The organism is Haloferax sp. Q22 (assembly GCF_001482285.1).
GTDB lineage: Archaea > Halobacteriota > Halobacteria > Halobacteriales > Haloferacaceae > Haloferax.
Genome location: NZ_LOEP01000032.1, coordinates 93,003 through 205,837, shown reverse-complemented (window position 1 = coordinate 205,837; position 112,835 = coordinate 93,003). Strand labels below are relative to the sequence as shown.

The following is a 112,835-nucleotide window of genomic DNA, read 5'->3' as shown; positions in this document are numbered from 1 at the left end:
ACCCCATCCGGAGGCTCGTCCCCGCGGCGTTCACCAGCGCGTCAGCCGACTGAGCGGCGATGTCGCCCTGTACGACGGTGAAGTCCATGTCAGGCGAGTCGGTCCATGTCCTCGTCGTCGAGGTCGATGTGCGAGGCCGCCACGTTGTCGCGGAGGTGCGAAACGCTCGACGTACCGGGGATGGGAAGCATCACGTCAGAACGGTGTAAGAGCCACGCGAGGGCGATTTGCTGCGGCGTCGCGTCGTGTTTCGTCGCGACCGCGGAGACGGCGTCGGCCCGGTCGCCGAGGTCGCCCGCGCCGAGCGGGTACCACGGAATGAAGCCGACGCCGTACTTCTCGCAGGCATCGAGGCTGGCCTCAAACTCGCGGTCGCCGACGTTGAAGCGGTTCTGGACCGTGGCGATATCGACGATGTCGCGCGCCTCGTCGAGCTGTTCGACCGAGACGTTCGAGAGGCCGACGTGTCGAATCAGTCCCTCGTCTTTCATCTCGGCGAGTGCGTGGACCGAGTCCTCGAAGGCGACGTGCGGGTCGGGGCGGTGGAACTGATAGAGGTCGATGGTGTCCACCCGGAGGCGGTCGAGGCTCCCGAGGACGGCATTTCGCAGGTAGTCAGGGTCGCCGTTGGGCTTCCAGTCGCCGTCGGCGTTCCGGTGCAGACCGCCCTTCGTGGCGACCACGAGGTCGTCCGGATAGGGCGCGAGCGTCTCGCCGATGAGGCGCTCGGAGACGGCGGGTCCGTAGGAGTCCGCCGTGTCGATGAGGTCGATACCGTGGACGAGCGTCTCGTGGAGGACCTTTCGCGCGTTCTCCACGTCGTCGGGCTTGCCGATGATGTCGTCGCCGGTGATGCGCATCGCGCCGAAGCCGAGTCGGTGAACCGTGAGGCCGCCGCCGATGTCGAACGTGCCGCTGCCGTTTTCGAGTCCCATGGGCGGAGATTGGTCGCCAGACAGGTGTTCGTTTCGGCGGGGTGGGCGGGTGACGGCAGCGAGCGCGCCGCCCCCGCAACCGCCGAAACCCACACCCGTCGTCGGTACGAACGGCCGCTATGAACCTCCTGTCGATGCGCTGGCGGCACACGCTGTTCGCCCACTGGCCGGTCGACCCCGAACTCGTGGAACCCCGACTCCCCGACCGGCTCTCGGTGGCCACCTACGACGGGCGGGCGTGGCTCGGCGTCGTCTCGTTCGACATGACGGACATCCGCCCGCGCGGGTCGCCCATCGGACTGGGGTTCCCCGAGGTGAACCTCCGGACCTACGTCGAACCCGCCGACGGCGGCCCCCGCGGCGTCTACTTCTTCACCCTCGACGCCGCGGACCGCCTCGGCGTGACGATGGCCCGACTGGGCTACCGGCTCCCGTACCACTACGCGAACATCTCGGTCGAGGAGCGAGAGGGCGCGGTCGACTACGAGAGCTACCGGCCCGCGACGGCCGAGACGCCGGAAGCGCGGTTCGAGGCGACCTACCGGCCGACCGGTGAGGTCCGAACCCTCGACCCCGGGTCGCTCGACGCGTTCCTCGTCGAGAACTACCGCTTCTACACGGACGACTGGCCCGTCGTCATCGGCGACATCGACCACGACCCGTGGCCGATACAGGACGTCGAGGCGGAGATTCGCGCGAACACGATGTTCGAGGCCTGCGGCTTCGACCACCCCGGCGGCGACCCGATACTCCACTACGCGGCCGACCTCGACGTGACGGCGAAGCCGCCCGCGGTGCTTCGCTGACGCCGCGAACGCTCGCGCCGCTTATTGGCCGTCGTCTTATTCGCCGCCGTCCGTATCCTCCGCCGTGTCGCCTGTCTCGACCGCCGGGTCGTGTCGCTCGTACCAGTCGAGAATCTGTTCCAGTCGGTGAGTCGCCCGTTCGGGCGTCGAAATCGAGTGCTGTTCCTCCGGGTAGACGACGAGTTTAGCGTCGACGCCCTGTGCCTTCGCGGAGACGTAGAGCTGTTCTGACTGACTCGGCGGACACCGCCAGTCTTGGCCGCCCGCCATCACCAGAAGCGGCGTGTCGATGTTCCCGGCGTCGGTGATGGCCGACGAGGCGTCGAGCGCCTCCGGGTTCTCCCACGGGAGGCCGAACTCGTATCTCGTCCACAGGTGGTTGTCGTCGGTGCCGTACGACGACCGGAGGTCGTAGATACCGTGTTCGGGGGCGGCCGCCGTCAGGAGGTCGGTCTGGGTCACGAGGTAGCCCTGCGCGATGCCGCCGTAGGAGATGCCGTAGCCGAAGACGCGCTCCGGGTCGGTCCAGCCGCGGTCGACGAGGTCCTCGACGCCCGCGACGATGTCGTCCACCTCGACCGAGCCCCACTGCCCTCGGAGCTGCTCCGCGAAGTCGCGCCCGTAAGAGGTGCTCCCGCGGTAGTTCACCCGCACGACGAGATAGCCGCGAGAGGTGAACATCGGGTGGTCGAACCGGAACGCCGGTTCGTCGTAGGCGATGGGACCGCCGTGGATGGCGACGACCGTCGGGTGCGGGTCGGGGTTGTCGAAGTCGAAGTCCGCGGGCGCGTAGACGACGCCCTCGACCTCCCAACCGTCGCTCTCGAAGTTGACCCGTCGGACCTGCGGCATCTCGTACTCGTCGGTGACGGCCTCGTTGAGCGCCGACAGTCGGGTGAACGACTCGGCGTGGGCCGCGTCAACGGCGTCGATGTCGGCCAGCGAGACGGCGTAGGCGTCCCAGCCGTCGGCCGGGTCGGAGACGAGCAGACCGGCTGTGTCGCCGGCGACGTGGAGTCCCTGTATCGCCCTGTACTCGCCCTGCGCGTCGAACACGCGTTCCGGGTCGTCGGCGTCGGGGTCGAGCCGCGCGATTCGAGACTTCCCCTCGTCGGCGACGAGCGCGTAGAGTTCGTCGTCGCCGGCCCACGACGGCGAGGTTCCCAACGCGAGCGTCCGGTCGAGCGACGCGGAGACGGACCGGACCTCGCCGGAATCGAGGTCGGCGACGCGGATTTCGCGTGGGACGTACCAGTTCTCGTAGTCGCCCGCCTGAAACGCGATTCGGGAGCCGTCGGGGCACCAGCGCGGCGTCCCGGTCGCGTAGCCGCCGCTCGTCAGCTTCCGGTCGTTCGAGCCGTCGGCGTCGATGACGAACAGGTCCTGTTCGAGCGTGTCGTCCGGGCGGTCGGCGTCGCAGGAGACGTAGGCGATTCGGTCGTCGGGACCCCACGCGGGCTGGAGGCCACCGGCGTCGGCGAACGCGCCCGCGGCGGTCGCGTCGTCGAGGCGCTCCGTCTCGCCCGTGTTGAGGTCCACGACGAACAGGTAGGTCGTCACCGTGTCGGTCCAGCCGACGCCGTTGATTTTGTGCTGGAGTCGCTCGGTCACGACCGGCCCGCCGTCCTTCCGCTCGTCGAGGTACTCGCGCTCCTCGTCGGTCGGGTCGCGCGCGGAGACGACGAGGCGGTCGCCGTCCGGCGACCAGTCGAACTCCGAGACGCCCTCGTCGAGGTCGGTGAGTTGGGTCGCGTCGCCGCCGAGTTCGAGGTCGAAACACCAGACCTGCGGCTTGGGGCCGTCTTCGCCGCCTGCTGGCAGTTCGTCGTCGGAGTCATCCGAATCGTCGCTATCGGCGTCGTCGTCGCTCGTATCGTCAACGCCGCCAGCGTCATCAGCGTCACCTTCACTTTCTCCTTCGTCGTCCGCGCGACCGACCCGCCGAGAGAGGTCCTCGTCGCGGGCGGCGACGAACGCGAGCCGACTTCCGTCGGGCGACCACGATGGAGACGACGCGCCGGGGTGGCGGGTGAGTCGGTGTGGCTTGCGGGAGCCGTCGGCGGGGACCACGAACAGGGAGGCGACGCGTTCGTCCTCGTCGGGGTCGCACTCGGTCGCGGTGAAGGCGACCGTCGACCCGTCCGGCGAGACGGCGACCTCGCCGGTGACCGAGAGGTCGCTGAACGCTTCGGGAGGGAGTTCTCCTGACATGGCTCGAAACGTTCGGCCGAGTGACAAATAGATTTGTGTCGGCGAACCCGGTGGCCGCGTGCGTCCAGTCTACCGGTCCCGACCGAGCGAAGGTGAAACCTTCAAGCATCGCTGAACTAACCCGACGGACATGGCACTCATCGACACCGTGATGGCAACGCTCCATCTCGTCGTCGGCGGTCTCTGGACGGGGAGCGTCCTCTTTTTCGCGCTCGCCGTGCTGCCGACCGCCCGCGCCGGGAACATCCGCGCCGCCGCGTTCGAATCGGTCGTCTCGCGCCTGACGATGTGGTCCCGCGGGGCCTCGCTCGTGATGTTCGCGACCGGCGGCCACCTCGCCGGCACGCGCTACACCGCCGAGAGCCTGTTCGGCACCGGCCGCGGCCACCTCGTCCTCGGGATGCTCGCGCTCTGGTTCGTCCTGACCGGCCTCGTCGAAGTCGGCCGGTCCCGCGCGAAAGACGGCCTCGCAGAGAAGAAGGTCCGAACGCCCGCCGAGAAGGCCGCACCGTTCTACCTCGGTGCCGCGCTCGTCGCCGTTCTCCTCCTCGTCGACGCCGGCCTGCTCCTCAACTGACGCCGTCCCCGACTCCCGAGGGCTCCGTAGAGTATCTATATCTACATTCTAAAATATATATTTTGTACGACATGTTTATCATCTCGGTCCGGGTGAGTCCACGTGTATGCATGGGGACGAGACGCGCGCCACCGAGTCGCCGCTTCGAATCGAGTTGTGTCCCGACACCGGGCGGATACGCGTCCACCGGGAGACTGCGCTGGGGACGTTCACGCGGACCATCGACCGATGAGCCCAGACGCCCCGCCGACCATCGGGGAGACGCCGGTCGGGAAGTCGGCCGAGCAAGGTCCCGGCCCGGTGCTCGCGCGCCTCGGCCGGCCGGTCTCGGAGACGCCGACCCGGCTCGCGGTCGTCGCCGACCCGCACGTCACCCCGACGGGGTCCGGCACGTGGAAAGTCTACCACCGGAGCGAGACGCGGCTTCGGACCGCCGTCTCGACCATCGCCGACCTCGACGTCGACGCGACGGTCCTCCTCGGCGACCTGACCCGCGACGGCCGCCCCGAGGAGTACGACGTGGTCGACGAAATCCTCCGCGACCTGCCGGGGCCGCGGGTCGCGGTGCCCGGCAACCACGACGTGCCGAAGCGCTGGGACGACTACGACGCCCCGACGCCGGCCGAGTTCGCGGCGCGCTACGCCGACGACGCCCTCCCGTTCGTCCGCCGGGTTGGCGGCGTCGATATCATTGGCCTCGACTCCGCCAGCGGCGGCCCGGACCTCGCCCTCACCGACACCCACGAGGGGGCCGTCCCCGACTCCCAACTCCGCTGGCTCGACACCGTCCTCGCTGACGCGACGACCCCGGTCGTCGTCCTCCACCACAACGTCTTCCACCCCCGCCGCCACACCGGCCAGTTCCCCGACGCCGACTTCTACCAACTCCGCAACGCCGACGAACTCGCCGCGGTCCTCGCGCGCCACGACGTGCCGCTCGTGCTCTCCGGGCACATCCACTGGCCCGCGACGGCCGTGAGAGCCGGCGTCCGCGAACTCATCGCTCCGGCGACCTGCTCGTTCCCGCAGTCGTTCGTCGTGGTCGACATCGACCGCCGCGGGACGACCGTCCGACTCGTCCCGCTCGCGGGGCCGAAGGGCATGGCCGAGGCCTACACGCTCGCCGCCAGCGGGGCCGCCCACGGACAGGGCATCGCCGCGCACGCCGACCGCGGACAGCTGTCGGCGCTCCCGCTCGTCGATGAGCGGACGCCGCCGAGGCGGGTCGTCGGCTCGGACGTTCCGGGGGCGGTTCGATGGCGGTGAGCCTCGACCGCCTCGCCGACGCCCGCAGCGCCCTCCGAGCCGAGCGCCGCCGTTGCGTGGACGAACGCGAGGCGTTCCGGGCGTTTCGCCGTGAGGTCGCCGCGTCGCAGGCGACGGCATCGACTCCGAATCAAGCCCCAGCGGCCGCGACGCTCGTCGGCCAGCGGAGCGGGCGGGGCGGAACCGACGCCGCACTCTCCGGCCTGCGCCGGAGCTACGAGCGGACCGTGATGTCGGTCCCGCACTACGACGAGGAGTACGGCGACTCCTTCGAGGAGAGCCTCGCCGCCGAGTTCGGCCCGGACGTTGCGACCGCGTTCCGGTCGGCGAACGTCCTCTCGCCGCCGCTCCGGCGCACAGTCGCAGCGGCGGCCGCGTCGTCGCTGGACGAGCGCGAGCAGTTCATCGAGGTCGTCGACGAGGAAGCCAAGTCGGTGGCGTCGATGCGCGGCGAGGTCGAAGCCCTCCTCGGGCGACTCGACGACCTCGACCGAACGCCGCTTTCCGAACGCGGCTTCGACGCGCTGTTGGCGCTCTACGAGGACCTCTCGTCGCTCCGCGAGCGGCTCTCGGACCTCGTCGCGGCGCGACAGGAGACGATTTGCCACCACCGGCGGGCGCTCTCCGGGCTGGTGCCGGACGTGACGGAGTTCCTCTACGCCGACCTGTCGGTCCGGTACCCGGTGCTCGCGACGCTTGCGGAGGTCGGCGCGACGTTCGACACCGCGACCCGCCGGGTCGAACGCCGCCTCGCCGCCACACCGTAGGCCGATTCTCACGGCCACAGTTATTTACCCGTTCGAAGAGACGCCGGAGTATACGATGTTCACGCGCTCGGAGGGATTCCCGTGAATCGCCTCCACCCCCGTATCCGTCTTCTCTGGGTCGCCCGAGCGGTCGTGTTCGCGCTCGTCGTCGGCGGCGTGGCGGCCGCGGCGACGTTGTTCGCGCCCGTCTCGATACCTTCGTACGTCCCCGTCGCGGTCGGCGTCGTCTTCCTCGTCGTCGGCGTCGCCTTGGCCCTGCTCCGGTATCGGGCCTGGGGTTACGAGGTCCGCGACGACTCGCTGTATCTCCAGCGCGGCGTCCTCACCAAGGTCAACACCGTCGTCCCGTTTGTCCGGGTCCAGCACGTCGATTCGACCCGCGGCCCGCTCGAACGGCTCGTCGGCCTCGCGTCGACCGTCGTCTACACCGCCGGCTCCCGCGGCGCTGACGTGTCGATTCCCGGACTGACGCCGGAGGGCGCGGAAGACCTCCAAGACCGACTGAAGCGCCTCGCAATCGCGTCCGAGGGCGACGACGCGGTATGACCCGGCTGTCGCCGCTCTCGGTTCTCTACCGGGCGGTCCAGCGCAGCGCCAGCATCGTCTTCGCGCTCGCCTTCTTCGCCTTCACCGGCGGAACCGCCTTCGGCGGTTTCCTCGGCGGCCTCGGCTCCGTCGCGCTCGTTGGCGTCGCCGTGATCGCCATCGCGGGCTACGAACTCGCCTACTTCCGCCGGTTCGAATACGAACTCACGCCGGACACGCTGGACATCCGCTCGGGCGTATTCTCCCGGCGCAACCGCGAGATTCCCTACCGGCGCATCCAGAACGTCGACATCTCCCGCAACGTCGCCCAGCGACTGGTCGGCATCGCCGCCGTGAACCTCGAAACCGCCGGTGGCGGCGAGACCGAGGGCAGTCTCCGCTTCGTCAGCTACGAGGAAGCCCGCCGCATCCAGTCGGAGGTCGCCCGCCTGAAACGCGGCGACACCGACGGCGACGCGCCCGAGCCCGAACAGGAACTACTGTTCGAACTGACGCCCCGAGAGTTGGCCATCGTCGGCGCACTGTCGTTCGACCTGCGGCTGCCCGGGCTGGTCTTCGTGTTCGGGTCGACCGCCTTCCCCATCGTCGCCTCGTACGTGGACGTGCCGGTCCCCGCCGGGAGCGTCGCGGCCGCGGGCGTCGGCGTCGTCGCGCTGGGACTCCTCGTCGCGCTCGTCTCGTGGGCCGCCGGCTTCGCCTCCGCGGTGGTGAACTACTACGGCTTCCGGCTGACCCGCGTCGGCGACGAACTCCAATACGAGCGCGGCCTCCTCCAGCGCTACAACGGATCGATTCCGATCGACAAGCTCCAGACGCTCACCGTCGAGGACAACCCGCTGAAGCGCCGGTTCGGCTACGCGACGCTCCTCGTGGAGACGGCGGGCTACGCCCCGAGTTCCGACGGGTCGAACGGGTCGGGTGGCGGCGGTCGCGGCTCCGAGGCGGCCATCCCGCTTGCGACCCGCGACCGCGTGCTCGGCCTCGTCGCCGACCTCGAAGGCGTCGAGGAGCCGACGTTCGAGAGACCGCCGACGCGCATCCGCCGGCGCTACGCCGTCCGGTACTCACTCGTCCTCGGCGTGGCAACTCTCGCGCTCTACGGGGCGAACCGGTTCCTCCCGCAGGAGATTCCGTGGTTCGTGCCGCTGGCGCTCGTCCCGGTGGCCGTCGTCGCTGGCGCGCTCCAGTGGCGGCACCGCGGCTACGCGCTCGCTGAGGACCACCTCGTCACTCGAAACGGCTTCTGGAAGCGCGAGATGCGCTTTGTCCCCTACTACCGGGTACAGACGGTCATCGAGCGGCGGACGATTTTCCAGCGCCGCTGGCGCGTCTCGACGGTCACGGCGGACACGGCCGGGAGCATCTCCCTCGTCGGCGGCGACGCGACCGCCGTGGACATCGAAGTCGCCGACGCGGCGACGCTTCGGGAGACGCTGAACGACCGCCTCCGCGAGGCGCTTTCGGCGCGCCGCGAGGCCCGACAGCAGTCCCGACAGGCTGCACTCGGCATCCGCGCCGCGGAACCGGACCGCGACGCCGACGAATCGGGCGAACCCGCAGTCGCCGACGCCGAGGCTGACGTGAGCGAGACGCCCGAGTTCGTCGAGGAGGCCGAACCCGCGGCCGCCGAGTCCGTCGAAGACGCGGCGGATGCTGAGGACGCCGAGGTTGCTGAGGACACCGACGAATTCGACGGGGAAGCGGAGGAGACGGCCGACCCCTTCATCTGGGGTGGGTCGGTCGAGTCCGGAGACGACGACGCCACCGAGTCAGACGACGAAACAGGCGACGAACCGTCCGGTGACGGTCGGTGACCGGTGCGAACCCGAACCCTACCGGCGGCGGTGAAAATCGCGACGAGCGGGGAGCTATATAGACGCGCGGGTGCAACGTAACCCAATGACGCGAACAGCGCTGGAGTCGCTCTTGGCCGGAAACGCGCGGCACGTCGAGAGCCTCGGCGTCGACCACTTCGACGGCGTCCGCGAGGCGCAGTCGCCGGCGGTCGTCTCCGTGAGCTGTTCGGACTCTCGCGTCCCCGCCGACGCGGTCTGGAGCGCCGACAGGGCCGGTCAGCTGTTCACGTCGGTCAACGTCGGCAACCAGGTGTGGACCGAGGCCGACGGACGACTCGTCGTCAACGACGCCGTCGGCTACGCGGTCTCGGCGCTCAGGACGACCGACGTGGTTGTCCTCGGCCACACCGGCTGTGGCGCGGTGACGGCCGCCTACGAGACCATCACAGACGGGAGCGTTGGGGACCTGCCCCCGGCGGTCGAAGCCGCCGTCTCCCGACTCGTCCCGCTCGCCGAGGAGGCCCGCGAACTCGGCGTGTTCGACGCGGACACGCCGGGCGGCGAGGCGGTCAACCGACTCGTCGAGTACGCGGTCGTCCGGCAGGTGGAGTACCTCACCGAGAGCGACGAGGTGCCCGAGGCGACCGACTGCTGGGGCTTCGTCTACGACTTCCAGCGCGTCTACGGCGAAGACGACGGCGCGGCCTACCTCGTCGCGGCCAACGGCGAGTCGGACCCCGAGGCGCTCGCCGACGTGGTTCCGACGAGGTTCGAAGAGCGTGTACGGTCGATTCGATAGAAGAGGTTGGCGGGCGGTTCGGTTCGGCTTCGGTTCGGCTTTAGTCGTCCCGAGCGTCGTCGATGACGGTCGAGAACTCGCGGGCCGTCTCGGTGATGGCCTCGAAGTCGCCGTTTTCGATGGCTTCGCCGTCCATGAGCGCGCCGCCCGCGCCGACGACGACCGCGCCGGCCTCGATGTAGTCCGCGGCGTTGTCGAGGCCGACGCCGCCGGTCGGCATCATCGGAATCTGCGGGAGCGGCCCCTTCATGCTCTTGAGGTGGCCGGGGCCGAGCGAGGAGGCGGGGAACACCTTCACGAGGTCAGCGCCCGCCGAGTACGCGTCGGTCGCCTCGGTCGGGGTCATGATACCCGGCGCGACGAGCGTCCCGTAGCGGTTGCAGGTCTCGACGACGCCCTCGTCGAAGTTCGGCCCGACGACGAACTCCGCGCCGGCCAGGATGGCCGCGTTGGCGGTCGGCGCGTCGAGGACGGTCCCGGCGCCGACGATGGCTTCGCGGTCCGAAAAGGACGCCGACACCTCGCGGATGAGGTCCATCGCGTCGGGATTGTCGGCCGTGATTTCGTAGGCGGTGACGCCGCCCTCGTGGAGCGCGTCGGCCACGTCGATGATGGTGTCCGCGTCCGCGCCGCGCATCACCGCGACGACGCCGCTGTCGGCGAGTCGTTGCATGTCCTCGTGTACGTCGAGTGCGACCATTGCTGTCTCGACGTTTACTACAGATAGTATTAAATTGGGGGCCTCGCGGCATCGTTTCGCTCGCACCCCGCGGCCGCCGCCACCGACCGGGTCGCCGCCCGTGACAGTCGTGTTGGCTGTCACCACGCGACACGCTCAAATTCGCTGGGCGCTAACCCGAGGTAAGCGACGCCCCGGCGGTATGTGCCGCCCCGTCGCACCACCATGCCAACGTATCCCGATTTCGAAGCGCTGTACCGCGACGTCATCCCCTCGGTCGTCTCCGTCTACGTCGGCGGCCGCCGCCGACCCGGCGGGGCGGGGAGCGCCTTCGTCTACGACGACCGGCATCTCGTCACCAACGAGCACGTCTCGCGGCTCGCCGACGCCGCAGACGCCGGCCGGGTCGAACTCCGCTTTGCCGACGGGTCGTGGCGCGTCGGCGAGGTCGTCGGCGCGGACGCCTACACCGACCTCGCCGTCGTCGCCGTCGACGACCTGCCCGAAGACGCCGTGGCGCTTCCGCTCGCGGCCGAGAACCCCGCGCCGGGGCGCTCGGTCGCCGCACTCGGCAACCCGTTGGGCCTCGACGGCTCTATCTCGGCGGGTATCGTCTCCGGGTCGAATCGGTCGCTCCCCACCTCGAACGGCTTCGCCATCCCGGACGTGGTCCAGACGGACGCCCCCATCAACCCCGGCAACTCGGGTGGGCCGCTCGTTGGATTCGCCGCCGAGGAACCCGACGGCAACGACGTCGACGCCGCCGCCGACGATGCCGAGTTCGCCTACGAGGTCGTCGGCGTCAACCGCGCTAAACAGGGCGACAACATCGGCTTCGCCGTCTCGCCCGTCATCGCCAACCGCATCCTTCCGGCGCTCGTCGCCGACGGCCGCTATCGCCACTCGTACCTCCGGGCGCGCACTCTCGACGTGACGCCGACCGTCGCCGAGGTGAACGGCCTCGACGCGCCCCACGGCGTCCTCGTCGTCGACGCCGCCGGTACCGACGGCGACGAGGGATTCCTCCACGGCTGTCGCGGGACTGCCGACTACCGCGGCACGGAAGTCCCCGTCGGCGGCGACGTGCTCGTCGCAATCGAGGGCAACCCGGTCCGCACCCACGAGGAACTGATGCGCTACCTCATCACCGAAACGCGCCCCGGCGAACCAGTCGCCGTCGGCATCGTCCGCGAGGGCGACCCGCTGACGCTCGTCGTCGAACTCGACGAGCGCCCCGCCGTCGACCGCGACGACCGGACTGGCGGGGACGGCGGCAGTCGCATCCCCGTGGAGTAAGCGGACCGCAGCCGGACGAGAGAATAGAATTTTGACAGTTCCGGACGAACGTACGACTGTGCCTCCGACATCTACGACGCCGGCCGACGGCGGCTCGAACGTCGTCCCGCCGGACAAATCGCTGTTCGCCGAAATCGCGCCGCTACGGCTCGCCGTCGGCGTCGTCTTCTGTGCGTTCGCCGTCGGCGCGGTCGCGCTCGGCTGGCTCCCGCCGATGAGTGCCGACGTGATCGGCATCGCGCTCCTCTGTGTCGTCTTCCTCGCCGGGGGGTTCGTCCCGTTCAACGAGACGCTCGCGTTCTACGTCGCGCAGGCCGCCGCGTTCCTCGTCTGGGGTGCGCTCCGGTTGGCGGTCGACGGCTTCGACGTGATTCCGCTCCTCTTGGGCGCGGCCGGGGCCGTCGGCCTCGCGATCTACGGTCGGCGGGCGCTCCGCGACGGGCTCAGAGCGTTGGTCTGAGCCGGGTTCGACTCCGGGTTCGACTCACTCCCTAACCGTCAACACCGGCACGTCGGCGAGCCTGACGACCCGTTCCGTTGTGCTCCCGAGAATCGCGTGTTCGAGCCCGGTCCGCCCGTGGGTCGCCATCACCACGAGGTCCGTATCGCCCTCGTCGACCGCGTCGAGAATCTCCCGGTAGGGCACGCCGATCCGGACCGTCGTCTCACAGGGGACGCCCGCGTCCGCGGCGAGCGACGCGACCTCCTCGACCGCCATCTCGGCGGCGTCGCGGAGGCTCGCGCGAACTCGCTCGACCGGCACGTCGGCGGCCGTCCACAGACCGAGGTCGTCGACGTCGATGACCGAGAGGACTCGAATCGACGCCCCGTAGGCACTCGCGAGGTCGATAGCACGACGGGCCGCCGCGAGGGAACGGGCGCTGCCGTCGGTTGGGACGAGAACGGTGTCGTACATGTCACTCTATTGGTGTTCAGGAGGTATCGCTTTTCGCCTCAGTAGCGCGGCCGCCGAGCCGACGCGGTCGCTCAGCGGGTCGGAAAGCGGAGAATGGAGGTCAGCGGAGCCGGTCCGAGCCGGTCGGTGCGAACGCTCAGACGCGGGTTCGGGGCCGGGGAACGACCCGCCGGACGCCCGCGGCGGCCGCGACGAGTAGGCCGCCGAAGAGGACGGACACGAAGAGTTCCGGCGCGACGGTCAGGCCGTCGATACCGCCGAACGTTGCGAACAGCGCGTAGCCGGCGACCGCCGTGAGGACGATGCCGATGACAACCGCGAGGCCGATGCCGGCCTTCATCAAGTCGAGGTTGCTCATGGTCGCTTGGACTTACGCGGGACTACCGAATATAAACGGAGACTGCTTCCCAGCGGCCGGGAAACTATCCGAGCGTCTCCCACGCTATCGTGGGGGTTTTATGCCGATACGCGGGTCGTCGCGTGGCAGGTTTCGCGGGGGCGATACAGAAAATCAGGCGGCGAAACGGCGTCCGGGTCGACGGCTACGCCGCCGACTCCGACCCCTCGCCGTAGAGCCCGTACAGCACGAACAGCAGGGCGAGAAAGAGGAACTCGATGACAGCCACGGCGATAAGCGGGAGCTCCACGTTGAAGAAGCCCGCCACCGTGCGCAGTTCGATGGCGACGGGGACGCTGAACGCGATGAGGATGAGCGCCCGCGCCTTCGTGAGCTTCACGCGACGACCCCCCAGAGGGTGTTGAACGCGCTCGTGACTGTCGTCAACACGAGATCGAAGCCGGCCGAGACCGTCGCCGGGACGGGCAGCCCGCCGCCGAACAGCCCGCCGCCGTTCTGGATGATGCCGGCCAGCGGGAGCGTGTACGCGAGCACGACGAGCACCGCCGCGATACCGGTCCACATCGCGAGGTTGTCGAGGATGCGCGGACTCCCTTCGGGGCCCGAAAGCGGCTCGGGCAGGTAGGAGTCGACCGGGCGGTCGGACTCCTCTCCGAGCGAGGTCAGGAGGATGTTGAACAGGAACAGCACCACCGACAGGAACAGGAGCGTCCCGCCGAGGGCAATCTGCACCCGAAGCTCGAAGATGCTCCCGATGGGCGTCAGGAACTCGAAGTTCTGGTACTGCGGTTCGGCGGTGCGCCGCGGGATGCCGGCGAGGCCGGCGCGGTGCATCGCGTTCGACATGAACACCATGCCGACGAACCACATGATGACCTGCAGGAGGCCGATGGGGCGACTGTAGAGCTTCGTGCCCGTGACCTGCGGGACGAGCCAGTACGACCCGGCCATCATCGTCAGCGCGACGGCCGTGCCGACGGTGAGGTGGAAGTGGCCCGGCACCCACAGCGTGTTGTGGATGAGGTAGTTGATGTTCATCCCGGCGTTGATCATGCCGGAGAAGCCGCCGGCGGCGAACATCGCGCCGGCGAGCGCCATGCCGGTGAACGCGGGGTCGCGCCACGGGAGCGCGCCGAGCCAGCGGAGGTAGCCCTCACCGCCGCGCTGGCGCGCGCCGTGTTCGACGCTGGCGACGACCGTGAAGGCCGTAAGGAGCGACGGGAGGAGCAGGAACATCGTGTTCGTCATGGCGATGAACTTGAAGCCCTCCGCGATGCCCGGGTCGAGGTACTGGTGGTGAATCCCGACCGGGGTCGAAAGCAGGAGGAACAACAGGAACACCACGCGTGCGAGCGGGTCGCTGAACAGCCGCCCGCCCGCGAGCTTGGGGAGCACGGTGTACCAAAGCAGGTACGCCGGCATCAGCCAGAAGTAGACGATTGGGTGGCCGAAGTACCAAAAGAGCGTCCGCGTCAGAAGCGGGTTGACACTCTCGATGAGGCCAAGCGACCACGGGATGAGGAAGAACACCACCGAGACGGCGACGCCAAGGGTGGAGATGTACCACATAATCATGGTCGTGAGGACCATGAACGTCTGCAGCGGGATGCGCTCGTCCGGGTGGTCCTGCCGCCACGCGCGGTAGGAGAGGAACCAGTCCGCGCCGGCGAGCCACGTGCCGACGATGAACATCGCGAGCCCGATGTAGAATATCGGGTGGGCTTGGAGCGGCGCGTAGAACGTGAACAGCACGTCCGCGCTCATGCCGAGGTTCGGGACGAGGCCGCCGAGGATGGCGACGGTGGCCAGAACCGTACCCGTCGTCATCAGGCCGACCCACGCCCACGAGAACAGCGCGCTTTCGGCGGGTCGGTCGAGGCTCCTCGCGACCGCCCAGTGGAACACCCCACAGAGGAAGAAGATGGTGAAGACGATGGCGAGCAGCACGCCGTGGCCAGTCAGCAACGTGTAGTAGTCCGCGGAGTCGATGACGCGGAGGACGTTCGTCCGGTGGAGCGCCTGAATGAGCCCGAAGAAGGCGCCGATGCCGAGCGAGACGAACGCGATGAGGAAACTCGCCTTGATAATCGCCGCCTCGTCGGGGAACGTATCGACGAACTCGCTACCGCCGGATTCGGTCGCCATCAGTTCTCAGCCTCCCCTTGCGCCTGCTGTTGTTCGTACCAACTGTCGAATGCTTCCTGTTCCATAACCACAATCTTCCCTTCCATCACGTGGTGGCCGGAGCCACAGTACTCGTTGCACAGCATCCCGTACTCGCCCGGTTCGCCGAACTCGACGGTGAACTCCGCGACCTGCCCGGGGATGGCCATCGTGTTCGCGTTCGTGCCGACGACTTCGAAGCCGTGGATGACGTCGGCGGCGGTCACGTGGAACGTGACCGTGCTGCCGGCGGGAACCCGGAGCGGTTCGGTCGTGCCGGGTTCGAAGACGAACTGGCGAGCGACGACGTACACGTCGTAGCTGTTCTCACCGTTCCGTTCGATGCCGGGGTCGCCGAACTTCGGGTGCTGGTCGAGCGTCGCCGGGTCGACCGTGCCGCCCTTGTCGTCTATCATGTCGATACCCGCGCCGGCGGCCCCGTAGGTAATCGTCCCGATGAACCCGACGATGAGGACGAGCGCCAGCGCCAACCAGAGTTTCTCGTAGGCGTGTATCTCCATCTATCCCACCACCGTGAGACCCCGTCCGAGGAACTCGACGAAGTACATGAACACCCACATGCCGATGAGAATCGCCATGTAGATGAGGACGAGCACGAGCGTCCCGACCGGGTCGAAATCGTCGTGTCCGAGTTCGCGAACGATGCCGTCGTCGGCCGTCCCGACGATGGAGTCGACCGGGGGGTCTGCCTGCCCGGAATCACCTTGGGAATCCGCGTTTGCTGGCACGCCTCCGTCGGTGGAAACGCGCGCGGCAGAGGACGCGGCTCCCTCTGCTGTCGAATCAACGGCCATACCCGGTCATGAGGAATAACGGGACTTTAACGCAACACCCCATTCCAACGCGGTGGGAATAGGCGAAATCAGAAACACCGTGGTCGCGAATGGACCGGTATGGAACTCACGCCACGACGCGCCGGAACCGTCGCACTGCTCGCGCTCTTGCCAGCGGTCATCTTCGGCGTGACGAAAAACCCCCTCGCGGGCGTCGTCACGGCCGTCAACGTGCTTCTCATCTCCGCAGTCATCTACTTCCTCATGAGCCCGACCGAGGGCGGACACGGCCACGACGGCGACGCCGACCCCGAGACCGACGGCGAACACGCCGCGTGAGATGGACGGCGGCATCTCGCTCGGACTGCCGGCCGCGACGCCCGAGGCCGTCGCGTTCCTCCTCGTCGGCCTCTTCGGTGGGGCACACTGCCTCGGGATGTGCGGCCCGCTCGTCAGCGTCTACGCCGACCGCCTCGCCGACCGCGAGGGCGTCGATAGCCGGTCGCTCACCGTCCGGCAGGTCCGCCAACACGCCCTGTTCAACGTCGGGCGGGCGCTGAGCTACGCGGCCATCGGTGCCACCTTCGCCCTCGTCGGCGGCCTGTTTTTCGACGCGTTCGACTCGGTAGCCGCCGTCGGGAGCGGCGTCCGCGCGACGACCGGCCTGCTTGTCGGGACCGCCATCATTCTCACCGGCGTCGGCTACCTCGTCGGCCAGTCGGCCGCTATCGACCGATTCACACCGACCGCGGTCACGCGCCTGTTCGGCCGCGTCAGCGGGTGGGCGACCGCCCGCGTAGACAGACTCGTCGGCGGGCCGCGAATCCTCGGTCTCGGAGCGATTCACGGCCTGCTCCCGTGTCCAATCATCTACCCGGCGTACCTCTACGCCTTCTCGACGGGCGAACCGCTCCGGGCCGCCGCCCTACTCGGCCTGCTCGGCCTCGGGACGATTCCGACGCTGTTCCTCTACGGGACGCTTCTGGGCCGCGTCTCGGCGCGCCGGCGGGCGACGCTCCACCGAGCGCTCGGGGCGGCGTTCCTCGTCCTCGGCTACATCCCGCTGTCGCACGGGCTGATGCTTCTGGGCGTGTCGGTCCCGCACCTTCACGTGCCCTTCTACCAACCGTTGTGATGATGTCGACGACGACGCGGTCACGCGGGTCGGCCGGCGGCGGAAGCGACGCCGGAACTGACGACGAGGGCTGTGACCTCTGTGGCCTGCCGACGCCGACGCCGCCCGTCACCGACGACGAGGTGGACGGCGAGTTCTGCTGTCGCGGCTGTCTCGAAATCACCCGCGCGCTCGGCGACGCGGCGAGCGCCGACCCCGAGACGGTCAAGCGCGAACTCGCGGGCGAGACCGACGAGGTGCCCGACGACGCCGAGCGGACGTACATGGCCGTCGACGGGATGCACTGCGCCACCTGCGAGGCGTTCGTCTCCGGGACTGCGCGGACCTGCGAGGGCGTCTACGCCGCGGAGGCGAGTTACGCCAACGACATGGTCCGCGTCACCTACGACCCGGAGACCGCCGATTTGGACGGACTGTCGGGGACGCTGGCCCGCTACGGCTACGGCACGCGCGACCCCGAGGAGCGCGAGGCGGCCGAGCGCTCCGACAATCAGGTCGCGCGGTTCGTCATCGGCGGCGGCGTCTTCGGCATGATGGTGATGCTGTGGTACGTCCTGTTTCTGTACCCGACCTACGTCGGCTTCCAACCGGTCGTCGAACTCGGGGTGTTCGACGGCATCTACATCCTCGGCAACATCTGGGTGATGACCTCCATCGTCCTGTTCTACACCGGCTTTCCCATCCTCCGCGGGGCGCTCGTCAGCCTCCGCGCCGGTCAGCCGAACATGGACCTGCTCGTGTCGCTGGCCGCGACGAGCGCCTACGTCTACTCGACAGCGGCCGTCCTCGTCGGCGAGACCCACGTCTACTTCGACGTGACCGTCGCCATCATCCTCGTCGTCACGCTCGGCAACTACTACGAGGACCGCATCAAGCGGAAGGCCGCCGGGATGCTCTCGGACCTCGCGGCCTCGCGGGTCTCCGAGGCCCGCCGCAGAGTCGCGGGGGACGCTGAGGGTGCCGGTGACACCGCCGTCGAGATGGTCGCGCTCGACGCGCTCGAACCGGGCGACCTCGTGGAGGTCCGGCCGGGCGAGCGCATTCCCGTCGACGGGACAGTCCGCGAGGGGGCCGCCGCGGTCGACGAGGCGCTCGTCACCGGCGAGTCGATGCCGCGGACGAAGCGCCCCGGCGACGACGTGCTTGGCGGGACCGTCGTCACCGACCGCCCACTCGTCGTCGCGGTCGGCGAGGACGCGACGAGCACGCTCGACCGGCTGGTCGAACTGCTCTGGGACATCCAGAGCGCCCGCTCGGGCGTCCAGCGCCTCGCCGACAAACTGGCGACCATCTTCGTCCCGACGGTGCTCGTCCTCGCCGCCGTCGCCTTCGGCTTGACGCTCGTCCGCGGCGGCACGCCGACCGACGCGCTCCTCATCGGCCTCACGGTCCTCATCGTCTCGTGTCCCTGTGCGCTCGGCCTCGCCACGCCGCTGGCGGTCGCCTCGGGCATCAAGGAGGCCGCGAGTCGGGGCATCGTCATCGCCTCCGAGGCCGTCTTCGAGGCCGTCCCCGACGTGGACGTGGTCGTCTTCGACAAGACCGGGACGCTCACCGACGGCGACATGGCGGTCCTCCGGGTCGTCGGCGACAGCGGAACCGCCGCCCTCGCCGCGGCCGCCGCGCTGGAACGCTTCTCCGCGCACCCGCTCGCGACCGCCGTCGTGGAGACGGCCGAAGACCGAATCGAGGCGGCGGACGCGAACGCGTCGATTCCCGACGTTTCGGCCGACGACGTGACCGTCCACGACCGCGGCGTCTCCGGCCGAGTCGACGGCGAGCGCGTCGTCGTCGGCCACCCCTCGCTCCTCCGCGACGAGGGCGTGACGCTCGCACCGGGTCACGAGGCCGCGGTCGAAGCCGCCCGCGACGAGGGCGCGGTTCCCGTCGTCGTCGGGTGGGCCGGGCGCTCTCGGGCGGTGCTCGTCGTCGGCGACGAACCGCGGGCCGCGTGGGACGACGTGGTCGCCGCCGTCGCCGACAACGGCCGCCGCGAGGTCGTGGTGCTCACCGGTGACTCCGAGCGCGCCGCGCGGCGCTTCCGCGAGCACCCGGACGTGACAGACGTGTTCGCGGGCGTCCCGCCGGAGGCGAAAGCCGAGACGGTCGAACGCCTCCGCGCCCGGGGCACCGTGGCGATGGTCGGCGACGGGAGCAACGACGCGCCCGCGCTCGCCGCCGCCGACATCGGCATCGCGCTCGGCACGGGGACGGACATCGCGGGCGACGCCGCCGACGCGGTGCTCGTCGGCCGCGACATCGACGCGATTCCGGAGGTGTTCTCGCTTTCGACCGGAGTGAACCGCCGCATCCGCGGCAACCTCGCGTGGGCGTTCGGCTACAACGCGGTCGCCATCCCACTGGCCGCCCTCGGCGTGCTCAACCCGCTTTTCGCCGCCGTCGCCATGGGCACGTCGAGCCTGCTCGTCGTCGCCAACTCGGCGCGGTCGCTCGACTGAGTCGCCTTCCCGAGACGGTCGCCGAAAGCGGACCAATCAAGTCACTCCGCCCCGTCGGGAACGATAATGACAGACGACCCCTTCTCGCTCGCCGTTCCGGAGGGGTGGACCGTCGAGACCGACGTGGACACCGACGAGGCGAGCGCTAAGACCGTCTACGAGTCGCCCGACTCGGACCGACGCGTCACCATCACCGAGTTCGCGCGGGGACTGACGCTCTACTGGTGGGTCGATATCTTCGCCTTCGCCGACGGCGAGTGGCACCGCCGGGAAGTGGGACTCGGTGACTCCTACCGAGACACGAACGCCGTGAGCGACGCCGCGCAGGACGCCCTCGACCGACTCGCGTCGTCCGGGTCCGGCAAGCGAGTCGAGTCGGTAGCCGACGACTGATTTATCAGGGCCGCAGAACGACCGGAACGCATGTACCTCGTCGCTTACGACGGCTCTCGACTGGCGAACGCGGCGCTCGATAGCGCCGCGAAATTCGCGTCGGCCACCGGTCACGACGTGCTCGCCGTCGCCGTGGTCCCCGACGACTCGGCGTACGCCGTCGAGGCGGGGTGGGTCCCGTCGCGGGAGGTTTTCGACCGACAGACCGTCGTCGGAGAACTCCACAAAACCGCGGTCGACATCGCGCCGTCGGCGTCGTTTCAGGCAGTCTCAGTCGGCAAGAACCCTGCGCCGGGAAACATCGTTTCGAAGCTCAGGACAGTCGCGTCTGAGACGGACGCGACCGTCATCTTCGTCGGGAGCGAGAACGCGGGCCGCGTCGTCGTCCCGCTCGTCAGCGTCGGCGGGAACGTCGCCAGCGACGACGCCCACGACGTGCACATCGTCCGCCACGCGCCCCCGGAGATTCACAGGCGGTTCCCCAAGTCCCACTTCTATCTCCCCTGACGCCGCTCGGGGTCGGCGGACGCCGTCGTCGAGCCACCGTTTCATGTGTCGCGGCCGCGAACATCAGGTATGCGAGATATCAGGTACGTTTACACCGTCGGGACCGACCCGGAGACCGTCTCCGAACGGCTGTCGAACGCTTCGTCGGGCGTGCTGTCGCTGGCCGACGGCGGGCGCTCCTACGCGATTCCCGCGCACGTCTCCTACGACGCCGAGGGGGGTCGGCTCCTGTTCCGCCTCACCGACGACGGGCGAAGCGAGAAGTTCGCGTTCATCGAGGAGACCGAGGAGGCGACGTTCGTCTGCTACGAGGACGCGGGCAAAGACTCGTGGAGTATCATGGCTCGCGGCCCGATTCGCGTCCTCCCGGACGACGAGCGACCGGATGCGACGACCATCAACGAACTGTTCGGCGGCGTCCGCGTGTTCGACGAGGAGGTCGACGACCTCGAGTTCCACCTCGTCGAACTCGAACTCGACGAGTTGACGGGGCGCGAAACCGCCAGATGAACCGCCTCGCGGCCGAGACCCGTCGGAAGGGGTCGTCGCCGCGGCGGGAGGACGGACACTCCCTGAGCGGGAGCCGAGTCAGTAGAGCCCGACGATCGGCTCGTCGGCGGCGAGGGAGGTCGCCACGACCCGGTCGACGCGCGGGTGTTCGCGGAGCCATCTGGCGATTTCCTCGGCCGTCTCGGCCAGTCGCTCGTCGTCGACCATGTTGAGCACCGGGACGACCCGCGCCGTCTCGGGCACGTCTTTCATCCCGCCGCAGTCGTTCGACAGCACGGCGGCCACGTCCCACTCGGATATCGGGTCGCCGACGGCCGTGCCCGACACGTCGGAGACGAGTTCCGGCCGGTGGACGCGCTCGTCGGAAAGCGCCTCACCGACGACCCGGACGCTGGCGACCGGGCAGACGAGGTCGGCCGTGTCGGGGAGTTGCGGTTCGTCCTCGCCGGGCGCTTTCAGCCAGCGCGACCGCGCCCCGTCGGCCTTGACGAGCACCACGTCGTCGCTGGCGCGCGCGATTCGGTCGACCGTCGCCGGGTCGTAGCCGCGGTAGCGGTCGGTCCGTTCGCGCTCCGGGACGAGGCCGAGCGGGCGGGTCTGCGTCTCGGCGACGGCGGTCTCGGGGTCGTCCGTGACGACGACCTCGGCCACCTCGTCGTCGAAGATGGGGATGCGGACGGTGCTCGTGACCACGCCGTCGAGGTCGCGGGCGAGCCGATAGAGCAGCGATTTCTTACCGCCCGCGCCGACGGCGCAGACGAGGTCGTCCGGGCCGATGCCGAGGGCGTCGGCCAGCGTCGGGAGCGACGCGGGGGGCGCGGACGGGTCGTCAGTCATCGACCGCCACCCCCGACTCGGCCGTCACGCGGACGGCGCTGTGTTTGTACTCCGGTATCTTCGCGGTCGGGTCCAGCGCGTCGCCGGTCAACCGGTTCACGAGCGGCTCCGCGTAGTGGAACGTGGCGAAGACGGTCCCGCGGCGGACCGCGGGCGTCACCTCGGCCGCGACCCGGATTTCGCCGCGGTCGTTTTCGACGCGGACGGTCGCCCCGTCTTCGATGCCGCGGGCGGCGGCGTCGTCGGGGTGAATCTGCAGGCTGTCCTCGCCGCGCATCCGCATCAGCACGCCCGAGCGGCGGGTGAGCGCGCCGCTGTTGAAGTGCTGGAGGACGCGCCCTGTCACGAGGACGAGTTCGCCGTCGGCGACGGAGTCGGCCGGGGCGACGTGTTCGACAACCCGGAACGGTGCGGTCTTCGACCCCGATTCGAACGCGTCGGCGTGGAGGACGGCAGTCCCCTCGGTCGCGCCAACCGGGAACGGCCAGCGCTGGCTCCCCGTTCCGATACCGTCGTACGACATGCCGGCGTAGATGGGCGTCACCCGCCGGAGTTCGTCGAAGACGCCCTCGGGGGTCGCGGGCGCGTCGAGGCCGGCCACGCGGGCGGCGAACTCCCGGAGGATGTCGAGGTCGGCGCGGGCGTCCCCCGGCGGCGCGACGTTCCGGTTCATCCGGATGACCTGTCGGTCGGTGTTCGTCACCGTCCCCGACTTCTCGGCCCAGACGCTCCCGGGAAGCACTACGTCCGCGAATTCGGCCGTCTCGGTCGGGAACACGTCGTGGACGACGCAGAAGTCGAGCGCCTCGAACGCCTCGCGAACGCGGTTCGCGTTCGGCTCTGTCACGGCGGGGTTCTCGCCGAAGACGTAGGCCGCCCGCACCTCGTCGCCGAAGCGGTGGGTCGCTTCGACCTCCGTGAGTCCCGGGAGAGCGGGCGGTTCGAACCCCCACACGTCGGAAACGGCGGCGCGGGCGTCGTCGTCGGTGACGGGGCGATACCCCGGTAAGACGTTCGGGAGCGCGCCCACGTCGCCCGCGCCCTGCACGTTGTTCTGCCCGCGGAGGGGGTTGACGCCGGTCCCTGCCTTCCCGACGTTGCCGGTCAGGAGCGGGAGGTTGATGAGCGCCTGCACGTTGTCGGTGCCGTAGTGGTGTTGGCTCATCCCCATGCCGGTGAAGATAGCCGCGCGGCCAGCCTCGCCGTAGGCTCTCGCCGCGGCGCGGAGGTCGGCGGGGTCGACGCCGGCGCGCTCGGCTTCCGCGTCGATATCGACCACCGAGAGGTGTTCGCGGAGCGCCGCGAACCCCGTGGTTCGCTCGGCGACGAACGCCTCGTCGACCAGTCCCTCCTCGACGATGACGGCGGCCATCGCGTTGAGAAGCGGAATGTCGAACCCCGGCTTCACCGGGAGGTGGATGTCCGCCGCCTTCGTCGTCTGGTTCTCGCGCGGGTCGACGTGAATCATGGTCGTCCCCGACTTGAGCGCCGGAAGCAGGTACGACCGGAAGATGACCGGGTGCTGTTCGGCGGGGTTCGCGCCGGTCACGAGGAACACGTCGGCCTCCCCGAGGTCCGAAAGCGAGTTCGTCATCGCGCCCGCGCCGAAGCGGTCGCCCATCGCCGCCACCGTCGAGGCGTGACAGAGCCGCGCGCAGTTGTCGATGTTGTTCGTCCCGAGCGCCCGCGCCGTCTTCTGGAGCAGGTAGTTCTCCTCGTTCGTGCAGTTCGACGACGAGAAGAAGAACACAGAGTCCGGCCCGTGGTCGGCGACGACGCGCGAGAACTCGCGTTCGATGCGGTCGAACGCCTCGTCCCACGTTGCCTCGACGAGCCGGCCGTTCACTCGCACCAGCGGGGTGGTCAGGCGCTCGTCGTGTTCGACCACGTCCCACGCCGCGGCCCCCTTGGGACAGAGTTCGCCCCGCGTGTTGACCGGGCCGTGCCACCCGACAGCGCTCCCGCGGTCGGCGTCGTAGCGGATGCCACAGCCGACGCCGCAGTACGGACAGACGCTCTCGCTCGATGCCGCCACCCGCTCAGGCACGCTGACACACCACACACATGGTCGAACGTGCGACCCGAACGATATTCATCGTACCGCCGACTGCGGCGGGATGAAAATCGTCGGTGGACATACGTCCGCTCGTGTCGTTCAGTCGAAGCGTGCACGAGCAGGCAACCGCGCATCGGGAGGCCGAGGAAGCGAGCGGACGCGAGGACGTCCCGTGGCACGCGCTCGAACGCGAGGCGGCGCTGGAGCGACTCGAATCGAGCCGCGACGGCCTCAACGACGACGACGCGGCCCGCCGACTCGCCGATGAGGGACCGAACGAACTCGCCGACGAGGAGGGCGTCTCGCCGCTTTCGCTCCTCGTCTCGCAGTTCACCGGGCCGCTCATCCTCCTGCTTTTTTTCGCCGCCAGCCTCTCGCTCGTCGTCGGCCTCCTTCCCGGCCGTGACCCGGGCTACACCGACGCCGCGCTCATCCTCCTCATCCTGCTCGGAAACGGCCTGTTCGGCTTCGTGCAGAACTACCGCGCCGAGCAGGCGCTCGCGGCGCTCCGGGAGATGGCGACGCCGGACGCGACGGTCCGACGCGGCGGCTCGATTCGGGCCGTCCCCGCGACCGAGGTCGTCCCGGGCGACGTGGTCGTCCTCGAAGCGGGCGACGCCGTCCCCGCAGACGCCCGTATTCTCACGGCGGCCGACTGCCGCGCCGACGAGTCGACGCTGACCGGCGAGAGCGCCCCGGTGGACAAGGCGGCCGACTCCGTCGAAGCCGACGCGGCGCTGGCCGACCGGAGAAGCGTCCTTCACGCCGGGACCACGGTCGTCAGGGGCCGTGCGGAGGCCGTCGTCGTCGCCACCGCGATGGACACCGAACTCGGAGCCATCGCCGACCAACTCGGACAGGCCCGCCAGCGCGAGACGCCGTTCGAAATCGAGGTGGACCGCCTCGGCCGCCGCATCGGCATCGGCATCGTCGCGCTCATCCTGCTCATTGCGGCGGTCCAGCTGTTCCTCACCGCGACCGATCCGGTTGTCGTCCTCCTCGTCGCCGTCACGCTCGCCGTCGCGGCGGTCCCCGAGGGGCTTCCGGCGGTCGTCACGCTCACCCTCGCGCTGGGGTCGCGGACGCTCATGGAGCGCAACGCGCTCGTCCGCAACCTCGCGGTCGTCGAGAGCCTCGGCGCGGTGGACTACATCGTCACCGACAAGACGGGGACGCTGACCGAAAACCGCATGACCGTCACCCGCGCGTGGCTCCCCGACGACCGGACGGTCGAACTGGACAGTGGTTCGGCGTCGTCGGGGACGGCCGCCGAAGACGGCGGCGCGTCGGCCGCGACCGACGCGGCGGCTACGGCAGACTCGGCATCCGCGGCCGTCCCGAGCCTGGACCCCGACCCAGACCCGGCGCTCGCGGCGCTCCTGTCCTGCGGGGCTCGCTGCAACGACACCAAGGAACTCGACGACGGGGCCCACCGCGGAGACCCCACCGAAGTCGCGCTCGTGAACGCCGCCGCCGACGCGGGCCTCGACGGCTCGCGCGACCCCGACGACAGGCTCCGCGAGGTTCCCTTTACCTCCGAGCGAAAGCGCATGTCGGTCGTCGTGGACGCGTTCGACGCCCCCGGCGACGGCCCCGTCGCGCTCGTGAAGGGCGCGCCCGAGGAAATCGTCGCGCGGTGCGACCGCGTCCTCGTCGACGGGGAAATCGAGTCTCTCACCGACGAGCGCCGCGGGCGCGTCGAAGCGACCGTGACCGCCTTCGCCGACGACGCGCTCCGCGTGCTCGGGTTCGCGTACGCCCCCGAGTCGGACCCCGACGCCGACGACGAGACGCTCGAATCGGGACTGGTCTTCCTCGGGTTGCAGGGCATGACCGACCCGGCGCGCGAGGGCGTCGCCGAGGCGGTCGCCGACTGCCGCGACGCCGGCGTACAGGTGACGATGGCGACCGGCGACACCCCGCGGACGGCCCGCGCCATCGCCCGCGAGGTCGGCATCGACGCCGACTCGGTCGTCACGGGCACCGAGGTGGCCGCAATGGACGACGAGGAACTCGGCCGGGTCGTCGAGGAGACCAACGTGTTCGCCCGCGTCGCACCCGAACACAAGGTCCGCATCCTCCGGGCGCTCCAGGACGCGGGCTACACGGTAGCGATGACCGGCGACGGCGTCAACGACGCGCCGGCGCTCGGTAACGCCGACGTGGGCATCGCCATGGGAGACCGCGGGACGCAGGTCGCACAGGGCGCGTCGGACGTGGTGCTCCGCGACGACAACTTCGTCACCATCCGCGACGCCATCGCGGAGGGCCGCGGCATCTTCGACAACATCCGCAAGTTCGTCAACTACCTGCTGTCGGCGAACGCCGGCGAGGTGTTCGTCGTCTTCCTCGGGACGCTCCTCGGCGCGGCGCTGTTCCCCGCGGTGTTCGCGTCCGAGTCGGCGCTCGTCATCACGCCCGTCGCGCTCCTGTGGCTCAACCTCGTCACCGACGGCTTCCCCGCACTCGCGCTCGGCGCGGACCCCAAGTCCGACGACGTGATGCGCAGGCCGCCGCGACCCCGCGACGAGGGCGTCCTCGACCGCCGGACCATCGCTTCGATTCTCGGTATCGGCGTCGCGCTCACCGGGACCGGACTCGGCGTGTTCTTCTACGCGCTCTCTCGCACCAGCGACCTCGTCGTCGCCCAGACGGTGCTGTTTACCTTCCTCGTCACCGCCGAGTTGGTCCGCACGCAGTCGGTTCGGCTCCGCTACCGGCTGTCGCCGCTTTCGAACCCGTGGCTCCTCGGCGCGGTCGGCCTGTCGCTCGCGCTCCACCTCGTGTTGCTCTACACGCCGGTCGCGGACCTCTTCGGTGTCGTCCCGCTGGGACTCACGGAGTGGGGCTGGGTCGCGGGTGCGTTCGTCCCGTTCCTCGCCGCGAACCTGTGTCTGGTGTGGCTCAACGACCGGCTGTTCGACTCGTGAGCGACCCGAGCGCGCCCATGAGTCGGTCGCGGTAGAGGTAGCCGAGAACCGACGCCGCGAGCAACGCGCCGACGAAGACCGCGGTGAGTTCGGCGTTGCCGTCGGCGGCGGCCGCGCCCGCAAGGTTCACGAGCAGGAAGCCGGGGAGCCGACCCACCGCCGCGACGAGGACGACCCGTCGGACCGGGATGTCGGTGAGGCCGGCGGCGAAGCAGATGGCGTCGTCCGGGAGTCCCGGAACCAGAAACACGAGAAAGAGGACGGCCAAACCGTGAGTCTCCATCGCGTCGTCGAACACCGAGAGGGCGTCGGCGGTGACGACGCGTTCGACGTACGGGCGGCCGAGAGACCGCGCGATTCCGACGGCGAGCGCCGTGCCGAGGACGATGCCGACCATGCTGTAGACCGTTCCCCAGAGCGCGCCGAACAGGTAGCCGCTGGCGAACCCGAGCGCCTGTCCGGGGATGGGCGCGACGAGGACCTGCGCGATTTGCACGCCGACGAACGCGAGGGGTGCGAGCGCGCCAAAGTCGAGGAGCCACGTCCGCAGCGCCGTCGGATTGGCGAGAAACGGGAAGCGGTCGACGAGCGTCGTGCCGGCGAGCGCGACGACGGCGACGACGACGACGGCGAGCGCGAGCGTCCGCCACCGGTCGCGCGGCGACTCGAACAGTTCGGGGACGGATAACACGGGTGGCACCTCGCACGCCGCGGAGAAAAACCCGGCGCGGGAGCGTTTTTGTGCCGAGACGACGTACTAATAATCATGATAGATACGATTCTCGTCGCCGTCGATGGCTCGCCGCTGTCGAAGCGAGCGTTCGAACAGGCCCTCGCGCACGCCGACTCGACGGTCGTCGCCCTGCACGTCATCAACCCGGCCGACCCCGGCTACAGCGCCCCGTTCGACGTGGACATCAGCACGGAACCGCTCCACGGCTCCGAGGAGTGGTACGAACGCGCCGACGAACTCGCAGAGGATATCTTCGACGAACTCGCGGCGCTGGCCGACGGGAGCGGCGTGGAACTCCGAACCGAGACCCACCGCGGAGACCCCGCGCGGACCATCGTCGAATTCGCGCGCCGGGAGGGCGTCGACGCCGTCTACCTCGGCGGTCACGGCCGCACCGGCGAGACGGACCTGCTGTTCGGGAGCGTCGCCGAGTTGGTCGCCGGACGTGCGCCGATGAGCGTGATGGTCGTCCGCTGAGGGCCGCCGCTCACGCCCGCCTCACCGCCCGTCTGTCAGCCCCGAGCGACGCACCTCACTCGTCGTCATCAGCCGGCGGCACGCACAGCACCGGCACGTCCGAGAGTCTGACGACTCGCTCAGCGACGCTTCCGAGCAGGTATCGCTCCAGTCCGCTCGTCCCGTGGGTACCCATCACCACGAGGTCGATGTCGCGTTCCTCGCCGTAGTCGATGATGGCCTCGTGCGGCAGGCCGACCCGAATCTCCGTCTCGACGGGTACGTCACGGTCGGCCGCGCGGTCGGCGACGATGCCGACTGCCGCCTCTCCGCGCGTCTGGGAATCGTCGTCATCGACGGGTGCGTCAGCGTGACCGGTTCGGACGTCGACGACGTAGAGGACGTGGAGCGCGGCCCCGTAGGTCGCCGCGAGGTCGACCGCGTAGTCGGCGGCGCGGACCGCGTGGTCGCTACCGTCGGTGGGGACGAGAATGTGGTCGAACATGTCGTCACAGACGCGCGCTGAGCGAATAAAACCGAACCCGGTCGCGCCGTCCGGACTCTCACGCTCTCGGACTCAACCGCACCACGCGTCGCCCGCGCGTTTCCGATTCCCGGTCGGCGGGAAGGATGGCTCCGGCTTATTCTCCCCCCGAGCGTATCTGTTACCGGTGGTGAGGAGCATGCAGACCGACGGTGAACGGCGGGTAGAACTGTGGATTCGCCCGATTCGGGACGGCCTCGGGGAGGAACACCAGACGCTAGTCGTTCGACTCGAACGACTCGCGGACGAGGGGCTCGTCGACGACGTGTGCGTCCGGACGTGGGGTCGCGAGGTTGACGTGGAGTCCGACACCGCACCGACGAAACGAGACGCAATCGTCCGCGAGCGACTCGCCGAGTGCCGGCTGTGGGCGCGAACGGAAGGGGTCGCGCTCCCGACGCTCGACGAGCACGCGACGGTCGGGTCGGGGCGGATGGGTCCCGAACACGACGCGGTCGTCCTTCCGCCGACGCTGGGCATCGTCTTCCGCGACGACGAAATCGAGGCCGTCTATCCGCACGAGCGAGACGATGGGACTCGAACGCTCGCCGACTGGGTCGAAACCGCCGAGTCGTTCCTCGGTATCGACCGCGACCACGTCGAGGTGTAAGCGGGGACGAGTCGCCGACTCGTGGCTGCAAAAAGAACACCATCCGGCCGAGACGGTCAATTTTCGAACGGTGAGTTCCGCGAGAAACGTCGCCACCGACGGACGCTATTTCGGCGGCATACGCCCGAGTCACTCCTCTCAGGACTGGGGTCCGAAAGTGGGCCCCGGGCAAGGCCCAACTGTGTCAGAGGCACCCCACTCGAACGACGGCTATCGTCGAGAGTGTGGGCGAATCATCGTTTCCTCGCCAGACATCTATACGTGGTCCCTGATGCATCAGGGTCGTATATACGTTCGCGGCGAAGCGTCACCCTTACTCGGAGCCGTGTAGTGGTGGGGGTATGAACGTCCCCTGCGTCCGCGTGCCCCGCGAGTCCGGCGAGGCGGCGCGCCGGCGCCTCGCCGACGCCGGCCTGCTCGACCACGACCACGAGATTACCGTCGCCGAGGGGACTCTCTACATCCCCGTCGTCGACGCCGACGCCGTCCCCGACGACCTAGCAGTCGTCGACTTCGAACCTCCCGTCCGAGAGACGCAGACCACGCCCGCCGATCTGCTCGGCTTCGAACCCTCCTACGAGCGACTCGGCGACATCGTCATCCTCGACGAGGACGACCCCGACCGCGCCCGCGACATCGCCGACGCCATCGTCGCCTCGGACCTCAAGGCCGAGACGGTCGTCAACCGCGCCTCGAAGGTCAAAGGCGAACTCCGCGTCCGCGACTGGGACGTGCTCGTCGGCGACTCGACCGAGACCGTCCACCGCGAGTACGGTCACGAGTTCCGTCTCGACATCGATACCGTCTACTTCTCGCCGCGACTGGCGACCGAGCGCCACCGCGTCGTTGAGGCGATTCGCGAGGGCGAGCACGTGTTCGACATGTTCGCCGGCGTCGGCCCCTTCGCCGTCCCGGCCGCCGCCGCCGGCGCGGAGGTCGTTGCCTGCGACCTCAACGAGGCGGCCGTCGAGTACCTCCGCGAGAACGCCGAGCGGAACGACGTGACCGACCGACTCACCGCGATTCACGGCGACGTGCGCGAGGTCGCCGCCGACTACGAGGGCTGGGCCGACCGACTCATCATGAACCTCCCGCACAGCGCGGGCGACTTCCTCGATACGGCGGTCCGCCTCGCGAGCGACGAGTGCGTGATTCACCTCTACGACATCCAACACGAGGACGACCCGTTCGGGCCGGGACTCGCCGCCGTCCGCGCCGCCGCCGAACCGACCTACGTGGTCGAAGTCGTGAACGAGCACGTCGTCCGGTCGTACGCCCCCCACGAGTACAACGTCTGTCTCGACGTTCGCCTGACGAAGCGGGCGTGAGAGGGCTGGTGCCGAACGGCAGACACCGGGTTGATTCGCAAGTCTTAATTACGTAACCGGGGTACGGAAGAATGCGTTCGAAAGCCCACCGCGCCGGTGTAGCTCAGCTGGCAGAGCGATTCCTTCGTAAGGAATAGGCCGAGGGTTCAAATCCCTCCACCGGCTTGCCTAAAAAGGGTTCAAATCCTTCCGGCGATTCGGGTATATAAACGACGACCTTCTTGTCAGGGATTATTTAACCACAACCCTCGAAGCCAAAAGTATGCGTCGACGGACCTTCCTCGCGACAGTGCCTCTTGTGGGGACTGCTGGGTGTATCTCAGTCAATTTAGGAACGTCCGGCGAATCCGGACTCGTCGACGAATCCGAACCCGCCGACGACGGGAACACATCGACCGACCAAACCACAACTACCGAACAGGTGGACGCTACCGAGCGTCCCGTCATTCACGACCTACGCCTTCAGGCCGACGACGAATGGCTTATGGCCAGTCGACGGTACGAGGTTCTCAATCCGTCCACAGATTCGTTCACCGTGATCGAGCAGTGGCACATCACCGATTCGGACGGGGCTGAAGTGATGGACCGTGACCGCGAACGGACGCTTGAACCAGAGCGAGACACGGAAACCGTCGTTGAATCCTCTATGTGGTTCATCAACCGCTGGGATCACAATATGCAGGCCGGAGAATATACGGTCGAATTGGTCGTCGTTGGCCCTCAGGGAGAAGAAAGCGACCCCGTGCGCCGGAGCATTTCTATCACTTCGGAATTGAGCGGTGAGGACGAATCATAGTAAATCGCTACTGTTCGAGTCCGTTGAATCACGATTTATACGTTAGTTAGCCCCCTCAACAGTCACACTATAATCTTCAATTCCTACGCAACTAATCCAACAAACGCCTTCTATGTTAATCGGATCGTGCTCTACCTCTTCCCCCTCAGCCGTGAATCTGCTACTATGTCTGAGGCTTTCCAACTGTTCGCCGCTTGCGTTATGAAATTGAACGGCCATAAGTTCCTCAGAGAGACTCGTCACACTGTAGAATCCTTCGAGATAGTACGGGCCAAATACAGCAGGAGAATCCCCATCGAATTCTAATGGTAATTCTGGCGGGTCAACAGTAGATTGTTCTAAAACCGGATATTGATCCATCTCAACGCTCCAAGCACTGTCTGAGCTAACGTCGAGAGCGTAGTTTCCGGGTTCAATATCACGGAGCAACTCCGCACTTGTCCAGTCCCTTCTGCCTCCTGGTCGTTGTAGGGTTGTTTCTCTTTCACCCTCCTCATTTATTACAACTATCTCGACTCCCGAGGAGTCCTCAAGCTCAATATCGAATAGCACCGGTCCCTCACGTTCGGTTTGAAACTCTTTTAATACCGATCCACTCCCCTGAAAGACCGTTTCAATTGGCTCAGGAGGTGTCTGAGCGGTGGTTTTGACCTCAGTCATACCGGTGCCACTTTCATTTTCGGCCGATGTTGTTTCCGTAGCATTCGGTTCACCTGTTTGTCTAGACCCATCTGTTGCTAGACAGCCGGACGTCCCGAAAAGTAAGGATATTGTAGCTGCTGTATATGCTCTTCGTCGCATACTCAGGTGTTAGAAAACTACCATCTAAATGTTTGGTGTGAAACTATCCCGGCTGAGTAGGCGGGTATTTGATGGATCGGTTCGTGCGCCCGCGCGTAGCTCCCGCAAAAATCATTAGCTCCTGTGAATTGCAGTGAGGACATCCACCGCCTCGGTGTCCGTCCCGTTCCACGGATTCGTGTCGAATACGTCCGCAAGCGCCCGCTTTTCTTCAATTGTGAGTGGATCCGGGTTGAACCCGTCGGCGTCGGTGTGTGTATCCCATTCCAGCTTTTCGACGACGCGGGCGATCTCCCGGCGACTTCGGCGGATCACAGGTCGATCATCTTCTCTTGTATTCCGATCGGTCGCCCTTCGGCGTCGACGATCCGCCGGAGGATCATAACCCGGTCGGCGTCGGGACCATCGTCCGCGTCAAGGTCGCCGATAGCGCGCTCAATCGCACGCTTCGAGCGCCGGGTCATTTGTCACCTCTGTCGTCGAGGAGGAGGTCGGTGAGCGACACCGTCGCTTCCGCCCCTTCGTCCTCTAACTCCTCAATCGCCCGCTCCACTTCACGCTTCGAGGGTCGCGTCATTCGTCGACGTCCTCCCGTTCGGTATGCCACTTGCCGACGGCGTCCCGAGTGAGCCGCGTCCGGGATTCAAGCCGCTTCTCGGCGTCGGGATCGTCGCCCCAGTCCGTCGGAACCACGTAGTCTTGTATCACAATCTCCGTTGGTCCGTCAGCGGCGTCGGGGTAGAGTTGGTCGAGCGCACGCTCTAGTTCACGTTTGGATTTTCGGGTCATAGATTTTGGACCGAGACAGGCGGATCGGTCCACCGACTCCAGACGTCATCCGGGAGGGTGAATACCACCTCGCCCGGGCGGTCGATCGGATCGCCGTCCTCGTCGACGTATGTACCGTCCTCCAGTTCAAACGCTACGATCGCTGAGGGTTCGGTGTCGCTGTCGTCGCCGAGGGCCTCAACCGCCCGCTCCAGTTCGCGTTTACTCTTTCGGGTCATCGGTCGCCCTCCTGTGCGTCTTCGAGCTCGTCGATCCGCTCTGCTAGCTCCTCAAGGTCGCGGTCGGTCGTCACCTGCCGACGTACATTTGTCGCGTAGGCGAGGACGCGAATCCACCCCTGCCGGACGCGCTCGTTCTCCGCGTCGTACACCCGCCCCGACTCTACCTTCTTCCGCGCTTCGGAGATCGCCGCGTCGAGATCGTCGATCATCTCCGCGTAATCGCTCCGGTCGTTCCCGTCGCCAGCGTCGTCCGCCGCGCCCGCGCTCGCGTCAGTACTCATCGGCCCATACCCCCGGGGTTCGAACCGTCGAACTCCCCGTTTCCGCCGTCGTTAGTCCGGTGTTGCATAGATATTCGTTCAGTATTCTCCGTCTTAGGTCCGGCGTAGCCACGGCTAGTCAGCTGTCGCCCCTGCCGTCGTGATTGAGGACGTCGATGCCGTCGCCGGTGGCGGTCGATCCGCAAACGTCGCCTGCCGACGGACGTGTGCCGGGAGGTCCGCGTACTCCGCCGTCCCGACGAACTCCCATACCGGAACGTGTGGCAGGTCGTCGTCCGCCGTGGACCGCTTCAGTGACGGACTACAAGTGTAGTACTGCCGCTCTGTCGCCCAGTACAACGTCTGCCGCCACGCCGATACGTCCCCGTCCCTGATCCGGTCGCGGAGGTCCGCCGGCGTCGACTCCGCCACGTCGACCAGCTCCCGTATCGCCTTTCCGAGATACCACGACAGAGACACCCGCCCCTGCTCGTCGTCGTGGAGTAGCCACGAGTCCCCGTCGTGTGGATTCCGCGCCGTCCGCGCGTCGACGACGTACCCTTGTCCGTATGACCGCCACATCTCCGCTAACTGTTCCTGTGAGACGGCCCACGAAACGCCGAACAGAACGATGTGATAGTGCGGCAGGCCCGACTCCGTAAACTGTAGGACCGACAGGTTCTCCGGTCGATACCCGAGCTGATATTCCGTCGATAGCCACGACATTAGCCGCCCCTTGTTCGTCGACAGAGACGCCAGAGCGTCCGTGAGGCTGTCGTGTTCTTTCGGGTCCGTTGTGACCGTCAGGACGACCGCCTCTGTGTGCCGCCCCGCCGCCAGCCCTAGTGCGTCCTCGAACCCTCCGCGGACGTCCCGTGCCCGCCTGCCGTCGTTGTGACGGGTCCGATACGGCAGGCAGAGGTAGTCGTCCCCCTTGCCACGGACGCGCTCGAATATCTGCCACTTGCCCGCCGTCCCTTCGACGTCCTTGACGAGTTGCGCGAACAGGGACCGCCGGACGGAGTCAGCCCCAATCTGAAGATAATTACTCAAGAACGACCGCGTCCGGGCTTTTGCGTACATCGGCCCGTCATCCGTGTGCTCAGGTCTGCCGGTGGCCCCGTCGTCGCTCCCCTCGAATTCGTCCGTCGGTTCGGTGGCGGTCGTCTCGACTCCCTCCCGTCCAGTGGTTTTGCCATTCGCATACTGCTGTCTCAAGTTAAGCCGCGTGAATATCCCGATCCGTGGCTCTACCCACAAGAGGTCGCCTCTGCGGTCGGTATTGAAAAATTCAGGGTGACGGTCGAAGAATCGCCGCGCCAGTTGGTACTCAGCCCCGCCCGCGTCGGCGTCGGTCCCGAACACGTCCCGAACGATCTTCGCCAGAGGGACGCCCTCGCGGGTCGAACGAACGTATTTGAATAACCGCGTCTTGTCGTCCTCCCTCACGGCCCCGCGCCACGGCGCGCCGACGGGAGTATTCTGAGAGCCGCCACTATGACAGGCTCCGCCGTCGCGAGCGTACCCAGCGCCCGTTTGCTTTCGGTACACCGCGCTCAGTCCTCTGACTCCGCCGCTTCGAGGAGCGCCTTAGCGTATTTGGAGCAACGAAGATCCTCACGCTCCGCAAGAGCTTCGAGGTCGTCGCGGTGTTCGGCGACAACGTCCATCATAACCCTTGCACCCTCTCGTAGGTGTCTGCCATTTCTTCGATGAACTCCGCATTAGACATCGTGTCATACGGTTTCATACCGTCCTCGCCGAACACACGGCGATGCAGTTCGACGGGCACCGTCACCGTCGTCCGATCGGTTGTCGTTGACATTCTATGTATATTCGCAGGCATTCAAAAACATTATAAGATCAGGCTCAGAGTATCCTGATGCTATGGAATCAGGTGAGGACAGTGAGAGCCAAGAAGGACCAAACGCGGTACTAACGAGTAAACAGCGGAAATACCTCTCGGGGGAGGAAGAATTCAAGATGTCAGATCAAGCGAGGTGGCAAATGTATTCTCGGATACGCGACCGACTCCGATGGGCAATCTACGACTTTGCGCTACTTGGCGGGCGTCACTCCGACAACTGGGAAGAACTCAATCTAGACAAACTCTTCACAGAAGAGAATATGGATCATCACAGGACGAGAGACGGGGCAAGAGGTATGTTCTATGTATTGTACCGGGGACTGTTCAACGACTATATGCCCCCTTTCGATCGATATTTGGAGCACGGTGTGACGCTTGCTGAACGGCATATGAATAACCGTCACGTTCGGGTTACGTTCAATGTGGAGCGGCCGGCGCACGGTAATGTGATCGTGGATAGTGCTCTCGCTAGAGTTACCCCCGACGACGTGGATGGCTTGCGGATTCCTGAAATGCAAGCCGTGTTGCAGACTCTTGCAGAGAGTGACGTAGACGTAGCCGAGCTTATCTGGGAAGAAGAGAACCGTGAACCGCTTTTTGGACGGGACAGGGGATCGTATGAACCCGACGATGATTAGCTCTCATCCCGATCAAGTATCGCCTTGACATCCGGCCGCTGGATCAGTTCGTTAATCGTATCGATTGCCTCCAGCGTATCGATGTCCTCTGGATCAGTCTCCCGGTAATCAGCCGTAATATCCTCCTCAACCTGTTCGTTGAAGGACTGTGCATCATCGTCAAGCGGTGCTCCACACCGACCACAGTATCTGGCGTTGGGTTCGTTCAACTCCTCACAGCGCCAGCACTCGACAACTGATGGGGTGTCTTCGTCCTCGTCGGGTTCATACAACCCGTGCATTTGGTCGTAGGCGTTGTCGATGTCACGGCCGCTTAGGTGGACGTAGCGCGCCGGGACGTCCGAGCCTTGGACCCAGCCGAACCATTCACACAGTTGAGCCTCTTTCAACTCAGTGGCGAGGTGTGACGCCCGAGAGTGTCGGTAGTGGTGTGGGTTCGACGGCTTGTCGATCCCAGCGCGTTCCATATTCTTTTGCAGAATCTTCTCACGGATGTATCGGTAGCCGAGTTGGTCGTCGCCGCTTCCCTGTTGGATCTTACACCACAGCGGCGCGCCCTTCTCCGGGTTCGGGTGCTTGTTGAGCCAGTTGTTGATATGCGGAACCGACTCGACGAGGGGGAGCCGTCGCGCCCCGGTCTTGCCGTCGATCACTACCTTCTTGCCGTGTTTTCGATCCTCGATGTCGCCCACGGTGAGGTCGATCAATTCGCCGATCCGTGCGCCCGTCTCATACAGCATATAGATAAGCGCCTTGTCTCGTGGATTCTTCGCGGCGTCAACTTGGGCTTCGATCTCGTCTTTCGTGAGGAGGTCCTTCGGGAGTGTGTCGCCGTTCCCGTTCCCGTTGGTCAATTGAATCCATTTGACCTCTTCCGGCGTTTCGTCCTTTCCGGCGTCTTTCAACCAGCCCCAGAAGGTTTTGATGACCGTCTTGTAGGTGTCGACCGTCTCGTCCGTGTAATCGCGGTTGTGAAGCCACACAATCACGGCTTTGACGTCTGACTTGTCCATTTCATCAAACGGTTTCTCGACCTCCTGAGCAACGATCTTGAGCCGCTGGGTGTTCCGGAGGAGCGTCGCTTCGCTCAGTCCGTTGAGCACTTGATCCTGTTTGTAGTCGAGAATTAGCTCCTTGTTCCGGTCGAGAATCTCGTCGGATTCCTCGATGTTCTCCACAGTGTTCGCCAACTGTCTCCCGAAGTCGGTGATCGGCATAGTTCACACTCACGCGCCACCACCTAATAGGTTTTGAACCCTTATTCTGTAAGCCCTCCACCGGCTCTTTCTACCGAACACAGTACGATTGAAGAGCCTCGCGTGGAGGGATTTGAGCCAGCGAGCAACGCGGAGCGTTGCAAGTGAGGTTCACAATCCCCTCCACCGGCTTCTACTGGTTCCTTCACCATCCCACAACTCAACCCCGGAGACGAAGGTCTCCGGTTCGGGTTTTACAGCGTGTTCGACGGGATGCTCATTGACGTGTGGAGTACCACGCTTCCGCCGAAACTCGTTCTTCATCCTCACCACCCCTCTCGTGTCTCACCACGCGTCGACGCACAGCTCATCCGCGACGAGTTCGTTTGCCCGTACCACGGGGTTCTCGACGAGGACGGCGCTGACCAGTAGGTGACCAGTATACCGCCGTTCGGAACGGTGCAATAGCGACCGAACCGTCCTGGGAACGGCTCAAAACCCGATGTGTGACGTCGAACTCGGGATATCGTCGTCTTCGTCGTCGTCCTCGTCTTCACCGTTTTCCGCCGCGCCCTCGTAGAGATAGGTGTACTCGTCGTCGGTCAGGAAAACGTCGCCATCGGCGACTGCGATGTCCACGTCCGGGAGAGCGGTACCTGCCGCTTCGCCGTTTTCGCATGCACCGGAACAGGCGTCAAACATCGACCCGTGTTTCGGACAGATAATCTCGCCGTCACGTATCGCCGCGCCGGTCCCGCGGTCGAACCGCTGATTCTCGTGAGTGCACGTGTTCGGCCACGCTTCGATGCCCGGCCCGTCGTCGCACCGGACGAGGATGAGCTCTTTCGTCCGCGAATACGCGTCCTCCGCGGTGAACAGGTACGACCCGTTTTCGGGGACATCGTCCACAGCCGCGACTCGTGTTCCGTTGACCATCGGACACAGCTATCGACCGTGTCGAAAAGTAGCTATCGGCGACGACGCCGGGGAGTTCGGGTCCGGCCCACCGATTACGCCGACGTAAATCGGTCCCACACCACGCGACAGTCGCTACAGAGGAATCCCGTGAACTCGTCTACCGCGTGTCTCCGGACCGTCGTATCTCGTCCGCAGCGTTCGCACCACATACCCACTCGTTCGAGGGAATGTCGTATTGTTATGAATCTCATATCCGCTGACTCGACGCTCGACGGGGGGAGGGACAGAATTCGAGTCTGCGGTCCACCGACTCAGCGGTCCGTGTCGGGGTTCACGCCGCACACGCCCGCGTCGTCGCCCATCTTCTCCACACCGGGTGCGAACCGACCCAACTCCCACGTGGGGTCGTGTCCGGTCTCCGCGCGGTGTTCTTCGATTCGGAGACGCGCGTCCGCGAGCTTCGAGAAGCGCTCTTCGAGGCCGCACGTCGGACAGGAAACTGTCGCACGAGGAATCGACATCAGTCGAACGAAACGCAGCAGTCGAGAAAGTTCCGTCGGGTCCGTCCGCGAGAGACTTCAAAAAAGTGGTCGCCGCCGCGTGGAAGTCAGCCCATAACGAGACTCATCCACCGGTTACGCCGCACGAACTCCATGTTTTCGAGGTAGGCGTCGACGCCGAGGATGCGGCCCGCGCCGAACGCGCCGAGGCCGAACAGCAACACCGCGTAGACGATGTGGTCGTCGACGACCCAACCGTGGGCCAGCGGAAGCCCCGCGAGGATGCCGCCTTCGAGCGCTGCTGCCCAGTAGAACAGCATCATAACCGCGCCCCAGAAGGCACTGAACCGGACGAATGCGCCGAGGATGAGGGCTAATCCAGCGAGTGTCAAGCCCCACATGTTCAGCATGTCGATGAGCGGACTCCCCGCCATCGAACTCCACAGCCCCATTAGGGGGTTCCCCTCGGGAATCGCGTTGGCGAGGTAGCCCGCCGCAGTCCAGTTGTTCGAGGGGTCCGCATCGAGGTACGTCACGAGCTTCGTGATGCCACCTTGGAACAGCGTCCACCCCATCACTACTCTGAGGAGGAAAAGCGAGTAGCCTACCCACCGCTCCGAGTAGTCGAATCGCACCGCGCGTCCGAACATCTCCGTCTCTAGTGTACGACTATCGGTTGACATACGGAGGTAATATTTTCCTCCACTACAATAAAGTGTGTTGGGTAATCTCACACAATGGGTATCGGCCGACTCACCGGAGGTCACGCCGCTTATCATCGCCCGCGACAGAACACGAACATGCTCACCTTCATCGGTCTCGGTCTGTACGACGAGCGCTCCATCACCGTCGAAGGGCGGGAGGCGCTCGCGGACGCCGACCGCGCTTTCGCTGAGTTCTACACGAGTCACCTCGTCGGCGCGACCGTCGAGGAACTCGAATCCTACCACGACATCGACATCGAGGTCCGCGACCGCGCCGGCGTCGAACAGGACCCAGAACCGATACTCGACGCCGCGGAGGACGACCACGTCGCGTTCCTCACCGCCGGCGACACGATGATTTCGACCACGCACGTCGACCTGCGTCTCCGCGCCGAAGACCGCGGTATTGAGACGCGACTCATCCACGGTGTGACCGCCCAGTCCGCCGCCAGCGGTCTGACCGGACTCCAGAACTACCGCTTCGGGAAAGCCGTGACGCTCCCGTTCCCGTACGTTCACGGCGGCGACCCGGTGCCGAAGAGCGTCGTCGACTCCCTCGAAGCGAACCGCGAACTCGGCTTGCATACGCTCGTCTACCTCGACATCAAGGTCGACTGGGAGGGTCGCCGCGGCGTCGAGGTCGACGGCGACCAGTACATGACCGCCGACTACGCCGCCGAACTCTTCGCCGAACACTGGGACGGCGACGCCCTCGGCGTGGCCGTCTGCCGGGCCGGGAGTCCGGACCCCGTCGTCGCCGCGGACCGACTGTCAGCGCTCGCCGAGCGCGACTTCGGCGAACCGCTGCACATGCTCGTCATCCCCGGCGAGGTCCACCACGTCGAGGCCGACGCGCTCTCGGCGCTCGGCGGCGCGCCCGAGGAACTGTTCGACGACGAAAACTGAAGAGAAAACGGGACGGACCGACTACGCTCGCCCGTCGAGCCCTAACTCGCTTCTGAGGTCGTACTCCTCGCCGGTCACCATGTAGAGCACGTCCTCGATGACGGTGAGGAGTTCCGGCACCTCCTGTACGACGAGATACGTGATGCCGACGAGCGCGACGACCGCGAGCGCCTGGCTGATGATGCGGTCGGAGATGAAGAACGACACCATGTAGGGGTCCGACGAGCCGAAGAGGAACAGCACTTCGTCGACGAACAGTTGGAAGTACTGCTTGCCGACCGAGATGGTGATGAACGTCGTCCGAAGCAGGTTCAGCGCGTAGATGATGGGGACGGCGATGGCGAGCCCGCGGAGTTTCCGGCGCATCGGGGCGTCGACGGCGGCGATGAGGCCGGCGAAGATGGCGATGCTCCCGAGGCCGGTACAGGCGAGAACGACCGAGATTTCGATTCGGTGAGAGCCCCGCATCCACAGGAACGTGTTCAGGTAGCCCTCGTCGCCGGGAATCATCTGCGGCGTGTACCCGAGCGATTCGATGAGGAAGCGCGTCTGCGCCGCGACGGACTCCATGAGAATGCCGCGGGGAGCAGGGATCGTCGTCCCGAACAGCGTCAGCGCGGGAATCGTCTCGAAGGGGAGGTAGACCACACCCATGGCGGCGACGGCCCGCGAGAGGACGAACAGCGTGTCGCGGCCGTTGTAGAGGAGCCACCCGGCGTAAAGCGACGCCGGGACGGCGGCGATGGTCAACAGACCCTCGATGTAGCTCTTGTGAACGAGCGTGAAATGCGGGATGAGTTGGAGCCAGAAGACCGCAAACAACACCCACGCTGCGGACATCACCCGCCGCCCGAGGTCGCGGTTCCGTCCGTTGACGACCGCGCCGGCGACGAAGGTTCCGATAACCACCCACGCGAGGATGTCGGAGAGGAGACCGGGCATACGTGTTTGATGCGGTGGAGCGAATAAATCCCTTGTCGTTCCGGGCACGGGGGCCGTCCGACCGTCCGGACGAGCCGACCGCACAGCGCCGCCGCTGTGTAGGCAGTCGATAAAGAAGTGTTGAGGGGACCGGGAGAACCCCGGTAGTGGATTAGCGGTCGTTAGTTGTCGCGGCGGACTGCGAGGAGCGCAGCGGCGACGAGCGCGACGAGGGCGACAACGACGCCGAAGCCAGGCGTGCTGGACTCGGTGGTCTCCTCGGTGGCTTCCTCAGTCGGCTCTTCGGTCGCGGTTGCCGTTTCCGTGGACTCCTCGGTCGACGCTTCCGTGGTGGTCGTTTCCGTGGATTCCTCGGTCGTGGTCGTCTCCGCGGCCGTGGTCGTCTCCATGGCTTCGCCGACGATGCCGTCAGCGGTCGCGTCAGCGGCCGTGCCGGAGTCAACCGAAACCGTCACTTCGAACGTGTCGTTGACGTTCTGCTCCGAGAAGTCGAACGCGGAGGAGAACGTACCGTCAGCCTGTACGTACACCGAAGCCGTCTTCAGGAAGCGCGGCTGGGTGTCGCCGTCGGACTTCACGCGGATGGTGAGTTCCGTTCCGGGGGCGACAGTGGCCGTGCCCGAGATGGACTGCTCGGCGGCGTTGGAGACTGCGAACTCGTCCTGGTCGAGTTCAAGTTCGGGTTCGACGACTTCGAACTCGTCGGAGGCCGACTCGTCGTCTTCGGCGAGGTCACCGTCTTCGAGGACGGTGAACGTCGCGTTGAACGCGTCGTCGTCCTCGACTTCGTAGAGCGTCGAGGTGTTGTCGTAGTAGTCCGTGCGCGAAGCAGAGATGTCGTCGAGGTCGTAGACGATGAAGTACGTGTCGTTGGCACCGTCAGCGATGATCGTGGCGCTCGAGCTGTTGATACCAAGGACCTTCGCGTCGCGGTTCGGACCGGGGTTCGTCTGCTCGACCGTGAGGTTGAACTGCGTGCCCGAGAGGGCGTCGAAGTTCGACGCGTCGAACGCGCCTTCGAGGCCCGTCGCGGTGACCTGCGTGACGACGACGTCGCCGTTCGCCAGCGAGTCCGTCTGCGTCAGGTTCTCGTTCTCAATTGCGTCGTAGACATCTTCGGTCTCGGTGATGTCAGCACCCGTGGGTGCCGTCCAGGTGGAGACACTCTCGGTGCTGCGCTCTTCGAGGACGAGCGTCGCGACGTTGTCCGCGTCGCCGCCGGTGGAGACTTCGAGGTCGTAGTCGCCGGCGTCGAGGGTGTCGCTGCCGGAGATATCGGTCGAGATATCCTGAACCGTGTACTCGTCGTCGCTGTCGTCAACGTCGAACGAGGAGGTCTTGCTCGGCGCGTAGGTGTTGAACAGGAGCACGACCTCGCCGTCGTTGTTGTCGTCGGTGACAGAGACGTTGGCGCTGTAACCGAGCTCGTTCGCACCGATCTGAATCTCCGCGTCGTCGGTGCCGTCGAGCATGACGGTGATTTCGGCAACGTCGCCGACCTGTTCGCTGATGACGGACGACGTGAAGTCACCCGAGGAGTCCTTGGCCTTCGAGACGGTGACCGTGTCGGACTCAAGCGTGACGCCCGAGAACGCGTCGGTCGCTTCGACCGTGTACTCGCCAGTTTCGACCGAGCTCAGGTTGAAGTCGGCTTCACCCTGCCCGTTGAGCGTGACGGTCGTCTCGGTGCCGTCGACCTCGTCACCGTTGTCGTCGAGTGCGACGACGTCGACGGTGCGGCCGCCCGCGTTGGCCGAGACGGTGCCTTCGATGCCGTCATCGGTCGTGATGTTCAGGTCGTCAACGGTGAGCTCGAAGCCGAGGTCGCGAACGGCAACCTGGGCCTGCTGCGCACCGCCGATGGTGAACTCGTAGGTGTCGAGGGTCTTACCTTCGGTTTCGAAGAGGAAGACCTGACTGTTCTCGCCGGTGGAACCGGAGAACTGGTAGCTGTTGTCGTCGTCGGTGCCCTCCACTTCGACGTCGGTGTTCGTCGCACCCGCGACGACCGCGACGGTGGAGCCCTGGTAGGCCGTGTTGTTGGAGTTGTTCGCGACGTAGACGGGCGCGAAGGTAACGTCCTCGGTGCCGGTGGCCGCGTTACCGGAGGAGTCGGTCACGTTGTACGTGACTTCGAGGTCCTCGGTGTAGACCTGACTGAGGGTGACGTTGACCTGTCCGCCGGAGACGGACGCGGACTGCGAGAGGTTCGTCTCGCCGTCGGTGACGTTCATCTCGACGACCGAGACGTCTTCGTCGAAGGCAACTTCGACCTTCGGCGTACCGTCGTCGTAGTGGATGGCGGAGCCGAAGTCAGCAGGGTTGGCGGTGTTGATGTCAACAGTGTCGTGGGCTTCCTCTTGAGTGCCCACGCCGAAGGAACCGGTCTCAACGACTGCAACGTTGTAGGTTCCAGCAGAGATGTTGGAGTATACCGGAATGCCAGTAATGCTGACGGTCGTTCCGTTGGTGTAGCTAGTGTCGTCCGCAGACGGTTCAGATGCGTTGTAATAACCGTCTCCGTTTACGTCGATCCATGCGTAAAGCCCAGGACCGTCCGAGCTGGTGTTGTCAGTAACATCAACGTCGACGGTCGCAGAAGGACCCTTGTCAACCGATGTCGTAGTGACATTGGGAGACGTAGCCGCTGCGGCGGCAGTGCCCGTAAACGCGATGGACCCGGCGAAGACCGAGAAAACCATCAGCGCAGCGAGCAGAACCGCGCGAACTTGTTTGTTTTCTGTCATTGTTATAGATGTGTCTATAAGCGGCGAAACAGCTTTCTACCCCGTTCGCCCGTGGGTAGGTCGGGCGCGGGATTACTCGCTGATTTTCACCTTGGGTAGGGGTACGAAAGCGACTCTCCTGAGCCGAAGTAAATACTTTGTGGAAAATATCTCTAACGAGAATGTCTTACAAGACGAACGTTCAATTAAAAGACAAGAAAAGACCGATGTTGAAAATACTATATGTTATTCCGGTGACTCGAAGTCGGAAGGGATGACCTCAATTTCGTGGCCGTCGGGGTCCTTCGTGAACGCAAACATGTCGTCGCAGGACTCGGGGTCGCGGTAGTCCTCGGCCTCGCGCTCCATGAGCGTCTCCCAGTAGTCGTGGAGGTCGTCGGCGCTGACTGCGAGGTGGCCCCACGCGTCGCCCATCTCGTAGCTCCGGCCGTCGTAGTTGTAGGTGAGTTCGACGGCCATCGCCTCTTCGGCCGCGCCCTCGGGCTTCATGAAGTAGTTCGCGAAGGTGTCGGACTCCCAGCGGCCGGTGTGTTCGTAGCCGAACTTACGGGTCCAGAAGCCGAGCGCCTCGTCGGCGTCCTCGACGCGAATCATCGTGTGGTCGAGGCTCCACTTCGCGCCGTGGTCGCGCTTGACGATTTCGACTTCGTGGCCGTCGGGATCCTTGACGAACGCGTAGCGGCCGCCGCAGGACTCGGGGTCGCGGTAGTCCTCGACGCCCTCGTCCATGAGCTGCTGGTAGGAGGATTCGAGTTCGTCCTCGGGGACGCGGACCGCGATGTGGCCCCACGCGTCGCCCATCTCGTAGGTGTGGTCGCCGTGGTTGTAGGTGAGTTCGAGGACCGCGCCCTCCTCGTGGAGGTCCTCGGGGCCGAGGTAGACGTTGGTGAACGTGTCGGCCTCCCAGCGACCCTTCTCCTCGTAGCCGAGATGGGTCGTGTACCAGTCGAGCGACTCCTCGAGGTCTTCGACGCGAATCATCACGTGGTCGAGGGTTCCGGACATACCCGAGTGATGTGTCGCGTCGGCGAAAAACGTACCGAACGCGGAACCCACCGTCGATGGTTGCCACACGCCGTCTACCGGAACTTTTCGGTCCGTTGCGAGGTGCATAAGTACTCCCCGAAGTTACGATTCAGCAGTGTCTCCGGTCTCCAACCCCGTTCGCCTCCTCATCCTCGGCATCGGGCTCGCGCTCGCCCGGCTCGGTCTCCTGGACCGTGAGCGCGCCGTCCGTATCGCCGACCTCTCGTGGCCCCGCGTCGTCACCGGCATCGCCCGGATGTCGAAGAACGCCGTCGACGTGGCGATGGTGGGGATCGCCTCGGGGACCGTCGCCATCACCGGCGTCGGGTTCGCCGGGCCGTACTGGGGGCTCGCCTTCGCACTCGGTGGCGGTATCGCGGGGGGAACCATCGCACTCGTCTCCCAGCGCTTCGGCGCGGACGCGATAGACCAGTTAGGACTCGCGGTGCGGTCGAGCGCGCTCTTAACTGTCGTCGCCACGCTCCCCGTCACGGCCGTCTTCTGGCTGTTCCCCACCGAGCTCATCTCCGTGCTGAGCAGCGATCAAGGGGCCATCGAACTCGGGGCGGCGTACCTCCGAATCGTCGGTCTCGGCGTCCCCTTCGCCGGCCTGAACCTCATCGGAAGCCGCGTCCTCGTCGGCACCGACGACGCGTACACCGCGATGACGCTCCGAGCGAGCGGCGCGGTCATCAACATCGTCCTCAACGCGGTGCTCATCTTCGGCCTCGACATGGGCGTCGAGGGCGCGGCGCTCGGAACGGTCCTCTCGAACGTCGTCGTCGCCGGCGCGTTCGCGGTCGGCCTGTCGCGGGGGTCGCTCCCCGGCGTCGGGGCGTTCCCCGTCACCATCGATCCGTTCGGGTCGTTCGTCGACCCCGGGACGCTCATCGACCTCGTGAAAATCGGACTGCCCGTGATGGGTCGCGGACTCGTCTGGACCGTCGCCGAGTTCCCGATGCTCGCTATCCTCGACAGCTTCGGGCCCGACGTGGTCGCGGCGTTCGTCATCGCCCGCCGCATCTGGGGCCTGATGAACACCCCCGGCTGGGGCTTCGGGCTAGCGTCGTCGAGTCTCGTTGGGCAGGCGCTCGGCAAAGACGACGAACAGACCGCCGAGGTCTACGGCAACGAAGTCATTCGGTTCGCCGTCGCCACGTACCTCGTCTCGGCGGCGCTCGTGGCGATATTCGCCCGCCCTATCGTCCTCGGGTTCGTGGACAACCCGGCGGACCCGGCGGTCCCCATCGCCATCGACCTTGTCTACGTTGCCTGTATCGCCGTCATCTTACAGGGCGTCTCCGGCGGCTCCGCGGGTCCGCTCGACGCCAGCGGCGACACCCGCTGGACGTTCGGCAGCCAGTTCGTCGGGATGTTCCTCGGGTCGATTCCACTCACCTACATCGGCTCCGTCACTTCGCTGGGGCTCACCGGACTCTATCTGGCGTTCCTCGCCGAGACGACGATTCCGGCGGCGCTGAACTACTACCGCTTCAAGACCGGGACGTGGAAGGCCGTCAGCAGAAACTACCGCCCCAAGACGGCCGCGGACGACTGAAGCGGCGTCACCGGGGGTCGCGCCCGCCCACGCGTGACCAATGTATGAATCCTGCCACGGCCCACAGGAGAACGGTACCGACCGGCCACGCGGTTCGACCGGGTTGGATCGAAAAGCCGCGGGCGACCTCTAACTGAGTCACGCCGGCGAGCGCGAGCCCGGCCGCGGTGAGTCGAACGTCCTCGCGGTCGAACAGCGCGCCCGAGAGCGTGCTTCCGAGCGCGACGAGATAACAGGCGACGCCGACCGGCCACACGAGGATGTAGTCCGGAAGCCCCATCGTAAACCGAAGGAAGAAGTCGGTGATGGTCGTCACGCTCCCGGTCGAGGGGCCGACGATCCCCCACGGGAACAGGAGCGTGAGGGCTCCGGTCGTGAACGTCTGGACGGACCACGGAACGAGACCGAGGACGAAGACGAGGAATAGCTGGAGGCGTCGGCGCGCGGGCGACCGCGAAGCCGACCGAGCCGCCGAGTCGGTCGTCACCGCTGGGCGATAATTCGAAGCACGTCCTCGTCTGCGAGGACGTGGTCGCGGCCGACCTGCTGGTCGTCGTGTTTCGCGCTCGGGCCGGAGACGCGGGCGAACCGGAACCGCTCGTCGAGTTTGGCACCGAGTTCGTGGATGGCGTCGTCGATGGTGTCGCCCTCGCGGAGGACGAGCGGTTCGTCGTAGTCGACGCCGCGGCCGGGTTTGTCCATGTAGATGCGGATGAGTCCGAGGGCGTCCCAAATCTCCTCTTTGAGCGCGTCGAGTCCCTTCTCGGCTTCGGCGCTGATGAACGTGACCTCGTCGGGGTCGAGACCGACCTCGCGGAGGTTCTCCTCGACGGTCGGAAGGTAGTCCTTGTCGATGAGGTCGGCCTTGTTGACGGCGACGATAGAGGGCAGATAGACGCGGTTTTTCATGATGCCGTCGACGAGTTCGTCGATGGTCGTCTCGCCGCGGAGGGTCACTTCGGCGTTGACGAAGCCGTGCTCGCGGAGGATGCCCTTGATAGTCTCCTCTTCGAGGTCGACGCTGTCGCTTTTGGTCACGTTGATGCCGCCTTTGCCCTTCTTGTTGATAGAGAGGTTCGGCGGCGACGTGTCGAGCCGAATCTTGTTGTTGTAGAGTTCCCGTTGCAGTCGCTCGTAGCGCTCTATCTCGAACACCGAGAGCATGAACACAACGAGGTCGGCGGTGCGGACGACCGAGAGGACTTCCTTCCCGCCGCCGCGCCCGCCCGCGGCCCCTTCGATGAGGCCCGGCACGTCGAGTATCTGGATGTTCGCACCCTTGTATTTCAGCATCCCCGGGTTCACGTTGAGCGTCGTGAACTCGTACTCGCCCGTCTCGCTGTCGGCGTTGGTGAGCGCGTTGATGAGCGTCGATTTGCCGACGCTGGGGAAGCCGACGAGCGCGACGGTAGCGTCGCCGGTCTTCTCGACGGCGTACCCTTGGCCGCCGCCGGCCGAGCTCTGGTTTTCGAGTTTCTCTTTCAGTTCCGCGAGTTTCGCCTTCAGCCGACCGATGTGCGCCTCGGTCGACTTGTTGTACGGCGTGTTAGATATCTCCTCGCGGATATCTTCGATCTCCTCCTCCAGTCCCATCGTCAACAGTTCCGCCGCGTCCGTCGAAAAACCCTTTCCTTCCGCGCGGCAGATTCCGCCTCGCCGACGCGTCGGATATCGCGGCGGTCTCGCGTGCGCGGAGAGACGAGTTTCGGCACGGTTATACACGACCCCTTCGACCGCCCGATGAACACCGATGCCCGACCCCCGGACGCTCCGCGACAGCACGCAAATCGTGCTCCCCTGCGACCTCTTGGAGAGCGTGCGCGACGACCTCGAAGCGGAGTTCATCGTCTCGGTCCACCGAAAGGACGGCGGCACGTGCCGAATCATCGGGAGCCCAGTCGAGATTCGTGCGGTCAGCGACTTCCTCGCTCGGCAGGGCATCTCCCTGCGCTAGTCTCGGTTCCGAAGGGCTTGTTACCACACAGTCCAACGGACGGGTATGGACGAAGCGCCGGGACTCTCCGACCAGTACCGCACGGCCAGTCCGTGGCCCGTGTTCATCGCGCTCGGGATACCCATCTCCGAGTTGGGTCTGTTGTTTGGCCTGTTTCCACTCGCCGTCGGCGGACTGCTCCTGTTCGGCGGGAGCGTCGTCGGCATCCTCAAGGAGTCCGGCTACGTCACCTCGACGATTCGCGCAGTCACCGCGCTTGCGGTCATCTTCCTCGCGTTCGGCGCGGGACTCGCGTTCACCGACATCGCCCTCGTCACCCGCGGCTACGCGGTCATCGCGGCCGCGATTCTGCTGGCGGTCGGCGGCATCGTCTTCGAACTGTTCGTCCGCGAGCAGCGACAGACCTTCTGACCGCCGCGGACGACCCTGCGGACGACCGCGCGGCCGTCCCAACCCACCCCGGACGGACGAGAAACCAACAATCTATTTGAACGGCGTCCCCGAGTGTCTCGATATGGCAACCAAGACGTTCGACAAGGAGACCATCCTCGACCTCACGGTCAACATGGTTCCGCTGGCCATCATCCTGTTTTTCGTGGTGGCTTTCACCTTCGTCAATCCGTTTGGGTTCGAATCGCTCACGTCGGGGCTCCAGTACACGCTCCTCATCGCGCCGTTCGTACTCCTCGCCGCGCTCACCTACCTCTCGGGGAAGGCCATCGCGGGCTCCGAGAAGGAAGGCACTGTCTACGCGCCCGGACAGGCGACCGTTCCCGGCGCGAAGCCGCTTCACGAAGAAGAGAGCGAGGGAGCGGCCGAACTCGAAGAATCGACGGATGACGACGCTGTCGAAGCCGCGGACGAGACGGCTTAAAGCACCTCGAATCGCAGGGCAGTCCCGAATCTTTCATTACCCTGCACTACTCAGGCACTTCCATGGAGGTTAACGGACAGTTAGCACTGACGGTGCTCATGGGGGTCTTCCTCATCGCCGTCGCCGCGTGGCTCGCGCGGGTCGAAGACTGGCGGTCGTACACTCCGCTCGCGGGCGGAGGCACGGTCGGTGGTACCGCAGAGCAGTACGTCTCGGAGGAGAAACCATCCGGGGTCATCCGTTGGTTGACGACGGTCGACCACAAGGACATCGGGATGCTCTACGGCGCATACGCGCTCGTCGCGTTCGCCGTGGGGGGTCTCATGGTCGTCCTGATGCGGATTGAACTGGCCGACCCGTCGATGACGCTTATCTCGAACACGTTCTACAACTCGTTGCTCACAAGCCACGGGATTACGATGCTGTTCCTGTTCGGGACGCCCATCATCGCCGCGTTCTCGAACTACTTTATCCCGCTTCTCATCGGCGCGGACGATATGGCGTTCCCGCGTATCAACGCCATCGCCTTCTGGCTCCTGCCGCCGGCGGCGCTGCTCATCTGGGCCGGGTTCTTCCCCATCCCGGACGTCATCCCGGCGCAGACGGCCTGGACGATGTACACGCCGCTTTCCGCCGGTGTCGGCTCCGGCAACCAGATGAACGCCGGCGTCGACCTGATGCTCCTCGGCCTGCACCTCTCCGGTGTCTCGGCCACGATGGGTGCGATCAACTTCATCGCGACCATCTTCACGGAGCGTAACGAGAAGGTCTCGTGGGCGAACCTCGACATCTTCTCGTGGACGATTCTGACCCAGTCGGGGCTCATCCTCTTCGCGTTCCCGCTTCTCGGCAGCGCCATCGTGATGCTGCTTCTCGACCGGAACTTCGGCACGATGTTCTTCTCGGTCGACGGCGGCGCGATTCTCTGGCAGCACCTGTTTTGGTTCTTCGGCCACCCCGAAGTGTACATCCTCGTGTTGCCCCCGATGGGTATCGTGAGCCTCGTGCTCCCGCGCTTCGCGGGCCGTCGGCTCTTCGGGTTCAAGTTCGTCGTCTACTCCACGCTCGCCATCGGCGTCCTCTCGTTCGGCGTCTGGGCGCACCACATGTTCGCGACGGGTATCGACCCCCGGCTTCGCGCCTCGTTCATGGCCGTCTCGCTGGCTATCGCGATACCGAGCGCGGTCAAGACGTTCAACTGGATCACGACGATGTGGAACGGGAAGATTCGCCTCACGACGCCGATGCTGTTCTGTATCGGCTTCGTCTCGAACTTCATCATCGGCGGCGTGACGGGCGTCTTCCTCGCGTCGATTCCGGTGGACCTCGTGCTCCACGACACCTACTACGTCGTCGGACACTTCCACTACATCGTCATGGGAGCCATCGCCTTCGCCGGTTTCGCCGGACTCTACTACTGGTTCCCCATCTACACCGGCCGGATGTACCAGGTCACACTCGGTAAGTGGCACTTCTGGCTCTCGATGGTCGGGACGAACCTGACGTTCTTCGCGATGATTCTGCTCGGCTACGGTGGCATGCCGCGTCGCTACGCGACCTACCTGCCGCAGTTCGCGACGCTCCACCAGGTCGCCACGGTCGGCGCGCTCATCCTGCTCGTCGGCCAGATCATCTTCGTCTGGAACTTCGTCCAGTCGTGGCTCGAAGGCCGCGAAGTCCAGGACGGCGACCCGTGGGACCTCGCCGACGACGACCTCGTCACGGCCGAGTGGACCTGGTTCGAGCGCAAACTGGAGACGGCCGTCACCGACGGCGGCGAAGACGAGACCGAACTCGCCACCGACGGCGGGCAGACGGTCGACGACGCGGACGCGGAATCCGCTGACGACGCGTAGTCGACGCCGCTCGCCGGCGTTTCGGTTTCATTTTTCGGACGCTGTGTTTCGAGAGCGAACGCGCCCGGCGACGCCGACTGTCCGTGCGTCCGCGCTCGCCGTAACTGCCGGTCCCTCTCGCGCGACGTTCACGACCCCGTCAGCGCCGCCGCTCGCGGGCGACGGTGGTCACGACTTGGGAGAAGCGGTCGCTCTCGGCGGCGGCGACGCGGAAAAGCGGCGGGAGCTCAGACGACGAGGAGGACGCCCGTCGCGAACATCAGTATCGCGATGGCCCCGAGGACGAGTCCGAGGATATCGGTATCCGACATAGCTCACCCTTGGCGCGTGCGGCAAAAGGTGCATCGGTACGTGGACGCGGGCGACGCCGACGCGGCGAACGGAAACCCCTAACAGCGTCCGCCCCCGAACGTGGACCGTGAGTTCGAACGTCGGCGGTCACCGCTTCGTCCTCGGACTGTACGCCGCCCTCGTCGCCGTCGCCGGGGCCGCGGGCTACCTCACGGGCACGTTCGTCTCGGGCCTCAGCGCGCCTCAGTTCCTCTTTCTGGTGCCGTTTCCGCCGACGCCCCTCGGCTTCGCGGCCTACGGCGCGCTGACCATCGCGCTCGTCCTCGGCATCCCGCTCGTGCTCGTGGTCTATGTCTCGGCCGGACTCGACGACGACGCCTGATTTGGCACGAACGTTCAGCACAAATACTAAGACCGGCGACTGGGACGTGATAGTATGTATCACGTGGTAATCGGTATCGATGACGACGCGGAACACGCGCTCGCGTGCGTCGAAGAGGTCGCGAATCTCCCCGGCGAGCCCGACGAGAAGGAGGTCACGCTCGTCCACAGCTTCACCGACAACCCGAGCGGCGCGTCGGCGACGCAGATTCACTCGGTCCGAGAGGCCGGCGAGTTCCTCGAAGACCGCGGTATCGAGTACGACGTCAACGAGTCGTCGGGCGACCCCGCGGAGGTCATCATCGAGTTCGCCGACGAGGAGGACGCGGACCTCATCGTCACCGCCGGTCGGAAGCGCTCGCCGGCGGGGAAGGCGCTGTTTGGGAGCGTCACGCAGACGGTGATTCTGAACTCCGACCGCCCCGTCATGGTGACGGGTTCGACGAAGCGGAAAAGCTAGTAAACCCGGTCGATGACGGCCGCGACCTCCGCTGGGGTCTGGCGGCCGGACACCCGTTCTCGCAGTTCGCCGTCGCGCACACACAGGAGCGTCGGCGCCGACTCGACGCCGAAGGACCGACAGAACTCGTCGGCCACTTCGCCGTCGACACCCGCGGTCGCGACCCCGTCGGGAACGCGGTCGAGGATAGCGTCGAGGTCCTCCTTCATCGCGTCACAGGGCTCGCAGAAGCGCCGCCACACGAGAACGACGGCGTCCGGGTGGTCTGCGAGGTACGATTCGAAGGTGTCGTCGTCGAGTTCGTCGAGCGCGGTCGGAACCGGCGACGACGAGGTCATCTCGACGAGCAGGCCCGCCATGACCAACAGCAAGTCCTGTTCGACCGGCGCATCGAGGAACGACTTCGCCGCGAGGTAGGCGACCACGTCGGACCTGGTGACGCCGAACTCGTCGAGTCGCTCTTCGACGTTCTCGGGCGCGACACCGAAGAGGTCCGAGACCGTCTGGTGGAACTCCTCGGTCGAAACCGCACCGTAGATGTCGTGGTAGACGGCGAGCGTCTTCTCGAACTCCGCCGTTGTCGAGAGCGTCCCGTCGGGTGCTTCGTCGACCGCGCCGGCGGCGATGAGCGTTTCGAGCGCCGTCTCGGGGTCGGCGTGGGTCGCGGCCACGGTCAGACCCCCAGATACCGCTCGCGGGTCTCGTCGTCCTCGCGGAGTTCGTCGGCGCTTCCGTCGAAGACGATGCTCCCCTGGTCGATGACGTACGCGCGGTCGGCGAGTTTGATGGCCGCCGCGGCGTTCTGCTCGACGAGGAGGATGGTCGTGCCCGCCTCGCTGATGCGCTCGACCGCGTCCTCCACGTCCTCGATAATCTTCGGCGCGAGCCCCTCGTACGGCTCGTCGAGGAGCAGCAGGTCCGTGTTCTGCTTCAGGGCGCGCGCGATGGCGAGCATCTGCTGTTCGCCGCCCGAGAGCGTCCCCGCGCGCTGGTCTTTCCGCTCGTCCAGCCGGGGGAACTGGTCGTAGACCTCCTCGGTCGTCATCCCCTTGTGGCCGAACGACAGCGACCGACCCCACGTGTTCGACTTGTTGTTGACCACCTCGGCGAGGTGGAGGTTCTCGGCGACCGAGAGGTTCGGGAAGATGCGTCGCTCCTCGGGGACGAGAGAGATACCCTGTACCGACACGTCTTCCGCCGGGACGCCCGTGATGTCGTTGTCCTTGAATCGGATATGCCCCTCCCGAACGTCGGGCGGGGTCGCGCCGGCGATACACCGGAGCGTGGTGGTCTTGCCCGCGCCGTTGCGGCCGAGGAGCGCGCATATCTCGCCCTCCTCGACGCTCATCGAGAGGTTACGAATGATGTGGCTCTCGCCGTAGTAGGCGTCGATACCGTCGATTTCGAGGAGGCTCATAGCTCGACACCTCCGAGATACGCCTCTTGGACGGCTTCGTTGCCCCGAATCTCGTCGGGAGTCCCCTCGGCGATGATGCCGCCGCGGCTGAGGACGACGATGCGGTCTGAGATGCTGAAGACGATTTCCATGTCGTGTTCGACGAGGACGAACGTGAGCCCGTGGTCGCGTTTGACCCGCTCGATGAGGTCGACCGTCGACTTCGTCTCTTCGGGAGACATGCCGGCGGTCGGTTCGTCCATGAGGAGCAGGTCGGGCTCGCTCGCGAGTGCGATACCGATTTCGAGGCGACGCTTGTCGCCGTAGGGAAGGTCAGTCGCGATAGTGTCCGCGCGATCCAACAGCCCGACCGAGTCGAGCGTGTCGCGGGCGACGCCGTGTACGTCGGTGAGGCTGTCGCGGTGCTTCAGGAACTCGAAGCCGAACGCGCCGCGTTCGGCCGCCAACGCCGCGATTTCGGCGTTCTCCCGGACCGTGAGGTCGGGGAAGATAGAGGCGGTCTGGAACGACTTCGAGACGCCGCGTTGGACCACCTGATGCGGTTCGAGGCCGACGATGGACTCACCTTTGAACCGGATGTCGCCGCTGGTCGGGTCGAGCCGTCGCGTGATGAGGTTGATGAGCGTCGATTTCCCCGCACCGTTCGGGCCGATGATGGAGACGCGCTCGTCCTCCTCGACGGTGAGATTCACGTCGTCGGTCGCGACGAGGCCGCCGAACTCCTTGACGAGATTCTCCGTTTCGAGGAGCGTCATTGGCCGCCACCTCCGTTCTCGGAGCGTGCACGAAGTCGCTTCGCCGCCTTCGAACCGAGGTCGACCGCGAGTTCGCGGAGCCGGTTCAGGATGCCCCACAGGCCGTCCGGGACGACCCAGACGACCACGACGAAGACGACGCCCAAGAGCAGGTGCCAGTAGAACCCGAAGTCCCGGACGAGCACGATGCCCGTGAAGGGAATCGTCAGCGCCTGGATGGTGCTGACGATGTTCTCGATGTAGAGGTAGAGCCCCACGCCGAGGACCGGTCCGAACATCGAGCCCGCGCCACCGAGGACGGTCATGACGACGATGTCGCCCGACTCCGTCCAGAACAGCGACTGGAGCGGGACGTACGCACCGTGGATGGTAAAGAGGCTCCCGGCGACGCCCGCGAACCCGCCCGAGATGATGAACGCCATGAGCTTGTACCGCCAGACGTTGAGTCCGACGAACTCCGCGCGCTGTTCGTTCTCGCGGATGGCGCGGAACACCATCCCGTACGGGGAGTTGAGGATGCGGTAGGCGACCGCGACCGCACCGACGAAGAAGACGCCGACGAAGGCGTAGAGCCACGTTCCGAGAAGCATCCCGCCGATGGACGGCACGTCCGCTTCGAGGTGGATGACGCCGAGGAAACTGCCGACCTCGACGCCGGTCAGCCCGTTTTCGCCGTTGGTCAGGAACGCCAGGGGCGACGCGGCCATGTAGTAGAACATCTGGGCGAACGCCAGCGTGAGGATGGAGAAGTAGATGCCGCCGCGGCGGAGCGACAGGAAGCCGAGCACCCACGCGAGGAGCACGGCGAACAGCGTTCCCGAGACGACCATCACGATGGGGTCGCCGCTGACGTTCTTGGCGACGATGCCCGCGGCGTACGCCGCACCGCCCCAGAAGGCCGCGTGGCCGAACGAGAGCAGTCCGGTGTAGCCGAGCAGCAGGTCGAAGCCGATGGCGAAGATGCCCCAGATGAGGATGAGCGTCGCGAGGCTCTGGTAGCCCTGCAGGAACCCCGAGACGACGGGTGCGCGGGCAAAGAGGTACGGGAACACCGCGACGAGAATGGCCGTGATACCGACGACCGTCCCCTCGCGGCCGCGGAGTTTCTCCCAGCGACCGAAGAGGGTGCCGCCGACGAGCGCGTCCTTCGCGCTCGGGTTGGCGTCCTTCTCGCTCATGGCGTCACCTCTTCGTCACCGAGGAGACCCTGCGGCCGCGTCAGGAGGACGATGGCCGCGATGGCGTACAGGCCGACCTGCGACCACGCGGGTGCGAAGGAGACGAGCGCGGCGGTCGTGAGGCCGAAGACGATGCCGCCGAGGACCGCGCCGGCGATGCTTCCGACCCCGCCGATGACGACCGTCAGGAACGCCGGGACGAGGATGTTCGTCCCGATGGTCGGGTTAACGACGTTCAGCGGGCCGCCGACGACGCCCGCCACCCCGGCGAGCGCCGCGCCGATGCCGAAGACGACGATGTACGGACGGGTGATTTTGATGCCTAGGAGTCGGACCATCTCGGCGTCGCGGGTCCCGGCGCGAACGACGAGACCGAAGTCGGTGTACTCGACGAGCAGGTACACGAGCGCCACGAGGACGGCCGTGATGCCGATGACCCAGAGCCGCCACTGCGGGAAGTTGCCGACGATGGGTAGGGCAATCGGGCCGGAGACGGGCAGGCCGGCGAACGAGCCGAACGAGAGGATTCGCTCGGGCTGTTCGAACGGCAGACTGTTGCTGCCGAACAGGACGCGGAACAGCTCCTGAACGACGATTGCGAGGCCGAACGTGACGAGAATCTGGTCGGTGTCGGGGCGGTCGTAGAACGCCCGCGCGAGGTACCGCTCCATCAACAGGCCGACCCCGAAGACGAAAAGCGGGACGAAAATCAGGGCGGCGAAGAAGCCGATGTCGAGCCCGAAACTCGAAAAGCCCCACTCGGCGAGCTTCCCGTTCGAAAGTGGGACGTTCAGCGCGACGAACAGTCCCGCGTACGTGCCGACGAGATACAGCGCGCCGTGCGCGAAGTTGACGAACTTGAGCGTGCCGACTATGATGGAGAGACCGACCGCCAAGAGGACGTAGATAGCCCCCTGCTGCAGCCCGTTGAGCAGGATGACGAGCACGTCCGACAGAAGGCTCATCGCCCCCCACCTCCGCCTCGGATGTTCGAAGCGCGAACTACCATGGGTGTGCTAAACTTACTCATTTACGTGTGCGTGGTTGTCTGCGATTAACTTTCATTAAGATAACGGTGGGGTGAGTGTCTACTCGTAGGATCCGAGTTCACACTCGGCCGCCGGCCCGGCGTCGCACGCGTAGCCGAGGTCGTCGCGGCTGGTGATGTTGACGATGTTGAAGTACGTCCCCTCGCTCTGCTCGGAGGCGGGAAGGCCCTGGACGACCGGCACGTCTCGCTGCGCCTGGTGGTCACAGCCGCGCATCGTCTCCGCGCCCATCCCGATGTTGTCGTACTCGTAGTCTTCGAGCTGTCTGATGACCTCCGGCGGGTAGAACGTTCCCGCGCGCTCGACGGCGGCCGCGTACTGGAGCGTCTGTGCGTACGCCAGTTGAGCGGGCCCCGATGGCGTCCGGTCGTACTCGTCTCGGAACGCCTGCGTGAACTCCTGGGACGGCGTGTTGTCTATCTGCGAGTCCCACGCAACGGTACCGTAGATGCCCTCTATCGCACCGCCCGCCGCCTCTGCCATCGGGCGGTTGTACAGCGGAACGAGGATTTCCATGTCCTCGTCGATGCCGGCGTCGATGGCCTGCTGCATGGAGTTCGCGCCGTCGAGGCCGTAGTGGTTCAAGATGAGCACGTCCGCACCGGAGCTCTGTGCCTCCGAGAGGTACGTCGAGTAGTCGGACGTTCCGAGCGGTGTCGCGACCGACTCGATCTGCTCCCACCCGGCGACGTCCGTCATGAACTGCTCCATCGACGCCTGCTGGGTCTGCCCCCAACTGTAGTCGGCGTAGAGCTGGTAGAACTGCAGGTCTTCGCCGTAGGCGTCGCGGACGACCGGTGCGAGCGCCTGCCCCGTCATGTAGGCGTTGAACATCTCGCGGAAGGAGTAGCGGACGCAGTCCTTTCCGGTGGTGTCGTTCGAGTGCGTCAGACAGCACATGAACATGACCTTCTCGTTTTGACACAGCCCCTGCACCGCGATGGCGACCGCCGAGGACGACCCGCCGGAAATCATGATGGCGTCGTCACGCTGAATCATCCCCGAGGCGGACTGCCGCGCCTGGTCGGCGTCCGTGGCCGTGTCCCCGTCCACGTGGTCGATGGTGTAGCCGAGGACGCCGTCACCGGAGAGGTCGTCGAACTGCGAGTCGACCCAGCCGCCGCCCTCGTTGAGGTGCTTCACCGCGAGCTGATAGGCCCGAAGTTCGTCTTCACCTTCCGAGGCGTACGGTCCCGACTGCGGGACGTTGAACCCGAACGTGGCCGTGTCGCCCTCGATGGGGAAGTTGCCCAGTGCCGGATACTCGTCGTCTCCGCCGCCACCACCTCCACCGCCGCTGTCATCACCGCCGCCGCCGGTGCACCCCGCCAGCCCTGCCAAGCCAGCGGTCCCAACAGCACCAGTCGCCTTCAGCACGTCTCGTCGATTTAGAGACTTGTTATCCCGTGCCATAGACACATCGGCGGATACATCGTTAATAATAGTTATGTATGGATTCCCTATTACTGGTATTATCAATCATTATGTAATTGCTCTGTCTGCATCATAATATAAGGTGTCTGTCGGGGCACGAGTGTCGGTGAGACTCGAAGGCGAGCCCCCCCGCGGCGGAACGTGTCATAGACGCAAAATACACGCCGGTGTCGGACCGACTCGCCGTGTTCGTTCGCCGCGTTCGGGCGCCGAGTGTGTCGAGCCGTCCGTGCGACTCGTCTCGTCGAAGAGCGCGTCGTACCCATCTCCCCGTAGCGACGACCGCGTGAGCGGGACGACACGGTCGGCTCACAACTATCAGAATACTAGATATATATTCCCGAATTCACCCGTTTCAACGCGATTCGGACGGGAGACCGAGAGACGTTAAGTTATCCCCATCCAGAATGTCGGATTTATAACTAACCCGGGAAAGCGCAAATAACGCTTCAGCCACGCCCGTGGCACTACTATGACAAACGACACGAACGACGGATTCAAACCGACAAGACGCTCCGTGCTCCGACTCGGCGCGATGTCGGCGATCGGCATCGGTATCGGCATCCCCGCGGTTTCCGGCTCCGTGGCCGCGACCATCGATTGTCCCAAGACGCCCGGCTACTGGGCGAACCACCCAGAAACGTGGCCCGGAACAGAACTGACAATCGCGGGTAAAACGAAATCGAACGAATACTGGCGGGGGATTCTACTCGACCCGCCGAAGGGAGACAAGGCGAAGATAATGCTGAAGCACTACATCGCTGCTGTCCTCAACCTTCGGACGCTCCAATCGGGGTGCACCAGCGCGACAATCAAGTACGGCTACTACGAGGGCTACACCATCGAGCAAGTCAAGAACATGGCCGGCACGTGGCTCAAACACACCTCGTCATGGCAGAACGGTCGCAAGCAGACGAGCTGGTACGCCAACGACATGGACGGCGAGAAGCTCAAAGACACCCTCGACGCGTTCAACAACAACCCGGCCTCGCTCGGCCTCGACTGCGGCTGCGACGACCGCTGAACCACGCTCGGCCCTCGAACGAAAACCAGACCCCCTGACCGCGGTTAAGACCCCGCTACCCGCAGAAACACGGGCTTAACGCGGTCGTTCCTATCCTTCCCCGACCATCCGCCCTTCGTCTTCCCACTCGCGCTCGCGCAGTTCGTACTTCTGAATCTTCCCGGTCGCCGTCTTCGGGAGTTCAGCGACGAACTCGATTTCCTTCGGCACCTTGTACGTCGCGATGCGCTCCCGACAGAACTCGATGAGCGCCTCGGCGGTGACGCCCGGTGCGTCGGGGTCGCCGCTCGTCGGCACGACGAACGCCTTCGGCGACTCGCCCCACTCGTCGGACGGGACGGGGATGACCGCCACGTCGGCGACCTCGTCGTGGTCGAACAGCGTGTCCTCCAGTTCGATGCTGGAGATGTTCTCGCCGCCGGAGATGATGATGTCCTTCTTGCGGTCCTGGATGCTGATGAAGCCGTTCTCGTCGACGACCGCGAGGTCGCCCATGTGGTAGTAGCCCTCCAGCCGCGCCGAGAAGGCCTCTTCCGTCTCCTCGGGTTTGTTCCAGTACTTCTCCATCACCTGATTGCCCGCGACGACGATTTCGCCGACGGACTGGTCGTCTCTCGGCACGTCGTCGCCGTCCTCGTCGACGACGCGAACGTCGGTGCCGAGGTAGCCGATGCCCTGTTTCTTCTTCACGCCGAAGCGGTCGTCGCCGTCCGCCAGGTAGCGCCCGGCCTCCGAGGTCGTGATGAGCGGGCCGGTCTCGGTGGCCCCGTAGACGTGCATGAGCCGCCAACCGAACTCGTCTTCGACGGTCCGAATCGTCGCCTCCGGCGGGGCCGCACCGGCGGTCGCCGCCCGGACGGGGCTCGCGCCGGTCGTCTCGACGCCGCCCTCCTCGCGGTAGTGTTTCATCAGGATGTTCAGCACCGTCGGCGCGGCGCAGAGATACGATACGTCCTCGTCGCGGATGGCGTCCAACACGGCCTCCGCCTCCACTCCGCGGGTGCAGACGTGCTTCGCACCGTGGCCGGTAATCGCGTAGATGTGGCCCCAGCCGTTGACGTGGAACATCGGGAGCGTCCAGAGGTACACGTCGTCGTCCGCGATGTCCTGGTGCATCGAGATGAGATAGGCGTGAATCGTCTCGGCGCGGTGAGTGCGGCAGACGCCCTTCGGGTCGCCGGTCGTCCCCGACGTGTAGTTGATCGTGATGATGTCGTCTTCGTCCATCTCGGGGCGCTCGTAGTCGGTCGATTCCGCGACCAGTTCGTCGAAGTCGAGCCACTCGCCGTCGGTCGACTCCGCGACCTTCTCGGGGTCGTTCGTGACGAAGATTTCGGTCGGAATCTCGTCGCGGACCTCGTCTATCTTCTCGGCGAAGGCGTAGTCGGCGTAGACGGCCGTCACGTCCGCGTCGTTCAGCATGTACTCGAAGTCGGCCGGGACGAGTCGGTAGTTCAGCGGCATGTGGACGGCCCCCAACTGCATCGATCCGTAGGCGGCTTCGAGGTGGTAGTGCGTGTTGGGGTCGAGGACCGCGACCCGGTCGCCCTTCTCGACGCCGCGGGACTGGAGCGCCGCCGAGAAGCCGTCGGCGCGCTCGCCGAGTTCGTCATAGGTGAAGCGCTCGCCCGTCGTCGCCACGACCGCCTCCTCGTCCCCGTAGTACCGCCGCGCGCGGTCGAGGAACTCCGTCACCAGGAGTGGTTTCTTCATACGCGCTATCCTTCACTAACGTTCGAAATAAATGTGCGGGCTGGTACCGCGGCCCGAACCCTTGATAACAATTCACGCACAGAGAGACAATATCCCACGACTCGAGCCGCGAGAGGCTATATTACTACACAAACTATGCAGGAAAATACCTTATTCGAGGAGTCCGTAGCGCGCGTATGGCGCTTTCAGACTACACCGGGCGCTCGCCGACGGGCCGAGACGAGACCATCGTTCGCGTCGTCCCCCACCGGCTGTGGCGACCGGGCGACGAACGAATCGAACCCTGTACCTACAGCGGCGAGGAGATTCGGCTCTCCGAGAAGCACCTCCTCGCCGTGGTCGAACGAGACGGCGTCCGGGAACGGCTGTATTTCCGCGACGAGCCGTCGCTGTCGGCGTGGGTCGAAGAAAAGCCGCGATAGGACGGGGCCGACGGTGGTGGAGCCGGTGGTTACTCGCTTTCGACCTGCCGCTGAATCGACTCGACGATTTCGGGGTTCCGGAGCGTCGTCGTGTCACCGAGTTCCTCGCCGTTCGCTATCTCTTCGAGCAGGCGACGCATAATCTTGCCAGACCGCGTCTTCGGCAGTTCCGGCGTGAACACGACCATCTCGGGGCGGGCGATGGGACCGATGGCGTCCTCGACGCCCTCGATGATGCGCTGTCGCATCTCGTCGTCTTCGTCCTGTCCCTCCTCGGTGATGACGTAGGCGTAGACGGCCTCGCCTTTCACCTCGTGGTTGCCGCCGACGACCGCCGCCTCGGCGACGCCTTCGACGCCGACGATGGCAGACTCGATTTCCATCGTCCCGAGGCGGTGGCCCGAGACGTTGATGACGTCGTCCACCCGTCCGAGGATGGTAATGTAGTCGTCGCCGTCGATTTTCGCGCCGTCCTCGGGGAAGTAGACCCAGTCGTCGGGGTCGTCGCTGTCGGTGTCAGAGTACTCTTGCCAGTACTCCTGGATGAAGCGCTCGTCGTTCTTGTAGAGCGTCCGGAGCATCCCCGGCCACGGCTTGTTCACCGTGAGATAGCCCGCCCGTCCGGCGTCGACCCGCTTCCCGCTCGTGTCGACGATTTGGGCGTCGATACCCGGCAGCGGCGGCCCGGCCGACCCGGGTTTCATCTTCTTGATTCCCGGTAAGGTCGTTATCATCATGCCACCGGTCTCGGTCTGCCACCACGTGTCCACGACCGGACACTCCTCGTTGCCGATGTGCTTGTAGTACCACTTCCACGCGCGCGGGTTGATTGGCTCGCCCACGGTACCGAGCAGGCGGAGGCTCGACAGGTCGTGCTGTTCGGGGAATCGGCTACCCCACTTCATGAACGCGCGAATCGCCGTCGGTGCGGTGTAGAAGATGTCGACCGCGTACTTCTCGATGATGTCCCACAGGCGGTCGCGGTTCGGGAAGTCGGGCGTCCCCTCGTACATTACCGTCGTCGTCCCGAGCGCCAGCGGGCCGTAGACGATGTAGGAGTGGCCCGTAATCCAGCCGATGTCGGCCGAACACCAGTAGGTGTCTTCCTTCTCGATGTCGAGGACGGCGTGAGACGTCCACGCGGCGTACGCGAGGTAGCCGCCGGTGGTGTGCTTGACGCCCTTCGGCTGGCCGGTGGTCCCCGAGGTGTACATCAGGAACAGCATGTCTTCGGCGTCGCGCTCGACGGGGTCGATACGCTCGCCCGCGTGCTCATCGAGGAGGTCGTCCCAGTCGTGCTGGTTGCCTTTCAGGTCGTGGCCGAAGCCGTCGTCGCCGAGGCGGTCGACGACGACCGTGGCATCGACGCCGTGGTCGACGCCGTCGAGGCCCTCGTTGGCCTTGTCGAGGTGGTCGAGCGGGTCGCCGCGGCGGTAGTAGCCGTCGCAGGTGACGAGGAATCGGGAGTCCGCGGAGTTCATCCGCGTCGCCAGCGCGTCGGCGGAGAAGCCGCCGAAGACGACCGAGTGCGGCGCGCCGATGCGGGCGCAGGCCAGCATGGCGATGGGCAGTTCGGGAATCATCGGCATGTAGAGCGTGACCACGTCGTCTTCCTCGACGCCGAGGTCACGCAGCGCCGCCGCGAACTCGTTCACCTCGCGATACAGGTCCTGATAGGTGTAGGTTCGCGTCTCGCCGTGTTCACCCTCCCACTTGATGGCGACGCGGTTCTTGTCCCCGTTTTCGACGTGCCGGTCGACGCAGTTGTACGAGACGTTGAGCTTGCCGCCCGTGAACCACTTGTAGAACGGCGGGTTCGAGTCGTCCAGCACCTCGTCGTACTCTTCGTCCCAGTCGAGCATCTCGGCGGCCCCCTCCCAACACTCGGGCCAGTTCTCCTCGAACTCGTCGTAGACGGCCGGATCGGAGACGTTCGCTTGCGCGACGAACTCCTCGGAGGGTTCGAACTCCTCTTGCTCGACCAGCCGTGCCTCCAGTTCGGTGTCACCGTCTGCCATAGTACGTGCTAACTACACCAATCCTCCATGATAAATCTATGTAGTCCAGCAGTCCGAGCGGGTTCTCTCGTCGCGGGAGGTCGCCGGGCTGTCGGTCGGTTACGCGGGCTGCCGGCGCGCGTTCAAGTCAGCAAACATTCATGTCATCCCCACCATTTTGGGCGGGATCACCGCGTCGGCGACGCTCACATCACGCCGATAGTCTCGCGGTAAGTGCCGTACTCTTCGGCGAACACGCTCATGATTTCACCCATCGTGACGTATTCCTTGGCTGCGTCGACGAGCACCGGCATGACGTTCCCGCCGTTTCGGACCGTCTCGCGGAGTTCGTCGAGGGCGGCTTCGACCGCCTCGTCGTCGCGGTCTTCCTTGACGGATTCGAGGCGTGAGAGCTGTCGGTCCTGCACCTCGTCTTCGACGTGCAGTAGGTCGGGGCGACTGTCGTCGTCGGTGTCGTACTTGTTGACGCCGACGACGATCTCCTCGCCGTCTTCGACCCGCGACTGGTACTCGTAGGACGCCTCGCTTATCTCGCGGTGGTAGTAGCCCTCGTCGATGCCGGCGAGGACACCGTCACGGACGGAGCCATCGCCCATCTCCCGAATCTCCTCGATGTAGGCCATCGCCTCGGCCTCGATTTCGTCTGTCAGCGTCTCCACGAAGAAGCTTCCGCCGAGGGGGTCGATGACGTCGGCCGCGCCCGACTCCTCGGCGATTATCTGCTGGGTGCGGAGCGCGACGGTGACGGCCTCCTCCGAGGGGAGCGCCAGCGCCTCGTCGAAGCTGTTGGTGTGGAGCGACTGCGTGCCGCCGAGGACGCCCGCGAGCGCCTGAATCGTCACGCGGACGATGTTGTTGAGCGGCTGTTGGGCCGTCAGCGACTGCCCCGCGGTCTGGGTGTGGAACTTCAACTGCGTCGAGCGCTCGTCCTCGGCGTCGTACCACTCCGACATCACGTCGTGGTAGATGCGGCGGGCGGCGCGGAACTTCGCCACCTCCTCGAAGATGGAGTTGTGGGAGTTGAAGAAAAACGACAGCTGGGGAGCGAACTCGTCCACGTCCAGGCCGCGGTCCATCGCGTCTTCGACGTAGGCGAAGCCGTCGGCGAGGGTGAAGGCGAGCTCCTGTACCGCCGTCGACCCGGCCTCGCGGATGTGGTAGCCCGACACCGAGATGGGCCGGATGCGCGGGGTCTCCTCCGCGGCGAACTCGACGGTGTCGGTGACGAGCTTGAGCGACGGTTCCGGCGGGATGACCCACTCCTTCTGCGCGATGAACTCCTTGAGCATGTCGTTCTGGAAGGTGCCGCCGATCTGGTCGCGGGAGACGCCGCGGTTGTCCGCGAGCGCGACGTACATGGCGAAGACGACCGGCGCGGAGGGGTTGATGGTAAAGGAGGTCGTCACCTCACCGATGTCGATGCCGTCGAACAGCACCTCCATGTCGCGGAGGGTGTCGACCGCGACGCCCTCCTTTCCGACCTCGCCGTCCGAAAGCGGGTCGTCGGAGTCCTTGCCCATGAGCGAGGGCATGTCGAACGCCGTCGAGAGCCCGGTCTGGCCGTTCTCGATGAGGTAGTGGAAGCGCTCGTTGGTCTCGCTCGCCGTGCCGAAGCCAGCGAACTGCCGCATGGTCCACGTCCGCCCGCGGAACATCGTCGGGTACACCCCGCGCGTGTACGGGGACTCGCCGGGGAACCCGAGGTCCGACTCGTAGTCGAGGTCGGCCACGTCGGCGGGCGTGTAGAGATCGTCGACCTCGTGGTTAGAGACGGTGGCGAACCGGTCTTTGCGCTCGCCGCCCTTCTCCACGAAGGGGTCGCGGGTCTCCGATTCCCACTCGTCGCGCGCCTCGCGGATGGACGCTAAATCCTCCTCGTCGTACATGCTCGTGAATCAGTATGGACGATGATTAAGGATTCGGGTCGAAGTCGGTCCGCCGGGCGCTTCGCCATCGGCCAGGAGACTTCGACGGACAGACCATCGTGCATATCATCCCCCGCCCACCTAGCCCTCGCCATGTACGACCGCGCGACAGATACGGGGGCATCCGACGCAGCGGCTCACCCCGCCGCAGTCCTCGAATCCGACGGAGTCGAGCGCTGACCGATGGCGCTCGTCACGCCCGAGACGACCCGCTGGGTCGCCGCCGCGACGGCGCTCGTCTTCGTCCTCGCGAGCGTCTCCTTCGTCGTCCCCGCGTCCGGGTCCGTCTCGCCGGTCCCCTTCGACGACACGGTCAAGACCGGCGGCACCTCGGTCGACGTTCGCACGGCCGAAGTCGAGGGGTTCGAGGTCCCGCTCGCGCAGGTCCACTTCTCGCGGTACCGCTACATCATCGGCTACTACGACGTGACCACGGCCGCCGCCGACGTGTCCACGCCCGAGAGCGCCCGCCAGTTCGGCGACCCGCTCGCGGTGTTCGTCACCGACTACGCGACGGTCTCGCCCGACATCGACGACGACGGCTCCCTCCGAACCGAACACAACCGCAATCCCGGCTGGACGAAGGCGTCCGAGGCGTCGTTCGTCGTGGACTCCGGCGCGCGAGTCCCCTCTGGCCCGATTGCCGTCCCGTTTTCCGACGCCGGCGCGGCCCGCTCGTTCGCGGACGCCCACGGCGGCGAAGTCGTCGATTGGGCGACGCTCCGCGACCGCGCCGGCGACCCGCTTTCGTCCCGCCTCACCGCCTTCGAGTCGTCGGTCGCCGCCCACCACGAGTGGGCGAACCAGACCACCGCTGCGAGTGATGCGCTGTTCGACAGGCCCGTCTCGACCGTCGTCGGCGAGGACGCGCCGACCGTCGAAGCCGCGGTTGAATCGGCCCCCGCGAACACGACCGTCTACGTCCCCGCGGGCACCTACTCGGTGGACGCGGTCGAACTGAACCGCTCGATTACGCTCCTCGGAGCCGGAAGCGACACGCGACTCGTCGGCGACGGAAACGGCAGCGTCGTCCACCTCCGCGCCGAACAGAGCGCGGTCGGGAACCTCTCCGTGTCCGGCGTCGGCGAGGTGGGGACGCGACGGGTCCGCGCCAGCAACGAGTCCGTCGACTGGGACACCCGCGTCGAACTCGCCTACGGCCGCGGCGACGCCGGTATCGTCCTCGATGGCGCGAACGAGTCGGCGGTCCGTGGCGTCGAAATCGACACGCCCGCGAGCGGCATCATCGCCCGCGAGAGCGCCGACAGCGTCGTCGACGGCGTGACCGTCCGCGGGGCCGACAACCCCTCCGACGGCTTCATGGGCGTCGTCCTCATCGGCGAGCGGTCGGTCGTGCAGGACTCGACGTTCCTCGGCGGCCGCGACGGCGTCTACACCCACCGCGCCGACGGGAGCGTCATCCGCGACAACCGCATGGAAGACGGCCGCTACGGCGTCCACCAGATGTACACCTCGGACGCGCTCGTCGCCGACAACGTCGTCCGCGGGGACCGCATCGGCGTCGTCCTCATGACGCGGCCCGTCGGTAACCTCGTGGTCGGAAACGACGTGCGCGAGTCCGACTTCGGGTTCATGCCCGCCGGCAGCGACACCTACGTCGCTGACAACGTCTTCGCCGGCAACGACTACGGGATGGACGTGAGCGGCGACCGGCAGGTGTACGTCAGGAATGTCGTCGCCGGCAACGGGGTCGGCGTCCGCGGGAGTTCGACGTTCCCGACGAACGTCGTCGTCCGAAACGACATCGTCGGCAACGACGTGCGCGTCGAGTCGTCGCTCGGCCCGATGCGGACGTGGACCGCCGGCGGTGAGGGCAACTACTGGGGCGACCTCCCGCTCGGAGACGCCGACGGGGACGGCGTCTACGACCGGGCGTACCAGCCCTCCGGAGTGGTCGACGCCGAACTCGGCCGCGAACCCGGCGCGCTCGCGCTCTCGGAGTCGCCCGCGGTGCGCGCGCTCCGTCACGCCCGCGACGCGGTGTCCGGCCTCCGCGGGTCCGGCGTCGTCGACGCCGCGCCACGGACCGAGCCAGTTCGACCGGAGACGCTCGCTGCCCTGAACGCGACGGAGGAGACCGATGACTGACCACGAACCGACAGAACCGCAGACCGACGAACCCACCACGATGCCGAACCCCGAATCCGCGACGACCGCCGAGACCGCTTCCGACGAATTGACGGGCGAAACTGCCACCGTCGACGCCGACGCCGACACCGCCGCCGAGAGCAGCCGGCCGGCTATCGCCGCGACCGACCTCAGCCACGCCTTCGGCGACGTGCGCGTCCTCGACGGCGTCTCGCTGTCGGTCGCGCCCGGCGAAATCGTCGCGCTCGTCGGCCCCAACGGCTCGGGGAAGTCCACCCTCCTACGGTTTCTCGCGCGGGTCCGCGCGCCCGACGAGGGGAGCGTCGCCGTCGGCTCCGAGATCGGGCGCGCCCGCGTGGGCTATCTTCCGCAACAGCCCGGCTTCCGCGCCGGGTTCTCCGCGGCCGACACGCTGGAGTTCTACGCGCAGTTCGTGGACGAGGACGTGGACGTGGCCGGCGTGCTGGAACGTGTCGGCCTCGCGGACGCCGCGAGTCGCCGGGTCGACGCGCTCTCCGGCGGGATGACGCGCCTGCTCGGCCTCGGGCGGGCGCTCGTCGGCGACCCGGCGGTCGTCGTCCTCGACGAACCGGCCAGCGGCCTCGACCCCGGCATGGTCGAGCGACTGTTCGGCATCGTCTCCGACCTCGCGGACGCGGGCGTTGCGGTCGTCCTCTCGTCGCACAACCTCGGACCCGTAGAGCGGACCGCCGACCGCGTGGTCGTCCTCGACGGCGGGCGGTTCGTCGCCGACGACGACCCGCGAGCGGTGGTCGAATCGGCCGGCGCGGTCGACCTCCAGACCGCCTTCGGCGACCTCGTGGCGACCGAGGAGGTGACGGGCAGATGAGCGCCGGCGACCGCGACGGCGATATCGGCGACCTGTTCGCCATCGCGGCCCGGGAGCTTCGGACGGTCGTCAGAACCCCGGCTGTCGTCGCGCTCTCGGTCGTCTTCGGGCTGACCGTCGTCGCGGTCGCGGCCGCGGGCTCCGGCGCGCGCGGCGGGTACGTCCCGCTGGTCCTCGATTTGGTGCCGTTCGTGGAGGCGCTCGTTCCGCTTCTCGCCGTCGCACTCTGCTATCGGGCGGTACTCTCGGACCGCGAGTCCGGCGAACTCGACGTGCTCAGGACGTTCGACGTGTCCCGGCCGGCCTACGTCGGCGGCGTCTACCTCGGCCGGGGGCTCGCGCTCGTGTTCGTCGTCTTCGGGTCGCTGCTCGCCGCGGGCGCGACCGTCCCGGTGCTCTCGCCGCCGGACCCGACGTTCCTCGCGCTGAACGAGGCCGCCGACTCGCCGGTCGCGTTCCTCCGGTTTTCAGTCCTCGCGGTCCTGTTCGCCCTCGCGGTCGCCGCCGTCGCGCTCGCCGTCTCGGCCGCCGCGCGGACCGCCCGGCAGGCAATCGCCCTCGCCGTCGGCCTGCTCGTCGCTTTCGTCGTCGGCGTCGACGCCGCCGCCGTCGCCGGACTGGCCTCGGGGAACCTCGGTATCGACGCGGTCCCGCTCGTCCTCGCGGCGAGCCCGAACGGCGCGTTTCGGTCGCTCGTCCTCGGCGTCGCCGTCGAGACCGGCGGTTCGACCTCGCCGGTCGCGGCGCTCGCGGGACTCGTCGGCTGGGTCGCCGTCGCACTCGCGGTCGCGGTGCTAACGGCGTGGCGACCGGTAGAATAGTCGTGAGCGGTGCTGGGCGGGCCGGTAGGCGGTCGAAGCGCCTACCCGAAGTTCTCGACTTTCGCCGCGTCGGCGTCGCCGCCGGCGGCATCGACGGCGTCGGTCGCGCGCGTGACGAAGTCGGCGAAGCCGTAGACGAACACCTGTTCGCCCTCGCCCCCGGTGAGCGCGTCGGAGACGGCGTCGGCGAGGTCGGATTCATCGCCGGTGACGACGACGCTCGCGCCGTCGTCGCGGAGCGCGGAGAGGCGATCTTCGTGCGCGGGCGCGTCGTCGAGGTAGACCACGGCGGCCTCGTTGCCGTCGGCGACCGCGGCCTCGGCGATGCCGACCGCGGGGCCGACGCCGGGACCGCCAGCGAGGACGACCACGCGCGACTCGCCGTCGTAGTAGCTCTGCCCGAACGGCCCGGAAATCTCGACGTCGTCGCCGGCGGCGAGCGAGTCGAGGTGCTGGCTGAACGGCCCGGCCTCCTCGGGGTCAATGCCGACGGTCACCTCGAACGTGTCGCCGACGCCGGGCGACGAGAGCGTGTAGAACCGCGCGTACGACTCGCCGTCGACCTCGGCGGAGAGTTTGACGAACTGGCCCGGTTCGGCCTCGAAGCCGTCGGGCGTCTCGAACTCGATGGCGACCGTTCCGGGGCCGACGTCGCGGACCGCGGAGACGGTGACGATTGCGTCCATGCGACCGGGTTGGTCGCAGGCTCACAAGGGCCTTGCCTTCCCGGACGCGCACACCGGAGAACGGGTCGAGCCGTGCCCACTGTGCACATAGTGTAAACCGGAGATAATTGCCACGAGGGGGTAAAACACACCACAACTGTACATTTGAATAATTCTGGTACCCCAATTCGCAGAAAAGTTGGTTGTCTCATTCATTTTGATTCTCCCCAGAACTTATGTATCCAATTTTCATTTATTATCAGTACCGTCGTTTAACACCAATTTTCAGAAGGCTTTTGACCCGGCTATGGGTAGATTTCACTCAGCATGCCTGCGGACTTCAACTGGGCCATCGGCGGCGAGGCTGGCGATGGCATCGACTCCACGGGGAAGATTTTCGCTCAGGCGCTATCCCGGGCTGGACGCCACGTGTTCACCTCTAAGGACTTCGCTTCGCGAATCCGGGGCGGATACACCGCGTACAAGGTTCGGACTGCCATCGACCCCGTACAGAGCGTCGTCGACCGACTCGACGTGCTCATCGCACTCACACAACGAACAATCGACGAGAACCTCGACGAACTGCACGAAGGTTCCGTCATCATCTACGACGGCGACCGCTCGACGATGGCGGACGTCGAAATCCCCGAGGGAATGGTCGGGCTGGACATCCCCCTCAAGGCGCTCGCCGAGGAGGCGGGCGGCGCTATCATGCGCAACGTCGTCGCGCTCGGCGCGGCGTGCGCCGTCGCCGACTTCCCCATCGAGAACCTCGACAGCGCGCTGCAGAAGCGCTTCGGCGGGAAGGGCGAGGCCATCGTCGAGAACAACAAGAAGGCGGCTCGCGCGGGCCTCGAATACGTCCACGACGAGTACGACCACGAGTTCGACTACGACCTCGAAACGACCGATGAGGACTATGTGCTCATCAACGGCGACCAGGCCATCGGCATGGGCGCCATCGCCGCCGGCTGTCGCTTCTACGCCGGCTACCCCATCACGCCCGCGACGGACGTGATGGAGTATCTCACCGGCCGTATCGAACGCTACGGCGGTCACGTCGTGCAGGCGGAAGACGAACTCGCGGCCATCAACCTCGCGCTCGGTGCGGCACGCGCCGGCGCGCGGTCGATGACCGCGACCTCCGGGCCGGGTATCGACCTGATGACCGAGACGTTCGGTCTCGTCGCCACCTCCGAGACGCCGCTCGTCATCGTCGACGTGATGCGCTCGGGCCCCTCGACGGGGATGCCGACCAAGCAGGAACAGGGCGACCTCAACATGATGCTGTACGGCGGCCACGGCGAGATTCCGCGCTTCGTCGTCGCGCCGACGAGCATCGACGAGTGCTTCTGGAAGACCGTCGAAGCGTTCAACTTCGCCGAGAAGTACCAGGTTCCGGTCTACGTCGCGGCCGACCTCGCGATGGCGGTCACGGAACAGACGTTCTCCCCCGAGGCGTTCGACATGGACGAAGTCGAAATCGACCGCGGCAAGGTCGTCGACGACGACTCCATCGACGAGTGGCTCGACGAGGAAGGTCGCTTCCAGCCGCACGCGCTCACCGACGACGGCGTCAGCCCGCGCGCGTTCCCCGGCACGGAACAGGGCGCGCACATGTCGACCGGTCTCGAACACGACGAACTCGGTCGGCGGACCGAAGACCGGTCGATGCGCGTCGAGCAGGTCGACAAGCGCGACCGGAAGGTCGAGACCGCAAAGGAGACCGAGGACTTCTCGCCGCGCGAGTTCGGTGACGCCGATTCGGACACGCTCATCCTCTCGTGGGGCTCCAACGAGGGCGCGCTCGTCGAGGCGCTCGACTTCCTCGAAGAGGACGGCATCGACGTGCGCTTCCTGTCGGTCCCGTACATGTTCCCGCGGCCGGACCTCACCGAGGAAATCGAGGCGGCAGACGAGGTCATCGTCGTCGAGTGTAACGCGACGGGGCAGTTCGCCAACGTCGTCGAGCACGACACATTGACCCGTGTCAAGCGCATTAACAAATACGACGGCGTCCGCTTCAAGGCGGACGAACTCGCAGACGAAATCAAAGCCACCCTCGACGCAGAGGAGGTCTCAGCATGAGCTCAAACGTCCGCTTCACCGACTTCAAGTCAGACAAACAACCGACCTGGTGTCCCGGCTGTGGGGACTTCGGGACGATGAACGGCATCATGAAAGCCCTCGCCAACTCCGGCACCGACCCCGACAACACGTTCATGGTCGCCGGTATCGGCTGTTCCGGGAAAATCGGGACGTACATGCACTCGTACGCCATCCACGGCGTCCACGGGCGCTCGCTCCCGGTCGCCGCCGGCGTCAAGCTGGCGAACCCCGACCTGACCGTCGTCGCCGCCGGCGGCGACGGTGACGGTTACTCCATCGGCGCGGGCCACTTCATTCACGCCGTCCGCCGCAACGTGGACATGGCCTACACCGTCATGGACAACCGCATCTACGGTCTCACGAAGGGGCAGGCCTCGCCGACCTCGCGCGAGGACTTCGAGACCTCGACGACGCCCGAGGGTCCGAAGCAGCCCCCGGTCAACCCGCTTGCGCTGTCGCTGGCCGCCGGCGGCACGTTCATCGCGCAGTCGTTCGCGACGGACCACAAGCGCCACGCGGAAATCGTCCAGGAAGCCATCGAACACGACGGCTTCGGCTTCGTGAACGTGTTCAGTCCGTGTGTCACATTCAACGACGTGGACACCTACGACTACTTCCGCGACAACCTCGTGGACCTCGCGGACACCGACCACGACCCGACCGACTACGACGCGGCCAAAGAGAAGATTCTCGACTCGTCGAAGGAGTACGAGGGCGTCATCTACAAAGACGAAAGCTCCGTCTCCTACGAGGAGAAGTTCGGCGTCGACCAGAACATGTCGGACATCCCGTCGGGCGCGCCCGACGACGCGATGGACCTCGTCCGCGAGTTCTACTAACGACGACCGCCGAACTCGCGGTCGACGCCGCGCCGACCGCTCACCGAACTTCGACCGTTCTTTCGACCGTTCCCGGATGCTCGACAGCGCCCGCGAGCGCCGCGACCGCGTCGGTCTCGTCCACGTCGGCCCCGTGGACCGCGAGGAGGACCACCACGTCACCGTCGTGTTCGACGGTCGCGAGGTGGAGCCTTACCTCGGCCGTCCCGCCCTCATAGGCGACCGTCTCGCCGTCGACAGTGGTCTCGCCGGCTTCGACTTCGACCGTGCCCGCGTAGGTGACGAGTTCCGTCTCCGACCCGAGCATCGTGACGTTCCGCGCGCCGACCTCGCGGACGCCGTTGACCTCGGGGACGTTTCCGAGCGCCTGCGCGTCGGCCAGCACGTCGAGACCGGCCGCGACGAGGTCGCGGTTACCGAGGTTCGAAAGCGGGTTGACCGACTGGCCAGCGACTTCGGCGTTCGGCGACGAAACGACTACGAGAGCCGTGATATCGTCGTCGTCGGTCGTCTTCGAGTACCCGGACACCCAGACGTCCGCGCCGACGGAACGAGAGGCGGGGCCGACGCCCACGTCGTACGAAAGCGGGACGACGGTGCTGTTGCCGTGGACGTAGCCGTGTGCCTCGTAGGCCGACGCGGGAATCGTCGCGGGCTGGGCCGCGAACGTGGTCGAACCGCCGAGCCCGCCGAGGCATCCCGCGAGCGTGACGACGAGCGCGAGCGCGAGGGTTGTACGTAGTTGAGGCATGCACTCTAGAGGCGCGCAGAGAGCATGACAGTCTCGCCGCCGCGAAAAAGCGCCGAGCGACCGACCGAGTCAGGCCGTCGCCGGGAGTCCCTTCGACGCGCTCGCTACTCCACCGTCTCGATGTTGAGCCGGTAGCGCGTCCCGCAATCGAGACACCGCGCGTTGTCGGACTCGATGAGTTCCGTCACCAGCACCTCGCCGAACTCGCAGTTCGGGCACTCGTAGACGAGCGAGTCACCCGCGATGCGGTGCGCGAACGCGTTCGTGTTCTCTTCTGTCAACGGCTCTGATGCGGACGACATTCTTGAACACCGTTCAAATATGCTACCACATGGCACATAAACCACCCGCCGCCACGCGTCGAGCGGCCTCGGGTGGCATCGAGGAGCGAACATTTGAGATCCCGTGTGACACATTTTCAGGCCGTGGGAGCCGGAAATTCGCCCGCCCTTTCGGAACGCCTTTTCAACTCGCGGCCCACGGTTCGTCCATGACGGAGAACGCCGCTTCAGCAGACGACGCACCGCGAGCGAACGGGATGCCGATGCTCGGGCTCGGAACGTGGAAGAACACGAACGCCGACGAGTGTCGAAACGCGGTGCAGACGGCGCTGGAGATGGGCTACCGCCACATCGACACCGCCCAAGCGTACGGGAACGAGGCGGAGGTCGGCGAGGGCATCGCCGCCGCCGACGTCGACCGCGACGAGGTGTTCCTCGCGACGAAGGTGTGGATTGACGAGCTATCCTACGACGACGTCATCGAGAGCACCGAAGCGAGCCTCGAAAAGCTCGGCGTGGACTCCGTCGACCTCCTGTACGTCCACTGGCCGTCCCGCACGTACGACGCCGAAGAGACCCTCGCGGCGTTCGACGAACTCGTCGAACGCGGGCTGACAAAGCGCGTCGGCATCTCCAACTTCGAGCCCGAGCAGGTCCGCGAGGCCGCCGAACTGTCCGAGTCAGGTGCCTTCGCCAACCAAATCGAGATGCACCCGCTCCTCCAGCAAGAAGAGCTCCGCGAGGTCTGCGCCGATGAGGACATCGAAATCGTCGCGTACTCGCCGCTCGCCCGCGGAAACGTCTTCGATGTCGACGTGCTGTCCGACATCGCCGAGAAGCACGACGCAAGCGAGGCCCAGGTGTCTCTGGCGTGGCTCCGCGAGAAGGGCGTCACCGCGATTCCGAAGGCGACCAGCGAGGGGCACATCCGCGACAACTGGGAGTCGCTCGCGGTCGAACTCGACGACGAGGACGTGGCCGCCATCGACGCCATCGACGTTGAAGACCGCCGCGTCGACCCCGGCTTCGCGCTCTGGTAAGCGACTGGACCTGCGTTTTTTCCGGTTCGCCTCTCGATTTGTGGGGCGGAGCCGCAACGGATTTGTCGAACGAGCCCCGACAGAACCGCATGGAGTTCGACCTCCCCAGGACTGTCGCGCTGCTCGTCGCGCTCGTCGTCGTCGGAACCGCAGCCCTCGTCGGGATGGGCGTGATGGCCACGAGTACGGTCCTGATGATGGTGACGCCCGCGATGCTCGTCTTCGGGGCCGTCTGTCTCGCCATCGGCGTCAAGCACGGGGAGTACCGAGCGGCGAACTAACGGCGCGGAACGAAGCGAAAAAGCGGCACGGAAGACTTCAACTCTCGTTTTCTCGCGGGGTGTCGACCACGTCTTCGAGCGCGTCGTCCGAGACGCTCGCCGAGATGCGGACGCCCACGGCGCTGACGACGATGCCGGCGACGATGAACATCGCCAGCCGCTGGACCGGCGTGAGCGCGAGTCGCCCGAGCAGTTCGAGATTCGCCAACTCGCCCTGTCGTTCGAGGAGGAACCCGGCGAACCCGCGGACGACGAGCCCGATGGCGACGACGCCGAACGGGAGGTTCATGTACGATGTGGAGACGCGCTCGCTCCCGATGAGTTCGTCCAAGAGACGGCCCGCGCTCGCGGTCAGCGCGGCGAGCGCCAGCCACGGGACGCTGTGGTAGACGAACAGGAGCGACGGGACGAGCACCTCCTCGCTCCCGCCGACGCCCGGCGTCCGGATGGCGAGCGCGCCGAGGAACAGCCCGACGATTGCCAGCCCCGCGGCGACCGCGTAGGTGACGACCGACACCTGTCCGGAGTAGAGGGCGTCGCGAACCTGGTCGGGCGCGTCCGAGAGGAACTCGTCGATAGCGAGCCCCTTGTAGAGGAGCACCGCGCCCATGAGGGCGGCGAGCCCGGCCATCGCGACCGCCGGCGTGAACTGGACGAGAAGCAGCGGGACGAGAAGCAGTCCGACGCCGAGCGGGACGAGTATCGTCGAGCGAAGCTCCTCGTCGCCGAGGAACTGCTTGAGCAGGTAGTACGTCGACTCGATGTCGTGGGCCTGCCGGACCACCACGCGGTCGACCGCGTCGACCCGGAACCGGCTCTCGACGACGGGGACGAGCCGCTCGTCTTCCGCGCTGTCGATGACGACGACCGCGGACTCGACATCGTAGCGCTCGGCGAGGTCGTCGAGCTGTCGCGCGACGGCGCGGTCCGCCCCGACGGCGCTATCGCTCGTTCCCGAGATGACCGCGATTTCGGCGTCCTCGCGCTCGTCTCTGAGCTCGCGCGTCGTCCGCAACGCCGCGAGAAGGCAGTTGACGCTTGAGTCCTCGGGGTCCGCGAGACCCACGTCGGTGACGAGCGACCGGACCGCTTCCCAGCCGACGACGGGCGTCGAGAGCCCGGTCTTGCGGCCGATGTCGTTCGCCCGGTCGACACAGAGGACGAGCGTTGTCACGTGGAAGACGAACGCGGGCGCGGGCTAAAAAGCCTCCCAGTCGTCAGAACCGAAACGAGAAGCCGTCGTCGGGGTCGACCGACGAGGCGAGTCCCGCACCGAAGGCGTACGCCGCCCCCTCGACGCCGCCGCGGAGCCGGTCGGTGAGGCCGACCTCGGGGGTGAACTTTCGGACCGAAACCTCGTCGCGGCCGAGGAGTTCGGCGAGTCGGTCTTCCACGTCGTCGCGGGTACCCAGCGAGTCGACCAGCCCGAGTTCGTGCGCCTCCTCGCCGAGGTAGACGCGGGCCTCCGTGTCGCGGACGACCTGCGGGTCCATGTCTCTGCCCTCGGCGACGCGCTCGACGAAGTCGTCGTAGTAGTCGTCGATGAGGCCTTGGAGGTACTCGCGTTCGTCCTCGGTCGGCTCCTTGAGGGCCATCCCCGCGTCCTTGTACTTCCCCGCGGCGAACCGCTCGTAGGAGAGCCCGACCTTGTCGGCCAGCTCCGAGGCGTTGACCGACGAGCCGATGACGCCGATGGAGCCGACGACGCTCACGTCGTGGGACCACAGTTCGTCGCAGCCGCTGGCGATCCAGTAGCCCCCCGAGGCGCAGGTGTCGGTGGCGTAGGCGACCGTCGGGCCGTCGAAGTCGGCGGCGGCCCGGCGGATGTCGTCGCTCGGCAGGACCTCGCCGCCGGGCGTGTTCAGTTTGACGAGGAGCGCGTCGGCGTTCTCGTCGGCGGCCGCGGCGTCGATCTGTTCGACGATGTCGTCGGCGGGCGTCCCGCTACCGCGACCCGGAACCGGACCGCCGCCGCCGTCGCGGGAAATCGGCCCCTCGACGGCGACTTCGGCCACGTCGTAGTCGGGGAACGCCGAGGCGGCGAGTCTGCCGCCGACGCGGAGCGCGGCGACGACGGTCCCGATAACCAAGAGGAGCCCCGCGAGGTCCGCGAGCGTGTCGGGAACGGAGTAAAACAGGACCCAGCCGACCGCCGCCGCGACGACGGCGAAGACGACCACGATAGCCAGCCGATAGATGCGCGTGAAGCTGTCGGTCACGGTGAATCACTCATGGCTGTCGCTGGGGCTTCGAGCGGGATAAAAATGATACGTCGCAAGCGCGACGAAGAGAGAGAAAGTGACCGGAGTTTAGAGCAGACCGGACTTCTGGAGCTTCATCAGGTCCTCGGTCTCGAGGGTCTCGCCTTCCTTGAACTTCTGGTAGATCTCCTCGGCCTCGGCCTTGGCGGCTTCGCGCTCCTCGGCGCGGGAGTCCTTGCGCTGGCGCTCTTCCTTCTTGTCCAGCTCGCGGAGGCGCTTCTGAACGCGGACGAAGTCCTCGTGGTGACGGTCGGCCGCTTCCTGGGCTTCGACGAAGAGCTCGTGCATCTCGTCGGCCTTGTCGCGGATGTCGTCGGCCTCGCGGTAGGCCTCGATCATCTGGTTGTGGTGTTCCTGGGCGTCGTCGGCCAGCTCGGTCACCTTCTGGTGGTGCTGGGACGCCTCGGAGCGGACCTCTTCTGCCTCTTCGATGAGTTCTTCGAGGTCACCGCTCTCTTCGACCTTGTCCTTTTTCTGGCGAAGTTCTTCGCGCTTGTTCTCGATCTTCTCGATGAGCTCGCGCTCGTCTTCTGTCGAGAGGACTTCGGTCTGCTGGCGGAACTCGAGTTGCTCGATCTCCTCTTTGAGCTCGTCGATGTCCTTGCCGTCGTCGAGCTCGAGGTCGCTTTTCATCTCGTCGACCTCGTCGAAGAGCTCGTTAGCTTTCGCGTTGAGCTCGTTACGGCTCTGCTTGTGTTCCTGCACCTGCGAGTTCATCTCGTCGCGCTTCTCGCGGTGCTTCTGGGCTTCGTCGACCTTCTCGCGAGTCATCGCGTTGAGGTCGTCGCGCTTGGATGCGCGCTCAGAAGCCATCTGGTTTAGTTCATTGCGGCGGTCACGGAGTTGACCGGCGAGTTTGATGAGTTCGCCTTTCGAGCCGCTCTCGAGCTTTTCGTCTGGGAGATCGATGTTTCGTGCCTCGTCGAGTTCCTGCACGTCGAACTCGCTAAGTACTTCCTGCTTCGTTACCATGCGTAATCAATCCTCGATACCATCACCACTCCGTGCGTGGCGGCTGCTCGTGGGAGTGCGACCGACCGTGGATAAGAATTCCCGATCATTCTGCGTGCGATGCCGCCGGAACGCCGGAGGCGCTCAGGTACATACACATACAGGCGACCAGTTAATAAATACTTCGGTGGAAATTCGGGTGAAAACAGTTACCACACCACTCGTATCGACCGTATTCACCATGTTAGTCGTTAGCATGACCGCATATAAATGGGATGCGAACCGTGGGGGCTAAACCGAGTCGGGTCGGATGCCACGCCATGAGAGAGGTCATCCGCGCACGCGGACACGAACACGTGCGCGCCGAGCACGCGAGCACGTTCGAGGTGACGACAGACGACTGGCTCACCCCCGCGGGCGACTGCATCATCGGCGTCGAGGCCGACCGCACGCCCGCCGACTTCGACCCGGCCTTCGTCGAGGGCTGTCAGTCCCACGACGCCACTATCGGCGTGCGCGTCCGCGTGGACGCGGACGACGACACCTACGAACAGACGGTTCGCGCCCGCGGGCATCCGGACCTCACCTTCGAGGGCGACCGCAGCGTCGTCTTCCGCACGAGCGACTACGTGGACGACCGGACGGGCGCGGTCGGCGCGGCCCACGCCGCTGCCGGCTTCGACCGCGACCTCGTCTCGGCGCTCGCCGACGGCGCGGAACTGACGGTCACCATCGAAGTCGAGTAGCGCCCGCGCGAGCGGTGGGCCGGGCGAGACGACGAGATGCGTTTTTCACCGCGCGGTCGTAACCTCCGGACATGCCCGAAGAACCCTCCGAGAACATCAGCGGCGGCGCGAGCGGCGGCGGCCGAGAGACGGCGTTCGACCCCGCAGACCCCGAGACCACGACACGCGCCGAGGTCGTCGTCGACCGACTCGGCGAGCGCTACTGGCAGAAGGCCTACGGCGGGCAGGGCGGCTTCGAGTGTCTCGTCCGAACCATCCTGAGCCAGAACACGAGCGACAAGGCGAGCCAGCCCGCCCACGACGAACTCATGGCGCAGTACGGCGGCGAGGACCTCGCCGAGTCGCTGGCGGCGGCCGACCGAGAAGGCATCGTCGAGGCCATCCGCTCCGGCGGGCTCTACAACCAGAAGTCGAAGCTCATCCAGGGCGTCGCAGAGGAGGTGCTGGCCGACTTCGGAAGCGAGGCCGACTTCGACCGCTACGTCCGCGAGGAAGCGCCCGCGACGGTCCGCGACCGACTCTTGGAGATGAAGGGCGTCGGCCCCAAGACCGCCGACTGCGTCCTCCTCTTTGCGGGCGGCCGCGGCGGCGTCTTCCCCGTCGATACGCACGTCCACCGCATCGCTCGGCGAATCGGACTCGCGCCCGCCGACGCCGACCACGAAGGCGTTCGGGCGGCGCTCGAACGCGACATCCCCCACGAGAAATGCGGCTTCGGCCACACCGCGATGATTCAGTTCGGCCGCGAGTTCTGCAAAGCCCGCAAGCCCGCGTGCCTCGACGGCTCCGAAGCGTGCCCGATGGCCGACGTGTGCGACATGGTCGGCGTCGACGCGGCGGCGCAGTCCGTCACCGATCCCGCGGCCGCCGCCGACTGACTAACAGGACTTCGTTTCGAGTCCGCTCACCGGCGAGCCGTCGTCCTCGTAGCTCGATTCGACGCCCGAGTCGGCGAACATCGGGAGGTCCATCGAGTAGTCGTAGACGACGCTGAACCGCGAGAAGGGGTTCGAGAGGAACGCCGAGACGGGGCCGATGCCGTCGAACGCGACGCCCGCCCGAAGTTGAACGATGGAGTCGTTGCCGACGGAGCCGCCGGCTTCCATCCCGAAGCCGCCCTCGCCGCCGAGGTTCTCGAACATCGAGAGGAAGACGACGAGGTCGATGCCCGCGCCCTCGCCGCCGATGTCGAACTGGTGGCCCTCTCCGGGGAAACACGGCGAGGTCGGACCGGTCGCAGCGGCGACCGGGGCGGTCGCAACGACGAGAATCACGGCGAGCGTCAGGGACGCGCGGGTCGCGGCGTTCATACCGTCGCCTCCGGCGCGCTGCTAATTAAGGATACGCCGCCGTTCTCAGGGTTGATACCGCGAGTCGGCGGAAAGCGAGACGAGAGACGCAGGGGTCCCGGCGCGGTTCAGTCCCGACGCGACGCAGTCCCGGTACTTACTCCTCGCCGTCGAGTTGTCGGATGAGTTCGTCGAGGACGGCGTCCGCGCTGGCGAGGTTGGTCGCCAGCGGCGTCTGGTGAACGTCGCAGATGCGGAGCAGCGCGGTGATGTCCGGTTCGTGGGGCTGAGCGGTCAGCGGGTCGCGGAGGAAGATGACGCCGTCGCAGGTCTCGCTGGCGATCTCCGCGCCGATCTGCATGTCTCCGCCGAGCGGCCCGGACTGCTTGCGCTCGATGTCGAGGCCCGTGGCGTCGATGAGTCGCTGGCCGGTCGTCCCCGTCGCCATGAGTTCGAAGCGTTCGAGGTCGGCCTGTCGCTCCTCGGCGAACGAGATGAGGTCCGGCTTCTTCTCGTCGTGAGCAATAAGTGCGAGACGCATAGCAAACACTCGTTCGAGCGTCGTGATTAATCTTCGGCCGGACGCCGTCAGTGAGAAATCGTCGCGCGGCGGCAGTTGACGCGCCGGTGCGGGTCGCCGTGACTGCGAGTCGTTACTTGAAGCGGAACGTCTCGAGGTTCTTCGGCGCGAACGTCCGCATGTTGTAGTCGTGGTAGAGCGCCGACGAGAGGTCCTGCACGGAGCGCTCGTCGCCGTGGACGCACAGCACCTTCTCCGGGCGCGGGTTCATCGTCTTGACGAAGTTTTCGAGGCCCTGTCGGTCGGCGTGACCGGAGAAGCCGTCGACGGTCTCGACGTCCATCTCGAGCTTCAGCGTGTCAGACCGACCCATGCCGTCGCGGCCGTTGACCGGAATCTCGTCCCAGCCGTTCTGGATGCGACGACCGAGCGTCCCCTGCGCCTGGTAGCCGACGAAGACCAGTCGGGACTTCGGGTCGGGGCCGACGTGGCGGAGCCACGACATGATGGGGCCGCCGGTGACCATCCCGGAGGTCGAGAGGATGATGGCCTGGTCGCCGTCGGCGACGTCCTGTCGTTCCTCTTCGCCGCCGTCGATGTGGTTGAACTCCTCGGCGAGGAACGGGTTTTCGTCCTCGTGGAAGATGCGGTCGCGGAGGTCGTCGCGGAGGTACTCGGGGTAGGTCGTGTGGATGGCCGTCGCCTCCCAAATCATCCCGTCGAGGTGGACGGGCATCCTCGGAATCTTCCCCGAGCGCATCGCCTCTTCGAGGACGAGCATAATCTCCTGGGAGCGACCGACGGCGAACGCCGGGATGACGACCTTGCCGCCGCGGTCGTACGTCTCGTTGATGACCTCGATGAGGCGCTTTTCGGAGTCCTGCTGGTCGGTCTGGTAGTCGTTGCGGCCGCCGTAGGTCGATTCGAGGACGAGCGTCTCCACGCGCGGGAAGTCGTTGACCGCGCCGTTGAACAGGCGGGTGTCTTCGTAGTGGATGTCGCCGGAGAACGCGACGTTGTAGAGGCCGTCGCCGATGTGGAAGTGCGAGACGGCGGAGCCGAGGATGTGACCCGCGTTGTGGAAGGTGAGCTTCACGTCGGGTGCGATGTCGGTCACGTCGCCGTACTCCAGCGGGATGGTGTGCTTGATGGCCTCGCGAACCATCTCGGACTCGTACGGCGGGGTGCGGCCTTCCTTCGAGGCGACGTCGAGGTAGTCGAGCGTGAGCAGGCCCATGAGGTCGCGGGTCGGCTCGGTCGTGTAGATGGGGCCGTCGTAGCCGTACTTGAACAGAAGCGGGATGAGCGCCGAGTGGTCGAGGTGAGCGTGGGTGAGGACGACCGCGTCGAGCGAGTTCGCGCCCGACCCGAGCGCCTCGGGGACCTGCAGATACGGCACGTCGTCGGAGCCGGGTTTGTCGCCGCAGTCGACGAGGATGCGGGTCTCGGGCGTCGAGACGATGAAGGACGCGCGGCCGACTTCGCGGCAGCAGCCGAGGGTCGTGATGCGGACCCACTCGTCGTCCGAGAGCTGCTCGCGGTGAATCTGCCGGCCGGTCCGTTCGAGGATGCGGCGGCGATCCTCACGTTCCTGCTTCAGGAAGTTGCGGACGTTCGAGACCGTCGAGGACTCGATGGGCGGGGTGCGGACGACTTCGGGCGTCCAGCCGACTTTCTGCGTAATCTCGCGGAGCGTCGAGCCGTGGCGACCGATGACCATGCCCGGTTTCTCGGCCTCGATGACGACTTCCCCGGTGTCGATGTGGAAGTCGAGGTCGGTGACGCCGGCCTCCTCGGGGATGACGCTCAGAATCTTGGGTTCGGCCTCTCGGGGGTCGGACAGCACGTCCGGGTCCGGGCGAACCGTGATTCGCTTTCGGAGCTTACTCGCGAGTTTCCGGATGAGGTCGCCGTTCTGAGCGAACTTCTTCGGGTCGCGCGTGTAGACGACGAGTTCGGGACCCTCGTACTTGACGTCGGAAACCGAGATGTCGCGGGGGAGTTCGTTCGTAATCTCTGCCTTCAAATTCTCGAGTTGTTTATCTACGGAGCTCATAGTTACGAGCGACCCGTCCGGTCCTGCGCCGGCAGGTCTCGGGAACCCCTACCTCAGGAGCGTCGACACGAGACGGTCCACGTGTACGAGTGCCAGTCTCGGCCAACTGCGGAGAGAGCATAGTGAACTGAATACGGTGGTATCTCGACTGCGGGAAGAGGCAGGGAAAACCCGCTTACCCGACAGTACCATGTCGCCAGTATAAAACCCTTCGCAAAGTCGAAGCGTCTCGGGGCCGACCGACGACCATGGAACTCACACCGGCGGCCGTCTCGGCGGAGCACGACTGGGTCCGCGAGCGCGCAGACGTGGTCGTCCCGCTCATCAACGAGACGCGACGGCGACTCGGCGAGCAGTTCGACACGCGCGTCGGCGAGGTCGACGACGCGGCCTATCTCGACGCGGTCGACGCGGTGTTCGCCGACGGCGAGGTCGGCGTCAACGTCGCGGCCTACGTGCGCATCCTCAAACAGTTGGACGTGCAGGACGACTATCCGGGGTTCGTCGTGGACGAGGTGCTCGGCCGCGAACTCGCAGCCACCATCGCGGGCGGCGAACCGCTTCGACTGCTCGCGCAGGCGACGTTCCACTTCGCGGACGTGGCCGTCCACACCGACGGGCCCGCCGGACGCGACGACCTCGATGCCGCGCTCGCCGCGGGGTTTCAGACCCGCCTGCCGGGGTGGTCGTGGCGCGACGGCGACTCACCGTTCGATAGCCGGCGCTGACGACGGGGCGGTGTCACCGTAAAAACTGTGTTCGGACCGCTTACCACTCGATTCGGACGCGCTCCGACGACTGCTCGGACTCGCGTTCGCCCTGCGAATCGAGCTCACTGAGTCGTCCGCGGAACGCACCGATGCACTCCTCGCACGCGGTCACGTGCGTGAGGACGCCGTTTTCGTACTCCGCCATGACCGCCCGTGGGGTCCGCCGCGTCGGTCGTTCCGGCCCCATCCGGCCGATGCCGCGCACCTCGGGGTCGCCTAACCCCGCCAAGCGCTCGCCGCGCGTCGCCGCCCACCGCGCGTACGACGCGAGTCGGTCGCGAGCGCGACGCTCGCGCGGGCTCAACTTCCCCGACAGGTCCACGAACCGGTCCCACGTCTCGACCGTGTACTCCGAGACGAGACCGCGTTCGACGATGTTGTCCAGTCGTTCGATGACCGGTGTGAACTCCGCGCGCCGGCCGCTCGGAACCCACAGTTCGATCCGGACCGCCTCCTCCCGAGGAGTCGGCCGCTCGTCGCTCACAATTGTGTCCATTGTTAGCACGCCAACCACCACGTCGAAGGTAGGGCATCCGACGATATGTATCTATGCGTCCGCCGGAATCCCCGACGGTCGTCGGCGAGAGACGGTCCGCGCGGCGGGGCGGCGCGCCGGCACCTTCGGGGCGTTTAAGGGTTCGCTACGGCTACCGATGGGCAATGAGCGACGAGCAGGAACTCGGTATCACCGAGTCGAAGCAGTACAACACCGGCGAGTGGTACGCCGAGGTCGTCCAGAAGGCGGGCCTCGCGAACTACGGGCCGGAGGGGATGAGCGGCTTCATCGTGACTCGCCCGCGCGGCTACGCGCTGTGGGAGTCCATCCAGAACTACCTCGACGGCGAGTTCAAGAAGACGGGCGTCCAGAACGCGTACTTCCCGCTGTTTATCCCCGAGAGCTACCTCGAACGCGAGAAGGACATCGTCGAAGGCTTCGACCCCGAGGTCGCGTGGGTCACCCACGGCGGCCACGAGGAACTCGAAGAGCGCCTCGCCGTCCGCCCGACCTCCGAGTCTATCATCGCGCCCTACATGGCGCGGTGGGTCCGCAGTCACCGCGACCTCCCGCTCCGCGTGAACCAGTGGGCCTCCGTCGTTCGCTGGGAGGCCACGGAGACGAAGCCGTTCTTCCGCACCAAGGAGTTCCTCTGGCAGGAGGGCCACACGGCCCACGAGACCCGCAACGGCGCGTGGGACGAGACGATGACTCGTCTCTCGCAGTACCAGTCGCTCTACGAGGACGTGCTCGCCATCCCCGTGCTCCGCGGCGCGAAGCCGGAACACGACAAGTTCCCCGGCGCGGACACGACGACGACCGTCGAGGCGCTCATGCCCGACGGCAAGTCCGTGCAGGCCGGCACCTCCCACTACCTCGGCACCTCCTTCGCCGAGGCGTTCGACCTCACCTACACGACCGAAGACGAGGACGAAGAGCCCGCCCACACGACCTCGTGGGGGCTGTCGTGGCGCTCGCTCGGTGCGCTCATCATGACGCACTCCGACGACCAAGGCCTCGTCCTGCCGCCGACCATCGCGCCCGAGCAGGTCGTCATCGTCCCCATCTGGCAGGCCGACACGCAGGAGAAGGTCCTCGAGTACGCCGAGGACATCGCCGAAGACCTCGAAGACGCCGGCGTCCGCGTCGAACTCGACGCCCGCGACGAGCGCAACCCCGGCTTCAAGTTCAACGAGTGGGAGCTCAAGGGCGTCCCCGTCCGCTTCGAAATCGGCCCGAACGAGGTCGACGACGAGGTCGTCACGGTCGTCCACCGCCCCGACGGTGAATCGGTCGAACTCGATCGCGAGAACATCGTCGAGGCCGTCCAAGAGCAGTTCGACGAGGTGTACGCGAAGCTCTACGCCGCCGCCGAGGAGAACCTCGAAGAGAACGTCCGCGAGGCGTCCGCCCGAAACGAGATTCTCGGCACCATCGGCCAGCACGGCGGCTACGTGAAAGCGCCGTGGTGCGGTGACGAGGCCTGCGAGGAGGAGATTAAAGACCAAATCGCCGCCGAAATCGTCATGGTTCCCCTGAACGACGAAGACGCGGAGATTCACGACGGCGAGGACTGTGCGGTCTGCGGCGACGACGCCGAGGAGACCGCGTACTTCGCGAAGTCCTACTGAGCCGACCGCCGCGCTGTTCCACACGATTATTCATATTTTTCGTCGTGCGTCGAATCATCATTAGTCGACATACTATGTATGGATACATCCTTATATGACATTGTAACACCCTTATGGTTTCAGGAAAAGTTGCTTATGGGGGTAGCTGTACCATTGGCGTATGACCAAGCCACACATAGACGCACCCTTCGCTCAGGGCGGGTTAGCCGACCCGACCGACGAGCGGTCGAACTGCGGCGTTGGGGCCGTCGTAGACCTTGAAAACGGCGCCTCGCACCGCGTCGTCGCAGACAGCCTCGAACTCCTCGAAAACCTCGAGCACCGCGGCACCACGGGCGCCGAGGAGAACACCGGAGACGGGGCAGGTATCCTGTTCCAGCGACCGGACGAATTCTTCGAAGCAGTCCTCGAAACCGAGCTTCCGGACCTCTACGCGGCCGGTTCGGTGTTCATGCCGACCGACGACGAGGTCCGCGAGCGCGTTTCGGCGGTTGTCGAGGATTCGCTGGCCGACCACGGGCTGTCCGTGTTCGACTGGCGCGACGTGCCGACCGATAACTCCGAACTCGGCGCGACCGCGCTCGAATCGGAACCCGACGTCTGGCAACTGTTCGTCGAGCCGGCCGACGAGATGACCGCAGACGAGTTTGACCGGGCGCTCTACCTCGCCCGTCGAGCCGCCGAGAAGGCGGTCGATGCCCTCGCCATCGAGGGCGCAGGCCGGTTCTACGTCTGCTCGCTCGACCGCAAGACCATCGTCTACAAGGGGCTGCTCACGGCCGAACAGCTCCCGAACTACTTCCCCGACCTCGGCGACGAGCGGATGGTGACCGAACTCGCGCTCGTTCACGCGCGCTTTTCCACCAACACGCTGGGCGCGTGGCACCTCGCCCACCCGTACCGCCAGGTCATCCACAACGGCGAGATAAACACCATCCGCGGTAACGTCAACTGGATGCGCGCCCGCGAGACGGACCTCCAACACGAGGCGTTCGGCGACGACATCGAGACGCTTAGGCCCATCACGAAGGCCGACCAGTCCGACACCGCGAGCGTCGACAACGCGGTCGAACTGCTCCTCAAGGGCGGCCGCGAACTCCCGCACGTCCTGCGGATGCTCATCCCCGAGGCGTACCGCAACGACGACGCGATGGACCAGGCGCGACGCGACTGGTACGACTTCCACGCCTCGCTGGTCGAGCCGTGGGACGGCCCCGCGCTCGTCGCGGCGACCGACGGCGACCGTATCGCCGCCGTCCTCGACCGCAACGGCCTCCGGCCGTGCCGCTACGAGGTGACGACCGACGGCCGCCTCATCGTCGCCAGCGAGGTCGGCGCGCTCGACACCGACCCCGCGGAAATCGAGTCCCGCGGCCGCCTCCAACCCGGCGAGATTTTCATGGCCGACCCCGACGAGGGTCGCGTCATCCCCGACGCCGAGGTGTTCGACTCCCTCACGGACGAGAAGTACGGCGAGTGGCTCGACGAACAGCAGCGCCACCTCGACGAGCTCGCCGGCGACGCGGACTCCACCTCGCGCGGACAGGTCGAGTCGCTTCGGGCGACGCAGGCGGCGTTCGGCTACACGCACGACCAGCTCAACCACATGATAGAGCCGATGGCCCGCGACGGCAAGGACCCCGTCGGCTCGATGGGCGACGACACGCCGCTTTCGGTGCTGTCGGACCTCAACCGCCCGCTTTTTACCTACTTCAAGCAGCTGTTCGCGCAGGTGTCGAACCCGCCTATCGACTACATCCGCGAGAAGCTCGTGACGAGCCTGGAGTCGCGGCTCGGCTTCCAGCGTAACCTGCTTGACGAGTCGGCCGACCACGCGCGCCAGCTCGTCCTCGACTCGCCGGTCCTCACGGACGCCGAGACGGCGGCCATCAAGGACCTCGACGACGACATGCGTAGCGCCGTCGTCGACATCACCTACGAGCAGGGTGGCGACCTCCGCGAGGCCATCGAGGCCGTCCGCGACGAGGCCAAGGCGGTCATCGAAGACGGCGCGGACATCGTCGTCCTCTCCGACCGTGACGTCGGCCCCGACCGGGTCGCCATCCCGAGCCTGCTCGCGACGGGCGCAGTCCATCACAGCCTCGTCCGCAACGGCCTCCGGAACCACGCCGGCCTCGTCGTCGAGTCCGGCGACCCCCGAGAGGTCCACCACCTCGCCACGCTCGTCGGCTACGGCGCGGGCGCGGTGAACCCCTACCTCGCCTACCAGACCATCGAGGACGTCGTCGCCGGCCCCGACGGGGCCGACGAGGGCGAGGCCATCGACGCGTACGTTCACGCGCTCGAAGATGGCTTGCTCAAGACGATGGCAAAGATGGGCATCTCGACGGTCGAGAGCTACCGCGGCGCGCAGATTTTCGAAGCCGTCGGTCTCGGCTCCGACTTCGTCGCCGAGTACTTCGAGGGCACCGAAATCCGCACCGAGGGCATCGGCCTCGATGTCATCGAAGAGGACCTTTTGACCCGCCACGCCGCCGCCTTCGGCGCGGACCCGAAGCTCGAACGGCAGGGCGAGTACGAGAACCGCTCGGCCGGCATCCACCACGGCTGGAACCCCCAGACCGTCGGCACGCTCCAGCAGTCCGTCCGCACCGGCGACTACGAGAAGTACCAGGAGTTCGCCGAACTGGTCAACGACCAGTCGGAACAGCTGAAGGCGCTCCGCGGCCTGCTCGAGTTTGACTCCGACCGCGAGCCCGTGGACATCGACGAGGTCGAACCCGTCGAGGACATCGTCAAGCGCTTCTCGACGGCCGCGATGTCGCTCGGCAGCCTCTCGCCGGAAGCCCATGAGAACAACTCCATCGCGATGAACCGCATCGGCGGCAAGTCCAACTCCGGCGAAGGCGGCGAACCGCCGGAGCGCTTCGGCACCGAAAAGGAGTGTAACGTCAAGCAGGTCGCCTCCGGCCGCTTCGGCGTCACCTCCCATTACCTCTCGTCGGCCGAGGAGATTCAGATCAAGATGGCGCAGGGGTCGAAGCCCGGTGAGGGCGGCCACCTGCCCGGTAAGAAGGTCAACGAGATGATCGCCCACGTCCGCTACGCGACGCCGGGTGTCGGCCTCATCTCGCCGCCGCCGCTGCACGACATCTACTCCATCGAGGACCTCAAACAGCTCATCTTCGACCTGAAGTCGGCCAACCCCGACGCCGACATCAACGTCAAGCTCGTCTCCGAGGCCGGCATCGGTACCATCGCCGCCGGCGTCTCGAAGGCGAAAGCCGACGTGGTCCACATCTCCGGCCACGACGGCGGCACCGGCGCGTCGCCGAAGACCTCCATCAAGAACGCGGGCCTCCCGTGGGAACTCGGCCTCGCCGAGGCCAATCAGATGCTCCGCGCGACGGGGCTTCGCTCCCGCATCCGCGTCTCCGTCGACGGCGGCATGAAGACCGGCCGCGACGTGGCCATCGCCGCCCTCCTCGGCGGCGAGGAGTACATCTTCGGGACCGCGTCGCTCGTCACCTCGGGCTGTGTCATGGCCCGCCAGTGCCACGAGAACACCTGTCCGGTCGGTGTTGCCACGCAGGACGAGAACCTGCGCCGCCGCTTCCCCGGCGAGCCCGACCACGTCATCAACTACATGACGTTCATCGCGCAGGAACTCCGTGAGATTATGGCCGACCTCGGCTTCACCTCGCTCGACGAGATGATCGGTCGTCCGTCCCTGCTCCGGCAGGTCGAGACGGACCACGAGAAGGCCAAGCACCTCGACCTCTCGTCGGTGCTGGCCGAGCCCAAGACGGGCGCGCGCCGCAAGACCGAAGACCAGGTCCACGCGGACATCGGGACGCACGTCGACCACAAGCTCATCGACGAGGCCGCGGAGGCAATCGAGGACCGCGAGCCGGTCGTCATCCGCCGCGACCTCTCGAACGTCGACCGCGCGGTCGGCGCAATGCTCTCGAACCGCATCTCCAACGCCCACGGCGGCGAGGGCCTGCCGGACGACACCATCCGCTGCGAGTTCGACGGTATCGCCGGCCAGACGTTCGGCGGCTTCCTCGCCCGCGGCGTCACGATGCGGCTCACCGGGGCCGCGAACGACTACGTCGGTAAGGGGCTCTCCGGCGGCCGCGTCATCGTCAACACGCCTGCCGAGGCCAACTACGAGGCCGCAGAGAACATCCTCATCGGCAACGTTGCCCTCTACGGCGCGACGCAGGGCGAATGTTACGTCAACGGCCTCGCCGGCGAGCGCTTCGGCGTCCGTAACTCCGGCGTGAAGGCGGTCGTCGAGGGCGTCGGCGACCACGGCTGCGAGTACATGACCGGCGGCGTCGTCGCCGTGCTCGGCGAGACGGGCCGCAACTTCGCCGCGGGCATGTCCGGCGGCGTGGCTTACGTCTACGACCCCGACGACAAGTTCGCCGCGAAGGCGAACACCGAGATGGTGACGCTCGAAGACCACCTCGACGACAAGGACGAGGCGATGCTCACCCGCCTCGTCGAGAACCACCTCGCGTACACCGAGTCCGACCGCGCGGCCGAACTGCTCGACGACTGGCAGTCGGTACTCGGCGACTTCGTGAAGGTGATGCCCGATGCGTACGCCGAGGTCATCGCCGAGGACGGCCGCGAGGACGTCCGCAACGAACTCCCGGCGAAGGCGGGCGCAATCGTCGACGCCGGTACCGACAGAGTCGGCGCAGCGACGACGAGCGACGACTGAGGACCGACTCGACCGTCAGCGACTGACGGTCCGGTCGACGTCCCGCGTTTTCTTGCTGTTCGGCGTGTTTTTTCGGACTGTTTCGTATCACTTATCGAACAGATAATGATGTGCCGTCCGGGGCCATGTCGGCGTGGACATGACCCGAGATTACTCGCGGCGGACAGTCCTCGCCACGCTCGGTGCCCTCACGGCATCCGGCGTCGCCGGCACCTCGCTCGCGGACAGTCACTCGACGGCAGACTCGGACACGGTCACGACCGAGGGTTGGTCGCAGTCTCGTGCCGAACCGGGACGCACCGGTGCAGTCGCTCCCGAATCGGCGCCTGACGACGAGTACGCCGCCCTGTCGTGGCTCGACGGAACGTGGCATAAGACCAGCGCGAACGAGGTACTCGTCGACGACGGGGCCGTCTTCCAGACGTTCTACACCAACGACAGTACGTTCCGAGGGGGCGTCGTCGCCTACGAGGCCGACACGGGCGAAGAACGTTGGAAATACATTGCCCCGGAGTACGGGGCGTCAGAACCCGGAATCGGCCGGGTAACCGACACACCAGCCGTGGCAGAAGGGACGCTCTTCGTGACGAGCGAGGCAGGATACACCGATCCGGACGTCAAATACGGTGGACTCCACGCGCTCGACCTGGATACCGGCGAAATTAATTGGCAGAAGACACCAACGGACTACGCGAGTCCGGACAAGGAGTGGCTCGGGACGCCACTCGTTGCCGACGGCTCGCTCTACGTCCAGCACCTGACAAACGCCAGCGCAGACCCGGACCAACAGGAGTCGGTCGTCGCGGAACTCGACCCCGAGAGCGGCGAAATCGTGTGGCGCTCCGACGCGTCGTATCGGTCCTATCCCTACATTGGCGACGACGAGACGCTCTACGGGATGGCGACGTACACCGACGAGAAGAACGAACTCGTCGCGTGGAACGCGAACGACGGGAGCAGGCGGTGGACAGCAGTGCTGGAAGACGGTGTGAACTTCGTCGACTCAGCCCACAAAAACGGCCGAATCTACCGTTCCTCCGGCAATCGGTTCCGAACAGACGAGATAAACCGAGTCGTCGCACACAGCGACGAGGACGGGAGCATCGAGTGGGAGACGAGACTCACACCCGACGGCGAGGCGTCGGCGCGGTTCATCAGCGCACCGGCCGTCGCCGACGGCACCCTCTACGTCACCACCGCGCTCGACGTGGACTCGGTGGCCGAGGAGGGTATCCTCTCGACGGTCTACGCGCTCGACGCCGACACCGGAGACGTGCTGTGGACACACGACACCTCGACGGAACTCCACGGCGACCCGAGCGTGGCCGGCGACACCGTCTACCTCGGCGGGAGCGCCATCCCCAAGGCTATCGGAGACCTCGAACGCGAACGCCGACATCCCACGATACACGCGCTCTCGACCGAAGACGGGTCCCAGCAGTGGTCCTATCTGGTTCGACACGAGCAGAGCGCACCGTCCCGAAAAGCATCGACGCCGGCGCTCGCGGGCGGACGAATCCTCACGGGCTATCTGGAAGAGGAGTCCACCGAGCAAGCCGGGGTGTTCGCCCTCGAAGGGAGTCCGGAGGCCCCCGATTCGAGGAATCTTCCGCGTTCTTCGGACGCCCCGGTCGCCCGAATCGTCACCGACCCCGCAGACGCCGACTCGGCTGACCTCGATTCTGGGACCACCGTCGGCCTCGACGGAACCGCCTCGACCGGTGACGTCGAAACCTACGAGTGGCAGTTCGGCGAGGGCGCATCGTTCGAAGAACGCGGTTCGACGACAGAGATTACGCTCGACTTCTGTGGGACGCTCGACGTGACGCTCCGCGTGACGGGCCCCGACGGCAACCAGAGTACCGACAGCGTTCGTCTCTCCACCGACTGATAGTAGTACAAGCGGGACCGCGGCCCACCCCCGTCGCCCCAGTTTTCCACCGGCCGTTCGAACTCGGTGGTATGTCCCGCGAGTACGACAAACTCGTCCGCGACGACATTCCCCGAATCGTCCGCGAGTCGGGCGAGACACCGGTCGTCCACGTCGCCGACGACGAGGAGTTCGACCGCCGACTGCGCGAGAAACTGGTCGAAGAAGCCGAGGAGTTCGCCGAATCCGGGCGCGTCGAAGAACTCGCAGACGTGTACGCCGTCGTCGACGCGGTCCTCGCCCAACGCGACGAGGACTGGGAGACTGTCGAGGCGGCGGCACGAGAGAAGGCGGCAGAGCGCGGTGGATTCGAAGACGGCGTGGTACTTGAACGAGTGAAGTGAAACCCGCGCGGTCGAAGCGGGTTCCCGGCACCCGCCACCGATTCTCCCACGTTTTTCACCGCGCGCACCCTCGACCGAGACATGGACAACGCACTCGTCATCGGCGGCACGCGATTCATCGGCCGCCACCTCGTCTCGGAACTCCTCGACAACGGCTACGCCGTGACCATCTTCAACCGCGGCAACCACGACAACCCCTTCGAGGACGACCCGCGCGTCCAGCACGTGCAGGGCGACCGAACCGACGACGAGGCGCTCCGGACCGCGAAGCTGACCGTCGACCCCGACGCGGTGTTCGACTGCGTGGCGTACAAGCCCGCCGAGGTCGCATCGGCGGTCGATATCTTCGCCGACGTGGACGCCTACGTCTACATCTCCAGCGGCGCGGCCTACGGGGCCGAGGTCATCCCGAAGCGCGAGGGCGAGACGCCGCTGTGCGACTGCACCGACGAGCAGGCGACGGACGACTCGGGTGCGAGCTACGGTCCGCGGAAGGCCGAGGGCGACCGCGTCATCTTCGAAGCGGCCTCGCGGGGCATCAACGCGATGTCCGTCCGCCCCTGTATCGTCTACGGCCCCGAGGACTACACCGAGCGACTCGACTACTGGATCGACCGCGTGCTGAACTACGACCGCGTCGTCGTCCCCGGCGACGGGACGAACGTCTGGCACCGCGCCTACGTCGAGGACGTGGCGAGCGCGATGCGCGTCGTCGCCGAGGAGGGCGAGGCCGGCGAGGCCTACAACGTCGGCGACAGGCGGCTCGTCACGCTCGAAGAGATGGTCGAAGTCATCGCCGACGCCGCGGGCACCGACGTCGAGGTCGTCCACGCGGGCGAGCGCGAACTCGCCGCGACGGACCTCTCGATGGATGATTTCATCCTCTACCGCGACTACCCCCACGTCCTCGCGACGGACAAACTGGCCCGTCTCGGCTGGGGGTCTACCCCCGTCGAGGAGGCGATGCGCCGGTCGGTCGCCGACCACCGCGAGAGCGACCGCGACGGCTCCGAACACGACCCCGGCCGCGAGGCCGAAGAACGCGTGCTCTCGATTCTCGACACGCTCTGAGAGCGTCGGCCTTCAGGCGCTAAACTGGCCGTCGTGGTCCATCTCGGGGACCTCGTCTTCGAGCCACTCGCGGAACCACTTGACGCGCTTGAGCCGCTGGTGGGCAAAGCTCTGGGCGGTGTCGGTTTCGAGACGCTCGGAGGCGTCGCGACCGCGTTCGAAGACGCGCTCGACCATCTCGGCGGCGTCCATGTGCGTCCGGGCCTCGTAGCCCATCCGCAGGAGCATCAGCGCGGTGCCGTTCGCGCCGATTTTGTCAAGGATGTCGGCTTCGATGAGACAGCGCGTCTCCAGCGACACGTCCGTCAGCGGCCCCTGATACGAGTGGTCGGAGACGACCTGACACACCTGCTCGACGAACGACTCGGGGTAGTCGCCGTGGGTGCTGAGGAACTCGCGGGCGACGCGAGCGCCCTCCTCGGCGTGGACCTCCTGGTCGGCTTCGAGCTTCGAGATGTCGTGAAAGAGCGCGGCGACGCGGACGACGTCCACGTCCGCGCCCTCGCGGTCGGCGATGCGCGTCGCGAGGTCGACGACGTTGAGGATGTGGTTGAACCGGTATTCCGCGGAGTGCCACGGGTACCAGCGCATCCGCCCGCCGTCGTCTTCGTTTTCGACGCTCGCAGAGAGATAGTCCGAGACGAAGCGCTTCATATCCTCGAACTCCGCGTCAGAGACGGCCGACTCTTTGATTTCAACGCCCACGGCAGAACCTCCGTAGGTGTTGGCACGTGCGTATTCTCATTACACGGAATGAGGGTCGTTCCACTCTTAGGCGTTACGACCACCCTGAGTCGCGCGAACCGTGCTCTCGGGCGAACAGACCGGGTCTCGTGGGCGGCAGTGTGACTCGGTGCCACATCGGAGGGAGTTAACTCGACCGACCGCGTCGTCCCCGCCGTGACCGAAGCACGATACCTCGACGACGCGACGACACACGAGTTCGAGGCGACCGTCGAGACGGTCCGCGGCAGCGACCGCGTCGTTCTCGACCGGACCTACTTCTACCCCACCGGCGGCGGCCAACCGAACGACACGGGGACGATTTCGGTCGACAGTGAGCGGTTAGCAGTAACGGACGTACGGAAACGCGACCGAATCGAACACGTCGTCGCGGGCGACGCGCCCGAACCGGGGACGACCGTCACCGGACGCGTCGACGCGGCGCGGCGGCGCGCCCACAGCCGCTACCACACGGCTCAGCATCTCCTCTCTGCGGTCCTCCTCGACGAGTTCGACGCCGAGACGACCGGCAACCAACTGTACGCCGACCACGCGCACCTCGACTGCGCCTACGACCGCTTCGACGGCGACGACCTCCGCACCATCGAGACACGCCTGAACGACCTCGTCGCGTCCGACCTCCCCGTCCGGTGGTACAGCCTCGACCGCGAGGAGGCCGAGGCGACGCTCGACCCCGAACGAACCCGACTGCATCTGCTTCCGGAGTCGATTCGGGAGGTTCGAATCGTCGAAATCGGCGATGCTGACGACCCGTTCGACCGAACCGCCTGCGCGGGGACGCACGTCGAATCGACGGGCGACATCGGCTCGGTCTCCGTCACCGGCCGGACGACCCAAGGCTCCGCTCACGAGCGCGTGAATTTCGTCCTCGAATAGCTGGGTCGGCCCCCGGCGGCTCGACCCCCGGCGGCTCGGCCCCCGGCGGCTCGGCCCCGACTACGCCGACTGTGGCGCTTCCGTCCGCGCCCGCGGCTCGCACACCCACCCTTCCTTGACCGGGACTAGCTCGTAGCCCGAATCACGGAGCAGAGCCTTCGCCGCCGCCTCGTCGTGGCTCCCGCGGGCGTCGTGCAGTTCGAAATACACCGTCGGTCGGTGCTCGCGGAGGACCGTTTCCGCCCCCCGGAGCACGTTCAGACCGAACCCCTCGACGTCAACCTTCAGGTGGTCCGGTGGTGGGACCCTCCCGGAATCGACGAGCGAGTCGAGCCGTCGCATCGGCACCGACGCCGTGTCGACGATCTGCGCCTCCCACGCGCTGGCGTGGTCCCGCGAGAACGAGCCCAGTTCGTCGTAGCTCGACAGATGGAACTCACGCGACTCGTCGGCGTCACCGAGGCCGCAGTCGAGCAGGTCGACCCGGTCGCCGAAGTCGTTCACCTCGACGTTTGACCGCAACTGGCCGACGACCTCGGGGTGCGGTTCGACGGCGACCACCCGCGTAGAGGACTCGCTGGCCGCGACCGCGAGCGTGTAGGTACCCGTGTTCGCGCCCACGTCGACCACGACGTCACCGTCGTCGAGACCGAGCAACAGCGCCTGCAGGAGCACGTCGTTGCCGTGGCGGTTGTACAGTTCGTAGCTCCTGAAACTCGTCCGCCCGACGTGTTTTTTCGTGGCGACGAGCCGTCGCTCGTAGTTCGCCCGGACGAGCGCGTAGTGGAGGGAGTACGCGAGGTGGCGAGCGGCCGACACCGGATGCAGCAGAGACACGTTAGTGTATTGTCATTGTATGCCGATAAAAATCACTCGGCGGTGACGGGGCTCCGTGTGTCGTCTGGCCGGTGCTTCGAGAGTCGAATCGTGGCTACGCGACGCGCTCTTCGCGTTAGTTCGTCGGAGAAGTTTGAGTAGTCCCGGGCGGATTCGAACCGCCGTCAGCGGCTGTCTTCTCGGCACGCAATGAACCGTACCAATCCAAAGGCCGCTATGATTGGCCACTACACCACGGGACTTCGGTCACGTCGTTCACTCGTCCCCTGTGCCTCGCAATCTCTTCGAGATTGCTCACCACCACGGGACTGCGCACTCGTCGGTTATCCGCTGGTAAATGAAAACGCTTCGGTTCCGGTCGGTCGGCGGCGGCGATTAATCGGCGACTTCCGTCTCCGTCTCGGGTTCCGCACCGCACACGTCGAGATACTCGCAGGCGTCCGTCTCGGGGTCGAAACAGTCGGGACACTCGGAGTTGCGGTCGATGATGGTGTCGAGTCGCTCCGCGATCATCCCGTCGATGACGGGTTCGAGATCGCGGGCCTCCGCGCGAAACTCCTCGACGTCGAGGACGTTCGAGAGGAAGCGCTCGATGATGCAGTAGGTCTGGAGCGCGTCGCGGGCGCGGACGATGCCCTCGTCGGTGAGGGTGACGCCCTTGTACTTCTCGTGTTCGGCGAGGCCACGGGATTCGAGTTTGCCGATCATCTCGTTCGCGCTCGCCGGGCTCACCTCCATCATGTCCGCGAGCGCGCCGGTGGCTGCCGGACCGTTCTCCATCTCCTGCAGCAGGTAAATCGCCTTGACGTATTGGTCTGCCGTGTTCATCATTTCACTCGCGGTCTTCCATGATTCGCGTCACTTCTTCTACGCCCTCGGCTTCCTCCTCGCGAATCGCCGACAGCGTCGCGACGAGTTCCTCGCGGTCGATAGAGAACTGTGCGTCGCTCGCCTCGATGGCCTCGATGACGTCGTCGTAGAACTTGTAGGCGGTCTCCTCGTTACAGAGTTGGTCGTAGAGGACGCCGTCGAAGTCCTCGGGTTTCGTCTGGCCGTACTGGGCTTCGACCAGCGCCTCGATCTCCTCGAAGGGGACGCTGTCGACCTCCAGCCGGTCGATGACGGCTTCGAGGCGTTCGCGGTGGTCGGCGGACTCCTCGGCGGCGTGCGAAAGCAGGGCTCGAACCTCCTCGTCGAGCGCGTCTTCGCCGAGTTCCTCGTGGTGGTGGTAGGCGCGCGCCTCCACGACCTCTTCGAGGACGATACCGATCTGGAGGAGTCGGGCGAGCTGGTGGTCCGAGGTGACCTGATACCCGACGCTCACGGACTCGTCCCCCTCACCGTTCGAAGACACGGTCCCGCGACGTACATACACACCTCTCCGAGAGTAACCGACTTAAGCGGTTCCCTCGCGGGTCGGCGAGGCGGGAAGAATCGATCGGCGAAACGGCGAAAAAACGGTCGGCGAAGCCACACCGCGGAGCGGTCTGCCTACCGCAGGCGGGCCGCGATGAGTTCCTCGAGGTCGTCGCGGAACTCGTCGACTGCAATCTCTTCGAGGACGGGGACGAAAAAGCCCTCCACGAGCATGTTACGGGCCTGTTCTTCGGGGATGGACCGAGAGACCATGTAGAAGAGGTCCTCGGCGTCGACCTGCCCGACGGAGGCGGCGTGAGACGCCTCGGTGTCGTGGTTGTTGATGATGAGCTTCGGCGACGCATCGGCCTCGGACTGGTCCGAGAGCATCAGCGTGTTCTCACGCTGGTAGGAGTTCGTGCTCCACGCGTCGCGGCCGACGTCCTGGACGCCCTCGTACACCGAGCGCGCCTCGTCGTCGAGGACGCCGCGGGTCACGAGGTCGGCCGTCGTGTTCTCGGCTTTGTGCCAGACGCGGGCGTTCACGTCGAGGTGCTGGTCGTCGTGACCGAAGAACGCGCCGACGATTTTCGTCTCCGACGCCTCGCCGTTGAGTTCGGTCTCGACGTCGCTGCGGGTGAGCCGCGAGCCGAGGTTCCCCTCGATCCAGTTGACGGTCGAGTAGGTACCGGCGTCGGCGCGCTTGAGCGAGTACGTGTACGTCTCCTCGTCGAGGTTCTGCAGGGAGCCGTACTGGACGTACGAGTTCTCGCCCGCGTCGATTTCGACGAGATTCGAGAAGTACCGCGCGTCGTCGACGCTGTCGCCGGACTCGATGGCTTCGAGGATGGTGACCGACGAGGATTTCTCGGTGACGACGAGCGTGTGGCTGAACAGCGACCGAGAGTTCATCTCGGCGCGAATCTTCACGTCCTCGGCGTCGACGCCCTCGGGGACGTAGATGAACGTGCCCGTCGTGAACAGCGCCGCCGAGAGGGCGGTGAGGTAGTTCGACTTGGGGTCGACGACGGAACCGAAGCGCTCCTCGATGAGGTCGCCGTACTCGGAGAGCGCCTCCGTGAAGGGGAGGACGACGACGCCCTCGGGCGACTCGCGGGTCGTCTCGTCGGCCTGGTTCAGCGGGTCGACGAGCGACTCGAAGTCGAGCGCTTCGAGGTTCGTCCAGCGGCGACCGGGCGTCTGGATGACGTCCGGCAGTTCGAGCTCGTCGAGTGCTTCGAGGGCTTCGAGGCGGGCCTCGAGGAGCCACTCCGGCTCGTCCCGTGCGTCCGAAATCTCTCGTACCGTCTCTGCGGACAGGTTCGCGGGAAGTTGCGCACTCATTGGTTATCCGAGGCTACCCTCCATCTCGAGTTCGACGAGTCGGTTGAGTTCGACCGCGTACTCGATGGGCAGTTCCTCCGTGATGGGTTCGATGAACCCGGAGACGATCATCTGCTTCGCGTCATCGTCGTCGAGACCGCGCGACTGGAGGTAGAAGATGTCCTCGTCGCCGATCTTGCCGACGGTCGCCTCGTGGGCGACGTCCACCGTGGACTCGTTGATCTCCATGTACGGCATCGTGTCCGAGGTGGACTCGTTGTCGAACATGAGCGCGTCACACTCGACTGCAGTCGAGGAGTTCTTCGCGCCGTTGGCGATGTGGACGAGACCGCGGTAGTTCGTGCGGCCGCCGTCCTTCGAGATGGACTTCGACTCGATGGTCGACTTCGTCTCGGGGGCGTTGTGGTACACCTTCGCGCCGGTGTCGATGTTCTGGCCCTCGCCCGCGAAGGCGATGGTGATGTGGTTGTCGGAGGCGCCGCGGCCCTTCAGAATCGAGGCCGGGTACAGCATGGTGGCCTTCGAGCCCATCGAGCCCGAAATCCACTCCATGCGGCCGCCCTTCTCGACGATGGCGCGCTTGGTGTTCAGATTGTAGGTGTTCTTCGACCAGTTCTGGACGGTCGAGTACTGGACGTGGGCGTCCTCGCCGACGAACACTTCGACGCCGCCGGAGTGGAGGTTGAACGCGGAGTACTTCGGGGCCGAACAGCCCTCGATGTAGTGGACTTCGGAGCCCTTCTCCGCGACGATGAGCGTGTGCTCGAACTGGCCCATGCCCTCGGAGTTCATGCGGAAGTACGCCTGCACCGGCATCTCGACCGTCACGTCCTCGGGGACGTAGACGAACGAGCCGCCGGACCAGATAGCGCCGTGAAGCGCCGCGAACTTGTTGTCGCTCGGAGGGACGCACTTCGTCATGAAGTACTCCTTGACGATGTCTTCGTGCTCCTGGACCGCCTGGTCCATGTTCATGAAGACGACGCCTTTCTCCTCCCAGCGCTCCTGCATGTTCTGGTAGACGACTTCGGACTCGTACTGGGCACCGACGCCCGAGAGGGCGTTCTTCTCGGCTTCCGGGATACCCAGTTTGTCGAAGGTGTCCTTGATGTCGTCCGGCAGGTCACGCCAGTCGTCCACGCCGCCGCGGACTTCCACGTCGGGGCGGATGTACGGGACGATCTCGTCCACGTTGACCTTGGAGAGGTCGGGCTGGCCGGGCCAGTCGGTCGGCATCGGCATCTTCTGGTACTGCTTGAGCGCGCGAAGGCGGCGCTCGAGCATCCATTCGGGCTCGTCTTTGTCCTCCGAGATGACGCGGATGGTCTCTTCGGTGAGACCCTTCTCGGCCACGAACGCGGCCTTCTGCTCCTTCTTGAACTCGAAGCGAGCTTCCGTGTCTGTCTCTTTGAGGTGGTCTTGGTCGGAACTCATGATGTTGGGGGATTACGCGGCTTCGTACACTTCCTCACGGACCCAGTCGTAGCCTTTGTCTTCGAGGTCGGACGCGAGCGAGGCGTCGCCGCTCTTGACGACCTTGCCGTCCAGCATGATGTGGACGTGGTCCGGCTCGACGTATTCGAGGATACGCTGGTAGTGAGTGATCTGGAGGATACCCGTGCCCTGCTCGTCGCGCAGCGCGTTGATACCCTTCGAGACGTCCTGCAGGCGGTCGATGTCGAGACCGGAGTCGATCTCGTCGAGAACCGCAATCGACGGTTCGAGAATCGCGGCCTGAAGGACCTCGTTTTGTTTCTTCTCGCCGCCGGAGAACCCGGCGTTGAGGTAGCGCTGCATGAACTTCTCGTCCATGTCGAGCAGCTCCATCTTCTCTTTGAGGAGCTTCTGGAACTCGGCGACGCCGACTTCGCCGTCGTCGACGTTACCCTCCATCGGGGAGGTGTCGTAGCCGGCTTCCTCTTCTTCTTCCTCGTCGTCCTCGCCGAAGAGGAGCTCCTCGCGCTCGTCGATCTTCGCGTTGAGCGCGGTGCGGAGGAAGTTCGTCATGGTGACGCCCTCGATTTCCGCGGGGTACTGGAAGCCGAGGAAGATGCCGAGCGCGGCGCGCTCGTTCGGCTCCAGTTCCAGAAGGTTCCACGTGCGGGCGTCGTCCGGAATTTCGAGGTCACCGAAGTCGTCGTCCTCCAGGTGGAGGAGGATTTCGCCGTCGGTTACCTCGTAGGCGGGGTGGCCGGCGATAATTTTAGAAGTCGTAGACTTGCCGGACCCGTTGGGACCCATCAGCGCGTGGATCTCGCCGGATTTGACTTCCAGGTCGACACCTCGCAGAATCTGCTCACCGTCTTCCTCCGCGACTCGTGCGTGGAGGTTCTTGATCTCGAGAGTTGCCATCGTTGGTTCGTTGCCTCGTACTCGAAGGGTGGGGAGTATCGCCCATAATGCTTGCGCATTCACCCCCGCCACCTTTTGTAGAAAGAAAATTTGTTTTCAAATCCGCAAAAAATCACGGCGGTTCGCGACGCGCGTCCGGGTTTTGGACAGCCGAACACCGTTACGGTCCCGACCACTACGTAACCGAATATAGTTTCATTACCCGGTGATACGACCGATCACATGAAGCTCCCGAGGCCGGTCTGTTCCTGTCCGCTTTTCACCTCGTCCCACGACATCCCGAGCGCCTCGATAACGCGGGAGATCGGCCCCTCGAGCGTCTTGGTGAGCATCGTGTCCCAGTCGACTTCGAACGCCTCGGGAATCTGGTCTGCGTACTCGAAGCAGATGACGTCGGGGTCGCGTTTGAACTCGCGGTAGAGATCGTCGACCTGCGGGTCGAACTCGCCGGTCTCCATCTCACGGAACCACGACGGGTGGACTTTCTTGAGGTAGACCCGCTTCGGCTTCGAGCCCCGCCCGAAGTTCGTCCCGAGGAAGGCGTTGGCGTACTGCGCGCCGCGGACATGTGCGGTCGGCGTCTCGTACGCCGAGAGGCGCTTGCCGATTCCGCCGGGGATGCCGGCCTGTTCGAGCGGCAGGTTCCCCGACTCGAAGTCGGTGATGATGTCGTGGAGGTAGTCTTTGATGACTTCCGTCTCCTCGCCGTGGACGATCATGTCGATGACGTTCTTCTGGACTTCCTTCGTTATCTGCGCGATGTCCGAGCGCTTGTACTCGAAGCCAGTGATGTCGATGTCGTCGACGTCCTTGCCCTCTTTCCAGACGATGTGGCCCGCGTAGCGCTTCTTTTTCCCTGCCTGGAAGAACCGCCGGTAGAGCTTCTCGAACTCGATTTGGAAGCGGTGTTCGTCCGCGCCCAACTCGTCGCGCGCGAAGTCGTCGTAGGCGGCGTTGATGTGCTCCTCGATGTCGAACGACTGCTCGATGGCTTCTTCTTTCGACACGTCGGGGCCGAGTTCGAGCATCACGCTGTCGGTGTTGTGAAGGACAATACCTCCAACACCGTCGACGAAGTTTTCGTTTTCTTCGACGCTCAGGTCGTACACGTAGCCGTCGTGGTCGACTTCGGTCAGCACGGGGTCTCGGCCTTCCCGGTAGGAGCTACACGTCCGAATAGTGTACGAGTCTTTGCTGTCCCGATACTTGAGCGAGTGTTTTTGCCCCCGTTGCGTGAGCAACATCGAGAGACCGGCAGCAAGTTCTCGGCTCGTCGTCTCGAAGTCGAAGTTTCGCTGTGCGTACGCTTCGGTGTATCGTGGGAATTCGCGAGATCCATCGCCTTCGACGAGCAACGTCAGGAACAAGTCTTGCTTCTCCTCAGGAAGGTGGAAGACGAATGAGGGGATCCGTTTACCACGCGACGTCTGCCCTGCGAACTCGCGGAAGAACACAGCAGCGAGTTCGTTCATCATCTGCAGTTTCAGCGTCTCGTCGTTGTACGTGACCGACGCACCGCCTGTGTCCGTTTGATACTCGACGGTTCGCTCCGCTCGTCGGTCGCTCGTAATGATACCGGCGGTCGTGTTCTCGAACAGTCGAGAGTAATCTCGCTGGAGTTGGGCTAGCCACTCACGGTCGGATTCAGCGATACTTGCCCCGAATTTCGACGTCACCGTCTCGCCAGTGGATGCGCTTCCTTCAGGGACGTACGCACCGAGGAGCCGAATGAGTGCTGCACCATCTTCGCTGTCGATATCGACGAATCGTTTGACTTTGACGGTCGAGTCGACGTCTCGGTGGTGCTCGTGGCCGAACCAGACATACTCGTCGTCCGCGTGGATTTGTTTCCGCTTCGTTATCGAATTATCGCTCCCGACGCTCCGTCCGTCCTCGTACTCGCGTTCGTACCCACGAAGGACCTCGTAGACGTCGACCTGCTCGACAGGCTCGACGTCGGGCACCCCGGAGACGCGATACGGCTCCGCCACGTCGTCCGGAGAGACAGTTGTGAGGCCGTCTTCACCGGGGACGACGTACGAGTGGTCTCTCGTCGTCGTCGACTCACCGAACTTGTGTTGGAGGTTCACCACCGGTTTGTCCGTTTTATGGCGAATCGCCTGCGCAATCGGTTGCCACTCCGCCTCTCCATCTTCGTTCACAGAGAGGGCGTCCCACCCGTCGAGCGCTCGGCGAGTCTTCCCGGGAGTGGCACTTGCGACGACGTCCCCGTCGGCAGCGATGAGTACCTCAGATTCAGTCGTTCCGCGGGCAAACAAGTCCTCGATAGGAAGGATTCGAACAGTCCCACCGGGGTCTCTGACGACGACCGGGCGATCTCCCGTCACGCTGTCGCCGTAGGCCACGTCGTAGCCGATTTGGTTCGCGGCCTGCTCCGTGAACTCGATGACCTTCCGGCCGGTCGCCGTCACCGCCGCGCCCATTTCCTTGTCGTAGAGGCGGAAGCGGTCCCAGCCCAGCACGCCGTACAGCGAGTTCATGATGACCTTCACCGCGGCCTGCTGGCGGTCGAACTGCTCGTACTGCGACGACCCGGGGTCGTGGGAGTTCCGCAGCGACTTCTTTTCCTCGCGCTCGGTGAGGAGTTCGTCGACCATCTCCCGAATCATGCCGTCGGGTTCCTGCTGGAAGTGCGTCCCGTTGGGCGCGTGGAACATCTCCCCGTCGTACTCCTCGGGGTCGACTTTCGTCTCGGGCGACGCGTTGATGGTCACCATGCACATCGGGTACAGCGACTTCAGGTCGAGCACCGTGACGTTCTCCTTGACGCCGGTGATGGGGTCGAAGACGGCCCCGCCCTCGTAGTCCTCCGACTCCTGTTTCCCCTTCGAGGGGAGCGCGAACTCGCCGTGGACCTTGTGGAGCACGTAGATGTCGACGGTGTCGCCGGGCGTCGGCGCGTCTTCGAGCTTACAGCCGACGAACGTCCGCACCTCGTCCCAGAAGGCGATGATGTCCTGTTTCCGGTCGATTTCGACGCACAACTCCACGTCGCGGAGGTTGTATTCGAGCAGGCGCTCGGGGTCTTCCTCCCAGAGGTCGCCGATGTCGCCCGAGTAGCGCTCCTTGCCCGCGTCGAGTTCGAGTTCGCCGACCGCGTCGAGGCGGTAGGATTCGAGTTCAGTGAACTGAGTGCGCTTGTAGGCGTACAGCAGGTCGAAGACGACGCGACCCTTGATGTCCGGGCCGCCCCAGCCGCCGCGCCAGACCTCGCCGAGCCGCGACATGCGGTTGTAGTCGAGGTTCAGGTCGGTCGTCGGGTCGACCTCCTCCAACCGGTCGAGGAAGTACGGCGCGTCGAAGTCCTCGAAGTTCCACCCGGTGAGGATGTCGGGGTCGGTCTCTTCGATGTACGAGAGGAAGGCGTCGAGCATCTCTGCCTCCTCGTCGAACGTCCTGACCTCCACGTCCGCGTCCTCCCCGAGGAACTCGTAGTTCGGCAACGAGTCGGGGCGCTTGCCGAGACCCTCCTCGGCGACGGCGTGCCAGACGACGTACTCGTCGCGATAGGAGTCGTGGCTGGTGAGGCAGATAATCGGCTCTTCGCCATCTTCGGGGAAGCCGTTCCGGTCGTTGACCTCGATGTCGAAGGTGTTCACCCGGAGGTTCGCGTCGACCTCCGCGGGCGTGACCTCCTGATGGGGAATCTGAATCGTCCCATCGTCGAGGCGGCGCTCGGGGACGCGGACGCCGCTCTTGATGTCCTTGTCGATGAGCAGGCGGTTCGGAAAGAGGATGTCCGCCTCGTAGTGGTCGAACTCGTCGCGAATCTGGCCGACGTCGCGGGGAGTGCGACCGAAAATCTTCGTCAGTTCCTCGCCGCGGATACTCTCGTAGCCGTCGTCGGTGCCGGTGATAACGTCCTTGTCGAGCGCGTCGTCGTCGAGGCTGGCGGTGGGTGCGTAGAAGTACGGCCGGAACCCGAGCACGCGGACGTGTTCGGTCTCGTCGTCCGCTGTCCGACCGAAGATGTGAATCACGGGGTACTCGTCTCGGCCCGCGCCCTCGATGGTGTAGTCGACCTGTGTGACGGCCAGTTCGACCGTCCCGTCCGGGTCGGGAAACCGCACCTCGTCCGTGTCGATGACGTCGGAGACGTGCTGGCCGGCGTCGCCGGCGACGATGGCGGCCTCCTCGTCAGGCCGCGCGTCGCCCGCGCCGTCAGCGTCGTTCCCCCCGAAGTCGGTCAGACCCGTCTGCGTCATGCCAGTCGCTTCGATGGCGCGGCTAAAAACCCCGGCGTTTCCACGAACCGCACCCCGAACCACGGAAAGACATATATCCGTGTGTGACATTCCTTGTCACACGATATGACCGACCACGCAACTCCGGAGCGGTGGGATGGCACGATCGACGGCGACGGACCGGCTGGTCCGACGGGAGCCGAGACGGTCGAATCCTACGATATCGACGGTGGCGTGGTGTTCTATGACGCGGAGAACCCACTCGCGTGGGTCGAGGCATCGCGGTCGATGCGCCTCGACGACTGCGCCTGACTCGGCCGAAACGGACACTTTTTCTCGGCACGGCGTCTCGACGCGAGCGTGACGGACGACGAGCGACGCGAGGGAACATCCGCCGACGCGGCCGACGGGGACGACGACGCGGAGCGTCCCTCGTCGGACATGGCCTCGAAGATCGACCCCGAAAAACGGTGGGGCGACCCCGAGGCCCGCTGGGGAGACCCGGAAGCCCGCTGGGGCGACCCGGAAGCCCGCTGGGGGAATCCCGAGAAGGAACTCCCGACGATTCCCCGCGTTCGCATCCCCGGCGAAGACGCCGACGACGGTGGGGACAGCGCGGGTGACGAGGGGGGCGACGCACCGGAGTTCTCCCCCGACGTGAATCCCGAGGTCGCCCGGCTGTTCTGGGCGAGCGTCGTGCTCGCGAACGTCGGCCTCGCGGGACTCACGGTGGGTCCGATGCTCGTCTACTTCCGCGGCGACACGCTCCTCGGCGGCGGCCTGTTTCTGTTCGGCACGGTCGTGCTCGTCCGCGTCTACTCCATCTACCGAGAGTTCAAGCGGGGGGAGTGGCGGGACGAGGAGGACGGCACAGACGACGAGGATGATGCGGACGCCGGTGACGTAAGCGACACCGACGAAGACGCTCCCGAGCGCAACCGCTAACAGTCGCCGCGCCCTTCGCCGAGACGTATGCGAACCGTCCGCGGGCCAGACGGCCGGACGTACCTCCTCGTCAAGCAGTCGAGCGACGCCAGCCGCGTCCGCGACCCGAAGACCGGCGAGGAGCAGTACCTGCCGAACGACGACCTCGAATCCGTGAGCGGCGAGTCCCCACTCGAAACCGCCGCGCGCGCCGTCCCCGAGCCGGTCCGGAAGATACTCGTCGCGGTCCCGACCGAGCGCGGACTGGGCTTGCTCGTCGACCTCGTCGACCGCGGGCCACTCCCCGTGGTCGACCTCCTCGGGGCCTACGACCTCTGCGAGAGCGACCTTCATGGCCTCCTGACCGAGTTCCGGGTCGCGGGTCTCGTCGCCGAGACCACGGTCTACGGGGAGCGCGGCTACGAAGCGACCGATGCCGCGAAAGAAGGGGTTGCACTGCTGCGAGCCGGCGAATAAGCGCCGAGAGAGGAACGACCGCCCTCAGTCGTCCGCGAGCACGCTCTCGACGGTCGGCGCGTCAGTCCGCTCGACCGTCGAGCGGTTCGTCGTCGGATTCTTCTCCACGCGGACGAGGTCGTCGGCCGCGCCGACCAGTTCGTCGTCGTGACTGACGATGAGAATCTGCTTGACGCCGCGGTTCTGCATGTCCTCGACGAGGTCGACCAACCGCGAGACGTGGCCGTCGTCGAGGAAGACCGTCGGTTCGTCGAGGATGAGCGGGGGGAGCGGGGCCGCGCCGTCGATACCCTCGGCGAGGAGCCGGTAGATGGCACACCGGAGGCTGAGGTTGAACAGCGCGCGCTCGCCGCCCGAGAGCTGTTCGGGTTCGAGTGCGGTGCCGTCCTTCTGGAACACCGTCAAGCCGTACTCGCCGTCGAGTCGGATGCGCGAGTAGGCGTCGTTGGCGTAGACGAGGTCGAACGTCTCGTTGAGCATCCGTTCGAGCACCTCGACGTTCCGCTGGCGAAGCTCCGCCCGGAGGTCGCCGTAGGTCGATTCGAGCGTCGACACCTCGTCGTGGACCGATTCGAGGGCGTCGACGCGCTCGGAGAGATGTTCACGGCGCTCCCGGAGGTCGTCCAACTGTTCGAGTTCGGCCTCGACGCCGCCGACGCGGCTCTGGAGTTCGTCGCGCTTCTCACGCAGCTCGGGCAACACCTCGTCTTCGACCCGTTCGAGGTACTCCGCGGCGTTCTCCTTGCGCTGTCTCGCTCCCTCGACCGCCTCCTCGTCGACCGTCTCGCGGAGTTCGTCGCGACGCTCGCGGCGCTCGCTGAGGTGTTCGCGGCGCTCGCGGTTCACCTCGGCGAGCGTCTCGCGCTTCTCGCGGAGCCGGTCCCGCGCGTCGATTTTTCCGGCTCGCGCGTCGACCAGCGACTCGACGCGGTCGAGTCGGTCGCGCCGCTCGTCGAGTGCTTCGAGGTCCGCTTCGAGCGACTCGACCGTCTCCGCGACCTCCTCGGCCCGCTCGGCCTGCGTCGTCGCGGCCTCGCGTTTCTCCTCGGCCTCAGCTTCGAGTTCCGCGGCCGCCTCGCGCTTTTCTTCGGCGGCCTCGCGGCGGCTCTCGACGGTCTCCTCGCGGTCGGCGATACGTTCTTCGACGAGGTCGAGTTTGTCGCGCTGAGAGCCCGCGCGGTTCTCGATTTCGACCAGTGCTTCGGCCGCCTCGACGGCCGCCGAGCGCGACTCGACGTCCGATTCGAGCGAGTCGAGGTCGGCTTCCAGCGATTCAACGGCGGCCTCGCGCTCGCTGATGGCGTCGACGTGGGGCGAGCCCTCGACCGGCTGCCCGCACTCGGGGCACTTGCCCGCGTCGCGGAGGCGCTCGGCCTCGGCGAGGCGCTCGCGCGCGTTCTTCAGTTCGGTCTCCGTCTCCGCGAGCGACTCGCGGGCGTCGGACCGCGCCTCGCGTCGTTGTTCGAGGAGGTCGGCTGCCTCACCGAGTTCGACGGGGGCGTCTTCGAACCGCGCTTCGGCGTCGTCGAGCGACGACCGAAGCTCCGTGCGCGTCTCGCGGAACGATTCGAGTTCTCGCTCGGCGTCGGCGGCGGTCTCCGCGTCGGCGTCGGCGGCCTCGCGTTTCTCCTCGGCGCGCGATTCGAGGTCGTCGGCGCGCTCGGCGAGCCGCTCGGCCTGTGTCTCGAACGCCTGCGCCCGCGTTCGCGCCTCGGAGAGGTCGTCACGCAGTTCGGATTCGCGCTCCGAAAGCGCCTCCCGTGCGCCGGCAATCGCCTCATCGCTCGCGTCGTCGAGGTCGGCCCGGTCGAGCGCGTCGCCGATGTCGGATTCGAGGTCGTCGATGGCGGCGTCGAGTTCGCGGATACGCTCCGAGAGGTCGTCACGCTTCGTCTCGTCTGCGGAGATTTTCGCGGTCAAGTCCTCGATTGCCGACTCGACCTCATCGAGCCGTTCCCGGTTTTCGGCGTGTTCGTCGAGCGTCGCCTCGGCGGCGTCGAGCGCCGCCTTCGCCTTGTCGCGCTGGCCCTCGTAGTTCGAAATCTCCTCGTCGAGGGAGTCGAGTTCGGATTCGAGCGCGTTGAGCGTCGCGTGGAGGTCCGCGTCCTCCTTGGCCTCGATTTGGGACTCGACATCTTCGAGGACGCTCCGCTTGCTCGTTAGCACGTCTTCGACCCCAAGCCGGGCGTTGCCGGCGCGCTCGCGGTATGTCTCGAGCTTTCCGAGTTGGAGGAGGTCGTCTATCATGTCCTGGCGCTGGCTCGGCGTCGCGTTGATGAGCTTGTTGACCTCGCCCTGCTGGACGTACGCGCAGTTCACGAACGCCTCGGCGTCCATCCGCAGGAGCGACGCGACGTGCCGGCGAACGTCTCGCGCGCCCTCGACGGTTCCCTCGGGGCCTTCGAGGACGCATTTGGCGGTGGTCGCGCGGTCCCCGGAGACGCGAATCCGGCGGTCGATGCGGTACTCGCCGCCGTCGTGGACGAATTCGAGCGCGATTTCGGCGTCGTCCGCGCCCGTGGTCACCACGTCTTCGAGCGTCCCCGCGAGCGCCTTCGAGCCGTAGAGCGCGAAGAAGCATGCTTCGAGGAGCGACGACTTTCCGCTACCGTTGACGCCGTGGATGACCGTGACGCCGTCTCGGAGGTCGAGTTCGGCGTCCTCGTAGGGTTTGAAGTTCCGGATGGCGATGCGGGTGAACCTCACGCGAAATCACCCAGCGAACTGTCGCGGCTCGCCGCCGGGTCCGCGGCGGCCTCCGAGTCGGATTCGGTCGTCGTTTCAGCGGTGGTCTCGGTCGTCGTTTCTGTGTCGGACTCGGCCGTGTCTTCGGCGGCTTCCACGTCCGCCGCGTCCTCGGCGGCCTCCGAATCCCCGTCCTCGACGCCGTCGTCGCTCTCGATACCATCCTGGCTCTCGACGGCGACGAATGCGCCGGGGTCGTCCGAAAGCAGCGATTCGACGCGCTCGCGGACCTCGTCGCGGACGTTCGAGTCGGCGACCTTGCTCGCGCGGACCGTCTCGTCCACGTCGAGGGCGGCGCTCGACAGGCCCATCTCACGGACCCGCTCGCGCACCGCGTCGTCGGGGTCGGCGAAGGTCACGTCGGTCGCCAGCTCGGCGCCGTCGTCGATGTCGCGCTTGTCGTTGACGCGGGCGACGAGCGCGCCCTCCTCGACGGCGAACGACTCGACCGCCGCGGGCGTGACGCTCTCGCCTTCGCCCCGCAGTTCGACGATGACGACCGCGTCTTCGAGGTCGAACTCACGGACGCGCTGACGGACGCGCTCGATACCCTCGTCGCCGGCAAGGTCGACCTCGACGAAGGCGAACGGGCGTGTTTCGAGGGTGCGCCGGCGGATGTCGACCTCGTCGGGCGCGAACTGGACAAGGTTGTACCCGCGTGGGTCGCGCTCGCTCGCGCTCGCGCGTTCGGTCGACCCACAGTAGGTCACCCACGTCCCGTCGAGTTCGGCGGTGTCGGGGACGTGGTTGTCGCCGAGGAGGACCGCGTCGAAGTCGACGTTCGACTCGGCGAGGACGGTTTCGGTCTCCCAGTCGGCGTGCGCGAAGGGCGTGAACAGACCGTGGGCGACGAGCACCGCGCGCCCGGCATCGTGCGGTTCGAACTGGTAATCGAGTTCGTCTCGGCGCGAGCGCGGGACGTGGTCGAGACCGTAGAAGGCCACGTCGCCGACGACGTGGGGGGCGCGTCCGAGTCTCGTCGCCAGTCCAAGGCGCTCGAAGAGGTCGAGCCACTGGCCCCCGCGGGTCGACTCGTGGTTGCCGACGATGGCGAGGAAGGGTATCCCAGCGTCGTCGAGGCGGCGGAGCGCAGCGAGCGTCCCGAGGAGGTCGGGGAGTTCGGGACGGCGGTCGTGGTAGAGGTCGCCCGCGTGGACGACGGCGTCCACGTCCCCGTCGAGCGCGTCCGCGACGACCCGCTCGAAGGCGTCGAGGAAGTCCTGTCGGCGCTCCGGCGAGTGGTACTGCTGATACCCGATGTGGGTGTCGCCGGTGTGTATCACCCGTGTCATCTATCAACCGGTTCGCCACCGCCGCTGAAAACGGTTGTGCGACCGGAGCGAAAGTGGTCGGCGTCCCGCAGTCGCCGCTGAGCGACGCAGGAGCCCCGGTCCGACTCGTCGGCCGGGTCGCCGAGCGCGCCGCGTAGACGGTCGAGATCCGCGAGGAGCGTCCGCCCGGCGCGCGCGCAGTCGTGGTGTCCGCGGCGGGCGGCCTCGCCGACCGCTCGGCGGAGTGTCAGTTCGCCTCCGTCGGAGAGAAAGCGGGCGGCAGAATGGAGCGACTCGAAGGCGTTTCGCGCGTCGGCGACGACTTCGGCTGGCGAACACGACCCGGGTCGGTCGTCGGTATCGCCGTCGGCGAGCGCGGAGAGCGCGCGGCCGACGGCATCGGGAGCGGGCGAAGACATGCGACCACGTGGCCGCGCGTTCGGATTTAAATGTTGAGCGTGTAGAGGCGCTTGCGCGCGTCGGAAAAGGAAAATCGGGAATTGACCGCGCCCTCGTCCTCTAGCCGGGAGAGCGCGTAGCGGACGGTACGCGGGGGCAGAAGCGATTCTTCGGCGATTTGACTCTGGGTGAGCGTGTCCTCGTAGTCGAGAATCTTCGCGACCAACTTCGCGCTCGGGGGCATGTCTCGAACCGATTCCCACCGGTCGTCTGACTGGGGCTCGGACTCGCGTTCGACTGCTTCCGTGGTGCTCATCGTACGAGACACCATGCAATGCTATTAGATAATATTTGCTATCCAGATTTATTACTGAGGAGAATTTATGTGACGTACGTCAGACTCGTCATCCGGGCGGGAGACGCCCCCTAGGCGGCGAATCCCTCACACACCCGAAGCCTCTTATGAACCTGCACCCTATGCCGGATGATGACCGATACTGTGGACGACGTCGATCTCCCCTACGATAAGGACTCGGCGTCGCAGCAGGAGAAGATCACCGCCCTTCAAGAGCGGCTCGAAGTTCTCGAAACGCAGAACGAGGAGATGCGCGACAAGCTCCTCGACACGAACGCCGAGAACAACAAGTATCAACAGAAGCTCGAGCGGCTTACCCACGAGAACAAGAAGCTCAAGCAGTCGCCGCTCTTCGTTGCGACGGTTCAGGAAATCACCGACGAGGGGGTCATCATCAAGCAGCACGGTAACAACCAAGAGGCCCTCACCGAAGTGACAGACGAGATGCGCGAGGAGCTCGAACCCGACGCGCGCGTCGCCGTGAACAACTCCCTCTCTATCGTCAAGCGACTCGACAAGGAGACGGACGTCCGGGCTCGCGTGATGCAGGTCGAACACAGCCCCGACGTGACCTACGAGGACATCGGCGGACTCGAAGAGCAGATGCAGGAGGTCCGCGAGACGGTCGAGATGCCGCTCGACCGCCCCGAGATGTTCGAGAAGGTGGGCATCGACCCGCCGTCCGGCGTCCTCCTGTACGGCCCGCCGGGCACGGGCAAGACGATGCTCGCGAAGGCCGTCGCCAACCAGACGAACGCCTCGTTCATCAAGATGGCCGGTTCCGAGCTTGTGCACAAGTTCATCGGCGAGGGTGCGAAGCTCGTCCGCGACCTATTCGAGGTCGCCCGCGAGAACGAGCCCGCCGTTATCTTCATCGACGAGATAGACGCCATCGCCTCGAAGCGCACGGACTCGAAGACCTCCGGCGACGCCGAGGTCCAGCGCACGATGATGCAGTTGCTCGCCGAGATGGACGGCTTCGACGAGCGCGGCAACATCCGCATCATCGCGGCGACCAACCGCTTCGACATGCTCGACCCCGCGATTCTCCGGCCCGGCCGGTTCGACCGCCTCATCGAGGTGCCCAAGCCGAACGAGGACGGCCGCGAGATAATCTTCCAGATTCACACCCGGAAGATGAACGTCTCCGACGACGTGGACTTCGTCGAACTCGCCGAGATGGCCGACAACGCCTCCGGTGCCGACATCAAGGCCGTCTGTACGGAGGCAGGGATGTTCGCCATCCGCGACGACCGCACGGAGATATACATGCAGGACTTCCTCGACGCCTGGGAGAAGATTCAGCAGGAAGCCTCGGACGAGACGGAAGTCTCCCGCGCGTTCGCGTAACCGACGCGAGTCGCGTTCCGTCCCGTTCTGTTTCGGGCTTCGATTCCGCCTTCGCTTTTCGCGTGA

General features: G+C 65.9%; 113 protein-coding genes and 2 tRNA genes (1 of these 115 only partly in view). 53 read left to right on the top strand and 62 right to left on the bottom strand.

Annotated elements, in window-relative coordinates:
* Both AM590_RS14860 and AM590_RS14855 read right to left on the bottom strand, forming a co-directional pair.
* Nucleotides 1-88 carry the 5' portion of a macro domain-containing protein gene (locus tag AM590_RS14860; protein ID WP_058828148.1) on the bottom strand. The gene continues 431 nt to the left of window position 1, outside the view, so the window shows 88 of its 519 coding nt (coding positions 1-88); its start codon is at nt 86-88; its stop codon lies off the left edge, out of view.
* A 1-nt stretch (nt 89) separates the two neighbouring features.
* A complete protein-coding gene (locus AM590_RS14855; RefSeq protein WP_058828226.1) occupies nt 90-935 on the bottom strand; it encodes an aldo/keto reductase in 846 nt (281 codons plus the stop codon).
* A gap of 119 nt (nt 936-1,054) precedes the next feature.
* On the opposite strand from AM590_RS14855, the gene AM590_RS14850 reads away from it, so the two are divergent.
* Nucleotides 1,055-1,741 (top strand): YqjF family protein, encoded by a 687-nt coding sequence (locus AM590_RS14850; RefSeq protein ID WP_058828147.1) that lies wholly within the window; start codon nt 1,055-1,057, stop codon nt 1,739-1,741.
* Nucleotides 1,742-1,777: 36 nt separating this feature from the next.
* Here the strand turns inward: AM590_RS14850 and AM590_RS14845 are convergent, their stop codons facing one another.
* Nucleotides 1,778-3,952 (bottom strand): S9 family peptidase, encoded by a 2,175-nt coding sequence (locus tag AM590_RS14845; RefSeq protein WP_058828146.1) that lies wholly within the window; start codon nt 3,950-3,952, stop codon nt 1,778-1,780.
* A 130-nt stretch (nt 3,953-4,082) separates the two neighbouring features.
* Between AM590_RS14845 and AM590_RS14840 the strand changes: the two genes are divergently transcribed.
* From AM590_RS14840 to AM590_RS14815, 7 genes are all read left to right on the top strand, one after another.
* A complete protein-coding gene (locus AM590_RS14840) occupies nt 4,083-4,529 on the top strand; it encodes a hypothetical protein (protein WP_058828145.1) in 447 nt (148 codons plus the stop codon).
* 106 nt (nt 4,530-4,635) lie between these two features.
* Entirely contained in the window at nt 4,636-4,761 is a 126-nt protein-coding gene (locus AM590_RS21295) for a hypothetical protein (protein WP_004043988.1), read from the top strand.
* Nucleotides 4,758-5,795 (top strand): metallophosphoesterase, encoded by a 1,038-nt coding sequence (locus AM590_RS14835; protein ID WP_058828144.1) that lies wholly within the window; start codon nt 4,758-4,760, stop codon nt 5,793-5,795. Before AM590_RS21295 ends, AM590_RS14835 begins: the two co-directional genes overlap by 4 nt.
* Complete coding sequence (locus AM590_RS14830) at nt 5,786-6,562, top strand: hypothetical protein (RefSeq protein WP_058828143.1); 777 nt, start codon at nt 5,786-5,788, stop codon at nt 6,560-6,562. Before AM590_RS14835 ends, AM590_RS14830 begins: the two co-directional genes overlap by 10 nt.
* An 81-nt stretch (nt 6,563-6,643) precedes the next feature.
* Nucleotides 6,644-7,108, top strand: coding sequence for a PH domain-containing protein (locus AM590_RS14825; protein ID WP_058828142.1), 465 nt, complete (start codon nt 6,644-6,646; stop codon nt 7,106-7,108).
* Nucleotides 7,105-8,922 (top strand): PH domain-containing protein, encoded by a 1,818-nt coding sequence (locus AM590_RS14820; RefSeq protein WP_058828141.1) that lies wholly within the window; start codon nt 7,105-7,107, stop codon nt 8,920-8,922. The genes AM590_RS14825 and AM590_RS14820 overlap by 4 nt, the downstream gene beginning before the upstream one ends.
* An 85-nt stretch (nt 8,923-9,007) precedes the next feature.
* Nucleotides 9,008-9,703 carry a carbonic anhydrase gene (locus AM590_RS14815; RefSeq protein WP_058828140.1) on the top strand — a complete coding sequence of 232 codons (696 nt, stop codon included), beginning with the start codon at nt 9,008-9,010 and terminating at the stop codon, nt 9,701-9,703.
* A 40-nt stretch (nt 9,704-9,743) separates the two neighbouring features.
* On the opposite strand, the gene AM590_RS14810 is transcribed toward AM590_RS14815, so the two are convergent.
* On the bottom strand, nt 9,744-10,403 hold the full coding sequence (locus AM590_RS14810; RefSeq protein WP_058828139.1) for a bifunctional 4-hydroxy-2-oxoglutarate aldolase/2-dehydro-3-deoxy-phosphogluconate aldolase: 660 nt from the start codon (nt 10,401-10,403) through the stop codon (nt 9,744-9,746).
* Between the two features lie 204 nt (nt 10,404-10,607).
* Between AM590_RS14810 and AM590_RS14805 the strand changes: the two genes are divergently transcribed.
* Both AM590_RS14805 and AM590_RS14800 read left to right on the top strand, forming a co-directional pair.
* On the top strand, nt 10,608-11,678 hold the full coding sequence (locus AM590_RS14805) for a S1C family serine protease (protein WP_058828138.1): 1,071 nt from the start codon (nt 10,608-10,610) through the stop codon (nt 11,676-11,678).
* A gap of 58 nt (nt 11,679-11,736) precedes the next feature.
* A complete protein-coding gene (locus tag AM590_RS14800; protein ID WP_058828137.1) occupies nt 11,737-12,138 on the top strand; it encodes a hypothetical protein in 402 nt (133 codons plus the stop codon).
* 24 nt (nt 12,139-12,162) lie between these two features.
* On the opposite strand, the gene AM590_RS14795 is transcribed toward AM590_RS14800, so the two are convergent.
* The 6 genes from AM590_RS14795 to AM590_RS14770 form a co-directional block, all read right to left on the bottom strand.
* Entirely contained in the window at nt 12,163-12,594 is a 432-nt protein-coding gene (locus AM590_RS14795) for a universal stress protein (protein ID WP_058828136.1), read from the bottom strand.
* Nucleotides 12,595-12,730: 136 nt separating this feature from the next.
* Nucleotides 12,731-12,952 carry a hypothetical protein gene (locus AM590_RS14790; protein WP_058828135.1) on the bottom strand — a complete coding sequence of 74 codons (222 nt, stop codon included), beginning with the start codon at nt 12,950-12,952 and terminating at the stop codon, nt 12,731-12,733.
* A 184-nt stretch (nt 12,953-13,136) separates the two neighbouring features.
* Nucleotides 13,137-13,331: a hypothetical protein gene (locus AM590_RS14785; protein ID WP_004971074.1), complete on the bottom strand. Its 195-nt coding sequence runs from the start codon at nt 13,329-13,331 to the stop codon at nt 13,137-13,139.
* Nucleotides 13,328-15,097: a b(o/a)3-type cytochrome-c oxidase subunit 1 gene (locus AM590_RS14780; RefSeq protein WP_058828134.1), complete on the bottom strand. Its 1,770-nt coding sequence runs from the start codon at nt 15,095-15,097 to the stop codon at nt 13,328-13,330. Before AM590_RS14780 ends, AM590_RS14785 begins: the two co-directional genes overlap by 4 nt.
* The gene (locus tag AM590_RS14775) at nt 15,097-15,636 is read right to left on the bottom strand and encodes a cytochrome c oxidase subunit II (protein WP_058828133.1); all 540 of its coding nucleotides are present in this window, start codon (nt 15,634-15,636) and stop codon (nt 15,097-15,099) included. The genes AM590_RS14780 and AM590_RS14775 overlap by 1 nt, the downstream gene beginning before the upstream one ends.
* Nucleotides 15,637-15,864, bottom strand: coding sequence for a hypothetical protein (locus tag AM590_RS14770; RefSeq protein WP_004044002.1), 228 nt, complete (start codon nt 15,862-15,864; stop codon nt 15,637-15,639).
* A gap of 165 nt (nt 15,865-16,029) precedes the next feature.
* On the opposite strand from AM590_RS14770, the gene AM590_RS14765 reads away from it, so the two are divergent.
* The 6 genes from AM590_RS14765 to AM590_RS14740 all read left to right on the top strand — a co-directional run bounded on the left by AM590_RS14765 (nt 16,030) and on the right by AM590_RS14740 (nt 20,913).
* The gene (locus tag AM590_RS14765; protein WP_058828132.1) at nt 16,030-16,248 is read left to right on the top strand and encodes a hypothetical protein; all 219 of its coding nucleotides are present in this window, start codon (nt 16,030-16,032) and stop codon (nt 16,246-16,248) included.
* Between the two features lies 1 nt (nt 16,249).
* The gene (locus AM590_RS14760; protein WP_058828131.1) at nt 16,250-17,044 is read left to right on the top strand and encodes a sulfite exporter TauE/SafE family protein; all 795 of its coding nucleotides are present in this window, start codon (nt 16,250-16,252) and stop codon (nt 17,042-17,044) included.
* 2 nt (nt 17,045-17,046) lie between these two features.
* Nucleotides 17,047-19,503: a heavy metal translocating P-type ATPase gene (locus AM590_RS14755; protein WP_058828225.1), complete on the top strand. Its 2,457-nt coding sequence runs from the start codon at nt 17,047-17,049 to the stop codon at nt 19,501-19,503.
* 66 nt (nt 19,504-19,569) lie between these two features.
* Nucleotides 19,570-19,896, top strand: a complete 327-nt coding sequence (locus AM590_RS14750; protein ID WP_058828130.1) for a hypothetical protein — start codon at nt 19,570-19,572, stop codon at nt 19,894-19,896.
* Nucleotides 19,897-19,926: 30 nt separating this feature from the next.
* A complete protein-coding gene (locus AM590_RS14745) occupies nt 19,927-20,403 on the top strand; it encodes a universal stress protein (RefSeq protein ID WP_058828129.1) in 477 nt (158 codons plus the stop codon).
* Between the two features lie 69 nt (nt 20,404-20,472).
* Nucleotides 20,473-20,913 (top strand): pyridoxamine 5'-phosphate oxidase family protein, encoded by a 441-nt coding sequence (locus AM590_RS14740; protein ID WP_058828128.1) that lies wholly within the window; start codon nt 20,473-20,475, stop codon nt 20,911-20,913.
* Nucleotides 20,914-20,991: 78 nt separating this feature from the next.
* Here the strand turns inward: AM590_RS14740 and yqeC are convergent, their stop codons facing one another.
* Together yqeC and fdhF are read right to left on the bottom strand one after the other, a co-directional pair.
* The gene (gene yqeC / locus AM590_RS14735; RefSeq protein WP_058828127.1) at nt 20,992-21,750 is read right to left on the bottom strand and encodes a selenium cofactor biosynthesis protein YqeC; all 759 of its coding nucleotides are present in this window, start codon (nt 21,748-21,750) and stop codon (nt 20,992-20,994) included.
* Nucleotides 21,743-23,785: a formate dehydrogenase subunit alpha gene (fdhF, locus tag AM590_RS14730; protein WP_058828126.1), complete on the bottom strand. Its 2,043-nt coding sequence runs from the start codon at nt 23,783-23,785 to the stop codon at nt 21,743-21,745. The genes yqeC and fdhF overlap by 8 nt, the downstream gene beginning before the upstream one ends.
* Before the next feature lie 95 nt (nt 23,786-23,880).
* Here fdhF and AM590_RS14725 point away from each other — a divergent pair, with 95 nt between their 5' ends.
* The gene (locus tag AM590_RS14725) at nt 23,881-26,736 is read left to right on the top strand and encodes a cation-transporting P-type ATPase (RefSeq protein ID WP_058828125.1); all 2,856 of its coding nucleotides are present in this window, start codon (nt 23,881-23,883) and stop codon (nt 26,734-26,736) included.
* On the opposite strand, the gene AM590_RS14720 is transcribed toward AM590_RS14725, so the two are convergent.
* Entirely contained in the window at nt 26,711-27,427 is a 717-nt protein-coding gene (locus tag AM590_RS14720) for a TVP38/TMEM64 family protein (RefSeq protein WP_058828124.1), read from the bottom strand. The genes AM590_RS14725 and AM590_RS14720 overlap by 26 nt on opposite strands.
* Nucleotides 27,428-27,505: 78 nt before the next feature.
* Here AM590_RS14720 and AM590_RS14715 point away from each other — a divergent pair, with 78 nt between their 5' ends.
* A complete protein-coding gene (locus tag AM590_RS14715) occupies nt 27,506-27,946 on the top strand; it encodes a universal stress protein (protein ID WP_172795818.1) in 441 nt (146 codons plus the stop codon).
* Between the two features lie 55 nt (nt 27,947-28,001).
* Here AM590_RS14715 and AM590_RS14710 read toward each other — a convergent pair whose 3' ends face one another.
* On the bottom strand, nt 28,002-28,430 hold the full coding sequence (locus tag AM590_RS14710) for a universal stress protein (RefSeq protein ID WP_058828122.1): 429 nt from the start codon (nt 28,428-28,430) through the stop codon (nt 28,002-28,004).
* 178 nt (nt 28,431-28,608) lie between these two features.
* On the opposite strand from AM590_RS14710, the gene AM590_RS14705 reads away from it, so the two are divergent.
* From AM590_RS14705 to AM590_RS14690, 4 genes are all read left to right on the top strand, one after another.
* Entirely contained in the window at nt 28,609-29,079 is a 471-nt protein-coding gene (locus AM590_RS14705; RefSeq protein WP_058828121.1) for an HTH domain-containing protein, read from the top strand.
* A 341-nt stretch (nt 29,080-29,420) separates the two neighbouring features.
* Entirely contained in the window at nt 29,421-30,407 is a 987-nt protein-coding gene (locus AM590_RS14700) for a class I SAM-dependent methyltransferase family protein (RefSeq protein ID WP_058828120.1), read from the top strand.
* A 92-nt stretch (nt 30,408-30,499) separates the two neighbouring features.
* Nucleotides 30,500-30,572, top strand: a tRNA-Thr gene (locus AM590_RS14695).
* Between the two features lie 97 nt (nt 30,573-30,669).
* Complete coding sequence (locus AM590_RS14690; RefSeq protein ID WP_058828119.1) at nt 30,670-31,203, top strand: hypothetical protein; 534 nt, start codon at nt 30,670-30,672, stop codon at nt 31,201-31,203.
* Nucleotides 31,204-31,245: 42 nt separating this feature from the next.
* Here the strand turns inward: AM590_RS14690 and AM590_RS20570 are convergent, their stop codons facing one another.
* The 7 genes from AM590_RS20570 to AM590_RS14665 form a co-directional block, all read right to left on the bottom strand.
* Nucleotides 31,246-31,863: a hypothetical protein gene (locus AM590_RS20570; RefSeq protein WP_157575473.1), complete on the bottom strand. Its 618-nt coding sequence runs from the start codon at nt 31,861-31,863 to the stop codon at nt 31,246-31,248.
* Nucleotides 31,864-32,118: 255 nt separating this feature from the next.
* Nucleotides 32,119-32,319 carry a hypothetical protein gene (locus AM590_RS14685; protein WP_058828118.1) on the bottom strand — a complete coding sequence of 67 codons (201 nt, stop codon included), beginning with the start codon at nt 32,317-32,319 and terminating at the stop codon, nt 32,119-32,121.
* On the bottom strand, nt 32,316-32,468 hold the full coding sequence (locus AM590_RS20565; RefSeq protein ID WP_157575472.1) for a hypothetical protein: 153 nt from the start codon (nt 32,466-32,468) through the stop codon (nt 32,316-32,318). The genes AM590_RS14685 and AM590_RS20565 overlap by 4 nt, the downstream gene beginning before the upstream one ends.
* Nucleotides 32,469-32,577: 109 nt before the next feature.
* Complete coding sequence (locus AM590_RS14680) at nt 32,578-32,793, bottom strand: hypothetical protein (protein ID WP_058828117.1); 216 nt, start codon at nt 32,791-32,793, stop codon at nt 32,578-32,580.
* Nucleotides 32,790-33,011: a hypothetical protein gene (locus AM590_RS14675; RefSeq protein WP_058828116.1), complete on the bottom strand. Its 222-nt coding sequence runs from the start codon at nt 33,009-33,011 to the stop codon at nt 32,790-32,792. The genes AM590_RS14680 and AM590_RS14675 overlap by 4 nt, the downstream gene beginning before the upstream one ends.
* Complete coding sequence (locus tag AM590_RS14670; RefSeq protein WP_058828115.1) at nt 33,008-33,295, bottom strand: hypothetical protein; 288 nt, start codon at nt 33,293-33,295, stop codon at nt 33,008-33,010. The genes AM590_RS14675 and AM590_RS14670 overlap by 4 nt, the downstream gene beginning before the upstream one ends.
* Nucleotides 33,296-33,409: 114 nt before the next feature.
* Nucleotides 33,410-34,723, bottom strand: coding sequence for a hypothetical protein (locus AM590_RS14665; RefSeq protein ID WP_058828114.1), 1,314 nt, complete (start codon nt 34,721-34,723; stop codon nt 33,410-33,412).
* A gap of 438 nt (nt 34,724-35,161) precedes the next feature.
* Between AM590_RS14665 and AM590_RS14660 the strand changes: the two genes are divergently transcribed.
* Nucleotides 35,162-35,779, top strand: a complete 618-nt coding sequence (locus tag AM590_RS14660) for a hypothetical protein (protein ID WP_058828113.1) — start codon at nt 35,162-35,164, stop codon at nt 35,777-35,779.
* Here the strand turns inward: AM590_RS14660 and AM590_RS14655 are convergent.
* The 4 genes from AM590_RS14655 to AM590_RS14640 all read right to left on the bottom strand — a co-directional run bounded on the left by AM590_RS14655 (nt 35,776) and on the right by AM590_RS14640 (nt 39,043).
* Nucleotides 35,776-36,996, bottom strand: a complete 1,221-nt coding sequence (locus AM590_RS14655) for a site-specific integrase (protein ID WP_058828112.1) — start codon at nt 36,994-36,996, stop codon at nt 35,776-35,778. The two genes, AM590_RS14660 and AM590_RS14655, sit on opposite strands and share 4 nt — an antisense overlap.
* Before the next feature lie 471 nt (nt 36,997-37,467).
* Nucleotides 37,468-37,911, bottom strand: coding sequence for a Rieske 2Fe-2S domain-containing protein (locus AM590_RS14650; RefSeq protein ID WP_042663208.1), 444 nt, complete (start codon nt 37,909-37,911; stop codon nt 37,468-37,470).
* Between the two features lie 293 nt (nt 37,912-38,204).
* A complete protein-coding gene (locus AM590_RS14645; protein ID WP_058828111.1) occupies nt 38,205-38,414 on the bottom strand; it encodes a hypothetical protein in 210 nt (69 codons plus the stop codon).
* A gap of 86 nt (nt 38,415-38,500) precedes the next feature.
* Nucleotides 38,501-39,043: a DoxX family protein gene (locus AM590_RS14640; RefSeq protein WP_042663205.1), complete on the bottom strand. Its 543-nt coding sequence runs from the start codon at nt 39,041-39,043 to the stop codon at nt 38,501-38,503.
* 150 nt (nt 39,044-39,193) lie between these two features.
* Between AM590_RS14640 and dph5 the strand changes: the two genes are divergently transcribed.
* Complete coding sequence (dph5, locus tag AM590_RS14635) at nt 39,194-40,003, top strand: diphthine synthase (RefSeq protein ID WP_058828110.1); 810 nt, start codon at nt 39,194-39,196, stop codon at nt 40,001-40,003.
* A gap of 21 nt (nt 40,004-40,024) precedes the next feature.
* Here dph5 and artA read toward each other — a convergent pair whose 3' ends face one another.
* From artA to AM590_RS14620, 3 genes are all read right to left on the bottom strand, one after another.
* The gene (gene artA / locus AM590_RS14630; RefSeq protein ID WP_058828109.1) at nt 40,025-40,945 is read right to left on the bottom strand and encodes an archaeosortase A; all 921 of its coding nucleotides are present in this window, start codon (nt 40,943-40,945) and stop codon (nt 40,025-40,027) included.
* Nucleotides 40,946-41,106: 161 nt separating this feature from the next.
* Nucleotides 41,107-43,647, bottom strand: coding sequence for an ArtA-dependent S-layer glycoprotein (locus AM590_RS14625; protein ID WP_394329100.1), 2,541 nt, complete (start codon nt 43,645-43,647; stop codon nt 41,107-41,109).
* A 270-nt stretch (nt 43,648-43,917) separates the two neighbouring features.
* The gene (locus AM590_RS14620; RefSeq protein WP_058828107.1) at nt 43,918-44,697 is read right to left on the bottom strand and encodes a VOC family protein; all 780 of its coding nucleotides are present in this window, start codon (nt 44,695-44,697) and stop codon (nt 43,918-43,920) included.
* A 136-nt stretch (nt 44,698-44,833) separates the two neighbouring features.
* On the opposite strand from AM590_RS14620, the gene AM590_RS14615 reads away from it, so the two are divergent.
* A complete protein-coding gene (locus AM590_RS14615; RefSeq protein WP_058828106.1) occupies nt 44,834-46,276 on the top strand; it encodes an MATE family efflux transporter in 1,443 nt (480 codons plus the stop codon).
* Between the two features lie 7 nt (nt 46,277-46,283).
* Here the strand turns inward: AM590_RS14615 and AM590_RS14610 are convergent, their stop codons facing one another.
* Together AM590_RS14610 and AM590_RS14605 are read right to left on the bottom strand one after the other, a co-directional pair.
* Entirely contained in the window at nt 46,284-46,763 is a 480-nt protein-coding gene (locus tag AM590_RS14610; RefSeq protein ID WP_058828105.1) for a TIGR04206 family protein, read from the bottom strand.
* Nucleotides 46,760-47,869 carry a GTP-binding protein gene (locus AM590_RS14605; protein WP_004971103.1) on the bottom strand — a complete coding sequence of 370 codons (1,110 nt, stop codon included), beginning with the start codon at nt 47,867-47,869 and terminating at the stop codon, nt 46,760-46,762. The genes AM590_RS14610 and AM590_RS14605 overlap by 4 nt, the downstream gene beginning before the upstream one ends.
* A 157-nt stretch (nt 47,870-48,026) precedes the next feature.
* Here AM590_RS14605 and AM590_RS14600 point away from each other — a divergent pair, with 157 nt between their 5' ends.
* From AM590_RS14600 to AM590_RS14575, 6 genes are all read left to right on the top strand, one after another.
* Complete coding sequence (locus AM590_RS14600) at nt 48,027-48,230, top strand: hypothetical protein (protein ID WP_008092415.1); 204 nt, start codon at nt 48,027-48,029, stop codon at nt 48,228-48,230.
* A 45-nt stretch (nt 48,231-48,275) separates the two neighbouring features.
* A complete protein-coding gene (locus AM590_RS14595; RefSeq protein WP_058828104.1) occupies nt 48,276-48,641 on the top strand; it encodes a hypothetical protein in 366 nt (121 codons plus the stop codon).
* A 103-nt stretch (nt 48,642-48,744) separates the two neighbouring features.
* Nucleotides 48,745-49,104: a DUF6684 family protein gene (locus AM590_RS14590; RefSeq protein ID WP_058828103.1), complete on the top strand. Its 360-nt coding sequence runs from the start codon at nt 48,745-48,747 to the stop codon at nt 49,102-49,104.
* 98 nt (nt 49,105-49,202) lie between these two features.
* Entirely contained in the window at nt 49,203-50,960 is a 1,758-nt protein-coding gene (locus AM590_RS14585) for a cbb3-type cytochrome c oxidase subunit I (protein ID WP_042666078.1), read from the top strand.
* Between the two features lie 418 nt (nt 50,961-51,378).
* Nucleotides 51,379-51,633 carry a hypothetical protein gene (locus AM590_RS14580; protein ID WP_058828102.1) on the top strand — a complete coding sequence of 85 codons (255 nt, stop codon included), beginning with the start codon at nt 51,379-51,381 and terminating at the stop codon, nt 51,631-51,633.
* Between the two features lie 54 nt (nt 51,634-51,687).
* Nucleotides 51,688-52,092: a universal stress protein gene (locus AM590_RS14575; protein WP_058828101.1), complete on the top strand. Its 405-nt coding sequence runs from the start codon at nt 51,688-51,690 to the stop codon at nt 52,090-52,092.
* On the opposite strand, the gene AM590_RS14570 is transcribed toward AM590_RS14575, so the two are convergent.
* From AM590_RS14570 to AM590_RS14545, 6 genes are all read right to left on the bottom strand, one after another.
* Nucleotides 52,089-52,763: a co-chaperone YbbN gene (locus tag AM590_RS14570; protein ID WP_058828100.1), complete on the bottom strand. Its 675-nt coding sequence runs from the start codon at nt 52,761-52,763 to the stop codon at nt 52,089-52,091. The two genes, AM590_RS14575 and AM590_RS14570, sit on opposite strands and share 4 nt — an antisense overlap.
* Before the next feature lie 2 nt (nt 52,764-52,765).
* Entirely contained in the window at nt 52,766-53,509 is a 744-nt protein-coding gene (locus AM590_RS14565) for an ABC transporter ATP-binding protein (RefSeq protein ID WP_058828099.1), read from the bottom strand.
* Entirely contained in the window at nt 53,506-54,264 is a 759-nt protein-coding gene (locus AM590_RS14560; protein ID WP_008092404.1) for an ABC transporter ATP-binding protein, read from the bottom strand. Before AM590_RS14560 ends, AM590_RS14565 begins: the two co-directional genes overlap by 4 nt.
* Nucleotides 54,261-55,442, bottom strand: a complete 1,182-nt coding sequence (locus AM590_RS14555) for a branched-chain amino acid ABC transporter permease (protein ID WP_058828098.1) — start codon at nt 55,440-55,442, stop codon at nt 54,261-54,263. The genes AM590_RS14560 and AM590_RS14555 overlap by 4 nt, the downstream gene beginning before the upstream one ends.
* Nucleotides 55,439-56,407, bottom strand: coding sequence for a branched-chain amino acid ABC transporter permease (locus tag AM590_RS14550; protein WP_058828097.1), 969 nt, complete (start codon nt 56,405-56,407; stop codon nt 55,439-55,441). The genes AM590_RS14555 and AM590_RS14550 overlap by 4 nt, the downstream gene beginning before the upstream one ends.
* Before the next feature lie 123 nt (nt 56,408-56,530).
* Nucleotides 56,531-57,832, bottom strand: a complete 1,302-nt coding sequence (locus tag AM590_RS14545; RefSeq protein ID WP_394329099.1) for a substrate-binding protein — start codon at nt 57,830-57,832, stop codon at nt 56,531-56,533.
* Nucleotides 57,833-58,397: 565 nt separating this feature from the next.
* Between AM590_RS14545 and AM590_RS14540 the strand changes: the two genes are divergently transcribed.
* Entirely contained in the window at nt 58,398-58,949 is a 552-nt protein-coding gene (locus tag AM590_RS14540) for a hypothetical protein (protein ID WP_058828096.1), read from the top strand.
* A gap of 90 nt (nt 58,950-59,039) precedes the next feature.
* Here the strand turns inward: AM590_RS14540 and AM590_RS14535 are convergent, their stop codons facing one another.
* Nucleotides 59,040-60,662: a long-chain-fatty-acid--CoA ligase gene (locus tag AM590_RS14535; protein ID WP_058828095.1), complete on the bottom strand. Its 1,623-nt coding sequence runs from the start codon at nt 60,660-60,662 to the stop codon at nt 59,040-59,042.
* 176 nt (nt 60,663-60,838) lie between these two features.
* Here AM590_RS14535 and AM590_RS14530 point away from each other — a divergent pair, with 176 nt between their 5' ends.
* Nucleotides 60,839-61,084 (top strand): hypothetical protein, encoded by a 246-nt coding sequence (locus AM590_RS14530; protein WP_004972531.1) that lies wholly within the window; start codon nt 60,839-60,841, stop codon nt 61,082-61,084.
* 29 nt (nt 61,085-61,113) lie between these two features.
* Here the strand turns inward: AM590_RS14530 and acs are convergent, their stop codons facing one another.
* Together acs and AM590_RS14520 are read right to left on the bottom strand one after the other, a co-directional pair.
* On the bottom strand, nt 61,114-63,102 hold the full coding sequence (gene acs / locus AM590_RS14525) for an acetate--CoA ligase (RefSeq protein ID WP_058828094.1): 1,989 nt from the start codon (nt 63,100-63,102) through the stop codon (nt 61,114-61,116).
* Nucleotides 63,103-63,287: 185 nt separating this feature from the next.
* Nucleotides 63,288-64,988, bottom strand: coding sequence for a methylmalonyl-CoA mutase (locus tag AM590_RS14520; protein WP_058828093.1), 1,701 nt, complete (start codon nt 64,986-64,988; stop codon nt 63,288-63,290).
* A 222-nt stretch (nt 64,989-65,210) separates the two neighbouring features.
* Between AM590_RS14520 and AM590_RS14515 the strand changes: the two genes are divergently transcribed.
* From AM590_RS14515 to AM590_RS14505, 3 genes are read left to right on the top strand one after another with little or no spacing between them, the layout of a single operon-like run.
* Nucleotides 65,211-67,136: a NosD domain-containing protein gene (locus AM590_RS14515; RefSeq protein ID WP_058828092.1), complete on the top strand. Its 1,926-nt coding sequence runs from the start codon at nt 65,211-65,213 to the stop codon at nt 67,134-67,136.
* On the top strand, nt 67,129-67,986 hold the full coding sequence (locus AM590_RS14510) for an ABC transporter ATP-binding protein (protein ID WP_082677748.1): 858 nt from the start codon (nt 67,129-67,131) through the stop codon (nt 67,984-67,986). The genes AM590_RS14515 and AM590_RS14510 overlap by 8 nt, the downstream gene beginning before the upstream one ends.
* The gene (locus AM590_RS14505) at nt 67,983-68,807 is read left to right on the top strand and encodes an ABC transporter permease (protein ID WP_058828091.1); all 825 of its coding nucleotides are present in this window, start codon (nt 67,983-67,985) and stop codon (nt 68,805-68,807) included. The genes AM590_RS14510 and AM590_RS14505 overlap by 4 nt, the downstream gene beginning before the upstream one ends.
* 41 nt (nt 68,808-68,848) lie before the next feature.
* Here the strand turns inward: AM590_RS14505 and AM590_RS14500 are convergent, their stop codons facing one another.
* Nucleotides 68,849-69,493 (bottom strand): FAD-dependent oxidoreductase, encoded by a 645-nt coding sequence (locus AM590_RS14500; protein WP_058828090.1) that lies wholly within the window; start codon nt 69,491-69,493, stop codon nt 68,849-68,851.
* A gap of 306 nt (nt 69,494-69,799) precedes the next feature.
* On the opposite strand from AM590_RS14500, the gene AM590_RS14495 reads away from it, so the two are divergent.
* The gene (locus tag AM590_RS14495) at nt 69,800-71,560 is read left to right on the top strand and encodes a 2-oxoacid:acceptor oxidoreductase subunit alpha (RefSeq protein WP_004972538.1); all 1,761 of its coding nucleotides are present in this window, start codon (nt 69,800-69,802) and stop codon (nt 71,558-71,560) included.
* A complete protein-coding gene (locus AM590_RS14490) occupies nt 71,557-72,420 on the top strand; it encodes a 2-oxoacid:ferredoxin oxidoreductase subunit beta (RefSeq protein WP_004972539.1) in 864 nt (287 codons plus the stop codon). The genes AM590_RS14495 and AM590_RS14490 overlap by 4 nt, the downstream gene beginning before the upstream one ends.
* A gap of 40 nt (nt 72,421-72,460) precedes the next feature.
* Here the strand turns inward: AM590_RS14490 and AM590_RS14485 are convergent, their stop codons facing one another.
* Nucleotides 72,461-73,171, bottom strand: coding sequence for a DUF6517 family protein (locus AM590_RS14485; protein ID WP_058828089.1), 711 nt, complete (start codon nt 73,169-73,171; stop codon nt 72,461-72,463).
* Between the two features lie 104 nt (nt 73,172-73,275).
* Nucleotides 73,276-73,473, bottom strand: a complete 198-nt coding sequence (locus tag AM590_RS14480) for a hypothetical protein (RefSeq protein WP_058828088.1) — start codon at nt 73,471-73,473, stop codon at nt 73,276-73,278.
* A 236-nt stretch (nt 73,474-73,709) separates the two neighbouring features.
* Between AM590_RS14480 and AM590_RS14475 the strand changes: the two genes are divergently transcribed.
* Complete coding sequence (locus tag AM590_RS14475) at nt 73,710-74,492, top strand: aldo/keto reductase (protein ID WP_058828222.1); 783 nt, start codon at nt 73,710-73,712, stop codon at nt 74,490-74,492.
* Between the two features lie 89 nt (nt 74,493-74,581).
* Nucleotides 74,582-74,773 (top strand): hypothetical protein, encoded by a 192-nt coding sequence (locus AM590_RS14470; protein WP_058828087.1) that lies wholly within the window; start codon nt 74,582-74,584, stop codon nt 74,771-74,773.
* Nucleotides 74,774-74,810: 37 nt separating this feature from the next.
* On the opposite strand, the gene AM590_RS14465 is transcribed toward AM590_RS14470, so the two are convergent.
* From AM590_RS14465 to AM590_RS14455, 3 genes are all read right to left on the bottom strand, one after another.
* Complete coding sequence (locus AM590_RS14465; RefSeq protein WP_058828086.1) at nt 74,811-75,947, bottom strand: DUF373 family protein; 1,137 nt, start codon at nt 75,945-75,947, stop codon at nt 74,811-74,813.
* Between the two features lie 43 nt (nt 75,948-75,990).
* Complete coding sequence (gene sppA, locus AM590_RS14460) at nt 75,991-76,992, bottom strand: signal peptide peptidase SppA (protein WP_058828085.1); 1,002 nt, start codon at nt 76,990-76,992, stop codon at nt 75,991-75,993.
* A gap of 90 nt (nt 76,993-77,082) precedes the next feature.
* Nucleotides 77,083-78,006, bottom strand: coding sequence for a coiled-coil protein (locus AM590_RS14455; RefSeq protein ID WP_004972546.1), 924 nt, complete (start codon nt 78,004-78,006; stop codon nt 77,083-77,085).
* Between the two features lie 299 nt (nt 78,007-78,305).
* Between AM590_RS14455 and AM590_RS14450 the strand changes: the two genes are divergently transcribed.
* Nucleotides 78,306-78,731, top strand: coding sequence for a DUF371 domain-containing protein (locus tag AM590_RS14450; protein WP_058828084.1), 426 nt, complete (start codon nt 78,306-78,308; stop codon nt 78,729-78,731).
* A 71-nt stretch (nt 78,732-78,802) separates the two neighbouring features.
* On the top strand, nt 78,803-79,609 hold the full coding sequence (gene nth, locus AM590_RS14445; RefSeq protein ID WP_058828083.1) for an endonuclease III: 807 nt from the start codon (nt 78,803-78,805) through the stop codon (nt 79,607-79,609).
* Here the strand turns inward: nth and AM590_RS14440 are convergent, their stop codons facing one another.
* The 3 genes from AM590_RS14440 to AM590_RS14430 all read right to left on the bottom strand — a co-directional run bounded on the left by AM590_RS14440 (nt 79,610) and on the right by AM590_RS14430 (nt 82,596).
* Nucleotides 79,610-80,041 (bottom strand): hypothetical protein, encoded by a 432-nt coding sequence (locus AM590_RS14440; RefSeq protein WP_042663536.1) that lies wholly within the window; start codon nt 80,039-80,041, stop codon nt 79,610-79,612. It lies immediately after the preceding gene.
* A 136-nt stretch (nt 80,042-80,177) separates the two neighbouring features.
* Nucleotides 80,178-80,561 carry a methylglyoxal synthase gene (locus AM590_RS14435; RefSeq protein ID WP_004972550.1) on the bottom strand — a complete coding sequence of 128 codons (384 nt, stop codon included), beginning with the start codon at nt 80,559-80,561 and terminating at the stop codon, nt 80,178-80,180.
* A gap of 112 nt (nt 80,562-80,673) precedes the next feature.
* Nucleotides 80,674-82,596: a beta-CASP ribonuclease aCPSF1 gene (locus AM590_RS14430; RefSeq protein ID WP_058828082.1), complete on the bottom strand. Its 1,923-nt coding sequence runs from the start codon at nt 82,594-82,596 to the stop codon at nt 80,674-80,676.
* A gap of 248 nt (nt 82,597-82,844) precedes the next feature.
* On the opposite strand from AM590_RS14430, the gene AM590_RS14425 reads away from it, so the two are divergent.
* Nucleotides 82,845-83,324, top strand: a complete 480-nt coding sequence (locus tag AM590_RS14425; RefSeq protein WP_058828081.1) for a hypothetical protein — start codon at nt 82,845-82,847, stop codon at nt 83,322-83,324.
* Nucleotides 83,325-83,364: 40 nt separating this feature from the next.
* Here the strand turns inward: AM590_RS14425 and AM590_RS14420 are convergent, their stop codons facing one another.
* Nucleotides 83,365-83,862, bottom strand: a complete 498-nt coding sequence (locus tag AM590_RS14420) for an HTH domain-containing protein (protein ID WP_058828080.1) — start codon at nt 83,860-83,862, stop codon at nt 83,365-83,367.
* 164 nt (nt 83,863-84,026) lie between these two features.
* Between AM590_RS14420 and proS the strand changes: the two genes are divergently transcribed.
* The 5 genes from proS to AM590_RS14395 all read left to right on the top strand — a co-directional run bounded on the left by proS (nt 84,027) and on the right by AM590_RS14395 (nt 93,534).
* Nucleotides 84,027-85,493 carry a proline--tRNA ligase gene (proS, locus tag AM590_RS14415; RefSeq protein WP_058828079.1) on the top strand — a complete coding sequence of 489 codons (1,467 nt, stop codon included), beginning with the start codon at nt 84,027-84,029 and terminating at the stop codon, nt 85,491-85,493.
* 160 nt (nt 85,494-85,653) lie between these two features.
* Complete coding sequence (gene gltB, locus AM590_RS14410) at nt 85,654-90,189, top strand: glutamate synthase large subunit (RefSeq protein ID WP_058828078.1); 4,536 nt, start codon at nt 85,654-85,656, stop codon at nt 90,187-90,189.
* A 139-nt stretch (nt 90,190-90,328) separates the two neighbouring features.
* On the top strand, nt 90,329-92,080 hold the full coding sequence (locus tag AM590_RS14405; protein ID WP_058828221.1) for a PQQ-binding-like beta-propeller repeat protein: 1,752 nt from the start codon (nt 90,329-90,331) through the stop codon (nt 92,078-92,080).
* A 71-nt stretch (nt 92,081-92,151) separates the two neighbouring features.
* Nucleotides 92,152-92,463 carry a nucleoside triphosphate pyrophosphohydrolase gene (locus AM590_RS14400; protein WP_058828077.1) on the top strand — a complete coding sequence of 104 codons (312 nt, stop codon included), beginning with the start codon at nt 92,152-92,154 and terminating at the stop codon, nt 92,461-92,463.
* Between the two features lie 81 nt (nt 92,464-92,544).
* Nucleotides 92,545-93,534, top strand: a complete 990-nt coding sequence (locus tag AM590_RS14395; protein WP_058828076.1) for an NAD-dependent epimerase/dehydratase family protein — start codon at nt 92,545-92,547, stop codon at nt 93,532-93,534.
* A 12-nt stretch (nt 93,535-93,546) separates the two neighbouring features.
* On the opposite strand, the gene AM590_RS14390 is transcribed toward AM590_RS14395, so the two are convergent.
* Nucleotides 93,547-94,239, bottom strand: a complete 693-nt coding sequence (locus AM590_RS14390) for an HD domain-containing protein (RefSeq protein WP_058828075.1) — start codon at nt 94,237-94,239, stop codon at nt 93,547-93,549.
* A 195-nt stretch (nt 94,240-94,434) separates the two neighbouring features.
* Here AM590_RS14390 and AM590_RS14385 point away from each other — a divergent pair, with 195 nt between their 5' ends.
* Nucleotides 94,435-95,154 carry an alanyl-tRNA editing protein gene (locus AM590_RS14385; protein ID WP_058828074.1) on the top strand — a complete coding sequence of 240 codons (720 nt, stop codon included), beginning with the start codon at nt 94,435-94,437 and terminating at the stop codon, nt 95,152-95,154.
* A 60-nt stretch (nt 95,155-95,214) separates the two neighbouring features.
* On the opposite strand, the gene AM590_RS14380 is transcribed toward AM590_RS14385, so the two are convergent.
* The 8 genes from AM590_RS14380 to AM590_RS14345 all read right to left on the bottom strand — a co-directional run bounded on the left by AM590_RS14380 (nt 95,215) and on the right by AM590_RS14345 (nt 105,269).
* Nucleotides 95,215-95,973: an FkbM family methyltransferase gene (locus tag AM590_RS14380; RefSeq protein ID WP_058828073.1), complete on the bottom strand. Its 759-nt coding sequence runs from the start codon at nt 95,971-95,973 to the stop codon at nt 95,215-95,217.
* A gap of 156 nt (nt 95,974-96,129) precedes the next feature.
* Nucleotides 96,130-96,233: transfer RNA gene (locus tag AM590_RS14375), tRNA-Gln, on the bottom strand.
* Between the two features lie 133 nt (nt 96,234-96,366).
* Nucleotides 96,367-96,819 (bottom strand): metal-dependent transcriptional regulator, encoded by a 453-nt coding sequence (locus AM590_RS14370; protein ID WP_058828220.1) that lies wholly within the window; start codon nt 96,817-96,819, stop codon nt 96,367-96,369.
* Nucleotides 96,820-96,823: 4 nt separating this feature from the next.
* Entirely contained in the window at nt 96,824-97,315 is a 492-nt protein-coding gene (locus AM590_RS14365) for a hypothetical protein (protein WP_004972568.1), read from the bottom strand.
* Between the two features lie 167 nt (nt 97,316-97,482).
* Complete coding sequence (gene sufD / locus AM590_RS14360) at nt 97,483-98,691, bottom strand: Fe-S cluster assembly protein SufD (protein WP_058828072.1); 1,209 nt, start codon at nt 98,689-98,691, stop codon at nt 97,483-97,485.
* A 3-nt stretch (nt 98,692-98,694) separates the two neighbouring features.
* The gene (sufB, locus tag AM590_RS14355) at nt 98,695-100,125 is read right to left on the bottom strand and encodes a Fe-S cluster assembly protein SufB (RefSeq protein ID WP_058828071.1); all 1,431 of its coding nucleotides are present in this window, start codon (nt 100,123-100,125) and stop codon (nt 98,695-98,697) included.
* A gap of 12 nt (nt 100,126-100,137) precedes the next feature.
* On the bottom strand, nt 100,138-101,043 hold the full coding sequence (locus AM590_RS14350) for an ABC transporter ATP-binding protein (protein WP_058828070.1): 906 nt from the start codon (nt 101,041-101,043) through the stop codon (nt 100,138-100,140).
* Nucleotides 101,044-101,261: 218 nt separating this feature from the next.
* The gene (locus tag AM590_RS14345) at nt 101,262-105,269 is read right to left on the bottom strand and encodes a DNA polymerase domain-containing protein (protein WP_058828069.1); all 4,008 of its coding nucleotides are present in this window, start codon (nt 105,267-105,269) and stop codon (nt 101,262-101,264) included.
* 105 nt (nt 105,270-105,374) lie between these two features.
* Here AM590_RS14345 and AM590_RS14340 point away from each other — a divergent pair, with 105 nt between their 5' ends.
* Genes AM590_RS14340 through AM590_RS14330 form a run of 3 tightly spaced genes read left to right on the top strand, consistent with a single transcriptional unit; the run spans nt 105,375 to nt 106,649 of the window.
* Nucleotides 105,375-105,560, top strand: coding sequence for a hypothetical protein (locus AM590_RS14340; protein ID WP_004972572.1), 186 nt, complete (start codon nt 105,375-105,377; stop codon nt 105,558-105,560).
* Nucleotides 105,561-105,608: 48 nt separating this feature from the next.
* Nucleotides 105,609-106,193: a hypothetical protein gene (locus AM590_RS14335; protein WP_058828068.1), complete on the top strand. Its 585-nt coding sequence runs from the start codon at nt 105,609-105,611 to the stop codon at nt 106,191-106,193.
* Between the two features lie 27 nt (nt 106,194-106,220).
* The gene (locus tag AM590_RS14330) at nt 106,221-106,649 is read left to right on the top strand and encodes a hypothetical protein (protein WP_058828067.1); all 429 of its coding nucleotides are present in this window, start codon (nt 106,221-106,223) and stop codon (nt 106,647-106,649) included.
* Between the two features lie 24 nt (nt 106,650-106,673).
* Here AM590_RS14330 and rad50 read toward each other — a convergent pair whose 3' ends face one another.
* The 4 genes from rad50 to AM590_RS14310 are packed head-to-tail and all read right to left on the bottom strand — an operon-like array spanning nt 106,674 to nt 111,380.
* A complete protein-coding gene (gene rad50 / locus AM590_RS14325; protein WP_058828066.1) occupies nt 106,674-109,355 on the bottom strand; it encodes a DNA double-strand break repair ATPase Rad50 in 2,682 nt (893 codons plus the stop codon).
* Nucleotides 109,352-110,686 carry a DNA double-strand break repair protein Mre11 gene (gene mre11 / locus AM590_RS14320; RefSeq protein ID WP_058828065.1) on the bottom strand — a complete coding sequence of 445 codons (1,335 nt, stop codon included), beginning with the start codon at nt 110,684-110,686 and terminating at the stop codon, nt 109,352-109,354. The genes rad50 and mre11 overlap by 4 nt, the downstream gene beginning before the upstream one ends.
* The gene (locus AM590_RS14315) at nt 110,683-111,084 is read right to left on the bottom strand and encodes a hypothetical protein (protein ID WP_058828064.1); all 402 of its coding nucleotides are present in this window, start codon (nt 111,082-111,084) and stop codon (nt 110,683-110,685) included. Before AM590_RS14315 ends, mre11 begins: the two co-directional genes overlap by 4 nt.
* 26 nt (nt 111,085-111,110) lie before the next feature.
* The gene (locus AM590_RS14310; RefSeq protein ID WP_058828063.1) at nt 111,111-111,380 is read right to left on the bottom strand and encodes a helix-turn-helix domain-containing protein; all 270 of its coding nucleotides are present in this window, start codon (nt 111,378-111,380) and stop codon (nt 111,111-111,113) included.
* A 171-nt stretch (nt 111,381-111,551) separates the two neighbouring features.
* On the opposite strand from AM590_RS14310, the gene AM590_RS14305 reads away from it, so the two are divergent.
* Entirely contained in the window at nt 111,552-112,769 is a 1,218-nt protein-coding gene (locus AM590_RS14305) for a proteasome-activating nucleotidase (RefSeq protein ID WP_004971162.1), read from the top strand.
* Nucleotides 112,770-112,835: the final 66 nt, after the last annotated feature.

Coding starts and splice junctions, on each gene's coding strand:
- AM590_RS14645 (WP_058828111.1), bottom strand. CDS start 38,414: ATGTCGATTCCTCGTGCGACAGTTTCCTGTCCGACGTGCGGCCTCGAA.
- AM590_RS14600 (WP_008092415.1), top strand. CDS start 48,027: ATGCCCGACCCCCGGACGCTCCGCGACAGCACGCAAATCGTGCTCCCC.
- AM590_RS14595 (WP_058828104.1), top strand. CDS start 48,276: ATGGACGAAGCGCCGGGACTCTCCGACCAGTACCGCACGGCCAGTCCG.
- AM590_RS14350 (WP_058828070.1), bottom strand. CDS start 101,043: ATGGCAACTCTCGAGATCAAGAACCTCCACGCACGAGTCGCGGAGGAA.
- AM590_RS14620 (WP_058828107.1), bottom strand. CDS start 44,697: ATGTCCGGAACCCTCGACCACGTGATGATTCGCGTCGAAGACCTCGAG.
- AM590_RS14400 (WP_058828077.1), top strand. CDS start 92,152: ATGTCCCGCGAGTACGACAAACTCGTCCGCGACGACATTCCCCGAATC.
- AM590_RS14660 (WP_058828113.1), top strand. CDS start 35,162: ATGGAATCAGGTGAGGACAGTGAGAGCCAAGAAGGACCAAACGCGGTA.
- AM590_RS14830 (WP_058828143.1), top strand. CDS start 5,786: ATGGCGGTGAGCCTCGACCGCCTCGCCGACGCCCGCAGCGCCCTCCGA.
- AM590_RS14855 (WP_058828226.1), bottom strand. CDS start 935: ATGGGACTCGAAAACGGCAGCGGCACGTTCGACATCGGCGGCGGCCTC.
- AM590_RS14565 (WP_058828099.1), bottom strand. CDS start 53,509: ATGAGCCTCCTCGAAATCGACGGTATCGACGCCTACTACGGCGAGAGC.
- AM590_RS14760 (WP_058828131.1), top strand. CDS start 16,250: ATGGACGGCGGCATCTCGCTCGGACTGCCGGCCGCGACGCCCGAGGCC.
- AM590_RS14690 (WP_058828119.1), top strand. CDS start 30,670: ATGCGTCGACGGACCTTCCTCGCGACAGTGCCTCTTGTGGGGACTGCT.
- AM590_RS14705 (WP_058828121.1), top strand. CDS start 28,609: ATGCAGACCGACGGTGAACGGCGGGTAGAACTGTGGATTCGCCCGATT.
- AM590_RS14425 (WP_058828081.1), top strand. CDS start 82,845: ATGGAACTCACACCGGCGGCCGTCTCGGCGGAGCACGACTGGGTCCGC.
- AM590_RS14330 (WP_058828067.1), top strand. CDS start 106,221: ATGCGAACCGTCCGCGGGCCAGACGGCCGGACGTACCTCCTCGTCAAG.
- AM590_RS14395 (WP_058828076.1), top strand. CDS start 92,545: ATGGACAACGCACTCGTCATCGGCGGCACGCGATTCATCGGCCGCCAC.
- AM590_RS14625 (WP_394329100.1), bottom strand. CDS start 43,647: ATGGTTTTCTCGGTCTTCGCCGGGTCCATCGCGTTTACGGGCACTGCC.
- AM590_RS14305 (WP_004971162.1), top strand. CDS start 111,552: ATGACCGATACTGTGGACGACGTCGATCTCCCCTACGATAAGGACTCG.
- AM590_RS14470 (WP_058828087.1), top strand. CDS start 74,582: ATGGAGTTCGACCTCCCCAGGACTGTCGCGCTGCTCGTCGCGCTCGTC.
- AM590_RS14455 (WP_004972546.1), bottom strand. CDS start 78,006: ATGGTAACGAAGCAGGAAGTACTTAGCGAGTTCGACGTGCAGGAACTC.
- AM590_RS14765 (WP_058828132.1), top strand. CDS start 16,030: ATGGAACTCACGCCACGACGCGCCGGAACCGTCGCACTGCTCGCGCTC.
- AM590_RS14650 (WP_042663208.1), bottom strand. CDS start 37,911: ATGGTCAACGGAACACGAGTCGCGGCTGTGGACGATGTCCCCGAAAAC.
- AM590_RS14750 (WP_058828130.1), top strand. CDS start 19,570: ATGACAGACGACCCCTTCTCGCTCGCCGTTCCGGAGGGGTGGACCGTC.
- AM590_RS14495 (WP_004972538.1), top strand. CDS start 69,800: ATGCCTGCGGACTTCAACTGGGCCATCGGCGGCGAGGCTGGCGATGGC.
- gltB (WP_058828078.1), top strand. CDS start 85,654: ATGACCAAGCCACACATAGACGCACCCTTCGCTCAGGGCGGGTTAGCC.
- AM590_RS14485 (WP_058828089.1), bottom strand. CDS start 73,171: ATGCCTCAACTACGTACAACCCTCGCGCTCGCGCTCGTCGTCACGCTC.
- AM590_RS14505 (WP_058828091.1), top strand. CDS start 67,983: ATGAGCGCCGGCGACCGCGACGGCGATATCGGCGACCTGTTCGCCATC.
- AM590_RS20565 (WP_157575472.1), bottom strand. CDS start 32,468: ATGACCCGGCGCTCGAAGCGTGCGATTGAGCGCGCTATCGGCGACCTT.
- AM590_RS14670 (WP_058828115.1), bottom strand. CDS start 33,295: ATGAGTACTGACGCGAGCGCGGGCGCGGCGGACGACGCTGGCGACGGG.
- sufB (WP_058828071.1), bottom strand. CDS start 100,125: ATGAGTTCCGACCAAGACCACCTCAAAGAGACAGACACGGAAGCTCGC.
- AM590_RS14675 (WP_058828116.1), bottom strand. CDS start 33,011: ATGACCCGAAAGAGTAAACGCGAACTGGAGCGGGCGGTTGAGGCCCTC.
- AM590_RS14845 (WP_058828146.1), bottom strand. CDS start 3,952: ATGTCAGGAGAACTCCCTCCCGAAGCGTTCAGCGACCTCTCGGTCACC.
- AM590_RS14500 (WP_058828090.1), bottom strand. CDS start 69,493: ATGGACGCAATCGTCACCGTCTCCGCGGTCCGCGACGTCGGCCCCGGA.
- AM590_RS14490 (WP_004972539.1), top strand. CDS start 71,557: ATGAGCTCAAACGTCCGCTTCACCGACTTCAAGTCAGACAAACAACCG.
- yqeC (WP_058828127.1), bottom strand. CDS start 21,750: ATGACTGACGACCCGTCCGCGCCCCCCGCGTCGCTCCCGACGCTGGCC.
- AM590_RS14655 (WP_058828112.1), bottom strand. CDS start 36,996: ATGCCGATCACCGACTTCGGGAGACAGTTGGCGAACACTGTGGAGAAC.
- AM590_RS14840 (WP_058828145.1), top strand. CDS start 4,083: ATGGCACTCATCGACACCGTGATGGCAACGCTCCATCTCGTCGTCGGC.
- AM590_RS14605 (WP_004971103.1), bottom strand. CDS start 47,869: ATGGGACTGGAGGAGGAGATCGAAGATATCCGCGAGGAGATATCTAAC.
- AM590_RS14850 (WP_058828147.1), top strand. CDS start 1,055: ATGAACCTCCTGTCGATGCGCTGGCGGCACACGCTGTTCGCCCACTGG.
- AM590_RS14420 (WP_058828080.1), bottom strand. CDS start 83,862: ATGGACACAATTGTGAGCGACGAGCGGCCGACTCCTCGGGAGGAGGCG.
- AM590_RS14510 (WP_082677748.1), top strand. CDS start 67,129: ATGACTGACCACGAACCGACAGAACCGCAGACCGACGAACCCACCACG.
- AM590_RS14370 (WP_058828220.1), bottom strand. CDS start 96,819: ATGAACACGGCAGACCAATACGTCAAGGCGATTTACCTGCTGCAGGAG.
- AM590_RS14775 (WP_058828133.1), bottom strand. CDS start 15,636: ATGGAGATACACGCCTACGAGAAACTCTGGTTGGCGCTGGCGCTCGTC.
- artA (WP_058828109.1), bottom strand. CDS start 40,945: ATGCCCGGTCTCCTCTCCGACATCCTCGCGTGGGTGGTTATCGGAACC.
- AM590_RS14755 (WP_058828225.1), top strand. CDS start 17,047: ATGTCGACGACGACGCGGTCACGCGGGTCGGCCGGCGGCGGAAGCGAC.
- AM590_RS14340 (WP_004972572.1), top strand. CDS start 105,375: ATGACCGACCACGCAACTCCGGAGCGGTGGGATGGCACGATCGACGGC.
- AM590_RS14435 (WP_004972550.1), bottom strand. CDS start 80,561: ATGCGTCTCGCACTTATTGCTCACGACGAGAAGAAGCCGGACCTCATC.
- nth (WP_058828083.1), top strand. CDS start 78,803: ATGCCCGAAGAACCCTCCGAGAACATCAGCGGCGGCGCGAGCGGCGGC.
- AM590_RS14575 (WP_058828101.1), top strand. CDS start 51,688: ATGTATCACGTGGTAATCGGTATCGATGACGACGCGGAACACGCGCTC.
- AM590_RS14430 (WP_058828082.1), bottom strand. CDS start 82,596: ATGAGCTCCGTAGATAAACAACTCGAGAATTTGAAGGCAGAGATTACG.
- AM590_RS14480 (WP_058828088.1), bottom strand. CDS start 73,473: ATGTCGTCCGCATCAGAGCCGTTGACAGAAGAGAACACGAACGCGTTC.
- proS (WP_058828079.1), top strand. CDS start 84,027: ATGAGCGACGAGCAGGAACTCGGTATCACCGAGTCGAAGCAGTACAAC.
- AM590_RS14515 (WP_058828092.1), top strand. CDS start 65,211: ATGGCGCTCGTCACGCCCGAGACGACCCGCTGGGTCGCCGCCGCGACG.
- acs (WP_058828094.1), bottom strand. CDS start 63,102: ATGGCAGACGGTGACACCGAACTGGAGGCACGGCTGGTCGAGCAAGAG.
- sufD (WP_058828072.1), bottom strand. CDS start 98,691: ATGAGTGCGCAACTTCCCGCGAACCTGTCCGCAGAGACGGTACGAGAG.
- AM590_RS14585 (WP_042666078.1), top strand. CDS start 49,203: ATGGGGGTCTTCCTCATCGCCGTCGCCGCGTGGCTCGCGCGGGTCGAA.
- AM590_RS14710 (WP_058828122.1), bottom strand. CDS start 28,430: ATGTTCGACCACATTCTCGTCCCCACCGACGGTAGCGACCACGCGGTC.
- AM590_RS14805 (WP_058828138.1), top strand. CDS start 10,608: ATGCCAACGTATCCCGATTTCGAAGCGCTGTACCGCGACGTCATCCCC.
- AM590_RS21295 (WP_004043988.1), top strand. CDS start 4,636: ATGCATGGGGACGAGACGCGCGCCACCGAGTCGCCGCTTCGAATCGAG.
- AM590_RS14810 (WP_058828139.1), bottom strand. CDS start 10,403: ATGGTCGCACTCGACGTACACGAGGACATGCAACGACTCGCCGACAGC.
- AM590_RS14535 (WP_058828095.1), bottom strand. CDS start 60,662: ATGAAGAAACCACTCCTGGTGACGGAGTTCCTCGACCGCGCGCGGCGG.
- dph5 (WP_058828110.1), top strand. CDS start 39,194: ATGCTCACCTTCATCGGTCTCGGTCTGTACGACGAGCGCTCCATCACC.
- AM590_RS14555 (WP_058828098.1), bottom strand. CDS start 55,442: ATGAGCGAGAAGGACGCCAACCCGAGCGCGAAGGACGCGCTCGTCGGC.
- AM590_RS14795 (WP_058828136.1), bottom strand. CDS start 12,594: ATGTACGACACCGTTCTCGTCCCAACCGACGGCAGCGCCCGTTCCCTC.
- AM590_RS14790 (WP_058828135.1), bottom strand. CDS start 12,952: ATGAGCAACCTCGACTTGATGAAGGCCGGCATCGGCCTCGCGGTTGTC.
- AM590_RS14540 (WP_058828096.1), top strand. CDS start 58,398: ATGACAAACGACACGAACGACGGATTCAAACCGACAAGACGCTCCGTG.
- AM590_RS14530 (WP_004972531.1), top strand. CDS start 60,839: ATGGCGCTTTCAGACTACACCGGGCGCTCGCCGACGGGCCGAGACGAG.
- AM590_RS14680 (WP_058828117.1), bottom strand. CDS start 32,793: ATGACCCGAAAATCCAAACGTGAACTAGAGCGTGCGCTCGACCAACTC.
- AM590_RS14820 (WP_058828141.1), top strand. CDS start 7,105: ATGACCCGGCTGTCGCCGCTCTCGGTTCTCTACCGGGCGGTCCAGCGC.
- AM590_RS20570 (WP_157575473.1), bottom strand. CDS start 31,863: ATGACTGAGGTCAAAACCACCGCTCAGACACCTCCTGAGCCAATTGAA.
- AM590_RS14815 (WP_058828140.1), top strand. CDS start 9,008: ATGACGCGAACAGCGCTGGAGTCGCTCTTGGCCGGAAACGCGCGGCAC.
- AM590_RS14345 (WP_058828069.1), bottom strand. CDS start 105,269: ATGACGCAGACGGGTCTGACCGACTTCGGGGGGAACGACGCTGACGGC.
- AM590_RS14405 (WP_058828221.1), top strand. CDS start 90,329: ATGACCCGAGATTACTCGCGGCGGACAGTCCTCGCCACGCTCGGTGCC.
- AM590_RS14590 (WP_058828103.1), top strand. CDS start 48,745: ATGGCAACCAAGACGTTCGACAAGGAGACCATCCTCGACCTCACGGTC.
- AM590_RS14640 (WP_042663205.1), bottom strand. CDS start 39,043: ATGTTCGGACGCGCGGTGCGATTCGACTACTCGGAGCGGTGGGTAGGC.
- AM590_RS14550 (WP_058828097.1), bottom strand. CDS start 56,407: ATGAGCCTTCTGTCGGACGTGCTCGTCATCCTGCTCAACGGGCTGCAG.
- AM590_RS14835 (WP_058828144.1), top strand. CDS start 4,758: ATGAGCCCAGACGCCCCGCCGACCATCGGGGAGACGCCGGTCGGGAAG.
- AM590_RS14780 (WP_058828134.1), bottom strand. CDS start 15,097: ATGGCGACCGAATCCGGCGGTAGCGAGTTCGTCGATACGTTCCCCGAC.
- AM590_RS14315 (WP_058828064.1), bottom strand. CDS start 111,084: ATGTCTTCGCCCGCTCCCGATGCCGTCGGCCGCGCGCTCTCCGCGCTC.
- AM590_RS14700 (WP_058828120.1), top strand. CDS start 29,421: ATGAACGTCCCCTGCGTCCGCGTGCCCCGCGAGTCCGGCGAGGCGGCG.
- mre11 (WP_058828065.1), bottom strand. CDS start 110,686: ATGACACGGGTGATACACACCGGCGACACCCACATCGGGTATCAGCAG.
- AM590_RS14450 (WP_058828084.1), top strand. CDS start 78,306: ATGAGAGAGGTCATCCGCGCACGCGGACACGAACACGTGCGCGCCGAG.
- AM590_RS14440 (WP_042663536.1), bottom strand. CDS start 80,041: ATGAACGCCGCGACCCGCGCGTCCCTGACGCTCGCCGTGATTCTCGTC.
- AM590_RS14520 (WP_058828093.1), bottom strand. CDS start 64,988: ATGTACGACGAGGAGGATTTAGCGTCCATCCGCGAGGCGCGCGACGAG.
- AM590_RS14560 (WP_008092404.1), bottom strand. CDS start 54,264: ATGACGCTCCTCGAAACGGAGAATCTCGTCAAGGAGTTCGGCGGCCTC.
- AM590_RS14740 (WP_058828128.1), top strand. CDS start 20,473: ATGCGAGATATCAGGTACGTTTACACCGTCGGGACCGACCCGGAGACC.
- AM590_RS14745 (WP_058828129.1), top strand. CDS start 19,927: ATGTACCTCGTCGCTTACGACGGCTCTCGACTGGCGAACGCGGCGCTC.
- AM590_RS14310 (WP_058828063.1), bottom strand. CDS start 111,380: ATGAGCACCACGGAAGCAGTCGAACGCGAGTCCGAGCCCCAGTCAGAC.
- AM590_RS14475 (WP_058828222.1), top strand. CDS start 73,710: ATGCCGATGCTCGGGCTCGGAACGTGGAAGAACACGAACGCCGACGAG.